The organism is Fodinibius sp. GM108 (genome assembly GCF_058386985.1).
The window spans coordinates 1-115,343 of the sequence record NZ_JBYEIR010000008.1 but is presented as its reverse complement, the minus strand read 5'-3'; the positions used below and the strand labels follow the sequence as shown (position 1 = coordinate 115,343).

Sequence of the window (115,343 nt, the reverse complement as noted above, 5' to 3'; positions counted from 1 at the left end):
CCAGCTCGCGTGCCAGCTTAATCCGCTGTGCTTCGCCACCAGATAGCGTAGTGCTGGGCTGCCCCAGTCGCAGATAACCAAGCCCCACATCCACGAGTGTACCCAAAATACGATTAATGGCCGGAACTGAGTCGAAAAACTCATGAGCCTCTTTGATCGACATATCCAGCACATCAGAAATATTTTTGCCCTTGTAATAGATCTCCAGCGTCTCGCGGTTATAACGCTTGCCGTTGCACGTTTCACAATCGACATAGACATCCGGCAAGAAGTTCATCTCAATTTTTCGCACGCCGTCACCATTGCAAGCTTCGCAGCGACCGCCTTTTACATTGAAAGAAAATCGGCCCTGATCGTATCCTCGAATTTTGGATTCCGGCAGCTCGGCAAAAAGTTTCCGGATATGATCAAAAACTTTGGTGTATGTCCCGGGATTGGAACGGGGGGTTCGTCCGATCGGACTCTGATCCACGGAAATAATTTTATCCAGATTATCGATACCCTCAATTTCATCATACGGTAAAGGTACCGATTTCGAGTTATAAAATTCAGTAGACAGAATCGGTTCAATCGTTTGATTGATCAAAGAACTTTTCCCACTACCGCTGACGCCTGTCACACATATAAACTTTCCGAGCGGGATTTCCACATCCACTTCTTTGAGATTATGTCCGCGCGCTCCTTTAATCATGACCGATTTGCCATTACCTTCTCGTCGCTCATCAGGATAAGGTACGGTTTCTTCATCCTTCAGAAATTTAGCGGTCATTGAATCCGGATCAAGATCTTCAGGCGGACCTTCAGTTACAATTTCACCGCCGTATTCGCCGGCACCGGGTCCCATATCGATCACATAATCAGCCGACTCAATCGTTTCGCGATCATGCTCCACGACAATTACGCTGTTTCCTAAATCCCGCAGCGTTTCGAGTGATTGTATCAACTTGATGTTATCGCGCTGATGCAAACCGATGCTGGGCTCATCCAAAATATAGAGGACCCCAACCAGCTGCGTACCAATCTGCGTGGCCAGCCGGATACGCTGCGCTTCGCCGCCGCTAAGGGTTTGAGCTTCGCGATCGAGCGTAAGATAATTGAGCCCCACATTCAGCAGGAAATCTACGCGATCTCTCACCTCTTTCAGCACCTGGCTACCAATTTTCTGCTGGCGCTCATTCAGATCCAGATTGTTAAGCGTATGTCGCAACGTGCTTATATCCATGTTTACCAGCTCATCAATGGTATAATCATCAATCCGATACGAAAGCGCCTCCTTATTCAAACGCCCGCCGCCGCATTCGGGGCATTCTATTTTGCTCATAAACGACTTTGCTTTGTCGCGCTGTTTCTTGGAGCTGCTTTCGTCATATTTTTCGCGGATCATGTTGCTCAATCCCTTGAAGGAGTGCTTGTAGGTGACACTATCGTCGCGGAAATCATAGCTGACATCATACTTTTTATCACCACCGCCTTCGAAAAGCAGGTTCAGCTGTTCCTCAGAAAATTCTTTGATGGGAGTCTCAAAGTCCAAATCCATCGACTTCAGTACCGCATGCAACTGTTTAAAAGCAAAAATATCCCGTGGCTCACCAAGATAACGGATCGCTCCTTCCTCGATAGACTGTTCTTTATTCGGAATAACCAAGCTGCGATCCACATCATGAGTATAGCCGAGACCATCACAGTTCTGGCACGCCCCGTAGGGAGAGTTAAATGAGAACATATTGGGGGCAGGATCTTCGTAGGCCAGCCCGCTTTCCGGATCAAAAAGATTTTGGGAGAACAGGTGATCTTTAAATATAACTTCGCCCTCTTCTTCTTTGGGAACCGCAAGAATCACATTACCCTCGGCCATCTCCAGGGCCAGGCGCACGCTTTCAGCAATGCGTTTTTCGCTCTTTTCATTGATGACAAACCGATCGACCACCACTTCAATATCGTGCTTTTTATAGCGGTCAACCTTCATATCCTCTTCCAGATCCATAAACTCGCCATCTACACGCACCTGAACAAATCCCTGCTTCATGGTCTGCTCAAACAGCTCGCGATAATGTCCTTTTCGGCCGCGAACCACCGGTGCCATACAATAGGCTTTGGTACCTTCCGGCATATCCATGATCGTGGATATCACCTGATCGGTTGTCTGTTTTTCCATCTTATTACCCGACTTCCAGGAATACGGTACCCCAATCCGCGCATAAAGCAGGCGCAGAAAATCGTAAATTTCGGTGACCGTACCCACCGTCGAACGCGGATTCCGATTGGTCGTTTTTTGATCAATAGAAATGACCGGAGACAATCCATCAATAAAGTCTACTTCGGGACGTTCCATCATCCCCAAAAACTGCCGAGCATAGGCTGAAAGAGATTCCAGGAATCGACGTTGTCCCTCAGCATAGATTGTATCAAAGGCCAACGATGATTTACCCGATCCCGAAATACCAGTTACAACCACAAGCTGCTCACGGGGTATGTTAAGATCTATGTTTTGGAGATTGTGTTCGCGCGCGCCGCGGATGATTATGTTTTCTCGCAAAGGTAATACTAATTTTTTGGTTCAATTAAACTTTTAAAGATACGGATAAATCGTATCTTTTGAAGCCTGCAATACTTAAAAGATTTCAACTCGCAAAATACCGTTTATAACTGAATTTAAGCTGTTTTAATTCAATTTTGCATGGCTCAAAACTCAATTGATTTAGTTCCTCTTTTCAAATTCAGTTTCCATCAGTTTAAAAAGTATGCTTCGTTTGTTATCGGAGCAATGCTCACCTTCTTTGTGCTTGCAATCTTGCCACAAATATATTTTATGGCACGAGTTCCGGAAGAACCAAATACCCAGGCACAGCTTATTTCTTTTTTGATAACGCTGGTTCAGCTCTTCTTAAGTCTGGGCTTTATAAAGATCATGCTTTTATTGGTGCAGGATGAACATGTTGAAACAGCAGACATGTTCAATAATTTTCGTCCCTTTCTCAGCTATTTTGTAGCAAGCTTTTTATACGGTATTGCTACTGTCATAGGTTTACTGCTGTTGGTTATTCCCGGGATTTTTATTGCCATTCGATTTCAATTTTATCCCTATTTCATCCTTGAAGAGGACGTTTCTTCCTTTACCGCTCTGCAAAAGAGTTATTATTTGTCACAAAACCTCACCTTGGAACTCTTTTTACTAGGTGCAGTAGTCATTGCCCTTAACCTGGCGGGTATATTACTGTTCGGGGTCGGGATTATCCTGACATATCCGATCACTACAATGGCTATAGCAATCGTTTACAAAAGTTTAACAGAGGAAGGAAAATCCGTTCCGTCTGATTCGTATAAAGTATAGCACCAGAGGAACAACCTCGTCCCTGCACCGTTTAAAGAAAGTGAATTTCTATAACTAAAATCAGAACTATATCATGTCTCCAACAGCACCAAAAGAGATTCTAATATCTATTATATGTATATGTCTAATTCTGGTCTCATGTAAAACTACTGACTTTTCATCCGAGGAAAAATTATACCCCTATGTGGAAGATGATCAGGTGGGGTTCATAAATAATAATCTAAACACAAAAATCCCGGCGAAATTCAAGTTTATAAACAGCCGTGCGTGGCCCTATGAGTTTTCAGAGGGATTGGCAGCCGTCAATTTTTTGGGATCGATAGGATATATCAACCAGGATGGAGAAATCGAAATTGAGCCGCAATTTGATAGTGCGGGTCCGTTTCAGGATGGTCTGGCGCTCGTCAATATTAATGGAGAGTACGGTTTTATTAACAGATCAGGCGAATTCAAGATCGAACCCCAATTTTATGAGGCTTTCGGATTCAGCGAAGGACTAGCTGCTGTTCAGGATCACAGACACAGCGACTGGGGATTCATAAACAGGGATGGAAAGTATGAAATCGAACCTCGGTTCCAATCTGCCAAAAACTTCAGCGACAGCCTTGCGCTCGTTCAAACATCCGAACATAACGAATGGGGATATATCGATCGCAATGGTGAAATTGTCATAGAACCCCAATATGCAGAGGCAAAATCATTTTCTGAAGGCTTGGCCCCTGTCCAGCTTAATTTTCAGCAGTGGGGGTATATTAATGAAAACGGAGCCGTCATTATCTCTTCCCAATTTTTAGAGGCAGAACCTTTTTCTGAAGGTAAAGCGGTTGTGGCTATGCCTGAAAACGAAGAAAATCTTGAAGAAAAGAAATACGGATACATAAACCGGCGGGGACAATTTATTGTGGAGCCAAAATTTGACCAGGCTTTTGACTTCCAGGAGGGAGTTGCACGGGTTGCTATTAACGGCAAGTATGGCTTTATCGACGAACAGGGAAATATGATTTCTGACCCTATTTATGATAACGCCTGGAATTTCCAGGACGGTATGGCGATGGTCCAACTGGGAGGCAAATACGGATATATTAATAAAGAGGGTGTCTTTGTTTTGGAACCCTTAAGCTAGCCGTTACTTTATTATAAATTCATTTCCCAACTTGCGAGAAATTCCAGCATTGCTCCTATCCTTATATTTCGCTATCCTTAGGGGTTTATAAGAACGTAAGCAGAAACTACTCAAATGTACTCAAAGAAAACCGTGCCTCCTGAAGTCGCAAATCCTAACGACTGGTCTCCACGATCGTGGAAAAAATATCCGGTAAAACAACTACCTACCTATCCCGATGAGGAACAACTGGAACAGGTTTATCAGCAGCTGCGGAGCAATCCCCCGCTTACCACCTCATGGGAGGTTAACGCTCTAAAAGAAAAACTGGCGGATGTCAGTGCCGGCAAAGCATTTTTATTGCAGGGCGGCGACTGTGCTGAAAGTTTTGCGGATTGCAATTCTCCAAAGATCGTAAACCTGCTGAAGGTATTGCTTCAGATGAGCTTCATCCTGATTCATGAAATGGAGACCTCGGTAGTTCGGGTGGGACGTATTGCTGGTCAGTACGCCAAACCACGCTCACGAGATTACGAAATAGTGGATGGTGAAAAGATTCCGAATTATCGCGGAGATCTGATTAACAGCATTAATCCCACGCTTGAGGATCGTACGCCCGATCCCGAGCGACTGCTTACAGGCTATCACAAGGCGGCATCCACGCTTAATTTCTTGCGAGCTCTTTCTAATGAAGGGTTCGCGGATCTGCATCATCCCGAATACTGGGAGCTCGACTTCATGAAGGAAAATGAGTACTATCATGAATATGAGGCCATGGTGAATTCTATCCAGAAGGCCGTAAATTTTATGGAGACGATTACGCCCAATCAGTTTAATACGCTTCAGAAGATCAATGTTTATACTTCTCATGAAGGATTGAATCTCCATTACGACTCTGCACTTACACAGCGCGTACCGCGTCGTGACGGCTGGTACAACCTCAGTGCTCATCTCGTGTGGCTCGGAAATCGCACCCGCGACCTCGAGGGTGCCCACGTGGAATATCTGCGCGGCATCCGTAATCCAATCGGCATTAAAATTGGTCCCGGCTATGATCTGGACCATACGATTAAACTTATCGAGCGTCTGAATCCTACCCATGAACATGGCAAGATTATGCTTATCACCCGATTCGGAAAAGATGAAGTGGAACAGGGACTTCCCGATCTTATCCGAAGAATAAAACATGAGGGCATGCCCGTAGTGTGGAACTGCGACCCTATGCACGGCAATACTTTTAAAACCGAAAGCGAGGTCAAAACCCGAAATTTTGATGATATTATCTCTGAGATACGTAAAACGTTTGCTATCCACAGAGATCTGGGTAGCTATCTTGGAGGCGTTCATTTAGAGTTGACCGGCGATAATGTTACCGAATGTGTAGGCGGAGCTAACGGATTACACGAAGGACAACTGCACAAGAATTATGAGACTTATTGTGATCCGCGCCTCAACTACCAGCAGAGCCTTGAACTGGCGTTTCTTATCGCTAAAGAGTGGAATCAAAGCTATAATTAACAGTAGGCTGAATACAGTTGCAGTAGGCAGTAAAGTTACTATCACCTGCCAACTAACTGCCACAAATACAGTTATATGACGCTTTGACGAAAGAGGCAATGACATTTTTGAGCTCGGTTAATCCCATCCTGAAAAAAGCGCATACCACATTGGCTGATTGTCAGAACTATACCTTATAAAAGGTCTTGGCATACGTGTTGCTCATATAAAAGTGAGTTTGTTTGAAACACGATTTTTAACCAAAAACCATTGTGAGGTACTTATTATGGCTTTAACACGATATAATCGACCCGAGAGTGATCTTATGTCAAAGCGTTTTTCCGATATCATGGACGAATTTTTTAACGATGCTGTTAAAACTCGTCGTAACACATTCGTTCCCAGTATCGACGTTTCAGAAACTGAAGATCAGTTTCTGATTTCCGCAGAACTGCCAGGTATGGATAAAGATAATATTGATATCAGCCTGGAAAACGGCCGACTTTCTATCAGCGGTGAACGCAGCTTTGAAAAAGAAGACAAAGGCAAGAAATATCACCGTGTGGAAAGCAGCTACGGCTCTTTTGAACGCTCTTTCCAACTGCCCGATAATGTGGATGAAGAAAGTATATCCGCAACATACGAAAACGGATTGCTTAACATCTCTATCGACAAGAGCGAAGATAAAGTAAAGAAGCAAATTGAGATTAGCTAACATCTGCTGGTTTTCCCCAATAATTTGCGGAAGCTCTCGTGAAAAAGAGCTTCCGCTTCTTCTTTTTATAATTATTTGCACACAATAATCAACCTTTAGCAACTGTTTATTGAACGTCAGGAATTAAACAAATAACCAGTGACTTAAATCGAATCTTATCATGGAAAAAGTTCGCTCGTCTTATTTGCTATGGGTACTCGTTGCGGTCTTACTTGTTGGCTTTTATACCGTAGATATTCAGCCCAATCAAGCATCAATATTTTCGCTTCCTGATTTCTCTTCTTCCAATACAGTTGAAATCGAAGAAGCGGAGAGTAAAACTACTAAACAAGCCGATGAGGCTCCGTCACGTACTATTGCGGAACTTAATGATGCAATTGTAGATATTGCTGAAAAAACCAAACCGGCTGTTGTAACCGTTACAGTTACAAAAACTATTGAAACGCAACCTAATCCCCTTTCTCGTTTCTTTCGGGATCCGCGGGGTCAAGAACCTCAGGAATTTCAGCGTCAGGGACAAGGTTCCGGCGTTATAGTATCAGAGGATGGATACATCCTTACCAATAATCATGTGATAGAAGACGCCGATGAGGTAGAAGTACAGTTATATAACGACCGAAGATTAGATGCTGAAGTAGTCGGCACCGATCCCCTCACTGACATTGCTGTATTAAAGGTCAATTCCGATAATCTGAATGTTATAAAGCTGGGCAACAGTGAAAATGCCCGAGTCGGAGAAATGGTATTGGCCATCGGTAGTCCGCTCAGAACCGGATTGGCCCACTCTGTTTCTATGGGCATTATTTCTGCCAAAGATCGAACAATTGGTATCCTGGAACGCAGCGGCGGATACGAAAACTTTATTCAAACCGATGCCGCTATTAATCCGGGTAATTCCGGTGGTCCACTTATCAATATGGATGGTGAGCTCATCGGTGTTAACACGGCTATCGCATCTCGCTCCGGCGGTAACGAAGGGATCGGTTTCGCTGTACCGGCTGATATCGCCAAGCGCGTGATGAAATCAATTATTGAAAGTGGACGCGTTGTTCGCGGTTATTTAGGTATTACTGATGGTGGACAAGTTGATAATACAATGGCTCGTGCGCTGGGACTCGACAAAACACATGGTGTAATTGTAGGGAGTGTCGAAGATGGCGGACCGGCTGATAAAGCAGGTCTTCAAGAAGACGATGTCATCCACAGTGTGAATGGGAAACCTGTTAAAAATTGGAGTTTGTTCCGCACAGAAATTGCCACTTCATCTCCCGGAACCGAGGTTGAACTTGGCGTAATTCGAGACGGAGAAGAGATGGAAATTACCGTTACACTTGGTGAGCTGCCGGATGATTTAGCAATGGATACCCAGCAGCCTCAGCAAGAACCAAGTATGGAAAAGCAGTTAGGTTTTAGTATCCAAAATCTAACTCCTGAAATTGCACAAAAGCTGGAACTTGATCGAAATCAAGAAGGTGTTGTTGTAACAGATATTTCACAACAAAGCGAAGCTTTTCGCCAGGGACTTCGTCGGGGATATGTAATCACTGAAGTAAATCGTCAACCGATCTCTGATGCCAGAGATTTCGAAGAGATGGTAAATAGTGCAATTGAACAAAATGAGGATGTTATATTGCTTCGTGTTCTGACTAATAATACAAGTCAGCTGATCGCCTTTGAACTCTAATTTCAAAGACACAGTCCTAATTAAAAAGCCCTCCGGCTAAAGGAGGGCTTTTTTTATGACAAGCTGACGAAATTTGATGAAATCTTTGACAAAACGTTAGCTTTTTTCACGTGGCACTTTATTTGCTTTTTTGTTAGATAGCAAAGAATTAACTGTAGTAGTTAAAAACTTTTATGGAATACAAGAACTATTACGACATACTCGGTGTCAGCAAAAACGCCTCTCAGGATGAAATTAAAAAGGCGTATCGTAAAAAAGCGGCTAAATATCATCCTGATAAAAATCCCGACGATCCGTCGGCCGAGGATAAGTTTAAAGAGGTCGGAGAAGCATATGAGGTTCTGAGTGACCCCGAAAAACGAGAACTATATGACAAAGTGGGTAAAGACTGGAAAAAATACCAACGTGCCGGCGGTACGGCGGATGGTTTTAACTGGTCCGACTATGCCCGTCAAAACCAGGGAGGCGGCCGCGGCGGCTTCAGCGGTCAACAAAGCTATCAATTTGATTTAGATGACCTGTTTGGAGGAGGCGGTGCCCGCAGCCGGCGTGAAAGCGGTGGCGGTAGGGGCGGTGGATTCTCCAGCTTCTTTGAAGCCATCTTCGGAGGGGGCGGAAGTCCATTTGAACAAGCCCAGCAACAGCGAACGCAGGGTCGCAGGTATCAAAGCAACGCCCGAAAACAGGATGAGGTAAAACGAAACATTAAAGCAGAAGTTACCATCTCTCTGGAAGAGGCCTATAACGGTACTTCAAGAACAGTTCGTGTAGCCGGTGAAAAGATGAAAGTTAAAATTCCTGCCGGAATCAAAGATGGACAGCGACTAAAGCTGAAAGGGAAAGGCGGATCTCACACACGTGGCGGCGCCCGCGGAGATCTGTATTTGACAGTCCGGGTCGATATGCCCGAAGGGTATGAGCGAAAAGACAATAACATCTATTACGATCATCCCATCGATCTGTATACCGCTGTATTGGGTGGAGAAACGGTAGTTAAAACCTTAAGTGGAAAAGCTAAACTTAACATTCCGGCCGGAACTTCAAGCGGCAAACTTTTCCGTCTCAGCGGCATGGGTATGCCAGAATTCCGAAATCCATCCAAAAAAGGAGATCTGTTTGTACGTATTCTGGTCCAGGTGCCGGAGAAACTCTCCCAAGAAGAAAAAAAGCTGTTTAAGCAGTTGGCTAATAAATAATTTCCCAGATTCTAAACGGCCGGAGCGCCCGCTCTGACCTTTTTATTTTATATCTTGAAATAGAGCGTCTGGACGAGATAGGCAGGCATGTTTGTTCTTTCAGAGGCTGTCTCACGCGTCAGAGTGTGCAGAACCAGTGAGGCTATTTACTGCATTAATGAGTCTTTCGATAAGTGTAATCCCGATAGTTGACGTAGAGCGATGCCATCAGCGCCAGGAAAAACAGCACGACCGTTGCTGTATCAACAAGAGCAGCGTTAACATCAAATCCGGTGAACAGCTCAATTAAAAATTTGATGTAGGAGTTGGGCATATCGATATAGCCCAACTCGCGGCGTACCTGCCAGTGCCAATCGGTACAAGGACAATAGCCAAATCCGTACCATATCCCCAGGAAAACCCATGAAAACGCTGTTAGCAAAAGAGTGGCCAAATTCCACGGACGGGTTGATTGCCAGATCCAGCCAAAAAGATTAAACAGGATAAGTACGGTATGAAAGATGATAAAACCGATATCCAGCAGCTCGTACATATCCATGAACCGATGTTAAAAGTGCAAAAACTATTTACGTTTCTATTAAAAAGTAGTGATATTCTTCTCCGCACAAAATCATCAATATAATTGAAATGGCTATGTATTTTATCCTCCTGATTGCAGCACTGCTTATATTCCCTGTCGAAGATTTACAAAACGAACAACTCTGGGGGAAAACAGGCCATCGTGTGGTGGGTGAGATCGCAGCGGAGCATCTGACGCCAGAAGCCCGTAAAGCAGTAGATCGCGTGCTGGGTCCGACTTCAACAGCTATTGCCAGTACATGGATGGATGAGATTCGATCGGATCCTGATTATGATCATACACACGATTGGCACTGGGTGACAATTCCCGATGGAATGACCTATGAAGAAACGGAGAAAAATCCCAATGGTGATCTGATCAATGCGATCCGAACGTTTATTAATGAGCTGAAGAGCGGCAGCCTTTCGGCCGAAGAGGAGGAAGAGAAACTGAAAATGCTTATTCATTTGATTGGGGATATCCATCAGCCGCTGCATGTAGGCACAGGTAAAGATCGCGGCGGCAATCAGACAGAAGTGGAATGGTTTTATGAGCCATCCAATCTACACCGCGTGTGGGACAGTGAAATGATTGATGATACCAAACTGAGCTATACTGAATTTTCGGATGCGATTAATCATCCGACTGATGAGCAAATAGCTGAATGGCAAGACTCAGGAGTACTCGACTGGGCCTATGAAGCGATGGCACTGCGCGATCAAGTCTATGATTTGCCGGATGATCATCAGCTCGGTTATCGCTATCAGTATAAAAATCGTGATCTGCTGGATCGTCAACTGCTTAAAGGCGGGATTCGTCTGGCAGGGGTATTAAATGAGATTTACGGCAGCTGACCTTGGGAACCGCAGAGTACGAATGGTGAATTTAGAATGATGATGTGCCCATTTTGACATTCATAATTCCTTGTCATTATTCGTTATTCCCATAAACTTCTTTCATCACTTTTTCGTGAGCGGCCATCGCATCTTCGCCCCAGAGTACAAAACGTATAAGCTTTACTGATGTCAGTTCGTCGGCTCTTTCTCTTATCGTTTCAAAAGCCACGCGTGCCGCATCTTCCATCGGATAACCGAATGCCCCCGTTGATATCGATGGGAAAGCGATACGCTCGATTTGATGTTCTTCGGCCAGCTGCAGCGCATTTGAATAACAGTTGGCAAGTAATTCGTCTGCGGGCTCATCCCTGCCATAAACCGGACCCAGGCAATGAATAATGTATTTATTTGGCAGGTTATGTCCGCCCGAAATAACGGCTTCGCCGGGCTTTATCGGCGCCATCGGCCGCGTCTCCTCTGTCAGTTCGGGCCCTGCCGCTTTATGAATAGCACCAGCCACACCACCGCCGGTACGCAGTTCTGCATTGGCCGCATTGACTACGGCATCAACATCTTCCTGGTTGGCAATATCTCCTCGTTTTAGCTCAATGGTTACATCTGATAACGTTGTCTCTTTCATAGCTTTTTACTCTGGTTCAATTTATTAGCAAAACATAAAATTAGATCTTCAAATTCAAGTAATAATAATATATACCACATAGAACCGCAGAGAGCACAGAGTTAATCGAAGTAAAACTAACACCTCACACGTTACGAAGCTACTGCTTCGTAACGTATTTTGGGTATGACAGCCATTCCCAAGCTGGAGCTTGGAAACGAAAATAATAACGTCTTTAATCTTATTATTCTATTTGAAAATAGAACTAATAGACGATCTCTGTTGTCCCTTTTGGCTTGATCCAAAAGGGACTAAAAAATCAAGGTCCTCCGTGGAATCCTCCGATTTATCGGAGGGCTACTTTGTAGCATTCCACAGGACGGGCTGATGAATTGTGTACTTAGCTTCTGCCTGTAGGATGCGTGAATTTTAATGGTCCTTTTCCTTCTGGTAACATGTATTCGTCTATTACCGGTACAAAATCCACAACCGCATCCTTTTGGCTTCAGCACACAATTCTAAGGCCGGCTAAAAAACCGTAAAATCTACACCGAATAATGCATCTAGTTTGTAGTGAAGATTAACAAGATTGAAATAAACAAGAACAGGGATTTCCCCGGCCTTAGAAAAGTAGACCATCTGGCTAGGTGGAGACGGTGGTGAGGCTTAAAATAATTTCCTGTCCGATGATCCGTGAGTTAACGGATCAAGTATAAATTATTTTCCGAACCACCGGCGGAACCTGATGGGATAGTTTTCGTCAGCCTTGACCTTTTACGAGCCTTTTGGGTCAAGCCAAAAGGCGGAAGAAACAGCTTTGTCATGCTTGCCGTTATAGGTCTCGTTGTTCTGTGCCCTTTTTGGATAAGCAAAAAAGGAACGAAAAGAAAGCCTAGTTTCCTGCATAGTCAAGAAAAATGTACTCTCACTTTTAATCCTGACCGTATATATCCTGTAAATTTAGTTAACGCATCCTGACACCAACCTGCCAAAGAGACTCCCTCCTGCCGAGAATTGACAGTTTACCTACCAATATTGCAGTTTGCCCCGAAAAGCGTCAGTTTAATCAGTCTGTAATACTGAAATTTAGACATATTTTATGGTTAGGTATGAAATTGGCAACAATACTATTGAAATAACAAAAAGAAATTTCTCACAAAGCAATATGATCTGTTATGAACTTGGATAAACTAACACTTAAAGCTCAGGAGGCTGTTCAAGCAGCAGTAGAATTAGCCTCCAATAACAATCATCAAGCGGTGAGTCCCACTCACCTGCTTATGGCTTTTCTGTCGGATACCGATAACGTCATCAACACTATTTTAAATAAACTGGGCGTTCGGCTTCCGCAACTGAAATCGGAGCTCGAGCAGCGTATCAATAAACTGCCGACAGTAAAGGGAGCATCGGTTTCTGGGCAATATTTGTCTAATGATTCAAAAGAGGTTTTCGACAATGCTCAAAAATCAGCCGACAAGCTGGGCGATGAATATATCAGCTCGGAACATGTGCTTATCGGTATGCTGGACTCGAAAGGTGAGGCTGGCAGCCTGCTGAAACAACAAGGGGTTAAAAAAGACGATATTCTGAAAGTGCTTGAGGATGTCCGGGGCTCACAAAAGGTTGATGATCCCAATGCGGAAAGCCGCTACAATGCGCTTAAAAAATATGGACGCGATCTGAATGAACAGGCCGAAAAGAACAAGCTTGATCCGGTAATCGGACGCGACCAGGAAATTCGTCGTGTAATGCAGATTCTTTCGCGCCGTACCAAAAACAATCCGGTTCTTATCGGTGAGGCCGGCGTTGGTAAGACAGCTATTGCCGAGGGGCTTGCTCTGCGTATTAACAAGGGCGACGTGCCCGAAAGCCTGAAGACAAAACGCATTGTGGCGCTCGATATGGGTGCGCTGATGGCCGGCACGAAATTCCGCGGAGAATTTGAGGAACGGCTTAAAGCTATTGTCAACGAGGTTCAGGACTCCGAAGGAGAAATCATTCTGTTTATTGATGAGATTCACACCCTCGTCGGCGCCGGTGCTACTGAAGGCGCTATGGACGCCGCCAACATCCTTAAGCCGTCACTGGCTCGCGGTGAGCTGCATGCTATTGGCGCTACTACGCTGGATGAATATCGGAAGCATATCGAGAAAGACCGCGCTCTGGAACGACGCATGCAGAAGGTGCTGATCAATGAGCCTTCAGTTGAAGATACCATTTCGATTCTGCGGGGATTGCAAGAGCGATATGAACTTCACCACGGCGTTAAAATACGAGACGACGCCTTGGTTGCAGCGGCCGAGCTATCACATCGTTATATCAGCGATCGGTTTTTGCCGGATAAGGCTATCGACCTGATTGATGAGGCAGCTTCACGACTGCGACTGGAGATCGACTCCATGCCTGAAGAGCTGGATCAGATTGAGCGACAAATTCGTCAACTCGAGATTGAGCGCGAAGGGCTCAAAAGAGATCAAAATGAGGAAAAAATCCAGAATATTGAAAAGGAGCTCGCAGATCTCGAAGAAACGCGCAAAAGCATGCGCAACCAGTGGGATAACGAGCGCGACCTTATCAAGAAAACGCGCGATCTCAAACAAGCTATTGAGACAGCCCGTAATGAAGCTGAAAAAGCAGAGCGCGAAGGTCGATATGAGAAAGTAGCCGAATTGCGATATGGCACTATTAATCAGCTGGAAAAAGATTTGGAGGAAACCCAGGAAAAGCTGGAAGAAATACAGGCTGACCGCGCCATGCTCAAAGAGGAAGTAGAGTATGAAGATATTGCCGATATCGTCTCTCGCTGGACGGGTATTCCGGTACGCAAGATGCTGCAAAGTGAACGTGAGAAACTGGTACATCTTGAAGAAGAACTGCATAAGCGCGTGGTAGGACAAGATCCCGCTGTTGAAACAGTATCGAATGCTGTACGACGTTCACGCGCCGGACTACAAGATGCCCAGCGTCCGATTGGCTCATTCTTTTTCCTCGGATCAACGGGCGTGGGTAAAACGGAACTTGCTCGCTCACTGGCCGATTTCCTCTTTAATGACGAAGACGCTATGGTGCGTATCGATATGAGTGAATACATGGAGCGCCACAGCGTCAGCCGGCTTGTTGGTGCGCCTCCGGGATATGTCGGATATGACGAAGGTGGTCAACTGACAGAAGCTGTACGACGTAAGCCGTATTCGGTAATTCTTTTGGATGAGATCGAAAAAGCTCATGCCGATGTGTTTAATATGTTGCTTCAGGTACTTGATGAAGGTCGGCTGACCGATAATAAAGGTGTTACAGTCGATTTTACGAATACAATCATCATCATGACCAGCAATATCGGTTCGCATCTGATCTCTGAAAAAATTGAAGAGACCGGAGGCGAATTTACGGATGAAGTCTACAACAAGCTGCAAGATCAGCTGATGGATCAGCTTAAAAAACAGATTCGTCCCGAGTTCTTAAACCGCGTCGACGATGTGATTGTATTTCATCCGCTGGAGAAAGAACACATCCGCGAAATTGTGGATATTCAGCTGCAACGAGTCCATAAGATGCTCGAGAAAAAGGATATCACACTTTCTATCTCGGATAACGTTAAAGACTGGCTGGCCGATCGCGGATACGATCCCGTGTATGGTGCTCGTCCGTTAAAGCGGCTTATCCAGACAAAGATTATCGATAAGCTGGCTACCGAGCTGATCAAGCGTGAGGAGGAAGCTGAAATTCATTTTGAAGCAACGATTAGTAAAGACGGCGAAAGTATCGAATTTGCCGAAGTGTATGACGATGCCGAAGCCTGGGCAGGCTAACGAACTGCAGAACAGCGAACAGGGAACATCGAATTTTGATCTATTTTAATTCATCAATCGATATTCCTTGTTCTGCGGTTCATTTTTTACCTGATAGCACAACTCAATGACTAATAACCGATCTGGTTACGTATCTCTACCCAAAAATCTGGTCGCGTACCTCTGGTGCGCGGCTTTTTTCTTTTCAAGGAGAGTTCTTTATGCATAGTGTTCACAGGGGAGCTCATGAAAAGTCATTAGCGCGGGAATCAGTTCCCGCGTTAGTAATTTTGTGGGGTATGTGCATTCCCAAGGCTGGAGCTTTGGAATGAGACATGAAGGAGAAACCCAAAACGAGCTCAGAAAGAACTGGCGGTCCTACTTACTTTTTTTCGCAGTTGCCATTTCTTTGCGAATGGTGGCACATAACGTTTCAAAAGCTTCATTTTTTGTCAGATAAGCAGAAGCCCCGGCACTTTGCATATCTTTTATAACTTCCTGGCTGTCATGAAGTGAAAGACCAATGATTCGTACATCCGGCATATCAGCTTTTATTTTTTGTGTGGCATCAATACCATCCATCACAGGCATATTTACATCCATAACAATAATATCTGGCTTCATATTTCGGGCTAAATTTACTGCCTCCTGACCGTCAGACGCTTCTGCCAGAATCATCAGATCATCCTCCTTCTCAATCAATTGGCGAAGTCCGCGTCGTACCATATCATGATCATCAACCAGCATAACCTTGATTTCCCGGTCCAGTTCTACTTTATATTCTTTTCCAGATGAAATCGCGAACTCTTCTTCATCATTAACGACCGGTATATTTGATTGGTCCTTGGTTTTCAGAGGAGCCAGCAGTGTAGCAGTTGTTCCCACTCCCGGTTCCGAATTGATTTCAAAATCACCCCCATGCCAATCCATTCGCTCCTGGATATTAAACAGACCAAAGCCACCCTCTTTAGTAGGTTGAGGCCTATTTTCCTTCATTTCGAAACCACTACCCTTATCTCCTACGGTAACCTGTACCTGATCATTAATACGCTTCAATTCCACTCGTGCACTGTTAGTATCAGCGTGTTTGGCTACATTCAAAAGCAACTCCCGTACCGACTGGTGGAGAATTGTACGTATTTCTTTTTCAACAGGCTTTGGACTGCCATCATCTTTTACCACAATATCGAGTCCCTGCTTTTCCATCTTTTGTATCGTCCAGTACAATACTTCAGTGACATCTTCCTTATCAAGAGCAGGCGGTGGTTTTAATTCCGACATCAGATTCTGATTATAGTCAAGAGCATCACTGATTACCTTTTTTAGCTCTTTAACGTCAGAAGGAGTAGAATCCGGGAAGTGGGTAAACTCCAAAGCATCAACCTGCATCTTAGCAACAGTAAGCATTTGTCCCAGTTTATCATGCAGTTCCGAGGCCAAACGCTGACGTTCCATTTCTTCGGCCTTGTTCAACCTTGATGCTAAAGACTGGAGCTGCTTTTGGTAAGATCGCAACTTCTTCGTTCGCTGCTCCACTCGTTCTTCCAGTGTTTCATTTATCTCTTCAAGCTGTTCTTTGGCATGCTGACGCTCCGTTAAATCAATCCCTTGTACAAAAATACCTGTAATTTCTCCATCGGGATCGCGAAGCGGCTGATACACGAAATCCAGGTAATGCTTTTCAGGACCTCCTCCATCTTTATGCAAAACAACTTCCACCCCCTGACCACGATACGGTTCACCCGTCTCATAAACATCATCCAGCAAATCGATAAATCCCTGTTCTACAGATTCAGGAATAGCTTCCCTCGCAGGTTTGCCAATGATCTCTCGATCACCTACCAGTCGGCGATAAAGGTCATTGGCTCGTTTAAAAACATGATCTGGTCCCTCCAGAATACACATAAAAGAAGGAGCTTGTTTAAATATGTTACTGAGCTTCTCTTTCTCTGCTTTTATTTCTTTAAGCAGTTGTTCACGTTCAATATTAGCCTGCTTACGATCGGTGATATCATTAAAAAGAACAGCAACTTTATGTTCCCGGGGATCTCCGATTTGAAATGCATACACATCAAACCAGCGCTCCATCCCTTCAGAATATCTCTCAAAACGCACTGACTCCCCTGTCGTAACAACTTTACCATAGGTATCGAACCATTCATCTTCCAGTTCAGGTAAAACCTCGCTCGCTTTTTTCCCCTCTACATTCTTCACGCCAGTATGTTCCTCAAAAGATGCATTCACCTCCAAATAACGAAAATCGTCCGTGTTACTATTTTCATCAAACAGGAGTTCTATGATACAATACCCCTCATCCATCGATTCAAATAACGTGCGGTATTTTTCTTCACTCTTGCGAAGCTCTTCAACAATCTGGCTTAGCTCTGAAGATTCAGTGCTGGTTATAAATACCCCACCTACCTTATTATTTTCATCAGGAATAGGACTAAACGTAAAATCAAATTGTCGCTTTATTTCACCGGAAAAAGAAAGGGGCTGTTTATCAACTTTCGTCATTTCTTCTTCAGCAAAAACCTGCTTGATCGGGGAATAAAATAATTCCCAATCATCTTTCAATACTTCTCGTGCCGGTTGCCCCAAAGGAATAGAATAGTTCTCTCTGAACAAATTTCTCCACGCATCATTACAAACAAATACAAGCTCCTCTCCCCAACAAATACAGGAAGGGGCTTGTGAAGCCAAACAAATATTTATTGCTACGCGCAAGCTATGCGGCCACTGCTCTACAGGACCAAGTGCAGTTTGGGACCAGCTTCTGTTGCGAATCTCATCATTCATGTAAGTATCCTCCCTAAATTTGCTATTTTTTAAAAAACCCTATTGTCTTAACTATGCCAAACAGCTGTAAGATGTTCCAACGAATGGGATCAGAAAGAGACTTCAAGATCGGTTTATATCTCGTGATGTCATGGCTGTGATTGAACTATTTTAGCTGAAAAATATTGTCTGAATTTACTGATTATCAGAAGTTAACGCTCATTTCAACAAAATCATTTTTTGTACTATCGATTGATCTTCAAATTCTAATCGGCAAAGGTATATACCCGATGCAAAGTCGGATGCATTCCAGGTTTCGAAATGGCTGTCGGCTTCATAGAATTGATTTGTAACTTCGAAAACCATTCTGCCAGTTATATCCCATATTGTAATACGTACATTGCCAGGTTTCTCTATGCCAAAGTTGATTGTTGTTGATTCCGAAAATGGATTTGGATAATTGTTCAACTGGGCAACCTCCGCTTCTACTTCATCAATATCACCAATTTTTGTCTTTACATTTTCTCGGACTTGGGCAAGCTGTACATATAAATTTTCACCCGGACAAAGTGTGCTGCACCCGTCACGATGTCCACTAATAGTGTATAGATTCAATCCGCTCGACGAATGAAAATCCCGGATAACAGGGTCAATATTTTTTTCGTCGGATTTCCATGCCAGCAACTCCTCGAGATTGCTTAAGGCATCCGGAGAGGAAGTAGTTTCCTCAAAATTTCCCAGCAGAGCAACACCCATCGTATTCGAATTTTTACCACAGAAATGAGCCCCCTGCACTTCGTCATTGCCGTTGATCCATCCTCGTCCCTGATAAATAATGCCATTAGGATCAACAAGCCAGTTATAACCGATATCGCTCCAACCATTCGTATTTACATGATAATCCCAGATACTTCGAACCACGGCCGGCCAGTCTGATGAACTATTGGTTCCCGCTGTGTGGTGAACGATCTGATGAGTCACATCAGTTAGTGACACCGACCCGCTCGGCTCTTGACCGTCCGGACAGTCCCAGTCGGTTCGCGTTTCGTACTCGGGCATTGGATAATCTCCGGCTACTGACTTTTGGCGGTCAGGATATTGGGCAGCTTTTTCTTTTAACTCCTGGAGTTTTTTCGATGGGGTGACTCCGGGACTTGTAAATGAGAGTTGTAACAATTCCAAGGTAACCGACTCGGTCAGCACTACTTTAAACTGTATAAACTTTGTCATCTCAGACAGATACTGCAGCGCTCCCACCACCGTATCCTGGTGTGTCGTCAGATGCTCATCTCTCTTAACAGACATCCATTCCGACCACTGCTCGCGATCCGCCGAAGATCTAATTTGAAACTGAATATCTTCAGGCTTTTTTGTGGATTTACGTTGTATCCACCGGCTGCCGATTGCTAAAAACGGAGCAATACTGTCTACCGGAACCGTTATCTCCTCAGAAAGGAGAACAGCCTGTTGAGCAGTGTCAGATGTCTCAATACCCTTTGGTGTTTGGCTGGCATTTTCGATCGACTTCAGTTCTTTCGTAGTCTTAAAATCGATGTTAAGATACTCTGTTTTAATTTTTGTGGAATCTCCGGTCCAGGCTGAGCTATTACTATACTGTTGAGCACTGACTCTCACTGGCATCAGCAAAAATGCCAACATACAGCAACTAACAAATGTTATACGAGATGAAGCCGAATTCATGTCCTAATTCTATTACAATTCTTTGATAAGAATTGAAAAATTTTTATCAGGAACTCCAAACTATCTCACTACTCTCAAGCAGGAGCTTGGAGATGCTTCATTCCCAGGCAGAGCTTGGGAATGAGATTGGTGGTGGAGCTTGCGGATATGAAAATAAACCACAACATCTCATCCCGAAGATCCCGCTTCAGGATGTCTGTTTGGAAGCTCTGCTTCTAATAATTAGAACCAACTGATTAGTATAAAAGATTCTCAGGATTCAATCCCTTTAAATCATCAGCCACAAACTTGCGTCCCTCGCGGACTTTTTCTCCATCCAGATACACATCCGCGCCGATGCAAACAAGATCCCAGTGAATATTACTCTCGTTGCCATTGGTTGCAATTTCATAATCGTTGCCGAGCGTCAGGTGATTTGATCCGTAGATCTTCTCATCAAACAGGATATCGTACATCGGCTCTTCGATAACGGGATTAAGACCAAAGCTGAACTCTCCGAACCGACGCGCCCCCTCATCCGTATCTAAAATCTCTTCCAGCGCCTCATTATTGGATGAATCAAAATCAACTACTTCACCATCTTTAACCTCCAGCTTCACGTATTCAAAAGGCTTTCCCTGATACACACTGGGAGCATACGAAATATGTCCGTTTACGGAATCCAGGATCGGTGACGAAAACAACTCACCATCGGGGATATTTCGCTTGCCAAAGCAGGGGATCCACGTCTGGTCCTTGACAGAAAATTGGATGTCAGTGCCTTCACCTTCCAGGCGAATCATATCCGTCTTTTCAAGGCGATCCTGCAACGGCTGCATAGCTTCAGCCAGCTCAGAATAATCCAGCAGACAAGCTTTATAATAGAATTCACGGAAACGCTGCGTAGGCATCTTTGCGTTCATGGCAAACGCCTCCGACGGATACCGAAGTACCACCCAGTTGGTATTGTTGACGCGCTCTTTATAATGCACCGGATCCACAAAATAATCGGCGTAGGCTTTGTTGGCTTCCTTGCTGACATCGGCATGCTCATAAATATTGAGCGCTGCCCGAACGCCCACAAAAGCATCCATCTGCTTCATCAAGGGCAACTGATCTACTTCGGTCTGATTTTTCCAGAATTCCTCATCCCCGTTCTCCACAAGCATGCGGCGGATTTCAGTGTCTTCGATCTGTATAAAGGGATTAACGTCCATGGCCCGCGCATGTGCTACCAAGGCCCGCAACAAACCGATGCCGTTCAGTCCTACCAGCTGCAGCATCACATTTTGTCCCGTTTCCAGCTCACAGCTGAATTCTAAAATTTTCTTTGCTAATTCCTGATCTTGTTCGTTATACATCACTAAATCTTATTTTTTACGTATTTCGTATTGCGTATTTTGGTTAAATACTTGATAATGGAAAATCAAACTCATCCAAATCTCCTGGAATTTTGTACGTTAGATCCGGTTCTTTAATTTTGGAGCCTCTCGTTTTGGGAATGACACGTAACAGCATTTTAATTATTTCAGTTAATAACGCAAGTCTGGATCCAAAAAGCTCATCCGATAAGGAATGTCTTACACTATAATACCATCCTCTGCATTCTCGTGCGGATCCCATAGCATACTCATAAAAACGAGCTTGATCCAATTTTGATCTCCTGGAATATCCCTCAGAAATATTTGAACTTACTGATCCCGCGGACCTATAAAGTTGATCACATGATGAAAGCAACAGCTTATTCTTCGATAAATGGTTCACGTCCTCCCATGCAATATCCACAAGAAACAAAGCATATCGATACACTTTCATTTTCCACAGAGGATCACCGGTCATATCATCCGGAACATTTTTAACCCAATTTTTAAATTTCATAACTCCCGTAATCCAATTAGTAATAAAATACGCAATACGAAATACGCAATACGACCCAAAAACTCAATACTCATAATTCCACTTTAGATCTATACCCTGTCGGATGTCATCTCCCTGCTGAATTATCAGCTTTAAGTTTTCGCGTAACATATACTCCAGCAGAAATCCCGTATCAGGGGTCGAGCCGGTAAGCACATTCTGTATGGCAAAAAATACTTTAGGATTAATATACCAGCCCGTGGTAATAGCCGTACCCGTTTCTCCGCCGACGTGTGTGTTATCAATTCTTACGACATCAATGCCGAGCTTTTGCGTAGCCAACGTCTCCACACGGTCTAAAAGCACATCCAGTGCTACGTCCGCTGCTGTTGTTCTTTCCCCCGAACCAGCCACTACCTGCTGCCATGAATCCAGGGCATAAAATGGCTGACCGAATATTGTATAACTGATAATATTTTCGAGCTCCATCGGCGGCTGGCTTTCATATTTGAATTGCGGATTCTCGACAGTTCCCTCAATGACATACCAAATAATAATTTCTTCTTCGGGCTGCGGAGGTTCATATCGAGTACGTATTGCCAACGCCGGATTGGCCGGCGGACCATTAAACATCACACTTCCTTCTTCCAGCTCAAATTCTTTGCCAAAGGGACGAGCATAACCACTAGGGGCATTCATCGTACCAAAAAGCTCTAGCTCACCTCCTGAATCCTTGACCAGGTCCAACTGCCCTGCTAGTTCAAACTCCATCTCCAGATAGCGCTGGTTTCGAATATAAAAACGCCGATCAAAATTCACATCCATCTCCAGTGCCAGCGAATCATACAAGCTCACCTCGGGCCCATTCTCAACTGTATCAAGATCAACACTTTCAACCGATTTTTCGCCAAAATTATCCAAGGTCAGAAAACCACTTATAAAGTTAAGCGATCCCGTAACTTTGGGCCTCATTACTTCTCCCTGAGCCCGGGCATCCAAATCAATAATTGCATTATATTGCTGCGTATTGGCAGCTCGAAAATTCTCTGCTTTTAGCTTAATATTCAGATCACCGGGAACCAATTTCTCCAGCTCAACTACCCCGCTTGCCTTTAGATTACCATTTCCGCTCCGGGCCGAGAAGTTCGAAAGGCGTATTTGGTTGGGATCAAGATCAACAGTTGATCGGATTTTATCTATTCTAATTCCGGCAGGAATTAACCGAAAAGCTCCCCCCGAAAGCTCCAGATGTCCATCAGTTTTGAGGTCATCCATCGCTCCGGTAACATGAACCGTTCCATTTAGCCGCCCGGCAACTTCACGCACGGTAAAACGATCCACAAAATCATTAAGCGCTTTTAGATTAAAATCATTTGTCTCTATATCAACAGCAATACTGTCATTTTGCTGCGGCAAATCAACCTGGAACGTCTTCATATCAATAAAGAGTGGTATGCGAGCACTGATATCCGCAGCTTTTTGTTTTAATGACATTACTGAAGCATTCAACTGAAGGGCAGCATTTTCATGGTTATAATCCATCCCGGCGGTCACAGAATCCACAGCAACCCCGGACAGTTCTGCTTTTTTAAGCGTTGCGTCCGCCGAAAATTGAGGATCTCCGGCTGTCCCATCCAGTGTACCAATGAATGAAAATATACCACTGGTTTCTTCTATGCCTGCTTCAGCGAAAAGAGCTTGGAAACGCTCAATAGTGATTTCATGAACCCGAAGTGAACCCTTCACCGAATCGGCAAAGAAGGAGTCAGGGAATTCTTCGGGATCTCCCAGCTTAAACGGCAGGTCAGCTTCACCGGCCATAAGCTCTTGGCTCTCAGTCCGAACTGATAATGTTCCTGTCAGCCGTTCGTCGTCTACATTTCCGGAAATCATCACTGAATCGAGCCCGGTATCATCGAAAGAGACCTCTGATAGCAATATCTGTCCACTAGCATTCAAGCCTGTATCCTGGCGCACGATATCGAAACGTCCCGAAAACATCCCTTCGAAATATGATTCTCCCAGCAAACTGCTTTGTATTACTTCCATATTTAAGGCTTCTCCCTCGACAAATCCGCGCTGTTCGTTAGATGTCAACAGTGGTATTCCTACTTCCAGAAAGGCACCGTCGCCGGACGATACGCGCATAGTATCCATCCTGAGCGTATCATTTTGGATCAGTAGTTCGAATGGTCTTTCAAGAGTAAGCGCTCGATAATCGCTAATAAAATTAAAAGCAACAGTACGAACCTCGACCGTATCACCCGTAATATCGTAGCTGCCTTCTTGTTCTATGCGTTGTTCATTGGAGCCTGAAAGTTGAAATTCGTAACTACCACGAGTTCTGCCATTACTATGACTCCCCTCGGTTACCAATGAAAGATCCTGAAGCTGAACACCCGAAAACGATGGAGCTGTTAAATCCAGATCGGCGGCATAAATAATATTTTGACCGTTGCGAAGATCCAGTGACCCTTGAGCTTGATCTGCCACAAAAAGTTCATCATACTGAATATCCGATAGATTAATGTTCCCCGCAAAACGGAGATTGGCATCTTCCGCGGGCGTTAATTTTCCTGAAATATTGCCCTCAGCCTGTAGATGCTCAACATCAGCCAACGGTGCCAGTGCATTCAAATCCTTCAGCGACAGATCAAGTGCCAGTTCATTTTTCGCATCAAAGCGATTGAGCAGGTTGAACCGTAAATCAAATGAACCTTCTGCCATCGTACTTTGTAACTGTGCATCCTCAACCACAGCTATACTATCTCTGACTGACAGATCAGCCGACAAATTCCGGATAAGCTCTCCATTCACCAGCGAAGAGTCCACTGAAATTTCAGTATTAATTTGCATTGCTCCCGGATCAAACCCGCGGCCGTTACCTTCAATTTTCGAATTCAGGGCAGTAGAGAAATCATTCTGATTTAAAAGTGGACCCAAGTCAATTCCCCGGGTTTCGATATTATAATTGTAGCCTGCTTTACCTGTCATATCCCGCAAATTACCGCGTAGCGCAATCATTCCTTGTCCAATCGGTAGCCTTGCCTCCAGGGTGGCATCTTTTTTATTAAATCTGCCTTTTGCTGTAAAACCATCGATACGTTGCCCCATCAAACGACTATTATCCATTGTTAACGAATATTTCCACGGAGATTCCTGTGGATACCAACCGTGGCCCGATATCTCTGCTTGAAATGAAATATTGCCTGCCAAAGTAGTATCCTGCATCCAATACTCGGGATCAATATTAGAGCCGGATATATTGGCTTTCACCGACGGCAGATCCGACCATATTTGGCCGGCCCGGATATTGGTTTTTATTTGTTGATCCTGTCGGTGAGCTTCCACATCAATAGTCGCCGACTCCTCATTCAAAGATCCGCTACCCGCTAACAAATCCAAACGATATGGTTTCTGTGAAATATCGCTGGCCGAAAATTTCCAATCGCCTTGCCCCTGTTGATAATTCGCAACATCTATATAACCGGAAAATTCGGCATCAAAATCAGCCAGAGAAGGTAAAGTGGTATCAGCCAGCAGTTGTTCACCATCAAAATAGTCGGCGCTAAGATTCAGCTGTTGTAATATCACTCCTGACTTCCATTGAAAACCACCGGCCGCCTCAAATGAATCAAGTCCCGGTGCCTGCATTGCCAGCGTAATGGTAAACTGTTCGGGATTCCCCCGCAGTCCCAAATCTACTTGCACATTTTGACGAAGTGGAAAATCGCGGGCATAGCTGGCAATATCCTGCCAGCTGGCCGGATCTGCCGAAAAATCAACTTGAACCGTAGAATCAGTAGGGTTGGCATAGCCTGAGGTTTGGAGCACAGAATTACCCGTGGCCAGCACCAGTCTTTCGAGCGTAATCCGGTTCTGATCAGCTGATCCCGAACTTTCAAATCGAACGGGATCGTCCAGCTGCGTATTATAAAGTTGAAAAGATAAGTCGTGAAGATTGAGGTCGTAATCCTCATCAACAAAGGCCAAGCTGCTGGAAATCCCCAACTCGTTTATGGTAAAAAATGATTCTTTGGGAATACTATCAGATTGCACCGAAATATATCCACCGCGAAGATGCAGATCATCAATAGCCAAGTCCATAGCCACCCCATCCTCACTTGTATCTTCGGCCGTCTCCGGCAGAATTTGCTGTACATTCCATTGCTCCCCCTCTTGACGAAGCTGTAGCTGTGGCTGATAAATTCCCAGTTGTGATACTTCAATTTGTCCGTCGATAAGGGCCCAAAGGTTGTATGCGGCATGCACCGAATCTATTTTAGCAGTAGTATCTTGTTGAGTGAGAGAAATCCCGGAAATCGTTATTTCATTCCACAAATCGCCAGATAATCGATCGACCGCTAATGTGGCATTCAGCTGCTTATTTGCTGTAGAAACAAGATAATTTTTCGCCCAATGTTGAACGAAAGCTGTCTTCAATGATAATCGCAGCAATAGAATCAACAACAATAAAACAGCCAGCGTCCATCCTATTCCGCGGAGCCACCGCCAACCTTTGCTATGTTGTTGTGAATTTTGATTCATTAAAATGCCTGACCTATACTAAAGTGAATTCCAATTCGATCCCAGGCGCTCCCAAAATCACGTTCCCGGTACCTATTAAGGTCTGCCTCAGTAGGATTAAGTTTATAACCAATATCTATTCTTACAGGTCCTAGGGGCGATTGATATCGAAAGCCACCACCGACTCCAAACTGAAGCGGGCGCCCATCCAGCTCCCGCCACGTCTCCCAGACTTGTCCGCCATCCAAAAAACCGGCCATTCCAAAACCATCAATTAAAAAGTTCAAATCCTGTCGAATTTCAAGATTAAAAGAAAACATAGCTCTGCCACCCAGTGGCACATATCTTCTAAATCCATCACTATCGGTGCGGGCTCTTTTGGGACCCAGATCCTGGCGGTACCATCCGCGAACCGAGTTAGTACCCCCCAGATAAAATCGAATGTTATGGGGGAGCGAATCGGTCGGTGCATTAAACAAACCACCTGCCTGCACCCGCTTAGCCAGCATCGTACTGCTACCGAGTCGGGTAAACCGTCGGACATCAGCTGCCAACTTTTGAAATCGAAAAGTAGCCAATCCAAACACACCTGAAGCTTCAGCCGACGGCTGAATCACCCATCCCTCTTGCTGGCGACCGTAACCTTGCCCGTAGTATGCACTAAAACGAAAAGAGGACAGATCATATTCGAGCGCCGTATCGGGCAAGCTTGCATTAAATTGACGTGAAAGCTCTTGGTTTTTAGTGTATTCGTAGGCTGCCGACGAGGTGAAATTTTCATTATAACGGTAAATAAAGCTGTTAGTGACTCCTGCTCGTAACAACTCAAAATTTTCTTGTAACAAGTGTTGACCAAAGGGCTGAATGGCAATACTGCTTTTGGTATTATAAACATAGGGAAACAGGTAATCGAAGCTGACAAATTGTTCGATGAACGAAGCCCGGCCGGTTGTTGTAAAGCGATGTCCGTAATTATTTACATTTCTATTTGTCCAGCTTACCGAGCCCCGCAGCTTTTCCTCGGTACCAAAACCGCCCTGAATCTCAACCGATCTCTTTTCTCTCTCTCTTATTCGCATCAGTAACGTTAGGGTACTATCCTGCGGTTGTTCGGGAATACTAATTGTAGCAAACCGGAATAAATGATGATTAAATAACTCTTGCTGCGCCTCCTGTAACTTCTGCAGACTATACTGTTCACCACGGTCAATACCGGCTTCACGTAAAATATATTCCTTTGATATCGTTTCAGCCCCTACCACATTTACACTATCGATATAGGCTTTTGGTCCCAGGCTACTTTTTATATCAACATTAGCTGCCAACCGAGAAGTATCTACATAAGCATCAATATTTACATTTGCATAGGCATAGCCCAGATTTTTAAAGACATCAGTAAAATTTCCAATAACCTCGGTCTCTTTGATCCTCTCGTAGCGATTACCTTCTTGATAGACATGCCGTTCTTGAGCTCTCTGGAAAGCTCGATTCTGCCATACTTCTTCGATGTTGTTGCTGTCTCCCTCAAATTCAAAACTCAATGTACGGATGCGAACCGGCATATTCTCTTCGATGTTAAAAGTCACTCTTCTTTTCCACTCCCTGTTGCCCTCTCGCACCTGATAATCAACCTTTACATTTACAAATCCACGCCGGTTATAAAAATTACGCAAACGAACGACATCCTTCTTTATCTCCGTTTCATTAAATTCGAAACCTTCCCGGTCCCAAAATTTTAGCTTTTCTAAAAAACTTGGAGATTCGGCCGAAATCTGCCGCTTTAAAACTATATCGGAAAACTCTTTATTTCCCTCGATATTCACAGACCAAATCTGCGGCATTATATCCGGATCCTGACCTTGTATCTGTGCTTGTACCTGTTGGGGTTGCATAATCCATAATGCAACCAGACATACAAATATAAAATGAAGTAAATGCCGCACTAAAAGATGAATTTATTTTTCGGAACTTGTTTAAATAAAAGATCATCTAAATAAGCCAAACAAACTTGGAGAGTAAAAGTTTAATATTACTCTAAAATCCATATTTAAATGAATTTTAGTGGTTTTTGCCAAACGTCTTCTTGCTTAAATGCTTAATCTATTTACAACCACACTGAAAGTAAGTGAATAATAAAGTTTCGGAACTCATCATCAAAATTAGTTTTGACAACAATAGAAATACAATAATGATTTTATGCTGATCAAATTGTACATTCGTTAACTCAAAATTACTTTAAATTTACAGGTGTTCAACTATTGCTGATCATAAAATCCAATACTTTCTGCCTACTATTATTTCCTGTACTCACTGCTATGCTTCTGGCAAGCTGCACATCAACGGAAGAGTTTTCTGGCTATTCTTATGATCCCGATGGTGTCACGGAAACCACGGATAAAGAATTAAATCCCCACTACAAACGAACAATTGGGGTAAATGAGGGAAATATCTGGGTAAGTAATGAATTTGAAGGGGCGCGTCTAAGTGATTTTTACCGGATTGAAGATTCGCTTTACAGCATCATCATTAAACCAGAGCGGGATGCGATCAACAACAGTCCGTGGTATGCTTTTAAAATATGGGGCGATACCGACGATACGATCGATTTAAAACTGCAATATGAAAATGGAGATCACCGTTACATTCCAAAGTTAAGTACCAATGGTAAACAGTGGAACACTATTGACCCTCACAGATATGAGACTGATACATCGGATGGTACTGCCACCCTTTCGCTTGATCTGAACGACGATACGCTCTGGGTCTCAGCGCAAGAATTATTTACGTTTGATGACTTTAATCGATGGGCTGATTCACTGTCAGAAAAGAACTGGGTCTCGCTCAACAGGGTAGGCTACTCCCACTTGAATTATCCCATTAAAAAGATGCAGATTTCGGAAATCAACTCCTCGCAAAAGCGGGGCGTATTGATTATCACCGGACGTCTGCATCCGCCGGAAGTGACGGGAAGTCTGGCCACCGAAGTATTTATTGAAGAGCTGGCTTCAGACAGTGAACTGGCTGCGGAGTTTCGCAACACGTTCGAGGTCTGGGCTTATCCCTTTGCCAACCCCGACGGCGTGCAGCTAGGCCACTGGCGCTATAATGCCCGGGGCGTTGACTTGAATCGCGACTGGCAGCATTTCAATCAGCCAGAACCGCGTGCCATACGGGACGATCTGTTACCGATTAAGAAAGATTCGCTCCGCAGAGTTTATTACGGCATCGACTTTCATTCAACTGATGAAAATATCTTTTATCCCATTAATAGGGATATAGAAACCTTCCCGGACGACTTTACTTATGAGTGGATTGATATTCTGCAGGGTGAATTCCCGGACTATCCGATTGAGGTTGAACCCTTTCCCCCTAATTCACCCATAACTAAAAACTGGATTTTTCATACGTTTGGTGCCGATGCGGTAACTTATGAAATTAGTGACGAAGCTCCCCGTGACAAAATAGACGCGGTAACTCGTGAAAGTGCACGTATCATCATGCGCCAATTACTCGATGAATGGGAAAAGAATAACAGCACTCAAGAAGCTTCAAGTTTTGAACCATGAAGGTGTAACTTATATTATTCACCTAACTGGCTTTCAAAATTTATTAAAGATGTTAAGAAATAAGCTGTCAGCCCCCAGCTTTCAGCTGCTCAATACTGTAAGATACTGATAATTAAATACTGACAATAGCAAGGGGCAGAACCTGACGAACATAAATTATTCATCATTTCTTAATTTTTGTTTGCTATAATCGGCTCTGACAAAAATTACAGGAATAAATTTCCTTAGATTATTAACATACTGTCAAATTCATGGCACATTCGCACGATCATGCGCACCACCATCACGCAGGCGACCAGACCGAAGGTCGATTATGGATCTCGATTATCCTCAATTTTATTATTACTGCTGCAGAATTTGTAGGTGGACTGATTTCAGGTAGTTTGGCACTTCTTTCTGACGCGTTGCACAATCTTAACGATACGGCTTCGCTGGCTATCAGCTTAGTGGCACGAAAAATATCCAAGAAAGAAGCCAATCGTGACAAGACATTTGGCTACAAGCGGGCCGAGATAGTCGGGGCGTTTATCAACCTGATTACATTGGTAATCATTGCCCTTTTTCTGATCAAAGAAGGTATTGAGCGTTTTTATGATCCTCAGCCCATCGACGGCATGGTAATGTTTGTAGTCGCCATCATTGGTCTTTTGGGCAATGTAATCACGGCTTTTCTACTATATCGGAGTTCAGATGAAAACCTGAATCTCCGGAGTGCATACCTTCACATCCTGTCGGATGCATTTTCATCAGTCGGGGTTATCGTGGCCGGTTTCCTGATCATCCAGTATCAACTTTATATTATTGATACGATACTCACACTGCTTATTGCCGGCTATATTTTGTGGCATAGCTATCACATGCTGCGCAAAACTATCAACATTTTGATGGAAAGTACTCCGGCTAATATTGAAATACCGGAGATACGTCAATCGATGACCAAGGTTAAAGGTGTGCTCGATGTGCACCATCTGCATATTTGGCGGCTCGATGAGCAAAATATCCTGCTCGAAAGCCATGTTGTTATTGATGAAGATGACATGAATCAGATGGAGTCGATTAAATCAGCTTTGAAGGAGTTATTGGGAGCCGATTTTAACATACATCATTCAACCCTCGAATTTGAATTTGAACCGTGTGAAGAACACGCTCACAGCCCCTGTAATTAACAAACAAATATCAGCCAATGACTACCGCCCTCAGATCTCTTCTTGTAACGCTACTTGTTACCGGATTGCTTGCTGCTTGCGGTAAATCGGATGTGATTTACGATCTCAGCGGCGATAGTTATTCCCTGCTCAATGCCGACAGTTCACAGGTTGACTTCCCACAGGATTTCCAGGGAGAGATTTCTGTCATCACCTTTATTTTTACAAATTGCCCTGATATCTGCCCCACTATTACTGCAAATATGACCAATATTCAAAGAGGATTGCAGGATACCGCCGGCGTTAACTTTATTGAAATCTCTTTTGATCCCGAACGTGATACACCTTCTGTTTTGAAAAAGTACAAAAACCTGTATCAGCTGAATGATCAGTTTACGATGCTTACCGGTGATACGGCTACTATCAATGACTTACTAGATGACCTGGATATTGTTGCCGAAAAAACAATAGTTGATTCATTGGGTCACGATAGCAGCAACTATGCAATGCGTCACTCCAATACAATCTACCTGATGGATGAGGATGCTGACATCCGCGCAGAGTATCCTGCTCATCGTATTCCACCTGAATACGTAACCGAAGATATCCAAACCTTACGCAACTAATGAAATCACACATTTTTTACGTGCTGTCATTCCTGCTGTGCCTGGCTTTTGTTTGGGGATGTAGTGCCGAATCAGAAAATGAGCGTGGTAATTCCAACGTAGTTCTTGGCAAATATGAATTCGCAGACGGTTGGGCACGCCCGGGTGCCAAAGGAGATAATAGCAGCGTTTATATGGTCATCACTAACGGCACAGCCACTGATGACACACTGTTAAGTGTTTCCAGCGAAGCGTCTGATGAAGCAGCACTGCACGAATCATACGATGCTGGCAATGAAACTTCGAGTATGCGTCCCGCCGGGGAACAACCAATCGGCTCGGGAAATAAACTTCGACTGGTACCGGGTGGTCTTCACATCATGCTTATGAATCTGAAAGATGATTTAACTGTCGGCGATTCAGTTTCTGTGGAACTGGATTTTTCGCATGTAGGCACGAAAAATATTATTGTGCCTGTTAAAATTCAGAATTGACGGGATTAATTCCGTCCGGCCGCTGGGCTTGCGGTCGGGCGGGTGAGGAGACTAAAACTACTTCTATTCGTCGGACGACAAATCCAGTCGTCCGACGAAGATTAGTAACTATTTTCATTCATCGGATGACAGACCCCAGTCATCCGATGAGGATTATTCCTTAAACTGCAGGATATCCGCTTCGGAGCCGCTTGGCAGGGCGATATTCAACATATTGGAAATAGTAGGGGCAATCTGTGGAATAGTAGTCTTGCGAGATGTACTGCCCTGCGGTACATTCCACCCGTAAAAGATAAGAGGTACGTGGGTATCATAGTTATAGGGTGATCCGTGAGACGTACCCGTCCGGGAACTAGAATCCAGCCAGCCAGATTTCAGTTGAATATACACATCGCCCGAACGATCGTACATAAATCCGCGCTGATACATCGCCTGCTGGCCGCTATCAAAGTTCTTGTACTGAAAGTTGTGCGCCGTATTGGTGGATTTTACGCCATCGAACTGTAGCAGAAAATCCGCCGCCTTATCTTGCATAACTTTAAGAGAAAGATCATGCTGATCAATTAAATCGCGATCCAGATAGACCTGCTGATTGGCGTAATCCTCAACCCAATCTTCATCGCCAAATTCCTGTTTCAAATAGGATGCTAATTTCTCAAGTGTAGTGCTGCTGTCAAAATATCCACCGGGCAGATTTTTATCGATCAATTCCTGAGGCACGTCCACAACTCCGTGATCTGAAGTCAGGAATACCAAGTAGTTGCCTTCTCCAACGTGCTCATCCAGATAATCAAGCATATCGGCGATATTGCGATCCAGTCGCAGGTAGGTATCCTGCAACTCAATTGAATGCGGTCCATATTGATGTCCTACATAATCAGTAGAAGAAAAGCTGACACCCAGAAAATCGGTAGCGTTGCCCGATCCAAGATCTTCACCGTCAATTGCTGCCTTTGCCAACTCTGCTATCAGCGTATTACCAAAAGGAGTAGAACTCACGATACCATAACCATCACCACGATTCGAAGCCAGGTCATGTGGAAAAACGGGAGCATCCTCGTTTTCAAAAGTGCCTTCATAAGGCGTATCATCCTCATTACTCTCGGTGTACCGATCAATCGGCAGCAGCGTCTCCCAAGTGCTTTCGGAAAATTCTTTAGCTAATCCCTCTTGGTTAAAATCCTGCACCCATTGCGGTAGTTCGGAAACATACCATGAACTGCTCACAAAATTTCCCGTATCGCTTTCATACCAATAGGCTGCATCTCCGAGATGTCCCGCCGGTAACACTGCACCGCGGTCTTTTATAGAAATGCCAATAACTTTACTCTGGGGACTAGCCGTTTTCAACTCATCGGTTACAGTTGTACTTAAAAGATTTTCAGGTGACATCTTACCAGTTCCACTATCGGTACCTACCGGTGATACGGTCGAATCCGAAACTACATACATGCTCCCATCGATGTTTCGATCGTACCAGGCATTACCTACAATGCCATGAACCGAAGGTGTTGTACCCGCATAAACGGAAGCATGGCCCGGGCCTGTATAGGTCGGAAAATAGTTGAAATGATTATTTTCGAAGTTAAATCCCTGATTGACCAATCGCTTAAAGCCGTCATCCTCGAACTTATCCCAATAAAGCGGGATATAGTCGTAGCGAATTTGATCCACTACGATACCCACTACCAGCTTGGGTGAATCGACAGCAGAAAGTGAGGATTTCTGATCTTGAGACCAACCAGTCTGGCTAACCATTAGTAGAATGAAAAATATACAGCTTAAGTGTTTGATAAATTTCATAATCATCTGTTTTTGATATAATTTTAGAAGGCAAAAGTAACTTCTTTTCTTCAATTTTCGAATTATCCTTCTGTAAATATTACCTATCGAATTTTTCACTAATCGTATTCATCTATAATGACGGAAAATAAAACAAATCAAACATGGAAAAGAAGCCTTACAGAATGGGGCGTCATTTTCGCTATTGGTGCTATTCTTTATGCAACCGGATGGCATACGGAGGTGCTCGGAACTTTACAGCGCGGCATGCTCTGGACCGGTCTCTTTAATGCAGATACGTCTGAGTTATCCACTACAGATGGACCACAGCTATCCAACGCTGACTTTAACTTCCAAATGGAAGATTCTAACGGCGAAATAATTTCGCTTCGTGATTTTAAAGGCGATGTGGTGTTCGTAAATGTTTGGGCGTCATGGTGTCCGCCCTGTGTGGCTGAGATGCCAACGATCGAAACGCTTTACGAAAACGTAAGCAGCGAAGATAATATCCGTTTTATTCTGCTTTCCATGGATGAAGAGCCACAAAAAGCCGTGGATTTTATGAAAGAAAAGAATTTTTCCATGCCTTACTATTTCTCCGCATCACCCATGCCCAATGCTTTTCGAAGTGAATATTTGCCAACCACCTATATTATCTCAAAAGAAGGTCAAGTTATCTATAAAAAGGAAGGTATTGCCGACTACAGTTCGGCTAATTTTGCCCAGTGGATGCGGGAGCTGGTGCAGGAATAATTTTTTTACCCCAGAGGGCTCACAGAGGTGTTCGCAGAGCTGCACAGAGTAAGGTGGGGTAATGTTTTTTCACGAACTCTTTGGTTTGCCCTGCGACTCCTTTTCTACTATACACTGGTAAACTTGCTACCATAAGTTTTCTAATTCTGCAGAATGGAGTATAGGACAGCTCAATCTGTTTAACCGCTGAGACCACAGAGGTACGACAGAGTTTCACAGGACAGGATGCTTATAATTAAATCTATAAATCTCTGCGTAACTCTGCGGTTATCCCTACAACCACCGGCGGACTTCGGATTTGTACCGCAGGTATTCATCTCCGAATTTTTGTTCCATAATCTCTTCTTCGGGAATAATCTGATAGCGGTTCATATATTCAACGAAAAGCGGAAGCAACAGAAATGTCAACAGGTTGGCAAGGTAGAATGCATACCCGGCCAGAATAAACAGCAGTCCCAAATACATGGGATTACGGGAAATACTGTAAATGCCGTCTGTCACCAATTTGCTGGTTTTATCCGGTTTATGCGGATCAATAGATGTCGAGCTTCGATAAAACTGAATTAATCCTGTCAACCCAAGAATACCTCCAATTCCCAGAAAAAGGATCTCTACTCTTAAAACAGAATCAAAAGTAGCCCATTCATAAGAAATATTTTCAGCTATCCACCACATTGCAGCAGCAATGACAAATGTGACGATAGCCGGTGGAATTTTGAGCTTCAAATTCATGAAAATTAATTAATGTGACGAATTGAGTATGAAGGGTTATATACGATCCGAAATACTTCCCGCAGATGACTGGGATTACGGAGATCGCCCTTATCGAATATGCATAATACTTTCCGAGAAGGGATTATTAGATCTGCGTTATCTGTGCTATCTGCGGGTATTAACATATTAATTTAATAACTTTAAGCAGGAATAAAATTAGCGCTCAAATTACTTCTTAAAAAGAAAAATGGATGAGCTATGCGAACAGCACAAGAAGCCAAACAGTTCTGGGATGACCGCTATTCGAGCGGAAATTATATTTATGGTACCCGACCAAATCTTTATTTCAAAGAACAACTGGATAAATTAGAACCGGGCAAACTGCTGTTGCCGGCCGAAGGTGAGGGACGCAATGCAATTTATGCTGCGCGAGAAGGCTGGTCGGTCGATGCTTTTGACATCAGTGAAAAGGGACGAAAGAAAGCGCAGGAGCTGGCTAAGCGAAATCATGTATCGCTAAATTATTATCTGAGCGACTATGAGAACTTTGAGGTCAAAGAAGATTTTTATGAGGCTATTGCTCTGGTTTATGCACAGCTGCATTCATCAAAACGGCGCAATATCCACAAAAAGTTGATCAATGGGTTAAAATCAGGTGGCTATATCATTTTGGAAGCTTTTACGAAGGACCAAATTGAAAATGATTCCGGCGGTCCTAAGGATCCTGAAATGCTTTATAGTTTGGATCTGCTTCAGGATTTCAACGAACTAGAGGTGTTGGAAGCTGATGCTACGGAAATCAATTTGCATGAAGGGGAACATCATACAGGGACAGCTAATGTTGTTAGGTTACTGGCTCGAAAGCCTTAACAGTAATTAAGTGAGAGTTATTTATCATTCCCCAGCAGGCTTTCCGCCAGTAAAGTATTTTGGCTACCGGATTCCAGGATTTAAAAATGGGGTTTTGAGTCCCGAAAACTTTCGGGATATCACCGGTACACAATCTACAAACGTCATCCTTTGGCTTCAGCACACAATTCAAGGCCGGTTTATAAATCTAAACCAAGCTGATGGAAAAGGAAATAATGTTTGATCGTGTCGGCGCTTTGTTACTATTTTATTTTTCGCTTTCCGCGCCGGCATTAACCAGATCCTGATAACCGCCGATGTTATAGACATTTTCAAAGCCGTTTTTAACCATCAGCCCGGCCGCCTGTCCGCTTCTATTACCTGATCGGCAATAGAGATAATAGGTTTTATCTTTATCCAGTGAATCCAGGGAAGCTTCAAAATCTCCGTTCAGCAGATTCAGATGACGATCTGCCTCTGCCAGATGTCCTTCGTCATATTCTTCCTGCGTGCGCACGTCTATGATAACTCCGGGACGCTCTGTTTTTTGCTGCTGAAAGTCAGCGGCTTTAATATTCTGTACTGCTATATCCATTTTTTTCGTCTTGCTGTCGTTCGTTGATAGTAAATTAAAAAGTATGAACGCGGTAATCACCACAAGGGCAATTATAATTGCTGTCTTATCCATGTTACTTAAACTTTTGTTTTTACTTGTTGATAATATTCTTTCGGCCGATCCAATTTATTCATCCGTATAAAAACATAAAGAGTTGATATCAGCGTTAACACACCTACAAACAAAATTGCGCTCGTTAAATTCAGATAATCTGCTATAATACCGGCCAGTAACGCTCCAAAAGCATATCCTAAATCACGCCAGAGTCGAAAAGCACCTACACTTTCGGCCCGGTCATGCGGATGCACCAGGTCGGCTACGGAGGCCAAAAATGTCGGATACACCATCGCAGTGCCTAATCCAAGAAAAGCGGAAGCAATGACAAATGCGTAAAATTGATTTAGCATGGGAAATACCAGTAAGCTTATTGACTGCAACAGCATCCCCGCAACAATCATCTGCTTGCGACCGGTATAATCTGACAGTTTGCCTGTACCAATTTGGAAGATTCCCCAAAATGCAGGATACACTCCTGTAACTATGCCCACCTGGTATAAATCGAGTCCCGCAGCGGTTAAAAAAAGCGGGAATGCTCCCCACGCCAAACCATCGGTAAGGTTCGTTGTCAATCCTGCCTGCGTAACCGCAAAAAGATTCGTGTCTTTCCAGGAGGTTTTCCAGAAAAGACTTTCGCTGCTTTTCTGCTGATCACTAGCACCTGCTTCCTGCTTAACCCAGGGAGCAGTATCTTTGACAAAAAATACCGACAGTATCAATCCTACGGCTGCCATTCCGATCCCAATATAGAAGGGATAGGGACGTAATCCGTATTCGCTGGCAATCCATCCGGTAAAAAATGCCACAACTGCCACTGCTACATAACCGGCAAATTCATTGAGCCCCATGGCAAGACCGCGATCTTTTTCACCGGCGATATCAATCTTCATGATAACAGTGGTTGACCATGCCAGTCCCTGGTTAATGCCGAGCAGGATATTGGCATATACAATAGCATTCCAGCTGTCGGCCATCATCAAAATAAATGGGACCGGAAGCGCAAAAAGCCAACCGAGGACCAGCATTTTCTTGCGGCCGTACTGCTGGGCAAAACGTCCGGCAAAATAGTTGGCCAATGCTTTTGTAATTCCGAACACAATAATAAAAGAGAAAATAGCAGCCCGGGCAGCGATACCGAACTCCGTCTCGGCGATGTCAGGCAGAATCGTTCGCTCGAGTCCTACCATCCCGCCCACAAAAGCATTTATGAGCACCAACAGCGAAAACTGCTTCCAATTGGCCTTGAGTCCGAGTGCATTATTCATAATAAAACTAACTGTTGGTTTGCAGGGGTGAATACTCGTACTCTTCTGTAATATTACTATCAGACTCCGAATAAAACGTTGACAGGGCATCATCGACATCAAAGAAAAAGTTGTGCTTGCCCATCTCACTTACAATTTCACATTTTTTCAACTTGTCGCGAACGGGACCGATTGCACCGGCAATAAATAACTTGATATCTTTTTCACGCAAGTCTCCAATCAGATCCCGAAGTGCATGGATGCCGGTTGAGTCTATATCATGAATGGATGACGCGTCAAGGATCAACAACTCAAGCTTGCTATCACGAGAAGTAATCAGATCATCAAGCGTATCACGGAAATGCGTTACATTGGCGAAGTACAGCTGGGAGTCAAACCGATAGATAAGCACCTTTTCGTTGGTCTTGGCCTCCGGGTATCTTTTTATGTTGCGGAAGTTCTTGGTTTTACCGAGCCGACCCAATTCTGTACTGTGAGGCTTCGCTGAACTGTAAATAACAACTACCAGCGATAGAACCACACCCACTAGTATTCCTTCTTCGATACCAAGTGCCAGGGTAGCAATAAAAGTAGTTGCCAGCATCGCCAGATCTTTGCGATCTGTTTGCCAGAGATATTTCATCTCTTCGACGTCAAACAACCCGGCTACGGCCACAATAATAATAGAAGCCAGCACGGCCATCGGCAGATAATAGAACAAAGGTGTCAACAACAACACGGTAAGAGCAATAATAACCGCGCTGATGATCGACGCCATGCCTGTCTGTGCTCCGGCCTGATCATTAACTGCTGTACGTGAAAACCCACCGGTTGTCGGGTATGACTGGAATAAAGCACCGCCGATATTCGCAATCCCAAGCCCTACCAGCTCCTGGTTGGGATCCACTTTATAGTTGTGTTTATTGGCAATAGCCTTGGCTACGGCTATCGATTCCATGTATCCTACCAATGAAATAACCAGAATTGTGGGCAACAGCTGTTGAAAGTCACTGATACTTAATGAGATCATCTCGAACGATGGAAGTCCTTGAGGGATATCACCTACAATCGCTACCCCCTGCTGATTTAATCCAAAAGCTGCGGTAACCACAGTCCCAAGTACTACAACAACAAGAGCAGACGGGAATGTTGGCTTCCATTTTCGGATCAGGACAATCAGTACAATTGAACCGATACCGATTGCAGCGGTATAGGGATCGATACTGGCTGCTTTTTCAAAGACTCCCATTATAATTTCGTGCACGTAGTTGGTTCGCGGTAAATCGATCCCCAACAGATTCTTAAACTGACTGGCTCCAATAATTAATGCCGCGGCTGAGGTGAACCCACTTAAAACTGGGTGTGACAAAAAGTTGACCAAGAATCCCATTCGAAACAATCCCATCAAGAGCTGGAAAACACCCACGCCCATGGCGGTCATTATGGCCAGCTGTATGAACCGGTCGCTGCCGACTTCGGCAATTTCTCCCACTCCTGCCACCACCAGCAGCGAAACCATTGCTACAGGTCCTACGGCCAATTGGCGGGAAGTGCCAAAAAAGGCGTATAAAATCAAAGGTACGATGGAAGCATATAACCCATAGATGGGTGGGAGTCCGGCCAGTACGGCGTACGCCATCCCTTGGGGAATCAGCATGATACCAACGGTAAGACCAGCGTTAAAATCGCCTTTAAAATGCTTGGCTGAATAGTCCTTAATCCAGCCGAGCAGCGGAATAAACTGTGATAATTTTGATAAAAAACTCATAGTACTGCTATTCTTTCAATAATTGGGAGTTTTATATGTGGCTCCCAACTGATAAAAATCCGCCGGATGGTCTCTCATCCGACGGAAACTTGCTAAACTACTTCGGCTTTCTGCTTATAGTTTTCAAACTCATCGTCAATCATTACTACCTTACGCCCGTGTTTGGCCAGGTATGCTGCAGCCACCGAAGAGCGTCCGCCCGACTGACAATGAACCAGTAGAGTTTTGTCTTTGGGAATTTTATCCAGATTCTCTGACAGGCGGGTATGCGCATAGTTCAAGGCTCCTTCTACATGACCTTCTTGGTATTCAGAGGCCTTGCGCACATCCAGCACTTTGTACTGCGGATCATCTTTTTTCTCACTCACTGTCTCGAATGTTTCCAGATCAATCTTTCGGAGGTCACCGCCCTGATCGGCATACATCTCCAGATCGGCGGGCGTAACGAATCCGGCGATATTATCGAGTCCGATGCGAATCAGATCAATCACCGCCTCCCGGACTCTATGTGCTTCCACCACCAAATAGATAGTTTCCTCTTCGGTGATATATGAGCCGGCTACAGTGTTAAATGACTTATTGAGCGTTGCCAGCAGTGATCCTGGTATATGTCCATTAGCAAATGCTTCGCGAGACCGGGTATCCAACAGCGTGCCTTTATCTTCTGATATAATTTTGTTGAGCTGTCCAAGTGTTAACCGGTTTGGCTGTGGAATACCATTGAGTAACTTCGGACCCATTTTATTGTCTCGCTTCATACGAGCAAAATACATCGGCGGCTCGGGTTGTCCTTCCAAAATAAAATCGACAAAGTTGTCTTCGGAGGTAGCCGACTTCAGCGAATTATTATAACGTAACTCATAGCCGACCGTACTTTCAGGAACCGCACCCAGTGCTTTACCACAGGCACTTCCTGCCCCATGTCCCGGCCATACCTGTAAATATTCCGGCACATCTTTGAACTCTTTTACCGACTTGTATAGAGTCCGCGCCGAGGGCTCCATAACATCCTTTTGTCCGGCAGCAGATTCCAGCAGATCGGGACGTCCGACATCACCGACAAAGATGAAATCCCCGGTAGCAACACCCAGCGGTTCATCAGCCGCGGCACCATCTGTTATAAAATAGCTTAGATGCTCGGGCGTATGTCCCGGTGTATGCCAAGCCTTAAAGGAAATATTACCGATACTAAAGGTATCACCGTCTTTGAGCAGTTTGTAATCGTAATCACTATCCAATAACCATTCATACTTCCAGTCTTCATCTCCTTCGTCGGACGCGTACACTTTTACGCCCCGTTCGGCAAATTCGCGCAGTCCGGAAATATAGTCGGCATGAATGTGTGTATCCGCAGCAGCAACTATGGTCAGATTTTCTTTAGCTGCTGCCTCGATATATTGATCGATATCGCGCATGGGATCTATTACCACGGCTGTACCGTTGGCTTGACATCCGACCAGATATGCATACTGTGCCAGTTTTTCGTCAAAGAGTTGTTTGAAATACATAGTGTTATTCTTTTAGGTTAGTAAATATTCTTTCTCATTAGTGAGGTAAATTCGGTCGTAACCATCCATACACATAGGTCCCGACAACAGCTGCGGCAATAGGTACAACCATAACCGTTAAGCCGCTGCCCAACAGGGCAAACATCGGTCCCGGACACGCACCAAGCAGAGCCCATCCCAATCCAAATATACTGCCTCCTACAATATAGCGTGTAACCTGGGAAGAATCCTTGGGTGGTATTGAAATGGGGTTTCCTTTTGCATCCTTCATATTATTACGTTTGATCAGCTGTACGGAGATGACTCCTACTATTACAGCCAGTCCAATTATGCCATACATATGGATGGAATCGAAGCGAAACATCTCCTGTATTCGAAACCAGGAAACGACTTCTGATTTGACTAATATAAAGCCAAACCCTGTGCCTATTAATAAATATTTGAGGTATTCAGTAAATTTCATAGTTGGTGTTTTATTTTATTGTCCTGTCAGCAGTTCAAATGCTTGACAGCGTTTGCATTTTAAATTTTTATTTTCACCAAATGTGTGAGGATTTTCGGCAGATAAATGCAAAAAAAACTCTTACATGTTATTGATTATAAAATCAGTGGATAAATGAAATGGGTCATCAGCAGCCCGCCGATAAAAAAGCCGATTACAGCCAAGAGTGACGCCAGCTGCAGGTCGGATAAACCCGAAATAGCATGGCCGGAAGTACATCCGCCGGCATAGCGGGCACCGAAGCCAACCAGGAAACCGCCCAGAGCTAATACGATAAGCCCTGTAGCTGTAGCAAGCGATTCCCAGGCAAACAGATCAGCGGGCACCAATCCGTCGAAATCCTGGATCCCCATCGCCTGCAACTCGGCAATAGTCGATGACGCCAAATTTATCGGCTCGGGATTAGCAAAAATATATCCACCCAGGAAACCGCCAATAACGGTTCCCAACATAAATGTCAGGTTCCATCTCCCGGCTGATTTCCAGTCATAATTAAAAAACTCTACATTGCCGAAATTACAAGCCGCGCAGGTGTGACGAAGATTAGCAGAAACACCAAACATCTTGCCTCCCAGCAATAAGAGTATGGGGACTGTTAAACCAATAATAGGTCCGGCCACATACCACGGCCACGGCTCATATAACAGATCAATCATAATTTCATTCATCATTTAAGTTGATAACTCATTCAGCTTTTAAAATCTGTGAATAAGGTAATAGATAAATTTAAACTTGTCAATACAAGTACATACAACAAATCTAATTTATTCCTTATCATGGTAATAGGTATAATTTGTTAGCCTTTAAAAACTCCAAAAGCGGTAAAAAGTTTTATTATCTTCAAATCCATTAGGAATTCAACTTGTAATTACATGTAATATACTATACCTTTCAACCAACAACAAAGGAAGTTAAGTAAGATAAATAGCCATGTTAAAAGAAGGAACTCCGCGTCACAAACAGATTTCGCAGTGGTTGCGCGATCAGATTGAAAACAACAATTTTAAAAAGGATGAGAAATTGCCTTCGGAAAATGAATTATGTAAAAAGTTTGATGTGAGTCGTGTAACGGTTCGAAAAGCATTGCAAACGCTGGAAAACGAGGGGCTGATTTATCGATCACAGGGACTCGGGTCATTTGTTTGTGACGATCGGGCCAGCCAGTCCTTTATATACCTCACTGATTTTGATGAGGATATGCGACACGCCGGACTCGCGCCCTCTTCCAAAGTTCTGCAGCTTAGTACCGTTACAGCCAGCGATCAAATTGCTGGCCTGTTAAATATTGATGCGGAAAGCACTGTTGTTCGCCTGGATCGCCTGCGGCTTGGGGATGATCAACCAATCGCTTTTGACATCACCTGGCTGCCAATGTTTTACGGTCAGCTTATCGAGGGTTACGACCTTCAGGACGAAACTATTTATAATATCCTCGAAGAGGATTTTGACATCCCTGTTGAAAAAGGATACTTCCGGATTGAAGCTGAAAATGCGCCTGATAATGTGGCCCAGTCTCTGAAAGTAGACCCCGGCACTGCCCTGCTGCTCATAGATCGTTTATCGCTCACAGTTGGCGAAAAACCTATTTACTATCAAAAGCGATACTACCGCAGTGATCGCATTGTTTATGAGCTTATGGCCGAACGAGATGTTGATACTCCAAATACAAAAGGCAATATGCCACTGCGTGAATTTTCTCCAACATTGAAGGATAAGAATAGTAACACCGGCTGATTGGAATCGCCATATCAACCTTTGAAAATCCATTATCCCCTCTTATACCTTCCCAGACGTTTCCCTTTGGTTAGAAAATTTTAACATATTGGTTATATCATAGATTTCTCCACAGAGACAGAGGGAATACAAGTGTCAGATCATTCAAAAGTCTTCACCTTTACAGCACTTAGAATAACATTGATTTATGTTATTGTAGCAGGATTGTGGATTACTCTTAGTGATTATCTTTTGGATTCTTTTGTCTCCGATCCTAGTTATTTTGCAGTGCTCCAGACCTACAAAGGTTGGTTTTATGTATTGATCACCGGCTTTGGATTGTTTTATCTGATTAAAAAGCATGACAACCAGCTTACGACCAAACAAGCAGAACAGAAAGAGACTGAACAGAAGCTTAGAAAAAGACAAGAACGATTACTGCGTTCTCAACAAATAGGCAATATAGGTGACTGGGAACTTGATATTTCGTCCGGAGAAATTACATGGTCCCAAACATTATTTGAAATTTTTGAACGTGATCCTGAATTAGGTCCCCCCTCTTTCGAAAAACTCCAATCCGACCACTATTATAAGGGCACCAGCGCTAAACATAATAAGGCGATCAATAAAGCTATTGAGCAAGGGAAATCTTTTGACATTGATTTAGAGTTACAAACTGACAAGGGAAATCATAAATATATAAGAGCGATCGGTATTCCTTCTACGGAAGAGAGGCAAAGTAAACTATTAGGCATTGTTCAGGATGTAACCGATCAAGTAAAATTCCAAAATGAGCTAAAGCAAAGAAATACCTTTATAGAAACAGCTCTGGAAAATCTGCCTATCGGTGTAGCCGTTAACACCATTGATGAGGGCAAACTAACCTTGATGAATAAAAGATTCACCGAAATTTACGGATGGCCCAAAGAGGTTCTGAATAATATCGACAGCTTTTTTGAAAAAGTGTTTCCCGATGAGCGTTACCGGGAGATTGTCAAAAACAGGTTCCTCGAAGATATTGGCAGCGGTAATCCTGATCAAATGCAATGGGATGGACTAACCATTACTACACCGGAAGGGGAACAGAAAATTGTTGATATAAAAAATATACCGCTGTATGAACAAAATCTTATGCTTACGACGGTATTGGATGTCACTGACCTTAAACAAACAGAAGAAGAGCTGCGAAAAGAAAAGCAGCGGTTCGAGCTTGTTGCAAATACTACCACTGATGTTATCTGGGAATTTGATCCGATCAACGAAAAATTATGGTGGAGCGAAGGTTTCGAAAAATTATTCGGATACGAAAGAGTGTCTATTAGCAATGATCTTTCTTCATGGATAGAGCATATTCATCCTGCCGATAAAAAAGAAGCTACTGAGAGTTTCAATGAAGTGTTGAAGAGTGATGATGAATACTGGCAACATGAGTACCGGTTTCTTCGGGCAGATGGATCTACTGCCTACATCATCGATCGCGGTAAAATAATAAGAAATGAAATGGGTAAGGCACAACGAGTGGTAGGGACGCTGAATGACATCACCAAGCAAAAGCAGGCAGAACAAAAACTGCGTGAATCGGAAGAGAAATACCGCCACATTTTTGAAGACAACCCGGAACCGATGTGGATCTATAATCCTGATACACTGGAATTTGTGGAAGTAAATAAAGCGGCCGTTAACCATTACGGTTATTCTGAAAGTGAACTTTTGGATATGACGCTAACGGAAATTCGCCCGCCCGAGGATGTCGAGAAGTTAAAAAAGGATGTAGAAAAACATCGCAGTAAAAAAACATATAGTGGAGAGTGGAGACATCTTAAGAAAAATGGAACATTAATCCATGTGGAAATAACTGCTGCCAATATCCAATACAAAGAAAATACTTTTCGATTGGCGCTGGTACATGATATAACTGAACAGAAACTTTTGCAGGAAAAAGTCATCCAGTCGGTTATTGAAGGTGAAGATCGCGAGCGTAAACGCATCGCGCACGAATTGCATGACGGGCTCGTTCAATATTTGGTAGCCGCCAACATGAATTTTCAGTCGATAAAAAAAGATATCAATACGCTCTCCGATAAACGCCAAAAGCAATTTAATACCGGTTTATCTTTTCTTAAGACCGGACTGCAAGAATCGCGGGGCATTGCACATAATTTGATGCCGAAAGCCATCGCCGACTATGGACTTATCGCTGCCCTGGAAAATTTAATTCGGGATTTGGAATCCAGCACCGAGATCACCTTCCGTTTTGATCACAACTGCCAAAATTTACAGCTTAAAAATCAAGCTGAGATAAACATCTATCGCATTTTTCAGGAATTACTCTCCAATGCTGTAAAACATGGGGAATGCTCAACTCTCAAAACAGAGTTGCAACTCAAAGGAGATAAACTTAAAATACTAATTGCAGACGATGGCAAAGGCGTCAAAATGCATGAACTGCAAGAAAATAGAGGAATTGGTATCCGCAGTGTAAAAACGAGAGTAGATAGTTTAAAGGGATCAATAAACTTTAAATCTGAAAGGGGATCTGGCATGAAAATATCAATTACTATTCCGGAAATTAATAATTTGCTTACAAATGAAGGGGCCTGATGGCTGGTGTTAATATCTTATTGGCTGACGATCATACGATTGTTCGGGACGGCATCAAAACACTGCTCGAAGATGAAGTTGGCTTTAATATTGTAGCCGAGGCCCAAGGTGGCGCTGAAGCAGTAGAAGCCTGTAAAAACAATGATGTGGATATCATTATTATGGATATCAACATGCACAAAACAAATGGCATCAAAGCCACCGAGCAGATAAAAGAGGAACATTCCGATATCAAGGTCCTTGCTCTTACTATGCTGGATGAAGATCAGCATATCCGTGAAATGATCGAAGCCGGGGCTTCGGGCTATATCCTGAAAAGTTCTGACAGAGATGAGCTTCTCGAAGCTATCACAACCATTCTGGAAGGGCAACATTATTTCAGCAAAGAAGCCACACAAAGTGTGATGAGGGATCTTGTTAAGGGAGAATCCAAAGATTCCACTTCAGATCCCGCCCAACTTACCGACCGTGAAAAGGAAATACTCGAATATATTGTTAAACAATATACCAATCAGCAGATTGCCGACGAGCTCTATATTAGTATACGAACCGTTGACGCCCACCGCCGCAATCTTTTGCAAAAAACCGGTGCCAAGAATACAGCCGGCCTAGTAACGTATGCGATTAAACACAATTTGGTAGAAATTGAATAAGCTTCTACTCTTTCTAATCTCTACGCTTTTGTACCTACCCAAATAAATAGGTCTTTCCTTCCATATCCCTAGTCCTGCTAAAGCCCTACGTTAAAAGAAACAATAACTGAAAAAGAGTAATGAACATTTTATTCGTTGGCCGGGAATCTGTTATAACTGAAACTATATATCAAATGCTATCATCTACTGATGGATGGGAAATACTTATTGAATCATCATGGAAAATTTCAAAAACACAAATAGACGGTGAGAGCCAGAAAGAATCGCTGTACGATATTATAGTTGCCAATTTAGCGGATTTTTCTGATCCGCCTTTGGAAATTATTAAACATTTGGTTTCACAATTTTCTGCGCTCCCCCTGTTGGTTTTAAATTCCTATCAACGCCGTTTTTTGATTGACCCGCTGCTTAAAGCTGGAGCGTCGGGATACACACAAATTGGAGTTTCGGAAAACAAACTGCTCAACGCCGTTAGCAAAGTAGCTAAAGGCCAACAGTGTATCATTACAGAAAACACCTATTAATCTCTAAGTCTTTCTATCAAGTTAAAATTTAAGCTTTTCACGTGTTACATAAGAGCTGATAATTGTTGATTATTTCCTTTCTTCAGAAAACAAACTACCAAATCAACAACGTCATCACATCTAAATTGAATTCCGAATTACTTGACAGCCTGTTAGCTCAAATTGCTATCATCAATAAAAATGGTGTCATTATTGAGACCAATAAAGCTTGGGAATCATTCAACACAAAAAGTGCTGCAATAAAACGCTCTGATATTGGCACTAACTATTTTGAAGTTCTTCAGCAAGCTATAGAACTGGGTAATGACTATGCCCTGAAATTTCTTTTGGGTATGAAAAAAGTATTGCAGGGCACCACGGATTCCTATACCCTTACGTACCCTCTGCAAACCCAAAGCAATACGTTCTGGTTTTCCTTAACGCTCCGACCATGCAATGCCGAAAATACCCGGTTTATCATGATCCATGAAGATGTTACTGTCTCCATCCAATCAAAAAATAAACTGCGCGAAACCCAGAATCGCTATCAGATACAATTTGAGCAAAGTCTCAACGGCATTCTCATTACTAACGGCGAAGGAAAAATTATCGATGCAAATCCTGCAGCAAGTAACATTCTCGGCTGGAGCCGCCGGAAACTAATTGGTCGTTCTGCTAACGAATTAGTAGACACCGATGACCCTGCTTATGAAGAAGCCCTGCAAAAAAGAAATAAAACCGGCAGCTTTGAAATCGAGACAAACTTTATTCACCGGGATCATTCACTAATCCCTGCTGAAGTTTCGTCACGGACCTATCGTAACAAACAGGGAAACTTGCGAGCCATTACAACCTTTCGCGATATCAGTCAGCGCAAGAAGATTGAACAGGACCTTATTAAGAACAAACAGTTCACCGAATCGGCACTGAATAGTAATCCGGGGATCTTTTTTGTACTTAACCAAGAGGGTAAACTAATTCCCTGGAGCAACAGTTATGTATCTATCCTGGGTTATACTTCCGAAGAATTATCAGGGAAAAGTGCAGACGACTTAGTGATTGATAAACACAAGTCTATGGTAAAATCGAAAATAGAAAAATGTATAGAAGAAGGAGAATTGTCACTGGAAGCAAAGATCCTTACTAAAGAAGGAGAAATCCGCGATTACCAGATCCAGGCTAATCGATTTGAACAAGATGGTGAAATCTTTGTAGTAGGATCAGGTATAGACATCACAGAACAAAAACAGGCTGAACTGGAGAATCGAAAAACTCAGCTTATGCTTGAGCAGCTCTTTGAAAACGCCCCAATCGGTATCACCATTTTAGATACTGATAATAACATTACACAAATCAACAAGAGCTTTGAGAATATATTTAATTATACACAAGAAGAAGCTATAGGCAAAAATATCAATGAACTGATAATACCTTCAGGCAAGGAAGATGAAGCCAAATCTGTCACAGAGACCACCCTGCAGGGACAAAATATACAGACCGAAAGTGTTCGTTTAACCAAAAATGGAAAAGAAGTGCCAGTATTGATCGGCGGAGTTCCTATTGAACTCCACGACGAAATTATTGCCATATATGGTATATATGTTGATATCTCGGAACAGGCAGAATATCAGCAGAAAATCGAACAAGCACTTCGTGAGAAAGAAACCTTACTGGCAGAACTTCATCACCGCGTTAAAAATAACCTGGCTCTGATTATCAGTTTGTTGGAGATTCAGCTCTTTGATTCAACAAATTCACAATTGAATCAACAGCTTACCAATGTTAAAAACCGAATTCTGACTATTGCTTCCATACACGAGGTGCTCTACCAGAACGGTAATTTACACGAAATACCGATCAACAATTTTTTTGAAGAATTTATTTCGAACTCGAATATTCAAAACGGGAAGTATTCAAATACAATAAATCTTAATGGTAATCACGAGGATGTCTGCTTGCAGATAGATCAGTCTATACCATGCGGACTTCTTGTTAACGAATTGCTCTCTCTTATTTTTGAATCTGCAAACAAAGATCCTAAAGAGCTTTCGATAAAGCTTCGACAGTATAGCAATCAGGTACATATTATTATTGAGGGAAAAAACATTGTTCAAAATTCCAGTAAATTGAGAGAAGAACAATCGCTACACAATATTTTAATTGATCCTCTCTTAAAGCAGCTAAATGGAACTTTGCTCTGGCCCGAAAATAATGATGGGAATCAAAAATTCGAGCTTATCTTTGCTAAAGAGAATAGTAACAGCCCGGCTCGCAATCTGCTTGGGAAAAACAAATAAGTAAAATGGAATGTGAGATGAGAAACGTCAGAGGGATGGCAAAGCAGACGTAAGACGGAAAACGGCAAATGGAACCACCTTTCCTCAGCCTACAACTGATCCAACAATCCATTGGGACTCAAAACCGGCAGATCGGCACTTTTAAAATCATTACCGTCTCGAGTCACGATAGCTTCACAGTCAGCATGCAGGGCAGCTTGATAATGAATAGCGTCTTCAAAATCCGACCAATTAAGTGCCAAGGCATCATCAATTACAGTACCCGTAATATTAGCAATATCAAAAGCTTCATGAACGTAATGAATACCTTTATAGGCTTTTTCCTCTCCTATTTCATTACTCAGTACATAGAACATAGTATCAAAACTATGAGCTACAATCAGACCGGTAAATTGCTTCTCCTCGCACCGCTCAATTATTTCTGTAGATCGCTTTACAAATAGCTTGCGGTTCAGGACGACATCTAAACAGATATTTATGTCTACAAGAATCCTATTCAAGGTCATACTTTTCTTTTAGAGCTTCATAGCGAATTTCATCATAATCGTAGTGTTCCTTTTTTTCTGATTCAGTAATTAGTGTCATCAACTTATATGCAGCACTGCCGGGTTTGGGAGTATATTCATCAGGATCTTCTTGTTGAATAACCAGTTCTTCAAAAAATTGAGAGACACTGATACCCCGCTTCTTAGCGATCTTTTTGGCTCTGCGCTTTATATCTTCTTCTATCGATAAGTTTAACGTTTTCTTGCTCATAATTCTGGTATCTATTAATGCGTATAACCAATACGCTATATGCGCATAAAAAACGAAATCTGATTAACGATAATAATAGTGTAAATCCACTCCTGTCAAAATATTTCGCTCATGTCATTCCTTTGCATGATTGGTTATTATAACAGTCATGAAAAATTCCATTGGCAAAATTTTAGAGTACGCACCGGTTTGGCCGGCCTGGCGAAGAGTAATACATTTATGGAAACCCATGGCCATATGGACGATCCTCATCTGGATACTCATTGCCATTATTCTGGCTCCTGTATCCTCGGCCATTCTGGGATTACAATTCTTTCGGAGAGGCCATCTTGTAATCGGCAATGAAGAACTAATTTCATGGCTGTTTTCGCCCGTAGGAGCAAGCTACATCTTACTTGCCGGCTCGCTTATACTTGCGGGATGGACCCTCCAATTTGCCGGACTATTTCAAATAATAACCGAAGACCTATACGGTCGGGAAATAAACCTCAAAACACTCCTCACACGCATCATCGGCCGCATTCCTCGGCTATTTCGACTCTGCCTGTTCATTGTTGCAGCGGGATTAGTCTCAGCACTACCTCTGGCAGCAGGATTGGGATTAATTTATGAGCTATTCCTTAATACGTATGACATTAACTATTATCTCTCCCAAACGCCTCTCGAATGGCATATAGCTCTTCTTTCAGCAATTATATGGATTTGCATCTGGGGATTGGCACTATGTTACCTGGTTGCAAGATCGCTTTTGGCACTTCCAGTTTACCTGAACGGACACAAATCAATACGAGAGTCTATCTCCTATGCCTGGAAAATAGATAAAGCACTCTCCAAACAATATCTGCAAACTATTACGATTATCATCGTTTTCTGGATTTTTCTCAGGATAACGGCCGATACTCTTATCTTTTTTATCTCGGCTGAGTTTGTCAGCTGGATCGATTACCAATTTCAAAGCCTGCGACTAATTGCTTTAGCATCGGCAGTGTATATTGCCGGTACGTTTATCATTGATGCAATTATCACCTTTCTGGGCTTTTCGCATATCTCCGCAATGATCACCCGATTATTTTACAAGGATCTTGAGGTATCAAAAAAAGCACCGCCCTCTCAGATCAAATTCAAAAAAATTACTGCTTATGCTAAAAGCATCCTACGCCCTGTAAATTTTTTAAGCCTGATTGCTTTTATGTTCGTTGCCAGCATGCTGGTAAGCGGCTATATGATTGAACAGGTCCCTCATTCTAATCCTTCTACAGAAATAAGAATTGCAGCACATCGCGCCGGTCCGCCTCCCGCCCCTGAAAACACGCTGCAGGCCCTCGACAGTACGCTGAAAACCGGTGCTGACTTTGCCGAAATTGATGTCCAGCTAACCCGCGACAGTATAATTATAGTGACTCACGACCTGGATCTTATGCGAAAGGCAGGCAGCTCGATTCGTATAGCAAATACCAGCTACAAACAAATCCAGGAGATACTAGTAGCTGAACACGGAACAAATCCGCAGATCCCAAAAACCATAAATACTCTGACTGAGTTTTTAGACGCTACTCGCGGACGCATTGAATTACTGGTTGAACTTAAACAATCCGGTGAAGCATTGACACAGCACGTTGTTTCTGAAATTAAAGAAAAGGAAATGGAAAACGAGGTGGTGTTAATGTCGATGAATGCAGAACATGTGGCCCGGATTCGCGGTGCTGCCCCCAAAGTTGCTGTGGGATATGTATCAGCTTATGCCCTGGGCAATCTTACGCAACTTCCGGTTGAATTACTGGCATTAAATTATCGAGTGGTAAATAAAAACTTGTTGTCTGCTGCCAAACAGCAAAACATGAAGGTTTATGCCTGGACTGTAAATAAAACATCTGTAATGGCCGAAATGATCGAAATGGGAATTGATGGTATTATTACAGATCATCCTAAAATTGCAGTTCAAGTGAGAGAAGAAATACAGCAATTAACGACTGCTGAACGATTGGTTTTACGATTTCAAAATTTTGTTCTTAACAGCAAATAAATAGGATTTGACTGGGCGCTTTAATACTTATCCCAATTAGATTATTTGCTTATTTAACAAATCTCTTACATACTGTGGCAAATATAAGTACGTGCGGCTTTTATAAGTTCGTTCATCAACAAAGGCTACTATCTTTTAAAACGAACAGTTACGATTTATGAAAAAGATTACTCTGGTTTTCAGTATTCTATGGCTATCATTAGCTATAAACGTATCAGCCCAACCCGACGAGCCATTTGCCCGATTTCCGGCAATAAGCCCTGATGGTTCTACAATTGTGTTTTCTTATCAGGGAGATATCTGGAGCGTGCCTGCTGAAGGTGGACGTGCATGGCGCATGACTGTGCATGAGGCCTATGACGCACGTCCGCAATGGAGTCCCGACGGAGAACAGATTGCCTTTATCAGCGATCGTCATGGCAACGACGATATATTTGTCATGAATAGAAACGGCAGCCAAATAAAGCGGCTTACGTACCATTCAACGGATGATGAACTTACTGGCTGGGCGACAAGAGACAGCATACTTTTTACAACCAGCCGCGTCTTTAATCAGGTGGAGTGGGAGCCTGAAATTCATACAGTAGCTGCCGAAGGAGGTACACCAGATCGTTTCTTTGACTCCTTCGGGATGATGGCTACCATGTCTCCCGACGGCCGCTATCTCGTTTTTGTAAAAGGATCAAATGGCGAATATCGACAAGATTATCGTGGACCGGCAAATAAAGATATTTGGGTATACGACCGAGAAAGCGATTCCTATACGCAGCTCACTGATTTCGAAGGTAATGATATGTATCCCACCTTTGCAGACAGTAACAGCCTCTATTTTATTAGTGATCGCAATGGTACATATAATATTTACAAGGTCAGCTTCACCCAAAATGGAAAATTGGGCAGCACACCACAGCGCATTACCAATTTTGAGGATGACGGCGTCCGCTATTTTGACATCTCTGATGATCAAAACACGATAGCTTTTGAACACAAAACCGGCTTATACACGTTGGAATCCGGAAATAGTGCCCCTCAACAGCTCCATCTGGAAGTGAGTCAGGATGAACGGTTCTATAATATTGAGCAAAAATCGTTTACAGAAAACGCCGAGGAGTTTGCCGTATCACCGAGTGGCGACTGGCTGGCTTATGTCATAGAGAGCGAAATTTTCATCAAACACAACGACCCCGGCAAACAACGTTCAGTCAAAATCACCGATCATCCTTATCGCGATCGGGATGTGAATTTTCTTGATGACTCGACACTAGTTTTTTCCAGTGACAGAGAAGGACAGTATGATCTATATACCATTGAATCTGCCCATGAGGATAAGCATGATCTTTTTGAAAGCCTGAAATATGATGTGAACCGACTTACCTCCACCGAAGATTCTGATCGAAATCCCACCGTCTCACCTGACGGCGAAAAAATTGCTTTTAACCGCGGACGGGGTCAGCTTATCGTCGCAGACATAGATGGCACTTCTTTAGGTGAAGAAACCATCCTGCGCGATACAGGATGGGCAGAAGCCAGCGATGTGGCGTGGAGTCCCGACAGCAAATGGCTGGCCTATTCTATGCCCGATCTTAATTTCAACCACGAAATTTATATTCAGTCTGCTGATAACTCCACCGAACCCGAAAACATCAGCAAGCATCCCCGCCCTGACACAGATCCGGTTTGGAGTCCCGATGGAAGCAAACTTGCTTTTATCTCCAACCGCAATAACGGCGATGATGATATCTGGTTTGCCTGGCTGAATAAGCGCGACTGGGAACGAAAGCAGCTGGAGTGGGACAAAAGCGAAACGCCCGAAATTGTATCTCCCGAAGATACTGTCAATATAAATGTAGAATTTGACGGACTTTATAAACGACTTCAGCAAGTTACCTCAATGCCCGGCGATGAATCGGATATTGCTATTTCCGAAGACGGTCAGACATTTTATTTCGTAGGCAACGGGGCTGATGAAGATCTCTATAAGATTAAATGGGACGGCAGCGAATTGAAAGCCTTGACCGAAGGCGGAATCAATCCGAACGGCGTTCGTTTCGGCCCAGAGCTTAAAAAACTCTACTTTATGCAGAGCGGTGGAAAAATGGGGCGGCTTACGTTGGATAATAATCGGCTCGAAAACCTGCCCTTTGCAGCAAAAATGAAGATCAATCATAAAGAACGGCGCGAGCAGATCTTTGAAGAAACCTGGCGACAGCTGAACAACAACTTTTACGATCCCAATTTTCATGGACAAAACTGGAAGCAGCTGCGCGATCATTACAGGCCCTGGGCACTCCGCACCTCCTCGGACCGTGATTTTGAAGACGTAATGAATATGATGCTCGGTGAACTCAACTCCAGCCATATGGGCTTTTACGGATCCGAACGCGCCGAAACACAACAAATCCGCACCGGATTGCTGGGCATAGAAGTGAAAATGGTTTCAGAAGGTGCACGTGTTGAGCGAGTAGTTCCGAACTCTCCCGCTGACCGGGAAATGAGCAAAATAAATGTCGGTGACATAATCACAGCGGTTGATCAACAAGCAGTAAATGAAACAGATAATTTTTACAGCCTGCTTGCTGATAAAGTAGATACTCCTACCCTGCTTGAGGTTGAAAATGCAGAAGGCGAAAGCAGGGAAGTTATCATCGAACCTACCGGAAGTCTGAATGATCAGCTCTATAATCAGTGGGTTGAGAAACGTAAAGAGCTGACTGAAGAATATTCAGACGGGCGGCTCGGATACGTACATGTGGAAGGCATGAACTGGCCGAGTTTTGAACGTTTTGAGCGCGAACTCGTAGCTACCGGTGAAGGTAAGGACGGACTCGTCATTGATGTGCGCTATAACGGCGGCGGCTGGACCACCGACTACCTGCTTACCGTGCTGCAATACCAACAACACGCCTACACCGTACCGCGTGGTGCTACGGATAATCTTCAGGAGAACAAAACAAAATTTCGCAGTCACTATCCCTACGGCGAACGGCTACCGCTCTCCAGCTGGACCAAAAACGCCATCACCCTGGCAAATCAAAACAGCTACTCCAACGCCGAGATATTTTCTCACGCTTTCAAAAACCTGGATCTTGGGACATTGGTCGGAGAGCCAACTTTTGGCGCTGTAATCTCTACTGGTGGTACAGGCTTAATGGGAGGATCATACGTGCGGCTTCCATTCAGAGGCTGGTTTGTTAAAGCCACAGATAAAAATATGGAACTCGGTCCCGCTGTACCTGATGTTGAGATTATTAATCCACCGGATTATCGAAATCAAGAAGATGAACAGCTGAAAAAGGCCGTTGATGAACTGCTGAAACAATTAGAATAATGAACTCCGAACAAGGAACCGCAGAATAATGAAAGAAAATAGAACGCGGATCTTACAGACCAAGCGGATGTTCACGGTTAATAATTTATCTATATCATTTTTAAAGCGGAGAGAACTTACCGTAGTTTCTACATTCATCATTGATCACTCGATATTTTTCGTACCCGTGCTCTAGTGTTTCTGTGTTAAGAAGATAGAACGCGGGTCTGCTTTGTGGCCACGAATTTACTTATGATTTGTTGTAGGAGTTAACAGCATAAAATTACGAAGTGCTGATAACTTCGAGAGTCTTTACTCCTTGTTCGATATTCTTCAGTTCTCTACGCTTCTGTAGCTGCTATCATAAGTATAGTTGGTATCCAAAAAGCCTGCTAGTCATCTCTTCCGGCGGGCGCGAACAAGCCATAGCCGAGCGACTGGAGGGACTCGATTTCAAATGGAGCGGCCGTTCTTGTTACCTCATCCAAAGATCAGTGACTTTTTGACTCTCTCTGCAAAGAAAGCGCTGGAAAAGCATACACAGACTGAAACAGAATGACTTGAAATATTATCCGGATTTATACTTGCTGTTTAGACCAAATCTAAATTATCTTTACGGCCTATAATTTAAAAACAGTCTAAATAAATGACTTTTCAGGCTTTGATTGGTGAGAATGGCATCAACAAAGTTCCAAATACCACGTGTTAAGAGTAATTTAAAACCCAAATGTTTAACTGAAATCATGAATCTTGTCACAAATTCATTAAAAGTATTTCTCTTTACTACAGGATTAATTCTAAGTATAACAGCTCTCACTTTCGCACAAACTGGGCAATTAGAAGGAACGGTTACAGAAGCAGAAACTGATGAACCACTGCCCGGCATCAACATTGGTATTGAAGGAACAACACTTGGTGCCGCCACCGATGCCGAGGGTAAATTTTTAATCGAGGAAATTCCCGCCGGATCTCATATCGTTCAAATTACAGCTGTTGGATATGGTGAAGTAGAACGGGAGGTAACCATTCGTAGTGGGGCGACCGCCACTATCTCTGTCCAGCTGGAAGAGGATATTCTGGGCATGAACGAACTGATCGTTTCTGCAACCCGGAATATCGAATCTATTGATGAAGTGCCTGCTTCAGTCAATATTCTCCGTGATAAAGAATTGAATGATCAACTTACCTTAAGCTCAAATCTCAATGATATGCTTGCCAAGCAGGTCCCGGGTTTTGCCCAGTCAACAGAATCGGCAAGTAACTGGGGACAGAACCTGCGCGGCCGTGATTACCTGGTTCTTATCGACGGTATTCCACAGTCAACACCGCTACGAGCAGTAAGTCGAGACCTGCTAACTATTGATGCAGGAGCCATAAGTCGGGTAGAAGTCATTAAAGGTGCAACGGCTATTTACGGTAATGGTGCTACCGGTGGACTCATTAATTACATCACGGCGCTACCCCAAAAAAGTGGTTTTGAGTCAATCAGCAAGATGGGGTCCAACATTTCACTTTCTGCACCAAATAATAGCACTGGCTACCGCTTTTCACAGCAGTTTGTGGGCCGAGATAACAACTTAAGCTACAACTTTAAAGGTTCTTTTGAAGAAAAGGGACTTTACAAAGATGCTACCGGCGATATTGTCCCGCCTAATCCGCAGGGACAAGGTGGACTTTCCGATGCGTCAATTTATAACATTTATGGACAGGTGGGGTATGACATTAACCCACAACATCAAATTGAAGTGATGTACAACTTTTTCTCCAGTGATCAAGAAACAGATTATGTTACTGTTCCCGGCAGCTACCCTGATCAAAAAGCTACTGCGGAAAAAGGAGAAGTTCGCGGCGAACCGCAGGGAACACGTGGAAATCATAATGCACGGGTTGAATATAAGTGGCTTAACATTTTGGGTGAAACCTCGCTAAATGCCACGGCCTATATGCAAGATTACGAAACCCTTTTTGCCTACTACGATGTTTACCGGGATGGTGGACAAAGTTATTTGGAATCAGAAAAATACGGGCTTCGTTTTAACTTCAATTCACCTTTTGCGCTTACTGATCAGATTCAGGGTTCTCTAACCTATGGCCTTGATCTGCTCAACGACAAAACCCAACAGGGGCTACTGGACGGCAGAGCGGTAACCCCGGAAATGGCCATGGGCAGTTTTGCACCTTACCTGCAACTCAAAACTACATTCTTTGATGATTGGGTTTTCAAAGGCGGGATGCGATTCGAAGCCCTCAATATAGACGTGCCTGACTACACTACGGCAGAGATGGTTAATCCGGATGGAAGTTTTCGTGGTGGAGTAGAGGTAGAAGGCGGTTCACTGGATTACAGCGCGTTTACCTACAATTTGGGACTCAGCTATAAAAAACACAGTGCATTTAATCCATTCGTAAGTGTTTCACAAGGATTTTCAGTAGCTGATCTCGGACGTACGCTGCGGGGCGCAACAGAACCAACAACCGTACAGCGGATTGATCCGGAACCCGTCATCGTTCAAAATTATGAACTCGGCGTAAATAGTTCGTTTGATATCTTCCGGGGCTCTGTTTCCGGATTTGTCAGCACATCGGATCTGGGATCCTCCTACCAGGAAGACGAAAACGGTAACCTGGGCATCGTACGATCGCCTGAGATTGTTTACGGCGTGGAAGTAAACGCAAACGCACGACCAACTTCCAAACTTGGAATAGGTGCCACGTACTCTCTGACCGAGGGACGAACCGACAACAATAACAATGGCAGCTATACCGATCCTGCTGATGAGTTTTTGGTTAACAGCCGTATTTCACCGCCGAAATTCACCGCTTATGCCAAGTATCAATTCACCCCCGAACTGAATGCCAAAATAAGCATGCTCCATTCTGGAGAACGTGAACGATTTGAACGAAATGAAAACGGTGATTTTGATCCCTATAAGAACAACATAAACTCGTATACGGTTTTCGACCTGACCTCCAGCTATCAGTTACCGTTTGGATCACTAAGCGTCGGTGTACAAAACCTGTTCAATGCGAATTATTATCCAGCAATTTCACAGTGGGCCGGCGCATTTTTCGGTACCGGATACTCCAAAGCTCCCGGTGCTCGAGTAAATGCCACGCTCAAAGTACAACTTTAATCCAACATACCATTTAGCTGTCGGCCTCCCAGCAGGTCGACAGCTTTTTTATTGTAATGAGCAAACGCTTTCTTCTTTCGATACATAAATGGTTAGGACTTTTTGCCGGTATCTTTATCCTGATAATGGGACTAACCGGCTCAATCTTAGTTTTCGATGATGAAATAGAGCATTTCATACATCAAGATGTCATCCACCAACCGGATTCTGATCGACCCGTCTCTCTTGATAAGGCATATAAATCCATTATAGAAAAACATCCCAATCGGGATGTCCGCTTTACGCATATTCCTGAGCAGGCCAACAGAACTATCGAAGCTGAAATTCGTCAGCCCGATAATAGACGCTATCTGTACATCCATCCTGCAACAGGTGAAATCCTGCGTGATCTCGACAGTTATGATACCTTTTCATACTGGATGCTAAAGCTCCATTATACATTACATGCAGGTTTTATCGGGGAAGTGATTTTATTAATCGCCGGCTTTATGTTTATCTGCTCACTTATTACCGGCTTCTGGTTTTATCGCAAAGCGATATGGAAAGTGCTAACATTCAAAATCCGTCCCCGGTTTAGGGATTTGAAATCAGGATCTTCAGAACTGCATCGTTCGGTTGGTGTGTGGGCTCTTATATTTAACCTGGTTACCGCCATAACCGGCACTGTTATCCTGCTTATTATTGTACAGACGAATATGAATGCTGAAGAACCGGCGCCAGTGCCTAACCCTCCGGCCGTAGAAACTTCCATTGACGAACTTGTGGATAAAGCGCAACAGACATATCCTGGATTTGACCCTTCATACATCGGCATGCCGCGACAGTCCGGGGGAAGTATTACGTTATACGGGCATATGGATACGGATCTGCCGATCCACTACAAATTTTCAAATTATGTACAGTATGATCCCGAAAACGGGTCCGAAACCAATTCCTATTTTATCAAAGGTAAACCTGCCAGCACTCATCTTTTAAGCTTCACGTATCCCCTTCACTTTGGAGACTGGGGCGGAATACCTATAAAGATACTCTACTGCTTTTTTGGATTGGCTCCGGCTATTCTATCGATTACCGGCTTTATTATCTGGCAAAAACGAAATAGCAAAAGGGAGGCGATCAAAAAAGCACGCCCCAAGACTCCCGTAGCGGCTTAATAGAAGCTATCTCTACGCTCTTTTTGATAATTGGAAGCAGAGCTTCCGGTAGTGCATTCCGAAGGAAGCTTCGGAATAAGATAAAAACCTGCCTGGCTACAGGTGACAACAAACCGATATTGGAACTTCTTACCCTTTTGTCATTCTGATGAGTGATCCCGACCGCTGTCGGGAGAACGAAGAAGAATCTCAAATGTTGATACAAACTGTGTTCCGGAGAGATTGTGAGCCTTTCAATCCATTTGAGATACCTCGCCGCAGGCTCCTCGGTATGACTTGTATTTTTAGTTCTGCCCCCAACCAGTTAGAAATTTCCGGTAAAAGACCGCTAATGGATGCATTTCCATATTATTCTTATAAGGTCCACATCTGTTATTTGAAGTACCCTGCAGTCCCTCCCTACGAGTAAGGAGGGGCAAAAATCAGATTGTTTTTTCTAGTCTGATGACTGGAATATCGATCCAGGCTACAAAATTTTTTTTAGCCTTGGCTAATTATTTTTTATTCCTTAACTTAAATTTAGTTAAGGCTAAAAAATATATTAACAGAATGAATATTATAGATAGGAGCCTGCTGTTTGGTGCTATAATAGCTGTACTTGTACCTACTTTGGGATGGACACAAACAGGAGTTGTCGAAGGTGAGATAACCAGTAATGGTGAAGTAGTTACGGGAGCAAATGTAGCTCTCAAAGAGATCCAGAGAGGGGCCTCAAGCGATCAGAATGGGATATTCGTTATAAAAAATGTGCCTTCCGGAGAATATACGTTAGTTGTTTCCGCAGTAGGTTATTCTGCCTATGAAAAAGAAATAACAGTGGAAAATGGGAAAAGAATTAAGCTGCAAATTTCACTGAACACTACTATTGAAGAACTTGGCGAAGTGGTTGTTACCGGGATGATGAGAGAAACCTATGTCAAGGAATCGCCGGTCAAGGTGTCGGTTGTTAAACCACAGCGGCTTCAACAGGGTAAGACAAGTTCCAATGTGATGGATCTTATTGATAATGTCAACGGACTTTCAACGCAGCTGAATTGTGGGGTCTGTGGCACAAATGCGATCCGTATCAACGGTGTGGAAGGTCCCAACACTGCTGTACTTATTGATGGTATGCCGATAATGGGGGCGCTGGCTAGTGTGTACGGACTGAACGGTATCAGTCCCTCAATTATCGATCAGGTTGAAGTTATTAAAGGTCCCCAATCCACACTCTACGGGACCGAAGCACTCGGAGGTGTAGTCAATGTCATCACAAAAAATCCTGCGACTACCCCCAGTCTTTCTGCTGAAATCTATGGAAAGAGCACCGAAGAGGCGAACATCAACGTGGCCGGCTCACCAGAAATCGGGCGATTCAAAGGTTTTATAAGTGGTAACCTTATTCAACTGGATAATTATTTTGATAATAATGACGATGGCTTCAATGATCTGGTAAAACGCTCGGGTCTCTCTCTCTTTGGAAAAGGGACGCTTGAGGGCCCGGATGGAGAACAGCGATTAAACATAGCTGCCAAATATTATAATGAGGATCGTACCGGTGGAGTGCGGGCTTTTACAAACGATATTCGCGGATCTGAAAGTATTTACGGAGAATCTATTTATACCCGTCGCGCCGAATTATTGACCGATTACCGTCCGGCTGGATTCGATCAGCGGTTACGTTTCAGCGGGGCCTTTACCTATCACGATCAAAACAGCTACTATGGGACTGAGCACTACGTCGCCGACCAGAACATTGTCTATGGTCAGACCACGTGGGACCAACCTCTTGGAGATAACTTCCGGCTTTTGAGCGGAGCAACTTTTCGCTACCAAACTTACAATGATAATACTCCCGCCACTTCTGACGGTACGAATCGGCGTTTTATCCCCGGCGTTTTCACACAGGGTGAACTAGAACTCAGTGATTTTACGCTGTTGAGTGGCTTGCGCATAGACCACCATTCCGAACACGGCTTTGTCACGGCTCCGCGTTTTTCTGCCAAGTATAGTCCCGCTGACAGAACTACAATGCGGCTGAGTGGAGGTACCGGGTTTCGTGTTGTAAACGTCTTTACTGAAGATCATGCTGCTCTGACAGGATCAAGAGAAGTGGTTTTCCGGGAGGATCTGAATCCCGAACGTTCTAAAAGTATTACTGCAAATATAGAACACATCATTCCCTTCGGAACAAATCCGCTAACGGTAAGCCTTGACGGTTTCTATACGCGGTTTTCCAATAAAATTATTCCTGATTATGACCAAGATCCCAACCTGATCGTCTATGAAAATCTGGAAGGATATTCCCTTACACGTGGCATCTCAATTGAGCTGGATCAAAACTTTACAGCCATACCCGTCAACTATAATGCGAACTTTACGCTGATGGATGTATTTACAAAAGAAGAAGGACAACGCCGGGCTCTCACCTATGCCCCGGATTTCATGGGATCGTTCGGCACTACTTATCGATTGTCTCAATGGAATCTCAAATTTGGTTATAACGGAAATATAGTGGGACCCAAGCGTATGCCAGACAACTATGTAGAAGATTTCGGCCGCGAACGCTGGTCACCAACATATACTACTCACGATTTTAAAATTACTAAAGAGTTTACAAATGTTAATGATGAAAACGGTATCGGCTTCGAAGCATATCTGTCAGCAGAAAATATTTTTGATTACACCCAGGGTAGTCCGCTGATAGATGCTTCGAATCCTTTTAGTGACCAGTTTGATACGATCTACACCTGGGGACCCATTATTGGCCGTACTTTTTCAGTAGGTGCACGATTAAATCTTAGATAATTATTGCGAAGTGAAACAGAAAACTTATGCTAATTCCGTGATTCTTCGGATTCCACTGAAAAGTCTATAACCGCAGAGGTGATCACAGAGATCACAGAAATCTCTGTGCAACTCCGTTTTTTCCTCTGCTTCCTCTGTGATATAAAACTTTAGTAATAAGATAGCCCGCAGAACCATATGAAAAAGAATGCGAATAGTAAGAAGTAAGTTTATGCAAGGAAAAATCATAAGTTATATCGGGAGCCTGCTGGTTGTATTTTCACTGTTAGCTATTATGACAAGTGCAGATTTATATGCACAAGAGCCGCCCTGGTATTCTTTTGAGAAAGCACTAATCAAGGCAGATAAAGTCGATCGTCCTGTGTTGGTGGATGTTTGGGCCCCGTGGTGTGGATGGTGTCGCAAAATGAAACAAGAAGTTTATCCGGCCCTAGCATCGGGGCTGGATGATCAATTTATCATTACCCGTCTTAACCGTGATGAGCACAACAAAAGCTATCGTTATAAGGGGAAAAAATTTACTTCTTTTAGATTGGCCCAAAGATTAAATGCCGAAACAGTACCAACTGTTGTATTATTATCTTCTGACGGTGATTACCTGCTGCATCTCTCGGGATTTGTAGAAGCAGAAGAACTTCGTCCGGTACTTGATTATATAGCAACGGGATCATATCGGCATCAAACCTTTCAAACTTTTTTAAATCAGAAGGAATCTCAGAATTAATTATATCTCTGCAATAAAGATGTTCTTAGCCATCTCGTGTCCAATCACCTGTTCGTTATTTTCTACAAGCAGTGTCACTGGTCCGTCAAAAGGAGCTTTTTCTTTAATTTCCACCTTAATACCGGGCAGCAAACCGATCTTTTCGAGATAACGCAGTAATTCGGGATCCTGATCCTTAACGCGGCTTACCATATACTGTTGATCGGGATCACCGTCAACGAGCGGTTTGGCATCCATCTCTGGCATCAATCCCTCTTTTGTGGGAATGGGATCACCATGTGGGTCGTGGGTGGGATCATCCAACAGTTGAGCAATTTTATCCTCAAACCGCTCGGAAATATGATGCTCAAGCTTCTCGGCCTCGTCATGCACTTCATCCCAGGAATATCCCATCACCTCCAGCAAATAGAGCTCCAGGAGCCGATGATGACGAATGATTTCCAGTGCGATTTTCTTTCCGGAATTAGTTAATGAAGCTCCTTTATATGATTCATAGTCCACCAGCCCCATTTTTGAGAGACGTTTGACCATATTGGTAGCTGAAGCTGATGAAACATCCAGAGAATCGGCGATATTTGTTGTTGTAGCCTTATCGCCCTCGGCTTCAATCGTATATATGGTTTTCAAATAATCTTCTACGGCTTGGCTTAATACCATTTTATCAAATTGCGTGATCCTTTTTCACTGCAAATATATCAATATCAGTTTTAGATTCCAGTAAAAGATGTTCACATCATTTAGTCAATTTCTACTCCATGCTTTTCCAGGTATTTCTCAAAAGAGATTGTCCCGGTCAAATCCCGACCCACAAATGCCATTAATTTATCAAAGATTTCAGCAGGCAAATAACCAGGTTGAGCTCCTATGACATCTCCTTCTTCATTCACAAAAATTGTGGTTGGTGTACTTGTAGCCCGAAAGTATCTGGACAATTCTTGTTCCGTAAATGCTTCACCATTAAACGTTGTTTTGCTATTCGATTCTATATCAATACGGACCGGATGAAAATATTTATGCAAGCTATCTTGTACAGATTTTTCCGGAAAAACCTCCTCATACATTTTTTTGCAATAGCCGCACCATTCAGCTTCTGCAAAAATCATAACTTTTTTATTATCCTCGACAGCTCTTTCTTGTGCTTCAGATAACGAAGTCCAATTTATCGATTGTGCCTGTACAGGTGACGTGTATATTAACCCGGCCAATAGTAATACAAAAATTCTCATTAATTCTGTCCGCTTTTTCTTTAACAACGTTTTTTCATTTTTGATTAGTACCTGATCAGTGATCCTTTTCGGTATTATTTTTCCATTTCATAACCAACATCGTCATATCATCGTGCTGTTCAGCATCGGCAATATACGATCTTACGTCAAAAGAAATTTCTTCCAAAATATCAGCTGCAGACTTCTTCTTATTTTTAAGTAAGATGTTATTCAATCGTTGTGAACCATAAAACTTGTGATTGCTGTTCAATGCCTCCACAATTCCATCTGTATAAAGTACAATCACATCATCTTTATTTACGTTCAACGTAACCTCTTCGATATTTTCATCAAAAATATAGTTGTCGGTTAGTCCTATACCGATTCCTCTCGGCTGCAGTTCTTCCACAACTTGTTGGCTTGTGTTTACCCGAAGAATAGGATTATGACCGGCACGGGCGAAGTGAAATACTTTTTCTTCTAAATCGATAATACCATATACAAGAGAGATAAATGCACCCCGTGGGGCATTTTCACAGAACAGTCGATTAGTCTTTTTAAGGATTTCAGCCGGGGAATCAATTTCACGACAAAGACTGTGCAAAATACCTTTGATAAATGTCATGTAAAATGCAGCCTGAATCCCCTTACCACTTACATCCCCAATTGTTACGGCTACACGATGATCATCTAATTTTATAAAGTCGTAATAATCGCCGCCAGTTTCGTAAGCTGGTTTACAAATAGCCGCCAGATCTAAAAAATCAAAATCGGGGGTCCGGACAGGCAAAAAGGATTGTTGTACTTCCCGAGCGATCTGGAGCTCTTGCTTGATACGTTCTTCCTGAGCCAACTCTTCTACATACTCAGGTACATACCGGGGCAGTATTTTTTCCTCCTTTCCTCGGCTTATGGCCACGAATCCGCCTATTAATAGGATTCCGAAAAATATCATTGCACCTATAAAAATATGGGTATCCATTGACCCCACAGTAATCCATCCCGTAGTAGTTGCCGTTAAGATTGAAAACAAAAAGTGACTCAATAACAACGTTAGGAAGTTCCACTGCAGGTAAATAGCCACTAAGGAAACACCCAGTAAAATTCCCCCGATAATCTGATATCCATTTGCCTCCAAATAGCCGGCAAAAGGAACAACGATTCCGCAGGCCAAAACCATCATCAGAGCCGAAATAAACTTATTGCCAGTTTGTGCATAAGCCTGTCCCCCCAGCACTAAAAATACACCTATCACCAGTGCCAGAGAAAAAACACCATTGCTGAGGATCAAGAATACCGGCGACCATGCCGCTTGCTGACTCAAAAATACCTCATGGTGAATATGAAAAGAGATTTGTGGCAGAAGCCATAAAATAACCGTCCAAACACCAGCCAGAATAAAAGCAAGGGTAACCGCCTGTACAATCATATATCCGATCGGCTTGTTAAAAATCATGCCTTGCCGTATATAATCATACATGTTCAATTTTTGTGGCCAATGCTGACGCGTGATGGAATCACCAATAGCGAAAAACACAAAGAACACTAGTGATGCTACCGCCCCCGCTATTCCCGTTCTCATAAGGAATTCAGCACCCTGTGCCCATTCAGTAGTTCCGGTAAAAAAGCTCGTATTCTGCAGCAGGTTCAGTATAACCACCAGAGAAACGGCCAATCCGGCAATGACTGATACGATCAGAGCCGGTTGTGTATCGATAGCCCTGGCGCGGATTCTGTAGAAAAATAGCACCACTCCTACCAGAGCAAACAAAAATAAAAGTGCGCGCTTCAATGTGTCCCAAAATCTGCCATTACTTCCATTCGTCTGACTTTCATAATCAGATTGTATCTCAACCATTTCCCCCGTAGTTGTAAGACGAACACTCAGTGAAAGCTCTTGGTCGAATGATAAATCAGCTGTATGAAATTGCGCTTCAACGGTATTATCGCCGTTCATCCTGCCGAAATGAACCGTATCTTGCTCCAGTCCGCTTGTATTCCATCCAGTCTGTTGCAGATGAAATGAGGCCATATTAAAGACATCCTGGATTGACAACCGGAATGATTCTTTATTTTGAAGAGCTTTTTTGAGACGGGCAATTCGCTTTTCATCAGATAAGTCAAATTGATTCCAGTTTTCCTGTACATCAACAAGAAATTCCTGTGTTAATACTGCATCTGAATACGAAGACAGTATCTGTGAAACAGAGTCAGCCAGCGTATCAAAAGATGCTACTAGTGCTGATCGATTTACTCTTTTCACCGGTAAAAGATTATTAATATTTATGAATTCCAGAAAATCACCGGTCGGATCAAAACGCATCCTTATATCACCACGGTCGCTCATAATTCGGTTTGGTGAATCCTGCTCTGTCGTACGTGCAGAGATGGCCTGTTTACTTTCTCCGAAATAGCATTGTACATCCCAATAGTAGAGTGCTAAATTAGGAAATTCGTTTTCACGAAACTGCGTGATCAATCCATCGCGTCCCAATTTTTCCTGCAGATTTTCTAACAGTGTCTGATTGCTGTAAAAACGAATTTTAAATCTTACATTGGAGCTGTTAAATCCAAGCCTTTCAAGTTTTTCTCTCGCATTACGCTCAATCTCTTCTACATCAGTCTTGCTTATATCAATGAGTGAACGAGGATCCTGGGATGGATAGGCCACAAAAAACCAAACAGCTGATAATAATCCTACAGCAAAAAATATATTCTTTTTGAATGTTGGACTCACCAGTTGTCTGCTTATTTAAAATTTTTGCTTCTTTAATGGACACGTAGAATATGTGAAAATGTTTAGAGAATTAATATTATGTTGCTCTCGTTTTTATATCACTGCATTATTTAACGAGTTTATTGAAGCTTTTACTATGTGTCTTATTACTTTTTCTTATAGGGAGCACCCCGATTATGAATTGATTTTCGCCGCCAACCGAGATGAAAATTATGACCGTCCTACCCGTGCTGCGCGCTTTTGGGATGATAATCCGGATGTTTTAGCCGGTAAAGATCTTAAAGCCGGCGGTACCTGGATGGGGATCAATAAACGGGGTGCTTTTTCAGCAATAACAAATTATCGCGATCCCAATATCGATAAGATTAACCCGCCGAGCCGTGGTTTTCTGGTTCTGGATTATTTGATACAGAATGGCAATCCGAAATCTTACTTGCAGCAAGTTGATCAAAAAGCAGATCAGTATATGGGATTTAGTCTGCTGACCGGAACCGTTGAGCAGCTGGGATTTTATTCAAATCAACAGAGAAAAATTAAGATGCTCGATGCGGGTTTATATGGCTTAAGCAATCGGCTGCTGAATACTCCCTGGCCGAAAGTACAGCGAGCAAAGAGTGGATTACGCAACATCGTGGAAGACGGTAATGTTTCAACAGATGCTTTATTTGAACTGCTTACTGATGACCGAGAGGCTCCGGAGAGCGAACTGCCCGACACCGGAATTCCCAGTGAGCTCGAGAAAAAGGTTTCTCCCATCTTTATCAAAGGTGAGAATTATGGCACTCGCTGCTCTACTGTTTTACTGATTGATAAAAATGGAACGGTAACTTTTGCCGAGCGGCGATTTAAAGCGGGTACACTGAAGATAGATGAGGAAAGTCGATACGAATTTATTATTGATAACTGAGATGTCACGGGCTCGACCATACCCGTCTTTTCTGCCTTTTGGCGTACTGCATGTTCATTTTTTGTGACCAAAAAACGAACCAAAAAAGTCCCGGGGGAATCGCAGATTTTGTTCTGACTATATCAGGAAACCTGGAATAGCTATTCCGCATTAGTCGTTATACTGAAGCACCTTTCCCCGATTCACCCCGGACCCCGGTTTTTAAACTGGCCCTTCTTTTTATCTCGTGACAATGCTCGTCGTCACGTATCCTTCCGTCGCAACGCAGAGCATTGCGACGAGATGTACTTTTCATCTCATTCCCAAGCTCCTGCTTGGGAATGTAAGCAAAACTTCTTCAGGACCGTTCCGAAGCAGGAGCTTCGGAACGAGAAAGGTTGGTGATAGCGCGAGCGTCCGCTCGTGCTATTCAATCAACTAACAATCTATTTCGATAACAGCCTGTAACCCAGCATAATTTTTAGCACTGCTGTATAAATAATCTTCCGGTTTACTTACGAATCCAGCCTTCACAGGATTTTGATGAATGTAGTCTATTTTTTGATCTACCAGTCGATTGGAATTCAGTTCGATTGGTCGAAAATGATACTGCCATAACTGAAAATCATTGTTACCGGACTTTGCATTTCCTGCGTGATACATCATATTTAACATCCATTCTTTCCTGCTCTCCTGTACATCACTCTCTATTATTCTCCTAAGTTCATTTGAGGTGAAGCTTTTAAAATCCCTAATAATATCTCCAATCTTCTTTTGTTTTGACCCGATAATCAGATGAATATGATTAGTCATGATACAATAAGCATAAAGCAAAAGCCCCTTCTCTGCTCTGCAATAATTAAGACTCTCAATAATTACATCCTTATAATTTCTGCGGGTAAAGACATCAATCCAGTTAACTACTGTAGAGGTTACAAAGTATGGATAGCTTTGGTCATATATCTGATATTTCCTACTCATCTTAATGAGTTTACTTAAAATTGTACTAATCCCTCTAATAATTCTTATGGCACAAGCGGACGCTTGCGCCATAAGTTTTGTACTTTTTTATCATAGCGCGAGCGTCCGCTCGTGCTATTCCAACGGCATTTAGTCCAGCGAAGTACTGGCAGCCTCTTTGCCTTCGGGGGCATATTCTTCAGGATCAGGAATCTTTCCAAACTGGAAAATGATAGCAATGATAATAGCGATACCCACCGGATAAATAATCCATGCCGGAATTCCGAATGCCAGAACTACAATCAAACTCACCGTGCTAAGAACTCCTACAATCATTGCATAAGGTAGCTGAGTGTTGACGTGTTCGACGTGATCACATTGGGTGGCGATGGAACTGAGAATAGTGGTATCTGAAATTGGTGAACAGTGATCGCCCCAGACCGATCCGGCCAGCACGGCACTGACACTTGCATAGATAACTTCGGCCGTCATTGCATATTCCAGGCCGGTATTATTTCCGATCTCCCAGGCAAGCGGTACCACCAGCGGCATCAAAATTCCCATCGTTCCCCAGCTGGATCCGGTGGCAAAAGCAGTGAGCCCGGCAAGGACGAATACAATGGCCGGCAACCAGTAAGCATTCAAGGTTTCTCCAAATACACTCATCAAATAATCAGCTGTGCCAAGCTCAACCGTAATTGTGCTCAATGCCCATGCCAGCACCAGAATCAGCAGTCCGTCGAACATCGTGTGCATACCTTCAAGCATGCCCTCTATCATATCATCAACTTCCAGCAATTTGCCCGACAGTGTCATAACTATGGCAACGGTAATTCCGAATAAGGAACCCCAGAGCAATGCTTTGTATGAATCAGCCGTTTCAATGATTGACTGTATCGAACTTCCTTCTCCGGTGATAACTAAACCTGCAATAGTACCAAAGACAAGAGCCAGGATAGGGACAGCTGCATTCGCCCAGTGGGATACTTTCTTTGTTTTTTCATCATCCTCAATTTTATTCTTCCACAAGTTGTAAGTATCAAGCTCGGGGTTATGCTTGGCCTTATAAAGATTAACGCGGGCTTTCAGCATGGTGGCAAAATCGCGTCCTGACCAGGCAATAAGAATGACGAAAAGCAGCGTAAAAAAGGCATAAAAATTATACGGCAACGAGTTGATGAACACAGAATAGGCCGCTTCATTGAACTCGGGCATCTTAGCTTGTGCATCCGCAATAAATCCAACCATTGCTCCTATCCAGGTACTGACCAAAGCAACTGTCGCCACTGGAGCAGCGGTTGCATCCACAAGATAAGCCAGTTTGGCACGCGATATCCGCAACCGGTCGGTGAGCGGACGCATGGTGCTGCCTACGACCATGGTGTTGGCGTAATCATCAAAAAACACGACAAAACCCATCAGCGAAGTCATTAGTTGTCCCTGCACTTTTGTTCTCACAAAGCGGGTAATAGCTTTAATCACTCCGCGTGTGCCGCCGTTATCTGTGATAATGCCAACCATACCGCCAATCAACAAGGTAAATACTATAATGCTCATGTGACTTTCGTCGGCAGCGGCGGGTACGATATATCCACTCAAGGTATCAAAAAAGCTGTTGAAAACGCCTCCGAAGGTGAGATCTCCAGCTAAAAAAGCACCGCTCCAAATTCCCAGAAACAATGCGAAAAGCACTTGTCGAAAAATAAGGGCTATGCCGATGGCTACAAGAGGAGGCAAAATACTAAGCCAACTGCCGATCTCAATCCCTGACTGTGCTGACTCTTCAGCTGCCTGGGCAGCATCCGGCGAAGCAAAACCAAAATTTATCAACAGGAAGACTGAAAGGAGTCCGGCAATGATAAAAAATGCTTTCCGCTTCATCGAACTTATATTTGATTAATTTTTGCTGATCTACAACAACGCACAATTGATCATAGAAAATACAATCTCTGCAATAATTTGCCAGATTTTTTTACACGTTCTAAAACACAGTCATAGTCAATCGGAAAAAGCACCGGGAAGTTTGATAATTCTAAATAAACCATGATGTTATATTCAGGTTTCCATAGTAAAATTTTAATTATGGTAAACCACAGAGTTACGCAGAGGTAGACACAGAGGAACTATGTACTCTGCATAATTCCATAAATTCCTTTAAAGAATTTATCGCCTTTTTTAATTGATCAGAAACAGTTATGAAGCCACTTGCATCCATAACAGAAGCACTCATCCAAAGCGATATCCGTTCAATCACTGACCGTGTCAAAGCCGTAGATGGAATTAACCTGGGTCAGGGCATCTGTGATATGCCAACGACTGATGCCATTAAGAAAGGAGCTAAAAAAGCAATTGACAATGACAAGTCGATCTATGCTCCTTTTGGCGGAATTGATTCCCTTAAACAACGTATTATTGACAAAGTCCAGTCTTTTAACAAAATCCCAATCCCTGGTTCAGATAATATTTTGATTACCAGCGGTTCCACCGGCGCATTTGTCACTGCCACTTTTGGTCTGTTTAATCCCGGTGATGAGGTAATTTTGTTTGAACCCCTGTACGGATATCACAGCAAAATTCTAGAGCTCCGGGATATAACGCAGAAAACGATGATCCTGGATCCGCCAGAGTGGAATATCAATTTTGATAAGCTGGAATCGCTTATCACATCCAAAACAAAAGCAATTATCATTACTACTCCCAACAATCCGACGGGTAAAGTATGGTCGCGACAGGAACTTCGGCACCTGGGTGAACTTTTGACTAAGCATGATCTGTATGCCATTACCGATGAGGTTTATGAGTATATGACGTATGACGATCACACTCACGTTTCTCTCGCTTCTCTGGACGATATGTATGAACGGACGATCACTCTTTCCAGTTTTTCAAAAACGTTTAATATGACCGGTTGGCGCCTGGGATATGCTGTCGGTCCTGAGCATATTATTGAACAGATGGGGCTGTTGAGTGATCTGTTTTATATCTGTGCTCCCACTCCACTGCAGTATGGATTGGCGGACGGCTATCCTACCGGCGATGAGTATTATGAGGAGTTACTTCAGGACTACACCAAAAAACGATCCCGTATTTGCCAAACCCTTGAAAAAGTTGGCTTCGATGTCCCCTGGCCGGAAGGTGCTTATTATGTTTTTGCAAGCTTTGAACCACTGCGGGATCGTCCTGGCTTTGCCAACGATCAAGAAGCCTGTTCAACATTGATTGAAGAAGCTGGGGTAGGTTCAGTCACCGGTGGATCTTTTTATACCAATCCTGATGATGGTAAGTACCTGTTGCGATTCTGCTTCGCCAAAAAAGAGCAGGAATTGGAGGAAGCATGCCGTAGGATAGAGGGATTTTTAGGGTAATATCATAAACTCTTCATGACATGTATCAGATTCTCCTATAGAAAGGCTACAAAAATCCTGTGTCACCCTGAATTTATTTCAGGGTCTATTGCAACTAACAACGTTATAATCCTTAACGCTATATTGCCTAGATGCTGAAACAAGTTCAGCATGACACAATTGGATTTTATAAAAGTCTCTGAAAAATCTGGTCCGATTTTATATCGTTATATAAGCGTTAACTAAGCTTCTCGATAGCTGTATTAATCCGGCGAATCGTTGTTTCTTTGCCAAGAAGCTCTATTGTAGGTGTCAGATCGGGACCGTATCCCATGCCAGAAACAGCCACGCGAAGCGGCATCATTACCGGACCGAAGCCAACATCATGCTCTTCGGTTACTTCCTTGATTTTATCCTTGAGTGTTTTTGCTTCAAATTCATCTTCATCAAGCTTTTTTATTTTCTCGACGTAAGCCTCCAGGAGTTCTTCGCTATCATCGCTCCACTTTTCGACGGCCTTATCTTCGTACTCTTCAGGATCTTCAAAGAAAAAGCGTCCCATCGTTATGAAATCTTCAATCTTGCTCACCCGCTCTTTCATCAGAGGAATAATCTGCTTCATATATTCCTCATCGGGATTGAGTCCGTGCTCTTTCGCAATTTTCTGAACGCGCGGCCAGAGTTCATCGGCCGGTTTTTCACGCAAGTAGTGCTCGTTGTACCAGATCAGCTTTTTATAATCAAATACCGCACCGCCTTTGCTCACACGGTCGAGCGAGAACATATCGATAAGCTCATCCAGAGAGTGGATTTCGGAATCGTCACCGGGGCTCCATCCAAGATAAGCCAGGAAATTCACCAGTGCTTCGGGTTCAAAATCCTGTTCTATGTAATCCTTCGTATTTATGGGGATACCTTCACTCTCGGCTTTTCGCTTGGAAAGCTTGCCACCGCTGGGTGACATAATCAACGGAAGATGCGCCATCTTTGGCGGCTCCCAGCCGAAATAATCGTACATCAGCATATGTTTAGGTGTACTGCTGAGCCATTCTTCACCACGAATAACATGCGAAATTTCCATCAAGTGATCGTCAACCACATTCGCCAGGTGATAGGTGGGCATACCATCCGATTTCAATAGCACCTGGTCATCGAGCCCCTTACTTTCGAAAGAAACAAAACCGCGAATCTCATCCTCAAAACGTATATCCTCGCGGCGCGGTACTTTCAGACGAATAACGTAATCTTCGCCTTCTTCAAGCTTACGTTCCACCTCTTCTTTAGGTAGTGTGAGGCTATTTTTCATAGACATACGGGTAATAGAATCATACTTCGGCGATGGATTCCCTGATTTCTGCAATCGCTCCCGCATTTGGTTGAGTTCTTCGGGTGTATCAAAGGCATAATACGCATGCCCCTGCTCTATCAACTGCTCGGCATACTCTTCGTAAATATCTTTGCGCTCACTCTGCCGGTACGGACCAACATCACCGGGATTTTCAGGTCCTTCATCAACTTCCATTCCGGCCCATTGCAGCGATCTTCTAATATCATCTTCAGCTCCCTCTACATAACGAGCCTGATCGGTATCCTCAATTCTTAAAACAAATGTCCCGTTATTTCCTTTGGCAAATAAATAATTATACAGGGCCGTTCGCAGTCCACCGATATGCAGCAATCCAGTGGGCGAAGGCGCAAAACGTACGCGTACATTACCTTCCATAAAACCTTACTTCTTGAGTTAAATAATTTCTGTTCAATTGCCTCAAAAATAAGGCTTATGCCGCACTAGTGCTAATGCTTAACGAGTGATTCGTAATGCGTAATTCGTGGATAATTAGCCAAACTTTTGTAAGGAACGACCTATCAAACGGTCTTACTTAAAAGTTATTAAATTACTAGTTATGAATTTTGATAAATGGATTGAGGATGTTCCCACTGATATAAAAGAAGATGCGTTTGGAGTCTTAAGGTTTATCGCATTGCTTTATAGATGGCAGATCTAAGTTGGATTGATATCGCACCAATTATTGAAGGGAAACTATTTTCACTTTCAGACCAGCTGTATAGTTCAGTTGGTTCAATTAGTGCAAATATTTGTGAGGGATATTCGAGAAATTCTAAAAAGGAACAAGCAAGATTCTATGAGATAGCACTGGGATCTACCCGAGAAGCAAAAGATTGGTATTTTAAAAGTCGTCACATATTGGGTAACGAAGTTGCTTATCACAGAATTAAAATACTTACAAAAATTGCGAAGTTATTGCTAACTATGATCAATGAACGAAGGAGATCATATAAAGTTCAGGAAACTTCCATTGACTATTCGACCAATATCAAATTTTTACTCTCCGATATCCCGATAACATCAAATTTTGTATAATGGGATACTAAACCGTTCTTACGCATCACGAATTACGCATAACGCATCAATGAAACTAGCTCTTTTAACGCCTCAGTTTGCTCCTAATCTATATGATCTGGCGGCCATGCTGCAGGCGGATCGCATTTTTCTGCAGGATGTCGAACGCTGGTCGCGCAAAAGCCGAATTCACCGGGCACAGATCCGCACCCCTGACGGTACCCAGTGGATAAATATTCCCGTCCGCACCGAAGACCGCAAGAAAGCAATCAAAGACGTGCGTATGGATCACTCCGAGGATTGGGTGACACCGCTGCTGCGCACCATCGAATACAACTACCGCAACAGCATCTATTATGATTTTTACGAGCCCGAAATCAAAGCCGATTTTGAATCGGCTTATGACTATACCTATCTGATGGAATTTATTCTCTATATCCAAAAACGACTGTTTCGCTTTATGGATATTAGCATCGATTACGAACTTGCCAGCGAAATTCCGAAATATGATTCTAATCCTGATCTGTTGGCTCAATGTTTAGAAGCTGATGCACTATTCCAGGAATACGATAGCCGTCATTATCAGCGTCAGGCCGAGCAGAAAACCGACCCCGACTTTGAACATCCGAAATACCACCAACACTTCGAAGGTTTTGAACCCTGGTGCTGTATTCTTGATGTACTATTTCAATTCGGACCGGAAAGCTTTCGGATTACGGATCAGCTAAAAATTGAAGATTGATCGTTAAAAGTTGCAATTTAAGTGCGCATTTCCACTACAGATTTGTAGATCTAAGCCTGATCACTTAACCTTCAACATGCAACATTTTAACCTTCAACAAGTATCATGGATTGCCAAAAGCACCTATTTTCTCTGCCCGACAATCATCATTACATCAACTGCTCCTATCTCTCTCCCCTGCTGAAATCTGTCGAGCAAGCAGGAGTTGAGGGTATTAAGGGGAAAAATCGACCCTGGGAGACGACTCCGGATCTTTTCTTTGAAGACAGCAACAAACTCCGTGATCTCTTTGCACAGATTATAAATGCTCCCAACCCCGGAGACATTGCTATTATGCCGGCTGTCTCATATGGATTGGCAAGTGTAGCTAAAAATATCGATCCGGAGAAGGGAAATTCTATTGTTATTACCGGTGAACAATTTCCCAGCAATGTATATGCCTGGAAACGCTTTTGTGATGAACATGATTGTAAACTCAGGGTCATAGATCCACCTGAAAATGGAAATAGCCGCGGCAAAAAATGGAATGAACAGCTGATTGATGCCATTAGTCGAGATACACTTCTCGTCGCTCTCGGTAATATACACTGGACAGACGGCACACTTTTTGATCTTGAGGGAATCGGATCAAAAGCCCGTGAAAATGATGCTTATTTTGTCATAGACGGTACGCAATCGGTAGGCGCTCTTCCTATTGATGTGCAGCAAATTCAACCCGATGCTCTTATCTGCGCCGGATACAAATGGCTGATGGGTCCGTATGCGATGACACTCAGCTACATTGCTCCCCGACTGCAAAATGGCACTCCGCTCGAAGAAGGCTGGATCGTCCGCAAAAACAGCGAAGACTTCAGCGGACTGGTAGATTATGAGACAGATTACCAGCCCGGCGCCCAGCGCTTTGATATGGGAGAACGTAGTAATTTTATTCTGGTGCCGATGATGATTGAAGCACTCAAGCAGATCCTGGAATGGAATCCCCAAAACATACAAAGCTATTGCCAAAATTTGACCGCTGACCTGGTGGAGGGATTACCTGAATATGGTTACCAAATTGAAGATCCGGAATGGCGCGGCAATCACATGTTTGGAATTCGACTGCCAGACCACATCCCTATAAAAAAACTGCAGCAGCAGCTTGATAAAAACAACATTCATGTTTCTGTTCGGGGATCGGCTGTACGGATCGCGCCTAATGTGTATAATGATGATGAGGATATTGCTGCTTTGCTTGAAGTATTAGAAGCTGTTTGTAACAAGTAATAAGTAACGAGTTAATTTATTCGTTTACTCATCACTTATTACTCGTTATTATCTCCAGACTGTTTAATAATATAGTTCGATTAAAATGTCAGATAAATCATCAACAAACTCAAAAAAAGAACCGAACTATTGGCTCGTTTTCGGGATCGGTGTGCTATATATCATACTACTGGGCGTTTTTACCTACTTTTTTAACCTGCCAATTTAGATCAATATGCACTGGATCGACTGGCTGATTCTTATTGCATTTTTGGGTTACACCATCTGGGATGGGACGCGCCGGGGAAGACAGAGTGAAAATATTGAGGGCTTCTTCCTAGCTAACCGCTCCATGCCGTGGTGGGCGATGGGACTTTCAGTGATGGCCACACAGGCCTCAGCTATTACGTTTATTGGCACCACGGGCCAAGCATACGTCGAGGATATGCGATTTGTGCAGATCTACCTGGCGGTTCCTTTCGCCATGATTATTCTTTGTACCACGCTTGTACCTTTTTTCAATAAATTGCAAAATTTTAGCGCTTACGAAGTGCTCGAAGAGCGATTCGGGCTCTCCACGCGATTGTTTACGAGCTTTTTGTTTCTCATGTCACGCGGATTGGGGCTCGGTATTATCATTGCCGCGCCGTCGTACGTGCTGGCCGTACTTCTCAACCTACCTCTTTCAACTACCATTTTGATTATAGGTATTACAGCAACGCTTTATACGATGGTAGGAGGCATCAGCGGCGTTATTCGCACCGATGTAAAGCAGATGGCGGTAATGATGTTCGGGCTCGCTTTTTGTTTTTACTGGATTCACTACCAAATGCCCGAAGATGTGGGGTTTTCCGAATCGCTCTATCTTGCAGGTACGCTGGGAAAACTGGAAGCACTGGATTTGAGCTTCGACATCAGTGAAAAATATAACATCTGGACCGGCGTAATTGCCGCTCTTTTTCTAATGCTCTCCTATTTCGGAACTGATCAAAGCCAGGTACAGCGTTATCTCACGGCAAAATCCCTCAACGATGCCCGAAATTCGTTGCTCCTCTCTGCTTATGCCAAAATACCGATGCAGTTCTTTATTTTGCTGTTGGGAGCAATGCTCTACGTGTTCTACATTTTTGGCTCTGCCCCTATAACTTTTCGAAGTGTAGAACCTGTCGCACAAGATGAACAAATAGAACTTACCGGCGAAATGCTTCAGAAAGAGTATGAGTCGGCATATCGTGATCGCCAGAATGCTGCCATGGCTCTGATCGAGAATGAGACTGCAAATTATGCCGAAGAGCTTAGAGAGGCTGATAACCGGCTTAACGACATCCGTCAACAAGAACTGGAGCGACAAGAGAAAATCACCGGATCCAGCTTGAATGATACCAACTATATTCTGCCCTACTTTATCCTGAATGAAATTCCTATTGGCATCATCGGATTGATTGTTGCCGGCATCTTTGCCGCAGCTTTATCCAGCATAGACAGCGAGCTTAATGCACTGGCTACAATTTCAATTGTTGATTGGTATAAGCGACTCGATTCCAAAGACCGAGGTGAGGAATGGTATCTCAAATCATCGCGCTGGACGACGGTATTTTGGGGAATTCTAGCTACGCTGGCTGCCCTTGCTTTGGGGGAAACCAGATCCATCATTGAATTGGTAAATAAAATCGGCAGCTATTTTTACGGATCTATATTAGGCGTATTTGTGCTACTGCTCTGGGTTAAGAGAGCCAATGGCGTTGGGGCTCTTACAGGACTTGTTACTGGAATGGGTACCGTCTTTATTTTCGATCGTCTGTTTGAGCATCCTGAAACAGGCAGCTGGCGTTTGCTAATGCCGTGGCATGATATCCCCGACGGATTTACCAAAGGGATTGAGTATCTATGGCTGAATCCCCTTGGAACAGCGGTCGTTATTGTCGTTGGTGTAGCGGTTAGTGTTTTTTGGGATAAGATTGCTTCCAAAGAAAGAACCGCAGAATAATGAACAAGAAGCCGAAGAATGTTGAAGTTTCAGCTATTTCGACATTCCTAATTCCTTGTTCGATGTTCCCATTTTCCGTCTGGTTGCTTTGATAAGAACAACAACATCCAATACTACTCCCGGTTTGTCATCCCGATCCCGAAGAGTTTCGGGAGAGGGATCTCAAGCGAAGATAAGGCTATAATTTTTTCATGCGAGACCTCCAATACAGTTGAGATTCCTCATCATTCAGAAAAACACTGAATTCTTCGGAATGACAAAAAATGGTAGTACTAAAACAGGAAAAAATCAGGTGCCATTTATCTCCCTTCAGCTGCTCTGCGGCTGAAGCCAAAATGAACGCTCTGTGTTCTGTCCGGATATTGCTAACTATTTTCGCGTCCTATCCTACATCTGGTTTATACCCTAAAGAAGCGTTAAACCGTTACGCGGAGCATAACAAGTAGTTCCGACGCGGAGCATCGGAACGAGATTAAACCGAAGAATAATGAACAAGGAACTGCAGAATACTGAGGTTTCTGCACTTCGACATTCATATTTCCTTGTTCGGTATTCGATATTCCGTTGTACAGCAAAGCAGCACAACGAGAAGTACAACCGCTTAATCCATTTCTACCAATTTAATTTGTTGAAAGGGTGTCAGATCAGCTCCTTCCATTTTCTTAACATATTCACTCCACTCATTTTCGAAGAATTCGTTGATCTGTGTCACGATTTCATTTACAGAATTTTCCGCCTGTTTCATCAGTTTACGCTCTGTAGATGAGAGACCTCCGATTGCGCTGCTCAAATGACGTCCTGGTGCGTTCAAATGCGTACGAACCGAAGGCTCCGGATTTCGGGTTATCCCCTGTCGGTCATCTTCTTCACCCAACATCTCATCCAGCAGATCCGCAATAGATTCTTTTACTTGTTTGGTGTGCTCCTGCAGTCCTTCATGATCTTCGGAATTAAGCAATTTCTCAGCCGTTTCAATCATGTCATTGGCTTTATGCAATTTATTTGTCACTGTAGCAGCCGTTTCACGGAGCTTCATCAGCTCATGTTGCATATCACGTCTGGCTCGAAGATCCGCCATATTGAATTCAATCCGCGGGTCGAAATGCACGTTTACTGTTGTAGAGTCTGATTCACCCGCATAGGTCATTTTAACTTTATACTTCCCGGGCAGTACATCAGGTCCTGAAGGCTCGGGAGCATCTTCAGATGGCATTCTTCGGCTTGGACCGCGAACTCCTTTTTCGTTCAATCCCCATGTCATGCGATTAATACCACTATGGGAAGGCTTCTCTTTAAGCGTACGAATTTTATCGCCCTGACTGTTAAATATCTCCACAACAAGCTCTTCATCTTCCTCCTCATCTTCATCTTCGACCAGCTCGGCAATTGAATATGTCAGCCGGGCACCGGAAGGGCGATTTTCTCCGCTATATATAGCATCGCCCGCAAAACGTGTACCCGTAGCCTGTCGCTCTTCGGCCAAATAAGCATCAGGAACAGGATAAATATTAACTGCTTTATCCAATTCTTCGACACCGTTTTGTGCAAGCTCGCGCATCGGACGAATATCATCCAATACCCAGGCCGAACGTCCAAATGTTCCGATTACCAGATCGTGTTCACGGGGATGAATCACCATATCATAGGTTGATGCGGTGGGATACCCATTTGTCCATTCCGTCCAGCTATCGCCTCCATCAATGCTCACATACAGGCCAAACTCCGTACCGGCAAACATCAGATCAGAAGCAACGGGATCCTGTACAAAAGAAAGAGCGTATCCTTCCAGTCCTGCATCCGATACAATATTTTCCCAGCTTTCTCCATAGTCGGTAGTGCGCATGATGTAGGGGGTCCAATCGTTACGGCGATAATTATTTATCACAGCAACAGCTTCTCCTTCATTGTAACGAGAGGCTTTAATCTGAACAACCCAGCTGCCTTCCGGCACATCATCGATATTCTCAGCAACGTTGGTCCAGTTATTTCCGCCATCACGGGTAATCTGAATGTTTCCGTCATCAGTACCTGCCCAGATCACATCTTCCTGTAAAAGACTGGGAGTGATAACAGTAATCGTAGTAAAGTTCTCAGCACCGGTGGCATCAATCGTCAAACCACCACTTTCATGTTGTCGCTGCTTGGTGGAGTCATCAGTCGTCAAATCCGGAGAAATAATGGTCCAGTTATCGCCGCGATCGGTGCTTTTATGAACGAACTGGCTGCCATAATAGATAGTTTCCTCATCAAAAGGATCATGGGCAATGGCAGCATCCCAGTTAAACCGCAGATCTTCGCCCCCGGGATTAGTAGGCTGAGAAAAACTGGAGTGTCCTGTCTGTAAATCCACACGTCCCACATTACCCTGCTGAGACATAGCGTAAGCATATCGGGAATCGCTGGAATCGACCACCACATCAAATCCATCCCCGAAGTAAATTTCCTGAAAATACGCATTCCGGATTCCGCCATCACGCCACACATAGGCCGGCCCCTGCCAGGAACCGTTATCCTGCATGCCGCCATATACATTATAAGGGAAATCCATATCCACGTTGATGTGATAATACTGGGCCACAGGAAGATTTTCTATAAATCGCCAGGTCTCGGCTCTGTCACGGGAAATATTCAATCCACCGTCATTACCATCAATGATAAATGATGGATTGTCGGGATGAATATAGAATGCATGGTGATCCGGGTGAATATAATTGTAGTAGGGATAGATACTTTCGAATGATTTTCCACCATCTTCACTCACCGATAGAAAAGAATACAAACTATACAGGCGATTCTCGTTTTTTGGGTCAACATAGATATCAGCATAATAAAACGGGCGATTACCTACAGCGTCGTCTTCCGACATCTCCACTGTTTTATGCCAGCTGTAGCCACCGTCATCGCTGCGGTAGAGCGCGTTGTTTTCGGACTCTACCCATGCATAGACACGATCAGGATCGCTCTGAGCTATAGCCAGACCAATACGTCCCAATGGTCCCTCGGCCAACCCATCTTCATCTGTTATCTCTTCCCAGGTTTCTCCACCATCGAGTGTGCGATACAATCCAGATCCTTCACCGCCGGACTCAAAAAACCAGGGCCAGCGCCGATATTCCCACATGGCAACAAATATTTTATTGGGATTCGACGGATCCATCACCATATCAGCAACACCGGTGCGATCATTGTTGTATAAAATCTTTTCCCATGTCTCACCACCATCAGTCGTTTTGTAAACGCCGCGCTCTTCGGTGTCTCCCCAGGGATTTCCCTGCGCGCCGACATATACAATATCGGGATTTTCGGGATGCACAATTATCCGATGAATAGTACGGGTTTCTTCCAATCCCATGTATTCCCAGCTTCGTCCGCCGTCAATGCTCCTGTAAACACCGGCTCCCATGTTAGCACTATTTCGTGGATTTCCTTCACCAGTCCCAACCCAGATAATGCTCGGGTTCTTTTGAAATATGGAAATGTCGCCTATAGAATGGGCGCCCTGCTCATCAAAAATAGGTTTCCAATCCACGCCACCGCTCTCAGATTTCCAAATACCTCCAGAAGCTGCACCCGCATAAATCACATCAGGATTATCGCGAATGACATCAATAGCAGTGATGCGGCCACTCATCCCCGCCGGCCCGATGTTGCGCGGCTCCATGGCTTTGAGTTTCTCCATATCCAATTGCTGAGCTTGTAAATCAGCAACAGTCAACAAAACAAACGCGATTAGCGTAAATATTTTTAGCAGCCGTTTACAGCAGATTGTCCATCCCATATTTATCCCTTGTAATTTTTAGTTGATATACATTGGCAACTATTCTATTGAATCGTACATTTTTAATCAACTGGTTCATGTTAAAAGATGTTTTGAAAATATCGAATACCGAACAAGGAATTAAGAACATTGAAGTAGATAAAATTTCTTGTTCATTATTTCTTCTGTTCCTTAGAAGTGGCCACAGACCTGCACAGAATGGCACCTGATTTTCCCCTGCTTTAGTTCTACAATTCTATTTCATGTCATTCCGAAGAATTCAGTGTTTTTCTGAATGATGAGGAATCTCAACTGTATTGGAAGTCTCGCATCTGTAAAAATTATAGCCTTATCTACGCTTGATATCCCTCTCCCGAAACTCTTCGGGATCGGGATGACAAACCAAGAGTAGTATTGGATGTTGTTGCTCTTATGAAAGCAACCAGACGGAAAATGGGAACACCGAACAAGGAATTAAGAACATCGATATAGATGAAGCTACGATATTCTTCTGTTTCTTGTTCATAGTTCTGCGGTTTCTTATGCTCCGCGGAACAACTGAAGAAAGATAGATTTTTGCCGCTGTCTTAATTCCTCAATCATCGGATAACCTTCTCAAAATTAAAAAGCCCCAGTATTCACCGGGGCTCTGAATCTTTTAAATAAGTAATTTATTAATCATTAATTACCATTCGGATTTAACACATCCTCAATGCGTTCCTGCGCATCGATCAAATGAGTACGTGTAGCTCTGTCATTGGTTTGATTTATGCTATTACTTATCGAATCTTGCAGCAATCGCAGTTGCTCACGGACTATCGGGCGGATGTCTGACTGACTTACATCCACATTGATGCTAAAGTACTGTGCAAATTGTGGAGGAATACTTGGCTCCTCTGTCATCAGGTATTCCATCCGCTCAATGTATCCACGCTGTAGATTTCTGCGAAAGACATCGATTTCAGGGTTATTGTCGTCAAGCTCGCGCCAGATTGCATTGCGCAGATCGTCCATAAGTTCAAAAGGTGTGTATGTATCTCCGTCAGAACGAGCCTCCCACTCTATCAGGCGTCCCAGCATACCAGGGTCTGCAACGCTATTAAGGAGACTAGTCTGACGACTTCGTATATCATCCACAACAGAACTTTCGTTGATACGGTCCAAGACTTCATAGTTCAACATCCATGAAGGGGAAGCCCATCCATAATCGGCCAGCCAGTCCATTGCCCGTTTTTGTCGCTCCTGGGGAACAACTTCATAGACAGGTCCATCCTGGCTATGGGTTTTATCCGTTTCATAAACACCACCGATGTTATTGAGGACGTGCCCTGTATAGCGACTCCACTGGGCAACAATTTGGCCATACAATTCTTCGAGCTCATCATAATTAGCGCCTTCGCGATCGGTCCACTCCAGCAAGTTATCTGTGATACGACGAAGATTAGCAACACCTAACTCGCTTGCTTGCATGGCATCGTTGGTAAGATCTTCGGTTTGGGAACGCGGATCATTACTGCTACTGCCATAAAAATAGCGTGGATCATCAGCTCGCTCACGAGTCCATTCATTAAGCTGTTCCATCTTTTCTTCCTGGCTCATTTCATCCGGGAACCAGGTATAGCCCCATTTGATTGACCATTTATCATATTCACCAATGGCCGGGCCAAAGCTTTCTACTCCGTCATCAGGCTGTGCTACATAGTTGAAACGGGCATAATCCATAATTGAGGGAGCCGTTCCATGCTCAGCCGTAAACGACGGCGACCGGAGTGAATCAACCGGATAGGCATAGCTGGATCCAAAGTTATGGGGAAGTCCCAGCGTGTGCCCTACCTCATGTGCCGCGACAAACCGTACAAGTTCACCCATCACTTCATCCTCAAAGTGAACCGTTTGTGCATCTGGATTGGCTGCTGCTGTCTGCACAAAATACCAGTTGCGCAGCAGGTTCATCACGTTGTGATACCAGCCGATATCGCTTTCAAGAATCTGCCCCGTACGCGGATCATGGACATGCGGACCGTAAGCATTTTGAATATCGGAAGCAAAATAGCGTATCACCGAATACCGAACATCTTCCGGACTCCAGTCGGGATCTTCTTCTGCAGAGGGTGGATCTTTTGCTATAATTGCATTCTTAAATCCTGCATTTTTAAACGCTTCCTGCCAATCTTCAACACCCTGTTTCATAAATGAACGCCACTTCTTGGGCGTTGCCGGATCTATGTAATAGACAATCGGTTCAACCGGCTCAACCAGCTCGCCATTCAAATATGCTTCTTTATCCTTTGGAACCAGATCATATCGCGTTACATATTGTACCTCTTCGGCTTTGTGTGCATCGGTACCATAATCTGTTTGCTGAACACTGAAATACCCTACACGTTGATCAAAAGGACGCGGCTCCATCTCCTCTTCCGGAAGCAGCACCATACTGTGATTAATCTCCATAGAAATCGTTCCTGTTGAGGCATTTGAAGGGGGATTACCTGCCTCATACGTCATCCAGCTCCGGGCTTCAATATTCTCCGGATAACTATTGATATGTTCGATAAAAGACCGATCGGTATCCAGTCGACGAACCTGGTACTGTTCACGCTGATAACTTTGCAATCCCATTGATTGCACATCCGTAGAGTATAAGCTCGTAACATCAATTACAGCACCGGCAGAATCTTTATTCAGGGATTCAATGTCAAAAGAGGCGATAATCGGCTCGAAATTCGAATTCTGAACTGCTTCGTATACCGGCAATGAATCACTTGCCACATTTTCGTAGGATATATGTCGAAGCAATACCTGGTCGTTTTTCTTTTGCCATCGAACGACCTGTGTATTTAATTTTTCGCCGCCATACCCCAATTCATCTTGCGTTTTGGAAACGCGAGAAACCAACAACATCTCTCGATCGAGCAGAGAATCAGGAATTTCATAGAAATAATCTTCATCTATCAAATGGACATCAAATAATCCTTCGTCAGTTTCAGCTTCATCTGTAATAACTTCGCTATACGGTTTTATGCCATTATCCGCTCCTCTGTCTTGTGATGGAGTTTCCGATGAACGATCTTGGGCCTGTTCGGAACTGGCACACGCTGATAAGAGTATTACACTCAGTAGCAACAAACCAATTCCCTTGAACCCCCGAAATATGGAGTAACTCATAGTGATTTATTTATTTTAGATTGATTACTTGCGACAACTAATGTTAAACTTGCAGCTGAATGATTCAAGATCATTTTTCTTATCAGATGTAAAAAAATATTTTTGATTAGCTCTTATAGATGAAATTAAATAGAATAAAATATCGCTGGTGTTGAGGAGTTATCAAGATCAGGTGATAACTATAAGCGTTATTAGCCATATTGCAAAAGCTTTGTTACCTTTTTGCTGATAATTTATAAAACGGAGGAAGTCTTGGAACACCTGCTGTACTTTTTGAAAGATCTCAAGAAAGTTGGAGCAATTGCTCCCAGCTCAAAATTCTTAGCAAAAGACCTTGTTGCTCAATTAAAGCAACAACTCTCAAACAGTAACTGTCCTCCTCTCAACATTCTTGAAGTCGGTGCCGGTACTGGTCCCCTGACCAAACAGATTACCAAATATTTACGGCCGGAAGACCGGTTGGATATCGTTGAAATTCATAAAAAGTTTTATCAGATCATCAAGGATAAGTACCAGCAGCCCAATGTTCATATCCATCACACCGATATTATAAATTTCAATCCGAATCACTGTTACAATTTCATTTTTTCGAGCCTTCCCTATGAAAACATGCCAGAAGAAATAAGCCAGCAAATATGGAAAAAAAAGCTCAACTTATGCTCTTCTGATGCTTACATCAGCTATTTCAAGTATGTGAAGTTCCGCAATTTCAAAAGCGATTTTGAAGAACAGGTTGTCAAAAAGTTTGGACAGACTAAAAAATTTGTATTTCTAAATCTACCGCCCGCCAAAATTTATACGCTTGAAGTCAATGAAGAGGATAAAAACCTCTTTCCTCTTCCCGAAAATGCCAATGTTGCTTAACTAAAAGAAGCCCAAATTCAGTATTGAAAGTAACAGGCTAAAAAGAAAAGCCCAGCCGAAGTGTCTTATCTCCATCCCTTCTACTATAGCATCCACCAGCATCAACATTAATGCGTTAATCACCAAAATAAATAATCCAAAGGTGATAAGTGTGATAGGAAAAGTTAGAAAAATCAGGATGGGTTTTATCAGGGTATTCACGACGGCAAGAAGAATAGCCACTCCCAGAGCGGTAAAAAAGCTTTTTATCTTCACGCCAGGAAGCAGATAGCCAATTATAAAGATACCAATACTATTTACAAGTAGTGTCCAGATCCAGCCCATGATATTGTCCGCTTAATTTCAGGTTACGTTAGGGCTTATACGAGCAACTTGGTGAATTGTTTTCGGAGGGTTAAATAGTGTCCAGTTTTTCTGAAAGCTCATCAAGTGCTTTAGAACATATGCTTACAAACTCTTCAATATCTCTTTCCAAATCATCAGAAATCTTACGGGACTTTGCTTGTTTTTCTATCTCTAAAACAAGTTCACTGGCACGACTCATCCCCAAATATTTCAGGCTGGGTTTAATTCTGTGAGCTTCTTTATAAAGCTTATCCCATTGCTCATCGTCATAAAACTCACTGATTCTGTCGAGTGCTGCGGGCGTATTCTCAAGAAATGCTTTTGTAGTATCAATGATGATTTCTTCATCACCCATGGCAATTTCGCGTAAGTAAGACAGATCTGTAATTGACTGCTTATCCATAATGATATATGGATTTATTCATTCTATACCCCTGCCGAGCAAAGTAGCTCAGTGCAATAGAATATTGATTTTGACTTGTATATCAGCTGCCGTTCAGCCGGTGAGCATTACGATCCCGACTAAGACCAATAATGTTATTTTCAATATAAGTGTTTTCCAATCCTTCATTAGTATATCCCCAGAACTTTGTAGCATTACATTTAGTCGGAAAAGACTATACTTGTAATAAAAAATCCCTGATCTAATATCAAGTTATCCACATCAAAAAATTAGATTTTTATTATCTTTTCTTTCCCGAATGTATTACAAAGAGTGCCAAGGCACCTTTTTGTTACAAATTTTATTAGAATTTTTTAATAAATAGAGTTATCCACAAAATTATCCACATCGATTGGTGAATTTGTGGAAAGGTCGGCCTTTCGTAATCGGCGCGAATTAAAAACAACATTCACTGAGCTAAAAGCCATGGCTGCTTCTGCCAACAATGGATGCATCATTCCGACCACTGCCAGCGGTATCATCACCACGTTATAGAAGAATGCCCAGAATAAGTTCTGTTTAATTTTTTTGAACGTAGCTCCACTGAGCTTCATTGCCTGGACAACTGAAAGCAACTCTCCTTTTACCAGCACAATATCACCGGATTCAATTGCCACATCAGTACCTGTTCCAATGGCAATGCCTATATCTGCCTGCGTGAGTGCGGGTGCATCATTAATTCCGTCACCGACCATAACTACTTTCTTGCCGGACTCCTGCAATCGCTTTATTTCATCTGATTTTTGATCGGGAAGCACGCCAGCAATCACGTCCTTGATTCCAACTTCCTCCGCCACGGCACGGGCTGTCCGCTCGTTATCACCAGTGATCATTATAGGTGTCAATCCCATCGATTTCAGTTGTGCTATTGCCTGTTTGCTATCCTCTTTTATCGGGTCCGCTACGGCAATTAGTCCGGCACATTTGCCATCAACACCAACCAACACTGTAGTTTTGGCTTGACTTTCCAGATGTTGAAGCTTATCAGAAATCTCACCGTTCACACTGATTTCCTGTTCTTTAAATAATGTTGGTGTACCGATATAAATTTCGGTGCCATTAACCCGGGACCGAATCCCTTTTCCTGATATTGCTTCAAACTCACTAGCTCTGTGCAGTTCAACTCCTCTTTTGTCTGCAAAATCCACAATGGCTTCTCCAATAGGATGCTCGGAACCTTTTTCCGCAGATGCGGCCAAACGCAACAACTCTTCTTCTGTGTTGGATAAACTAATCAAATCAGTTACCGACGGCTCTCCTTTTGTAATGGTACCCGTTTTATCCAGCACAATGGTATCTGCTTCGCGTAAAAGTTCTACGGCCTTTCCCTGTCGAATAAGGATGCCGTTTTCAGCACCAAGGCCGGTCCCTACCATCAGGGCAGTGGGCGTTGCCAATCCCAATGCGCAGGGACAAGCAATAACCAGTACAGCAATAGCTGCATAAAATGCCAGAGCCACCTCTCCCATGCCGGGGTTAATCCAGGGAATGAAATCAGATGCCCACACAGCAATCTGTCCAAAAAATTCAGGAAATATCATCCATGCAGCCCACGTGATCGCAGCCAATGCCAAGATTGTCGGTACAAAAATAGCGGTAATACGATCAGCAAATTCCTGTATAGGTACTTTGGATCCCTGAGCTTCTTCCACCATTCGAATCACCTGATTCAAGAATGTCTCTTTCCCTACCTTGGTAGCCTTCACTTTAAGCGTACCGTTTTTGTTGATAGTCGCTCCAATCACTTCATCGCCTTTGGATTTGTTAACCGGCATCGATTCTCCGGTAGCCAAAGACTCATCCACGCTACTTTCTCCATCAATCACTTCGCCGTCGGTCGGGATTTTTTCTCCGGGACGCACAACCATCACATCTCCGGCCTCTAAATCGCTAACTGGTATTGACATCTCTTTGCCATTGCGAATAATTGTGGCTTCTTTGGCTTCAAGGGTCATCAAATTCTTTATTGCTTCGGATGCCCGCCCTTTAGCTTTTGTTTCGACATAGCGGCCGGTCAGGTGGAAAGCCATAATCATGCCTCCGATACCTGCAAAGCTGTGAAACGGCGGTGCCATTCCAAAAGTGTGAAAAAGCGCTACAAAACCTGTCCCCAAGGCAGCAAGAGAACCCATTGCAATCAGCACATCCATGTTGGGCGATCGGTTTATTGAGGATTTCCATGCCCCTTTCAGTGTCTGCCAGCCAGGATAGAATATCACTGCAGATGCAAGCAGAATCATCATTGCGTGATAAACAATCTCACCTCCCACGGCCACACCGCCGATCATTTCAGGGAGCATCCACAAAATTATTGGTATGGTGAGTCCCCACGCCCACCACATTCTGTTACGTGCCGCTTCTAATTTTTTCCGGCCGGTGATATCATCCCCAGTTTCATCTTCTTCAGACTCTTCTTTGATATCATAACCCACACTCTGCACGGCCTCTTTAAGTACAGCATCATCAACAGTTCCATTTTGAAACTCGACCAATGCTTTTTCTGTCGCCAGATTCACTGATGCTTTTTTCACACCTTCAACTTTTGACAGGGCCTCTTCAACACTGTTTGCGCAACCGGCACAGTGCATTCCTTCAATTTTCAGGGTCTTTTTCATAGCAAAAATAGTTCTTTGGTTTTCAATTCATCCCAAACATAGGAAGTAACCCTGATGCAGTCGTTATAATTACATAAAATAATTGTGTAAAATTTTTGGGTCAATACTGGACTACTGGCAAATAATACCCTCCATGTAACTCTGCGGTAAAGTTCTACCGGATGGTATCCAGGGATTGACGACTGCCGGCATTCATATGTTTGCGGAAATGACTGACCGTCTCTCCCGTAACCTTTTTGAATTGATTGGAAAGATACTGCACGCTGCTGTAATTAAGCTTCCAGGCAATTTCACTGAGCGTCATCTCCTCATACGACAAAAGCTCTTTGACCCGCTCGATTTTCAGATGAATCAAATGTTGTTCAATCGTTAAATCCTCTTGCGCCGAAAATTGATTGCTCAGGTAGCTGTAATTATGATGAAGCTTTTCCGAAAGATATTCCGAAAGCTTTTTAGGCTCCTCTTCTTTTTCGATATGCTCAAGATAATTAATAAGCTCCGTCTTTATCTGTTCGACAAGGGCCTTGCTATTCTCTTTGATCAGCTCAAATCCTTTTTCGCGCAGCTTTTTATCAGCCGCGCTAAGCTGCTCTTCGTCAAGCTGTTCTGATATTTCGGCCTGACCCAGCTTTACCGATTCTACTTTGTGACCTAAGTCTTTAAGCACCTGACGTACCGTCATTACGCAGCGATCACAAACCATATTCTTGATTTTAATCGTATCCATAGACATAGAAATGTAGGGATAATCTTTTCTTTTTATAAGCAATTTTTATAACGCCATTCGAGGATACTTCGGTCCAATGCGATAAAGTCACTTTTTCTGCTATCCACTAATTCAGTATAAATAAAAAGGGAAACAGCCAAACAGACTGAAATAAATCAGGATCTGTACTGAGTGCTATGACTTTATTATAGTTAAGATACATATTAAATCACCGAGTAATTTTTACCCAATCTTGGCTGTACTATTACCTTATTTCCGCATTACCTATTACAAACTATTTTTTTTCGATGCCTGGATGCGTTAGAACGCCTTTGTATTCGCAACACATCTATTTGGCTTAATTTTTGTAATTGTAATTAAGAGTAATGTTTAATTAATAGAGAGAGTACTATGAAGTCATTTTTAAATTATCTCCCATACATCTTAATAATCACTTTACTTCTCAATATTTCCTGCAAGAAAAATTCAACAGGACCAGAAGATGAAAAGGATCTCGAAGAATCTCTGGATCCTATTGAAGAAGTGGAATTGATATCGGGTGGAGAAAATGCAACTATTACGGTGAACATGAATGGTGATGAAGCTTATTTTGATGTTCAGTTTAGTGATATAGAACCGAATAATGTAATCCAAAACGGGAGCAAAAAAGCTTGGTGCATCGATATATGGAGATCAATCGATCACAATGGCGGAACTTATACTGGCATCCCGCTTTATTCCACCTATCGGGTAGAAAAGTGGAAGCCGCTCAATTATCTGTTTAATATTGAGGAAGAACTGCTGAAAGAAAATCCGGAGCTCACATGGCTTGAATTCCAGGTAGTGATTTGGTCCCTTCGCGCAAATCCGGAATTTAATCTGGATGAGGTGGATATCGAAGAACTACCGGGACAATTCCACAATAATGGAGAACCCACATTCAGTCCTCAAAAGGTAAAAGAACTTCTTAATGTTGTAGAGAATGGATACCGGGATTTTAATTACGCTAGCAGTGACAGGTTCGCAGTTATCGCTGAGACACCTTCGGATATTCAAACCATCATTACGATAGTCGAAAAAGAATAGGAACTGCAATTTACAGACGGGAGGATTTTTATATAACAACTATTCCCAAAAGGGAAAATAGATCGAGATTGTCATCTCGATCTACTCATCCGTAAAAGCTACTTACTTTCCCAAGCAGAAGCTTGACAACAAGAGAAATATTGCTATGCCTCCCTTCAGAGGCATAGCAATATTTTTGTGGCTCTTTCCTTAGATCGAACTGAGAACAGCATAAGATGCTATTCTACTGTGACACTTTTTGCCAAATTTCTCGGCTGATCAACATCGCAACCGCGATTGACTGCTATATAGTAGGAAAGCAGCTGCAACGGAATGGTTGTCAGAAGCGGAGAAAGACAATCTTCGGTCTCGGGGATAGGACAGGAAAACTCCGAAAGATTGATTACCTCCTCGTTCTCTTCACCCGTGATCGAAATAATTCGTCCTTTCCGAGCTTTAACCTCTTCAATATTGCTGATCATTTTTTCATTGGTGTGATGCGTAGCAGCAACAACAACTACCGGCATCATTTCATCGATCAGAGCAATGGGACCATGTTTCATTTCCGCTGCAGGATACCCTTCGGCATGGATATAAGATATCTCCTTGAGCTTGAGCGCTCCCTCCAGAGCCACAGGGAAATTATATGTCCTTCCGAGGTACAAGAAGTTAGGCGCATATGTAAACAGCTCGGCAATCTTTTTAATTTTTTCACTGTTTTCTAAGATCTTCTCGACTTTTCCCGGAATGCGATCCAGCTCTTCGATAAGTCTGTTGGCGTATTCCGGATCAATCTTATTTCTTCGCTGACCCAGCATTATCGCCATCATAGCAAGAACCGAAACTTGTGTTGTAAATGCTTTAGTTGATGCAACCCCGATCTCAGGTCCTGCATGAGTATAAACGCCGGCATCGGTATCGCGGGCAATAGTTGATCCCACAACATTACAGACACCGAGAGTTAATGCACCGCGTTCTTTGGCTGTCCGTAACGCTGCAAGGGTATCAGCCGTTTCACCGCTTTGGGAAACTACCAGCATCACGTCATCTTCATCAATAAGTGCCTCGCGATAACGAAACTCCGATGCATACTCGACTTCCACAGAAAGTTTAGCAAGGTGTTCAAACAGGTATTCTCCCACCAGTCCGGCATGCCAGCTCGTGCCGCAAGCGGCAATAATCAAGCGATCGGCATTTTCGAGCTTATCCAACACATCTGCAATACCGCCCAGCTGCACGCGGTGATTTTTCACATCCAGCCGACCGCGCAGACAATCCGAGATCGCTCGCGGCTGTTCGAAAATTTCTTTGAGCATAAAGTGCGGATAACCGCCTTTTTCGATCTCCTCAATGCTCATGGCCAGCTCGTGCACTTTCTTCGTCAGCGGCTCATCTTCAATTGTTTTAACCTCATAATCATCTTTTGTAACGATCGCCATTTCTCCGTCATCGAGATACACTACCTTTTTGGTATGCTCTACAATGGGAGATGCATCAGAGGCCACGAACATTTCGCCGTCACCAATACCTAAGAGAAGTGGTGAACCTTTTCGGGCCACAATAATCTGATCGGGATCTTCAATATTCAGGATAGCCAGTCCATAGGTGCCGACAACCTGTTGCAGAGCCATCTGCACGGCCTGTTCAAATGTAACGTTGTCCCCATTACTATTCTCATAAATTTCTTCGATAAGCTGGGCAATAACCTCTGTATCGGTTTCTGTTTTAAAGGTGCGGCCTTTATTTTGCAGCTCTTTTTTCAGAGAATTATAATTTTCTATAATTCCGTTATGGACAACCGCAATCTTTCCTGATCCACTGACATGGGGATGAGAATTCACATCATTAGGTGCACCGTGCGTAGCCCAGCGGGTGTGCCCGATCCCGATAAATCCTTCAGTGGGGTCAGCCTTAAGTTTGTTTTTAAGCTGCTGAACCTTGCCTTTTCCTTTCTTGATGTCAATTCGTCCATTTAACAAAGCGATGCCAGCTGAATCGTATCCCCGGTATTCCAGTCGCTCCAACCCTTTTACAATTATATCGCTGGCCTGATTATTTCCAACGTATCCTACAATTCCGCACATAAATATATACTTTTAACTGATTTAGATGGTGATTATACTGTCTCTCCTAACAAGTTTTTCTTGAATACCCAAATTTACCATTCTGACAGATACTTTGAAACAACCTTTAAAATATAAAGACGATACAAATTCATGCAATTATGTTTTTTTGAAGATGATCTGCTATCAACATTTCATCCGCTTACGCTAACTCGTCCGGTTGATAACTTGCGTGTCGGCATTCTCAATATTTCAAAAAAGTGGGAGCACGCGCTTGAAACCGCAAATCCCAGCCGAATTTTACGTCCTGAACTTACCGGCGTTTTTGAATCTGGTACTGTTGATCAAAGCAAAAACTGTATCTGGATCAACAGCCGATACCTCCCTGCTGATAATCTCTTAGAAAAAATTAATTCATTGAGTTCGGGCCAATATCTGCAATGTGATGATACTGTTATTGCCGCATGTGTTGATGGACAAACCTCCGAACAGTGGATTGAAGATGGTGCTCCCAACTTTAACAACCTGTTTGTCCTTGAAACATCTGATTTTCTTTCTATCAAAAATATCTGGGATTTGTTCCAGCTTAATGGCCGCCAAATTGTTCGGGACCTTGAACTTATGGGAGTCGAGTCCGATGAAAACAGACAGGCTCTTCAAGGTATAGCTGTCGAAAAACCTGAAAAAGTTTACGTTCAGGAAGGTGCTACAATAGAAGCGGGTTCCGTATTAAATGCTACAAAGGGGCCTATTTTTATTGGCAAGGATGCTACAATTATGTCTGGGTCGCATATCCGCGGACCAGTAGCTATTTGCGAGGGAAGCACTATTAAAATGGGAGCTAAAATTTATGAAGATACCACAGTAGGTCCGGTTTGCAAGGTGGGGGGCGAAGTCAACAACTGTATTTTTCACTCCTACTCTAATAAAGCTCATGATGGTTTTATGGGCAATTCGTTGATCGGGCAGTGGTGCAATATCGGGGCCGATACCAATACTTCGAACCTGAAAAACAATTACAGTACCATTCGCATCACCCGCTGGGAAGACCGTGAAGAAATAGAGACCCGGCAACAGTTTTTTGGCGCTGTTTTAGCAGATCACACAAAAACAGCCATCAATACTCAGCTTAATACCGGTACGATGTGCGGGGTCAGCTGTAATATCTTTTCGAATGATTTCCCGCCTAAGTTTATTCCGTCGTTCAGCTGGGTTGGCTCTAATGTGATACAAACTTATCGGCTGGAAAAAGCTTTTGATGCCATGGAGGCTATGATGGCCCGTCGGGATGTGGAGCTAACGGACAATTATCGGGAAATGATGAAATCAATTTTTGAAAACAGGGCGGGCTAGCTCATACGGTTGTATAAAAAGGATCATTCCAACAGCTGACCGGATCAGGTGCACAGCTCGTTCAGTTGGGAAGGATCCTTGCGCCTTTAACTGTGGATTGATCCAACTATTTATCCACTTGTATCGATACCCCAAAAGATTTTTGGACCAGTAAAACTGAAATAAGAAATGCATTGTTCATTTTTTGTGACCAAAACCGCCGACAGCAGTCGGGACCAGAAAATCACTGGAACGAACCAAAAAAGTCCCGGGGGAATCGCATCCCGAAAGCTTTCGGGACCGGACCCCCTGTTTTTAAACCGTGAAATTGTACTCCCGCTCTTGCTCTTTCTACACCTCACTTACTTAAAGCCAATAGTCTATCAGATAAGTATCAAGTTGTACTTTAACACTCTTCGCCGTACCGGAATCCATGAACCAGACGCAGAGCGTATATCCGTTCGTTCCGCACCAGAGGTACGGAACGAGAGAAAAGGAGGAGATTTTGCTTGCCAATTTCACGGTTCCCCTCTTCCGGCATAAGGAATGGTGTGCGGAAGAAAGGTGCACCACCAATATATTTTGTAATACATATGAGAGCGGACTAATTAAATCCCAAAAACCAGCGGGGCTAGGTAATACGCAAAGAGGCTGGTGAGCAGAATAAAAACGACATTCAGCCATACACCGGCCCGGGCCATCTCGGGAATGTGAATGCGCCCGCTGCCGTAGATAATCGCATTCGGCGGCGTTGCCACCGGCAGCATAAAAGCACAACTGGCCGCCACGGCTACCGGCAAAGTAAATAAAAGAGGCTCCAAAGCTAGTCCCACCGCTACCGATCCCATAATCGGCAGAAAAGCAGCTGTTGTTGCTGTATTGCTCGTTACTTCTGTGAGAAAAACTATAAGTGTGATAATCAATAAGAGCAGTAAAAATATAGGCCAGCCTGAAAGTACCTCTACCCCTCCGCCAATCCACTCGGCCAGTCCGGTACTGCTGATGGCAGAAGCCAGGCTTAATCCTCCGCCAAACAATATGAGCACGCCCCACGGGAGTTCTTCGGCATCATTCCATTTCAGGAGAAAACTTTGATCAGCCGTATCGACCGGAATCAGAAACAGACTAAGAGCGGCGGCAATCGCAATACCGGTATCAGACAGGCCCGGAATTGCACTCGAGAGCAAGGGACGAAATATCCACAATAGCGCTGTGATGCTGAAAACAATAGCCACTTTTATCTCGGGTGTGCTTATAGTACCAAGCTCGTCCATTTTTTGAGCAAACAGTTCTTTGCCGCCCGGCAGTCGATCAATAGTGACAGGATATACCCAGCGCGTTAACACAAAATATAGAACCGGCAAAGCCACGATCAGTACCGGAATACCAAATAGCATCCATTTGGCAAATGAGATTTCGATGCCATAGCTGTCCTCCATGAATCCTGCGAGCAAAGCATTCGGGGGCGTGCCGATCAGTGTGCCCATTCCACCTACGTTGCATCCGTAGGCAATGCCCAGCAGCAGACATAAATCAAAGTGAGCAGACTCCTGATGGGATTCGGAATTGTTATTCACCAGCTTTAACACGGAAAGTGCAATCGGCAGCATCATTAATGCTGTAGCCGTATTGCTCACCCACATGCTCAAAAAAGCCGAGGCAATGATAAATCCGATAATAATGGAATGCGGATCGGTGCCGACAAAATTTACAATGTTCAGGGCAATGCGCCGATGGAGATCCCATTTCTCCATGGCTATGGCGATCACAAATCCACCCAGAAACAGAAAAATGAGCGGATGGGCATAGGGCGTCAGCGTATCGTCAATGCCGGATATCTGCAATACCGGAAAGGCGACAATCGGAACCAGGGCTGTAGCTGCTATTGGAATCGCCTCCGTAATCCACCAGGTGGCCATAAGCAGAGCAACAGCCGCCGTATGCCATCCCTCGGATGAAAGGCCTTCCGGTGGCGGAACAGACATCAGGATGACAAAAATTACGCATCCCAACAAAAACCCGATTGTTTTGGTATTCCTGAAATTCACCTGTAATGTTGTTATTTGCTAAAACATCCCCAAAATAGGATAGCAGGAATAAATTCAAAATGGATGATTAGAACTATTCCTAAACTATTGAAAGTTTATAATAGGTATTCTGCCAGAATAGCCGTACCTTGTACTGTTATATTTAATTACCCACCTACTAAGTATTTCGTTTGAAACGACGCGTTAATTCAACTCCTTTCATCAAGAAACAACTATTAGGTGTACACAAAGACACAGTTATACATTATGAAACAAGGAAAAATAAAATTTTTCGACACGAAAAAAGGATTTGGATTTATCGCACCTGACGAAGGCGGCGAAGACATCTTCGTCCACAGAAATAATGTCGAAAACCTGGATTATAACCAAGGACTTGAAGACGGCGAAGCCGTTGAGTTTGAAGTTGAAGAAACACCAAAAGGCCTGAGCGCTACAAACGTTACTAGCCTGGATTACAAATAGTATCCGACAAATTCTTTACCAGAGTTTGAAAAGCCCGCTTTTGAGTGGGCTTTTTTATTTGGCCCATTTTTGCAAAACAGAGCAGCAAAAAATTACGACCGACATTTCAAATTAGTCTTTAAAACTGCTATATTTTGAGCCTGCTAAAAATGAGCTGTTGGTTTGTTTATGCCCAAGCGGCGCCCTCCGTCGTTAAAGCTATGGAGGACTTGCTGCTGGCGCAGGATTTAATGCTTATGCCCAAGCGGCGGAACCCTCCTGCGCGTAAAGCTTCGGAGGATAAATTGGTATCCGGCTGCCGGGCAGATTGAATTAGGTCAAGCTCGACAAAGTTTTAGCATAGTTGAGCCCAAGTGGCGGAATTGGTAGACGCGCATGCTTCAGGAGCATGTGGGGTTTATCCCCGTGGAGGTTCGAGTCCTCTCTTGGGCACTGGCTATCGAAAAAGCTGCATCCTCTGGGTGTGGCTTTTTTTTATTTCCAGCATTTCACACGAGGACGAGAAGCCTGTCTCGATGATTTTATTCGGGAAGTCCTCCCTTGGGCACTAGGTGCTAATTAACTTGACTTTCTTTACAAATCTTTTGAATTGAATCCTCTCAGGCGTACTTTAATCTCTGTAAGTCACTTGCAGGGATTTGCTACTAATATTGGTACAAATATTATTAGTATCATCACCTAAATAACGCAAGTTCTTCACTCGTCATATAAGCTTAATTCCTTAAGCAACAGTGCTTTAACTTTTTACCACTTCCACAGGGGCATGGATCATTTCTTCCGACCTTTTTTTATTTTTAAATAAACTTCTCAGATCATCTCCCTTATTAGTTTCTGGAAATTCTTCTAAAATTTTTTCCTTTTCTTTTGACCTTTTCCAAGGATATTCCAAATTAACGCCAAACCTGACAGACTTACTATATGGATCTATACACAAGCCATACCATGATTCTGCTTTGAGTGAATATTTTCTTAAAGCGCAATGTGCATCTAATCTTTTAGCTGCATTTTCCATATCATCATTATTACAATGCACTGTCAATCCACTATCACCAATACCAAGTGTAAAATCATGAACCTCATTGTCACCTCTCGTTAATTTAGTGATATAATCTATTCCCTGATTAATTTGCTCAATGGTATCATCACCTAATTTTAATAGAAAGAAACCAAGATCTATAATTTGCTCGTGCTCCTTAGATTCAATTTCTCTGATTAACTTTCCATAATTTGTATCTTTATATCTAGTAAGAATTCCTTCTGGTGTAGAGTTGCCCTCGGATAGATTCTCTTCGAGCCGTCATTGCAAGATCAAGTTCAATAGTTAAATCATCCTCAAAATGCATTAAAGTTATATCGTCATCTATCCATAGATTTCTTTTTAAATGATACCCAAGTATAGCTAATTCATTATTCGGTAATATTTTCTCATCATATTTAACTCTTCGATTAATATAACTAAGGAAATGAAGTGGAGAGTTAAGCATTTCACAAACTACATCTAAGCAAAAAATATCAGCTACAAATGGCGCTAATATCGTTTTTGTTTTTTTATACTCTAAAAATTGGTGAGCTTGAAAACTTAATGCAGGATAATGATCAGATAAAACAGTAATAATGTAGATTTCTTTAAATTCCCTGTCAATACTTATCTCTTCATTATTACTATTCAGGAGTTTGCATTCAGAGTCTTCAATTAACTTTGAGCATGAAAAGCCTTGATCATAGGAATCCTGTACACTCTTCTGAAAATCCTCTTTAAGAACTTTATCATTCCCTTTCCTAGCCTCAATTGTGAGCCTTTTAGATTTTGCCTGTACAATAATTGCTCTTCCATCATAAACAACAAGTACGTCTATCTCACCTTTTTTATTACGTGCCGGATCTATTATTTCTACGTTTTTGAAAATACAATTCTTATTAAAGACTCTTCTTAAACATCTTGCGGAATAATCCTCAGTAAATTCTCCTCTATTTTCCACCGCTTTGTCTCTGTACTTTTCATCATTAAGCATCCAATAAAATGGACTTTCATAAAAAGCCTCCACAAGTTTATAGGGTTGAAATAATAAATATTGATCATCTTTCAATGGGATTATTGGATAAGCGTTAACAAGATTAAAATCATCAAGAGCTTCAAAGTTATCATTGTTTTTACCTCTGGGAATAGAAAAAGCCTTTATAACATTTCTTATAGTTTGTTCCTTTCTATTACATTTATCGACAATATCATCTACGGTAAACTTAAAAACAGGTAATAATGTCCATTCCTGAAATTTCAGCCCTCTTAAATACTCCTTACAATTTTCAGCTTTTACTTTTTGAACATCAGTAAGGGCTTGGATTACATCAGATGCTTCCTCAGTTGTAAAGCCCTTATTTTTAACCAACCAGTCATCATCAGATTTATATTTCTTAGGTGCTAAATCACGATACTGAAAATAATATGCCGATTCTCCTGCATAAAATATCGGTTCTCTAAAAGACGCTCCCTCAGTAAACGGCTCAAATTCTTGCAAATTAGATTCTTTCAAACTGTTAAAAAATGGAGTAGCCATTGCTTGATGCAACTCATGCAATAATTCGTAAGTCTTATCGACCATTTCTTGAATTCTATCAGGAGGAGGAATCTTTTGGTTAATTTCTTCTTTTATCATCAAACCAATTAGATTAGATATCTCTGTTCTGATCAATTTATCATTTGAATGAAACTCCTGTAGAACAGATTCGGACAATTCTTCAGCATAACGAATTAAACTATCTCGATAGCTTACAAAAGCCAGCACATGACAATAACCAAGAGAGGTACATAAATTTTCTAAATCAGAAAATATTTCATGTTCGTCTCTCATAGATCTCGCTTTTATTCTATACTTTAAGTAATAACACTCTTTCTTAAACGGTGGTTATGGGACTATAAACAAAGCCCTAATAGTCCCATTTACTGGTTTTCCTATTAATACTACTAATTTTGTTCTTTTTCAAAGAAGTGGTTTCTCTCTTAAATACAGCTATCTACAAACAATTTAACTTATGATAGTTTTACCCATTCTAACATTTATTCGCATTTCGCGAATTGCGAATGACAAATAACGTGCTTCACAGACTCAATTAGCAGTTATTCGTTTGGAAGGAGTAATTAAAACATCATTTCTCTCACTGTTTGGAAAACTTATTTTATTCTCTACAGTCCGGTAAATTCAACACTGTTTATGCTCCACTGTTTATCCACTTTTACACCAAATTAGGCGCTAAGTAATTCCGGGCTGATTCAATCCGCACTTACACCATTAAGCTGTATTTTTGCAAGGGATATAGAAGGGCCTTTGAATCAAGAAGCTCCGCAAGAAGCGGTTCTACAGCTTTCGATCACAGCCGACAGCCGGATGGAAAGAGAGGAAACGCGTCGGGCGTTCCCTCCCCGTGAAACTTTTCGATAGCAACTAACTAATCAATTGTGATTAATCCCTCTATGGAACAGGAATCCAGGCACTGGACGCAAATATTCCTGTCATAGCCAACACCGCTATCAAAAATGTGCCCATAACTATCGCTGCAGCCGGCGGATCGAGGTGCGTATCACTGTGGGCGTAAAAGATCCGCTGAATGAGCTCTCCGCAAAGGGCAGAAATAATCCCAAAAACGCTGCCAAGCAATAACATCAGGTATAGCGGATGCTGTCCGTACTCACCTGCTGTGGCAGCAACAATCGCTGTACTGGCAACAAGGGAGATATGATGGGTCACCGGAATATTGGCAACGCCACAGTTCAAAAACAGGAGCGTGGCCGCGCTGATCCCGAATGGGAGAAAAACGCTGCCGGTCTTATAGGTGATAAAAGCTGCCAGGATACCGACAACAAAACCCAGCATCGAGACATCTTTCCACTTGTATTGGTGGCCCAGCCACGGTTCAACAGTGAGCCTGCTTTCTCCTGCTTTGCCGGGCTCTTCTTCCTCCCGGATGCGCCTGGTACCTTCTTCGAACGGTTTCATATTCAGCAGCCCCTCTTTGGCTTCACCTATGATAGGAAAGCCGAAAGCCAGCCGGTGAATAAACGCCGAAAGTACTACGGCCACGGCAATAGGATCCCAGGGCAGGGACAGCGTTGCGGAGATGGTCGTAATCCAATAACCAAGAACACCAAATAACCCACCTACAAACATGACATCCGGTTTGGGGCCAAAGGCATACAAAATATTTTTGCCTTCATGATAGGGAAAATCGGTGTCCATATAGCCTTGTTTTGAAGCATATGCCGAAGCCGCCGCCCCGGCTGCAAAACTGATATGGGGTCCAAACACCGGACCAAATCCAAGGGATCCGGTGATAGAAGCAGAGTTTGCCAGCTCAGCATCCATAGCTATAACCTCTAAAAAGTCACCACTTAATATACTTGCCGTTTCTCCGGCCATCACTAAAAAACCGGTAAAAATAAATGCAGGCAGAGCCCCTAACGAGCTGCCAAAAGCACCTCCTGCAAAAGCCGCCAGTATCATCCCGATTGCCCAAAGTTCAGAAAATTCTGCCATAATGATCCCCTTTTAATTATTTATGTAATGCTTTGAAATTGAACAGTTATCCTGAAAATTATTCTATTTCGATTACTTTTGTTTCCTGGTATTCCCGACCATACATATCTTGTGTTAATACTTCTATTTTATGAATCCCCTTCTTCAATTCAGGCAATTCTGCCGTCCAAAAGTGAGGTGTATGAGCGGATTTCCTTTCTCCATCCATGATTTCATTAAAATAAGGAGAATATGCTCTTTCCATTCGCTCCATTTCTTTCCATTCACTTTTTCCAGTAACTCTGTATACCACTTTCGAGCGTTCGTTTCCATTAAACACGTTAACCATGAATTCGGAATCTTTGTATTCCTTAAGGGTTACATGACTTTTAGGACGTTCGATTCGTATTTGATGATCTTTGGCGTGCCCCGCCCCCTTATAGCGTTCTTTGTAGGTGTTTCCATCAAATTCAAAAATATGGTATCCATTGGGCGCTCCATCCCGCTGATGCGTAACAGGAATTCCTCTGTGATCTTTTGGACCGCTCCACCATGCACCCGATGCTGCTGCCAGGGCCATATGGTGGAGACTGTTTGGTGTTACATGATCGATCTCATCATCCAAAAAGTCATGGAAGATTCTATGTCTGTGACCACTTAAATACAGTAAGTTTTCGCGATCGGCAACCAATCCAAGCAGCTCATCCCGATTAACAATGTTTTGTGTTTTACTATTACTACCGTTGGAGTACATAGGGATATGCGAGAGTAGCACAATGAGCTTGTTATTATCAATATGTTCCAGCGTATTCTCTATCCACTCTAACTGCTTACTGTCGATATAACCTCTATACGGAGCGGAATCCTCATCGGGTCCAAGGTAATCAATGTTATTAAGCGCTATAAAAAGTACATCACCATATTCAATTGAGAAGTACGTTGGCCCGTAATGCTTTTTGAAGGTTTCCCGGGCATGTTCGTTTCCTTCTGAATCAAAGTTTATATCGTGATTCCCAAACAGATTATACACCGGCAAGTCCAGTGTTTTCATGATTCTGTTGTACCTGTCGTACAGGGAGAGATCGTCAAACATTATGTCTCCCAACACCAGCGTCAGATCTGCCTCAACACGAGCAAGCTCGGATACCACATCATCCCTGTAGTATGAAAGCTCCTCGTTATTGCGCGGCTGGGGATCACCAAAAATGATGGCTTTAAACGATTCTTTTTCTTCTGATGGAATCAATCCAAAATTTAATGGCTCGGGAAGTTCACCGGTCGGTTTCAATCCCGCATACTGCAGGTTTGGCGATCCCCCGGGCTGGTGAATATGATAAAATTGGGGCAAATTATTTTCATTTTGATCTACTGCATAGCCGGCTGGTTTTGTTACAAATATAATCGCATCACTTTTAACCGGCAGCTTATAACGCCCGTCCTCATCCGTTAAAACGACCTCCCGCTGATTTGAAACCATCACGTCGGATATCCCCGATTCATCCTGATCCTTTTCCCCGTTTTTATTTACATCTTCATACACATATCCTTCTACAAACTGTTGGGCTTCCCCCCTTTTCTGCTGAGAGATCCCAATCTGGGTAAATACGAAAAAGGTTATCAATAAAGTAAAAAGGTATAATCTTATCTTCATTTATTATGAACTAATTGCCAGCTTAACGTTAATGTATAATTCTTTTTATCAATCCAAAGAGCACACAAAATATCGACCGGTGCAAGTAAGTATCTGCACCGGCAATATTAGTTTTTTCAAGGAAGCAAAAATGAGATTATCGTTCAACGTTTAATCACTATCGACAGAACCGAGTGAACGTGAATTTTCCTCAATCTCATTCTTATGCTCCTCTACCAGCTTTTTAAGCTTTTCAACAATTTCAGGATGATCAAGAGCTAAGTTACGCTGCTCTCCAACATCTTCAGCCAAATTGTATAACTCTTCTTGTTGCTGAAATACAAAATCGCTGGAATAATCATAATGGATATTATTATAATCCCTTCTTTTTCCTTCAAGATGTAACTTCCAATCCCCCATTCGCACGGCTTGCAGATCGCCCAGTCGATAATAGAAATAAGCCTCATAAGGAGACTCCTCGACTTCGCCTTTCATAAGTGGCAGTATATTTTTGCCATCGATCACACGATCTTGCGGAAGATCAGCTCCGGCAATATGTGCAATCGTCGGATACAAATCCATGATGGTGGTCAGTGCTTCATTCGTCGTATTTTCGGGAATTTGCCCCGGCCATTTCATGATCGTAGGTACACGGTGACCACCTTCCCAGACCGTGCCTTTGCCATTGCGCAGCGGAGTGGCCAATCCACCCTCTTTACCTTTTTGGAGCCATGGTCCATTATCTGACGTAAACACCACCAGCGTATTATCAGCTATGCCGAGCTCATCCAGCTTGTCCATAACCTGTCCGGTACTCCAGTCGATTTCTTCAATGACGTCACCGTACAAACCAAAATTGGAAGTTCCCTGAAAATCCTCACTTGCATACAAAGGCACGTGGGGCATGGTATGAGCCAAGTAAACGAAAAACGGATCGTCCTGATTTTCCTCAATAAACTCAACCGTTTCTTGGGTATATCGCTTGGTTAACTGTCGTTGATCCGGTCCCCGTTCTATAACTTCTTCATTGCGCATTACCGGCAGCGGATCATAGGGACCTTTGGCAGGTCGTGCATTAGGTCCCATATCGTTACTGAAGGGAAGACCAAAGTAATAATCAAAACCCTGGCTGGTAGGCAAAAATGGCTCTTTATGTCCCAAGTGCCACTTACCAATTGTTGCTGTTGTATACCCTTCATCCTGTAATAATTCAGCGATAGTAATTTCTTCAGGATTTAATCCCGTATCGGAATCCGGCCAAAAAACGGTTGATACCCCTGCGCGTTCTGCATAACTACCAGTCAAGAGTGCAGCCCGTGAAGGTGAGCACAGGTTTTCAGCATAAAACTGCGTAAACTTCATCCCCTGATCGGCAAGCTTATCTATCTGGGGAGTTTCGATCTCCGGGGCACCAAAAGCTCCCACATCGGCATATCCCATATCATCAGTTAAAATAACCACAATATTAGGTGGCGATGAATCATCAGTTTGCCCTTTTAACGAGCAAGAGATAAAAAGAAAAATCGAAAGAACGAACAGCAGCTGATACTTTTTCATAATGGGAACTCCTCTTATTCAACAGTTAACAATTAATTTTTTCATTAGAACATCATCTGACTTTATAGTCAATTTACTACCCCTGATTTTTTTGCAGGGCAACATATAGCAGGTAAATTTTTAAGTTCTTCATAATAGGCTTCGTACTGATCATAAAGCTCATGATCGATAAATAATAAAGTCGCCTCATTATTATTTCTAAGAGCATTGATGGTAAAATTTTGAGATCCTGTCAGTAGCACACGAGTATCATCTTCATTCCAGAGGCCTTCTATCATCATAAATTTGGAATGTATATTTATTTTCTGCTGATCGGAATTCGAGATATTATAAATTTTTATTTTCTTCGAGATCTTTTAACCGGTCATAAGTTTCGGAACCTATGCTGTTTTTTGTAATCACCTCGATTTCAGCTCCTTCGGATAATAGTTCTTCCAATTTATCCGCAATGGCAATACGCGAATCAGTCCATGCCGACATTCCTATTTTAACGGTCGCAGAACTCGGCTCATCGATATTATCTAAAATTTCGACAACTGTATCATTTCCATAAACAGCACCATCTTTTCTTTTGGGATGAAAATAGGCCTTTACACTGGCTTCTGTATCCGCATTTTCACGATATTCGAAGTCTCCCATCTGTTCATTGGCCAGAGATTTCATGTCATGCCAGTAATCCAGGTATGCTCCATACAAATCTGCATCAGATAAAATTACCCCATCCTGTATTTTGCGGTTCCCGGATTCTTTAAAATTCTGTGAGGTCTGAAATATCACATTTTCCAAAGTCCCTTCACTGGTGGTGATCTCCGGCAGCAACACAAATTTGTTGTGGTTGATGGCCGAACGACTTGCATTATTATAGATCCAAACTATTTCTACACCTTCACCGAGCTCATTTAATTTGTTGCCAGTTGCAGTATTATCGCTGCGATTGCTCCTATCCATCATTACGTGCAGTGATACATCTCTGCTGTGACTCTTTCCAGAGCATCAACAAGTGTCTGATTTTTAAATTCATAAATTGATATATAAATCGAAGCCTCTTCAGGCGTAGCATCAACAAGATCTATTAACCGGTCCGAAATTACTGTAGACCGTTTTCCATCTACTCTTTGATCTGGCTCTGTAAATGAGGCCTCTGGTAATGATATATTAACCGGTTCAGCCGGCGATGGTTTTTGTGTATCAGGATCCGACCGAACCGGATTTTCACGATCCCCGCACCCTACACAAAGGAGGAACAGTGCTGCAAAAAAGTATTCCCTGTAATACTTCATGCTAGGAACAGAGTTCGGGATATTTCATTAATAGCCCGGATTTTGCTCCAGATTGGGATTCAATTCTATTTCTTCTTCCGGAATTGGATGCCGCACGTGATGAGACTTGAAATTCTGTACAGGATTGTATGCACAATGACGTGTATTCTGAAGTGCCTCTTCTAAAATACCCCAACGAATCAAGTCCATTCTTCGATGTCCTTCGCCGGCAAGCTCCCACTTTCGTTCATCATAAATAGCTTCTCTAAATTCTTGCTGTGTTAAACCAGTCAGGGGCTGATTGGGGTCATAGGCCCGCTCTCTTACTCTGTTTATGTACTGGTAAGCATTCCCTGGACCGTTCAACTCATTTTCAGCTTCAGCCGCCATCAAATAGACATCAGCCAATCGGAAAATGATATAATTTTCGCCGTGATTTTGTCGGGGCGAAACTTCTTCATCCAAATTCCACATTTTAGGCATATATGGATAATTCAAGTCAAACCCGAGATAACTTTCAGCAATATTATGAGGCCTTCGAAGATCATCCTGCGGAAACTCATCAGCAAAACCACACTTAACCACTGCCAAACCATAACCGGTAAAACCCTCTCCTCTAGCCTCTAGAGAATCCGATAAAGCGTCACGATCTGAAGCATTTGCAGGTTCATCCCTGAGACGAGGAGAAAACAGAGAGGTATTTATTGTGGGGTTTTCATCTTTTACGAATACAATTTCCCAGATACTCTCATCATTGAATTCATTATCAGGATAATCATAGACGTCTCCATAATCGTCGAGCAATCGGTGGGGAGAATTATTAATAATCTCTACAGATTTGTCACGGGCAGCTTCCCAATCCTCCTGTATCAGATGGATTTTAGCCATTAATGTCGCTGCCGCCCACTCAGATGGCCTCCCCTGCTCACTGGCAGAATAGCTGCTTGGCAATAAATTTTGAGCCTGTTGCAAATCCTGCACCATATCATTACGTATTTCTGTTTTGTCATGTCGACTGAGATTCTGCGTTTCCTCAATAGGGAGATTTTCTCGATAATAGGGAACATCACCAAACATATTTGTTAAGTTATAATAGGCAAACGCACGTAAATATAGTGTTTCACCTATTGCTTGATCTCTAGCTTCGGGACCTATATTCTCATTGCCTTCGACTTTATCCAAAATGACATTAGCATTCTGTATTATCTTATAGTATTCATTCCAGGCACCTCGAGCCCCTGCAGGTCGACTTACCGAAAGTGTATAATTATTAATATCGTTTAAGGAACCGCCTCCTTCACGACTGGGTTCTATCACATCTGCCCCATACATGTAGAACCGTTTGACGCCATAACTACCGTAAAGGGAACCATCATACAACGGCTCATACATTCCATTTACAGCTGCTGTTGCTTCCTTGTTAGAGTTAAAAAATGTATCAGGGGATAATACATCTCGCGGCTCTTCAGCAAGAAAATTATCACACCCACCCAAAACCAGAAGTAAAACTATTAACGCAAGTATTTTATCTATGTGACGTAACATAATTTTATCCATTCGTTTGATTAAACTGTTCAATATTCTTAAAGCGTCGCTCTTATACCAAAGGTTAAGGTCCTGCCGTATGGGTATTCGCCCTGCGAAAATCCGATAGCTGTATTGCTATCCCCATATTGGCTTACTTCCGGATCGAAAAGCTGGAAATCAGAAATCAACAATAAATTCGAACCTGAAAAGTAAACGTTTAAGTTCTTAAAGCCAGTTAATCCCCAATCTTGAACGGGGATACTGTAATTTAACTGCAGATTTTTTAACCTCAGATGAGAACCATCCTCAACCATTCTGGAATTACTATAGACTGATGCCAGTGTAGCTACAGTTCCAGCTCTGGGAACATCGGAATCTGAATTTTCTGGGGTCCAGCGGTTAAGAGTTTCTTTATATTTATTTGCTTCCGGTCTTCCGAAGAATGCTGATTGCGTCAAGCTATTGTAAATTTCATTTCCATATGTTCCCTGTACAAACACATCCAATGACCACCTTTTATAATCGAATGTATTTTGGAAACCAAAGGAAAAGTCAGGTTGCGGACTCCCTAACACCTCAAAATCTTCTACAGACACCTCACCGTCTCCGTCGGTATCTTTAAAGCGCGGACCACCAACCTGCTGAGCTGATTGCCCCGAATCATCAATCTCCTGCTGAGATTTCCAGGTACCCATGTATTCTACTCCAACGAACACAGGAACTGGTTCTCCTACAATCAATCGACCTCCGGGACCGCCGCTCGTTGGTGAAACAACATCTATATATTCTGATCCACCTAAATCAAGTACCTTGTTCCGGTTTCCGAAAATTGTAAACATGCTTGACCACTGGAAATCATCAGTGGTAAAATTGATTGTGTTAATTTTAAACTCCAGTCCATGATTTTCTATTTCACCAAGGTTTTGCAATTTGCTTTCGAAACCTGTTTGACGGGCTATCTGTACATTTAGGAGTAGATCTTCTGTTTTCTTCCGATAATAATCAGCCTCAAAAGACAATCGACCTTCAAACAAGCTTGCCTCCAAACCAATATCAAACTGTGCCGTTGTTTCCCACTTTAGATCTCTGTTTGCAGGTCTTCCACTCTGTACAGCGGGTTGCTCAGTATTATTTAGATACGCACTTGTACCACCCAGTAAGGATAAGGTTCGGAAAGATCCAATAGCCTGGCTTCCTGATAATCCATAACTGGCCCGTAATTTCAGAGCATCAAACAAATCCATCTGTTCTATAAATGGCTCTTGACCTAGTTGCCATGCTACAGCAGCCGAAGGGAAAAATCCATATTCGTTATCTGACCCTGCAAATCTTGACGATCCATCAACTCTTCCTACTAGTGTAAGAAGATACTTATTTTTTAAACTGTAATTAGCTCTACCTAACCAAGAAACTAACTGGAAACTATCCCATCCGGTATCCACAACATTTCTTGTTGGATCTGCTCCTGTAGATAAATCATTATACTCAAGAGCATCATTGGGAAAACCGAAAGCTCTTGCATTTACAGCTTCAGCTTCGCTCGTCTGCCAAGTGAAGCCACCTAACAAATCAACTTCATGATCTTCACCAATATTCGTCGAATAGTTGATTGTATTTTCATTTAGAATCTCCGTACTGGTAGATACCTCAACTCTGCCATCGCCTCCCTGATTTATAATTGAATGCTCAGGTAACCTGCCCGGATTATACCTGTTAAATTTTGTATATCTAATTTTAGGACTAAATGTTGATCGGAACAACAAGTTGTCATTGGGTTCAAATTCGAGATAAAGATTACCCAGAATATTGGTTGTCAGGTTATGATCTGATTTTAATTGGATATCTGCTTCTGGATTGCGGTAAACGCTGGCAGAAACAGGATTAGTCGCTGTAAACTCTCCTTCATCGTTATAAATTGCACGTTCGGGCAGAGCTGTACGATAAAGAGCAGCACTAAGATTTACTTTGTTATTCTCTTTAATTAATCGAGAGGTATTAACTTTTAATCCCGTTCTTACCTTTTCTGACAAATCGAAGTCCAAATTCGTTCTAAAATTATATCTTTCAATACCAGATTCTCTGATAAGTCCCCGTTGATTAAAATAATTACCTGAAAAGTAATAGTTGATATCTCTATTTTCTGATTGACCGGACACTGACATCTCTGTACTCGTTAAAGGTGCATTTTGTGTCATTTGATCAATCCAGTTTACATCCGGTACATCGTTCGGATCAGCAAAAGGTTCTGTAGCTCCTCTAAATTGGGCATCCTCATTTGCATAGGCAGCATGCTGAGGCCCATTTAACAAATCAACAGTATTCATCATATACTGCATACCACTGTAGGTGTTAAATGATATCTGAGGTGTTCCAGGTTCTACGGCTTGTCCTGTTTTAGTAGTAATTAGAACAACCCCATTCGATCCACGCGTACCATAGATAGCAGTAGCCGTAGCATCCTTAAGAATATCTATTGACTCGATATCATTGGTGTTAAGATTATTCAAGTTAAAGTCTGTACCAACAATAGAACCATCAATAACATATAAGGGGCTATTTTCACCTTGAATTGAATTACTGCCCCGAATACGTATAACACTTTGGGCTCCAGGCTCGCCACTAACTTGAGTAACCCTTACTCCAGCTGCACGCCCTTGCATAATTCCATCTACCCTAGAAGCGGGAATATTTTCAAGATCTTGACCTCGAACAGAAGAAACGGAACCGGTTACATCTTCTTGACGTTGAGTTCCATAACCGATAACGACAATATCATCTCCTGAATAGGTTTGCAACTCCATTTGAACATCGATCTGATTACGACCATTAATGGGAATTTCTTCAGTCGCATATCCCACAAATGAAAAAACGAGTGTATCTTGAAGGCTCGGTACATTCAGGCTGTACTCACCATTTTGATCTGTTGCAGCACCCATATCAGTACCTTTTACCAGTATATTTACCCCCGGCAAAGTTTCACCACTATTTGATTCTGTTACTATACCACTGACCTCTTGGCCGAAAGATTGAAAGCCTAACCCTACCATAAAGAACATGAATAAGAAAATAGCTGTACAATATCTTGTGCCTTTATACTTCATTGTCATCCCTGTTTTAAGACCAATTATGATTTTTGTTTTGAGTGCAAATAAAACATCCCACCTTAAAGAAATGATTACCAAACCTTTACTATTACTGAAGAATCACGCTTAAGGTGTAGTTGTCTATACAACCATATGACTAGTTATAAAAATTTTTATTCAGATGCAAACCATGGCTAAATATTTTAATATCAGTTGCTGGAAAAGGGGATTTGAAACCAGTCTGGCGGGTAAAAGAATTCCATTCACCGCTGAGTGGTAAAAAAATCCATCTTTTAAACTTGCAGACTTCGTTTTGCAAATTACTATCAGCTAGTCAGCGAAAAGCAACTGCACACAAAGCGCTGTAGTCTGGCATCCCGAATTTATCCAGCCTTAACCTGCAGATTTAATATTTCCGATAAACTAAAAATTATCCCTCAATTTTTTGTAATAATTAGGATAATCTGAAATTATTCCATCTACTCCCATCTCAACCAATCGAACCATATCTTCATATTCATTCACCGTCCAGGGTATAACACGCATCCCTCTCCTGTGAATTTCATCTACAAGAGATGAATCAACAAGATTGTAATTGGGTGCATATACATCCGGCGTTGCAGTCAATTTGGATAAATTCTCGGAGATATCAGGTTTACTTTTAGGTATTAAATAAACCTGGGAAACTGAAGAGTCAATCTCCTGTAATTCATTTAATATCCGATCATCAAAAGCAAAAATACTAATCCGCTCCAGCATATCCATGTTCTTTAATTCATTATATACCAGCTGGATCACTTTTTCCGGTGCGGGCTGCAGCCCATTATCCCATTCAGGTTTGCTTTTGATCTCAACGTTGTACTTTATCGGAGGATAATCATTCTCAATTCTGTAAGATTCTATTTCAGCAATTGCTTCCTTCATCAAAGGTTTTGACAATGATTGTGTCTTTTGATCAGGAAAACCCGGCCTCTGAATAGATCCACAGTCGTAACGCGCAATTTCGTCGTAGTTCATCTCATAAAGGAGATGCTCTTTCTGGTTTTCTTCCTTGATCTCATTTCCGTCGGGATCCAGACAAATATCATGGCGCATCCAGGGTTCATGAGAAATCACGACATTCTCATCGCCGGATATCACCACATCAAATTCGATACTGTTTATATCATGTTTCATAGCTTCTTTAAATCCGGGAACAGAATTTTCAGGCATTAGCCCCGTTGCTCCGCGATGACCGACAAGCTCCAGCTCCTGAGTTTGATTCGAATTGCAGCCAATAAATAATATGAGTGCCAGTGCAAAATACTTTGTTACCTTCATATGTCCTTTTTTTCTTTGTTACTTTCTGTTTTGAAGATCTACCGTTCAGGAAACCTGGTAAGCCCGGGCAAGTTTTGTGTACGCTTTTAGCTGGTCCTGAATCCACTGCTCATCATGCCCATGCTCCTCGGCCATTAGCCGGGCAACTTCAGGAGCCATCTCTTCGCTAGCCTTTGCATCCAGAAACAATGCTCGCGTACGACGAGAGTTAAAATCTTCGACTGTCATAGCCATCTCGTTTCTCGCTGCCCATATAACTTCGGCTTTGATATAGGGAAAGTTCTCATGCAGCCGCTTACCATACTGTGGGTTTTCATCAACTATAGCATTAATTTTTTCTTTGTCACAACCATATAGATCTAAAGGTGCTTTATTGTCTACCGCCTTCTTCCATCCGTGAATTTTAAGCTCTTTAGTTACACATTCTTTTTCTTCTAATCCAGTAATCTTTGATATACGATCCACTACATCTTCAGCCATTTTGCGATAGGTTGTCCATTTTCCGCCTGCAATAGTTACGAGTCCTGAGGGGGATACGAATAAAGAATGGTCCCTAGATATTTCTGAGGTATCATTTGAATTCCCATTTTTGACCAGTGGCCGTAAACCGGCAAATACGCTTTTTATATCTGATCGGGTAGGCTTCTTGGTCAAATATTTTCCAATATGTTCTAATATGTAATCAATTTCTACCTCTTTAGCTTCCGGGTCTGATGAAACAGTATCAACAGGGGTATCTGTTGTACCAATTATTACTTTATTGTGCCACGGAATTGCAAAGAGAACTCTTCCGTCTTTTGTTTTAGGTATCATAACCGCAGTATCACTTGCTAAAAAGTCTTTATCAACTACGATGTGAATCCCCTGGCTGGGAGTAATTACAGATTCTGACACTGTATCATCCATTTCCAGAATTTTATCGGTAAATACTCCTGTGGCATTCACAACAGCTCGACCTTTAATCGTATACTTTTCGCCCGTCAACTCATCTTGTGCCTCCACGCCAATCACTTTACTGCCGGATTTAAGCAAGTCAGTTACTTCCATGTAATTAATAAGTGTGCCGCCTTGCTCTGCACTTGTTTGCGCAAGATTTATGGCCAGCCTTGAATCATCAAAGTTTCCGTCATAGTACAGTATTCCACCCCGTAGTTTTTCCGAGTTGATCTTAGGAATAGTATTTGTAACCTGTTTTGCAGACAGATGTTTTGATACACCTATATTCGATTTTCCCGCCAGTAAATCATAGACTTTCAGCCCTAACCAATAATAGAACCCCCGCCACTTGCTATAATGAGGAATCATAAATGGTTGTTTACGAACAAGGTGAGGCGCATTTTCGAAGAGAATACCTCGTTCTCTCAGGGCTTCGAAAACAAGGGAAATATCTCCCTGTTCCAGATAGCGCACACCGCCATGCACCAGCTTTGTCGACCTGCTTGAAGTGCCGTTGGCAAAATCATCTTTCTCGAGTAACAGTGTTTTATATCCACGAGAAGTTGCGTCCACAGCAACTCCCAAGCCTGTAGCTCCACCTCCAATTATAATAACGTCCCACATCCCCTCAGTTTCACTAAGGGTGTTTACCATTTCCGAACGATTCATAAATCAACTAAAAACCTTTTAGATCTAATTTGTTGCCCAGTGCATGGCAGAACGCAGCGCCCGGTCCCACCCGGAGCGCAGCTCCCGGGTTTCCGCTTCGGATCGTTGCGGAGAAAACGATTGGTCTTTCTTCCACTGCTTGTTGATCTCCTGCTGGTCTGCCCAGTACCCGACGGCCAGCCCGGCCAGATAGGCGGCCCCAAGGGCGGTCGTCTCCAGAGTATTCGGCCGGACAACCGGGGCCTGCAGCATATCCGACTGGAACTGCATCAGCAGGTCGTTGGCCGTGGCCCCGCCATCGACCCGAAGCTCCTTGATCTCGATCCCCGAATCCGCTTCCATGGCCGTAATCACATCCATGGTCTGGTAGGCAATGCTTTCGAGGGCCGCCCTCGCTATATGTCCCTTATTGGATCCCCGGGTCAATCCCACCAGGGTCCCCCGCGCATGCTGGTTCCAGTGCGGGGCTCCCAGGCCGGTAAAGGCGGGCACCAGATAGACCCCGTCGTTATCTGCTACCGAAGCGGCTAATTTTTCTACGTCCGATGACTCATCAATAATACCCAGCTCATCCCGCAGCCACTGCACGACGGCGCCGGCCACAAATATGCTGCCTTCCAGGGCATAGGTGACCTCCCCGTCGATCTCCCAGGCAATGGTCGTCAGCAGGTTGTTCTCGGAGGTAATCGTCTTGTCGCCGGTGTTCATGATCATAAAACAGCCGGTCCCGTAGGTGTTTTTGACCATCCCCTTCTCGATGCAGCGCTGGCCGAACAGGGCCGCCTGCTGGTCCCCGGCGATGCCGGCAATGGGGACGCTGGCGGCAAAGTGTTCGGTCTCCGCATACACCTCACTGGAGGATCTGACCTCCGGGAGAAGACTGCGCGGGATCTCCAGTAAATCCAATATCTCCTCATCCCAGCGGCCTTCGTTGATATTGTACAGCATGGTGCGGGAGGCGTTGGTGGCATCGGTGACGTGGGCGGTGCCCTGGGTAAGGTTCCAGATCAGCCAGCTGTCCATGGTCCCGAACGCCAGTTCGCCGTTTTCGGCTTTCCGGCGGGCCCCGTCTACGTTATCCAGGATCCATTTGATCTTGGT

At 43.1% G+C, this 115,343-nt stretch carries 81 protein-coding genes, 1 tRNA gene and 1 pseudogene (1 of these 83 running past the window's edge); 37 read left to right on the top strand and 46 right to left on the bottom strand.

Features of this window, described 5'->3' with window-relative positions; translation table 11 throughout:
* On the bottom strand, nucleotides 1-2,536 hold the 5' portion of the coding sequence (gene uvrA / locus ACT3ID_RS15265; RefSeq protein WP_491542916.1) for an excinuclease ABC subunit UvrA. Its footprint begins 320 nt before the window's first position; 2,536 of the gene's 2,856 nt are visible here — the first part of the coding sequence; its start codon is at nucleotides 2,534-2,536; its stop codon lies off the left edge, out of view.
* 141 nt (nucleotides 2,537-2,677) lie between these two features.
* Between uvrA and ACT3ID_RS15260 the strand changes: the two genes are divergently transcribed.
* The 6 genes from ACT3ID_RS15260 to ACT3ID_RS15235 all read left to right on the top strand — a co-directional run bounded on the left by ACT3ID_RS15260 (nucleotide 2,678) and on the right by ACT3ID_RS15235 (nucleotide 9,525).
* A complete protein-coding gene (locus tag ACT3ID_RS15260; protein WP_491542915.1) occupies nucleotides 2,678-3,331 on the top strand; it encodes a hypothetical protein in 654 nt (217 codons plus the stop codon).
* A gap of 184 nt (nucleotides 3,332-3,515) precedes the next feature.
* Nucleotides 3,516-4,454 carry a WG repeat-containing protein gene (locus tag ACT3ID_RS15255; RefSeq protein WP_491542914.1) on the top strand — a complete coding sequence of 313 codons (939 nt, stop codon included), beginning with the start codon at nucleotides 3,516-3,518 and terminating at the stop codon, nucleotides 4,452-4,454.
* A 114-nt stretch (nucleotides 4,455-4,568) separates the two neighbouring features.
* On the top strand, nucleotides 4,569-5,951 hold the full coding sequence (locus ACT3ID_RS15250; RefSeq protein WP_491542913.1) for a class II 3-deoxy-7-phosphoheptulonate synthase: 1,383 nt from the start codon (nucleotides 4,569-4,571) through the stop codon (nucleotides 5,949-5,951).
* Between the two features lie 265 nt (nucleotides 5,952-6,216).
* Nucleotides 6,217-6,645 carry an Hsp20/alpha crystallin family protein gene (locus tag ACT3ID_RS15245; RefSeq protein ID WP_491542912.1) on the top strand — a complete coding sequence of 143 codons (429 nt, stop codon included), beginning with the start codon at nucleotides 6,217-6,219 and terminating at the stop codon, nucleotides 6,643-6,645.
* Nucleotides 6,646-6,805: 160 nt separating this feature from the next.
* A complete protein-coding gene (locus ACT3ID_RS15240; protein ID WP_491542911.1) occupies nucleotides 6,806-8,329 on the top strand; it encodes a Do family serine endopeptidase in 1,524 nt (507 codons plus the stop codon).
* 173 nt (nucleotides 8,330-8,502) lie between these two features.
* Nucleotides 8,503-9,525 (top strand): DnaJ C-terminal domain-containing protein, encoded by a 1,023-nt coding sequence (locus tag ACT3ID_RS15235; RefSeq protein ID WP_491542910.1) that lies wholly within the window; start codon nucleotides 8,503-8,505, stop codon nucleotides 9,523-9,525.
* Between the two features lie 154 nt (nucleotides 9,526-9,679).
* Here the strand turns inward: ACT3ID_RS15235 and ACT3ID_RS15230 are convergent, their stop codons facing one another.
* On the bottom strand, nucleotides 9,680-10,063 hold the full coding sequence (locus tag ACT3ID_RS15230; protein WP_491542909.1) for a DUF2784 domain-containing protein: 384 nt from the start codon (nucleotides 10,061-10,063) through the stop codon (nucleotides 9,680-9,682).
* Nucleotides 10,064-10,158: 95 nt separating this feature from the next.
* Here ACT3ID_RS15230 and ACT3ID_RS15225 point away from each other — a divergent pair, with 95 nt between their 5' ends.
* On the top strand, nucleotides 10,159-10,938 hold the full coding sequence (locus ACT3ID_RS15225; RefSeq protein WP_491542908.1) for a S1/P1 nuclease: 780 nt from the start codon (nucleotides 10,159-10,161) through the stop codon (nucleotides 10,936-10,938).
* Nucleotides 10,939-11,014: 76 nt separating this feature from the next.
* On the opposite strand, the gene ACT3ID_RS15220 is transcribed toward ACT3ID_RS15225, so the two are convergent.
* Nucleotides 11,015-11,560 carry a macro domain-containing protein gene (locus tag ACT3ID_RS15220; protein WP_491542907.1) on the bottom strand — a complete coding sequence of 182 codons (546 nt, stop codon included), beginning with the start codon at nucleotides 11,558-11,560 and terminating at the stop codon, nucleotides 11,015-11,017.
* A 1,154-nt stretch (nucleotides 11,561-12,714) separates the two neighbouring features.
* Here ACT3ID_RS15220 and clpB point away from each other — a divergent pair.
* Nucleotides 12,715-15,348 carry an ATP-dependent chaperone ClpB gene (gene clpB / locus ACT3ID_RS15215; protein ID WP_491542906.1) on the top strand — a complete coding sequence of 878 codons (2,634 nt, stop codon included), beginning with the start codon at nucleotides 12,715-12,717 and terminating at the stop codon, nucleotides 15,346-15,348.
* 357 nt (nucleotides 15,349-15,705) lie between these two features.
* Here the strand turns inward: clpB and ACT3ID_RS15210 are convergent, their stop codons facing one another.
* The 4 genes from ACT3ID_RS15210 to ACT3ID_RS15195 form a co-directional block, all read right to left on the bottom strand.
* Complete coding sequence (locus ACT3ID_RS15210; RefSeq protein ID WP_491542905.1) at nucleotides 15,706-18,126, bottom strand: response regulator; 2,421 nt, start codon at nucleotides 18,124-18,126, stop codon at nucleotides 15,706-15,708.
* Between the two features lie 198 nt (nucleotides 18,127-18,324).
* Complete coding sequence (locus ACT3ID_RS15205) at nucleotides 18,325-19,806, bottom strand: N-acetylmuramoyl-L-alanine amidase (protein WP_491542904.1); 1,482 nt, start codon at nucleotides 19,804-19,806, stop codon at nucleotides 18,325-18,327.
* Nucleotides 19,807-20,042: 236 nt separating this feature from the next.
* On the bottom strand, nucleotides 20,043-21,146 hold the full coding sequence (locus ACT3ID_RS15200; protein WP_491542903.1) for an aminopeptidase: 1,104 nt from the start codon (nucleotides 21,144-21,146) through the stop codon (nucleotides 20,043-20,045).
* 43 nt (nucleotides 21,147-21,189) lie between these two features.
* Entirely contained in the window at nucleotides 21,190-21,549 is a 360-nt protein-coding gene (locus ACT3ID_RS15195; protein ID WP_491542989.1) for a four helix bundle protein, read from the bottom strand.
* Here ACT3ID_RS15195 and ACT3ID_RS15190 point away from each other — a divergent pair.
* Nucleotides 21,510-21,644 (top strand): hypothetical protein, encoded by a 135-nt coding sequence (locus tag ACT3ID_RS15190; RefSeq protein ID WP_491542990.1) that lies wholly within the window; start codon nucleotides 21,510-21,512, stop codon nucleotides 21,642-21,644. The genes ACT3ID_RS15195 and ACT3ID_RS15190 overlap by 40 nt on opposite strands.
* 82 nt (nucleotides 21,645-21,726) lie before the next feature.
* Here the strand turns inward: ACT3ID_RS15190 and ACT3ID_RS15185 are convergent, their stop codons facing one another.
* Together ACT3ID_RS15185 and ACT3ID_RS15180 are read right to left on the bottom strand one after the other, a co-directional pair.
* Nucleotides 21,727-26,190 carry a translocation/assembly module TamB domain-containing protein gene (locus ACT3ID_RS15185; RefSeq protein WP_491542902.1) on the bottom strand — a complete coding sequence of 1,488 codons (4,464 nt, stop codon included), beginning with the start codon at nucleotides 26,188-26,190 and terminating at the stop codon, nucleotides 21,727-21,729.
* Entirely contained in the window at nucleotides 26,190-28,061 is a 1,872-nt protein-coding gene (locus ACT3ID_RS15180) for a BamA/OMP85 family outer membrane protein (RefSeq protein WP_491542901.1), read from the bottom strand. Before ACT3ID_RS15180 ends, ACT3ID_RS15185 begins: the two co-directional genes overlap by 1 nt.
* Before the next feature lie 423 nt (nucleotides 28,062-28,484).
* On the opposite strand from ACT3ID_RS15180, the gene ACT3ID_RS15175 reads away from it, so the two are divergent.
* The 4 genes from ACT3ID_RS15175 to ACT3ID_RS15160 all read left to right on the top strand — a co-directional run bounded on the left by ACT3ID_RS15175 (nucleotide 28,485) and on the right by ACT3ID_RS15160 (nucleotide 31,979).
* Nucleotides 28,485-29,735: a M14 family metallopeptidase gene (locus tag ACT3ID_RS15175; RefSeq protein WP_491542900.1), complete on the top strand. Its 1,251-nt coding sequence runs from the start codon at nucleotides 28,485-28,487 to the stop codon at nucleotides 29,733-29,735.
* Between the two features lie 251 nt (nucleotides 29,736-29,986).
* Nucleotides 29,987-30,901, top strand: a complete 915-nt coding sequence (locus ACT3ID_RS15170; RefSeq protein WP_491542899.1) for a cation diffusion facilitator family transporter — start codon at nucleotides 29,987-29,989, stop codon at nucleotides 30,899-30,901.
* A gap of 17 nt (nucleotides 30,902-30,918) precedes the next feature.
* Nucleotides 30,919-31,506: an SCO family protein gene (locus tag ACT3ID_RS15165; protein ID WP_491542898.1), complete on the top strand. Its 588-nt coding sequence runs from the start codon at nucleotides 30,919-30,921 to the stop codon at nucleotides 31,504-31,506.
* Complete coding sequence (locus ACT3ID_RS15160; RefSeq protein WP_491542897.1) at nucleotides 31,506-31,979, top strand: copper chaperone PCu(A)C; 474 nt, start codon at nucleotides 31,506-31,508, stop codon at nucleotides 31,977-31,979. The genes ACT3ID_RS15165 and ACT3ID_RS15160 overlap by 1 nt, the downstream gene beginning before the upstream one ends.
* Before the next feature lie 153 nt (nucleotides 31,980-32,132).
* Here ACT3ID_RS15160 and pafA read toward each other — a convergent pair whose 3' ends face one another.
* Nucleotides 32,133-33,782 carry an alkaline phosphatase PafA gene (gene pafA, locus ACT3ID_RS15155; RefSeq protein ID WP_491542896.1) on the bottom strand — a complete coding sequence of 550 codons (1,650 nt, stop codon included), beginning with the start codon at nucleotides 33,780-33,782 and terminating at the stop codon, nucleotides 32,133-32,135.
* Between the two features lie 117 nt (nucleotides 33,783-33,899).
* On the opposite strand from pafA, the gene ACT3ID_RS15150 reads away from it, so the two are divergent.
* Nucleotides 33,900-34,514 (top strand): TlpA family protein disulfide reductase, encoded by a 615-nt coding sequence (locus tag ACT3ID_RS15150; RefSeq protein ID WP_491542895.1) that lies wholly within the window; start codon nucleotides 33,900-33,902, stop codon nucleotides 34,512-34,514.
* A gap of 273 nt (nucleotides 34,515-34,787) precedes the next feature.
* Here the strand turns inward: ACT3ID_RS15150 and ACT3ID_RS15145 are convergent, their stop codons facing one another.
* Nucleotides 34,788-35,246, bottom strand: coding sequence for a methyltransferase family protein (locus tag ACT3ID_RS15145; protein ID WP_491542894.1), 459 nt, complete (start codon nucleotides 35,244-35,246; stop codon nucleotides 34,788-34,790).
* A 240-nt stretch (nucleotides 35,247-35,486) separates the two neighbouring features.
* On the opposite strand from ACT3ID_RS15145, the gene ACT3ID_RS15140 reads away from it, so the two are divergent.
* Nucleotides 35,487-36,098, top strand: a complete 612-nt coding sequence (locus tag ACT3ID_RS15140) for a class I SAM-dependent methyltransferase (protein WP_491542893.1) — start codon at nucleotides 35,487-35,489, stop codon at nucleotides 36,096-36,098.
* Nucleotides 36,099-36,345: 247 nt separating this feature from the next.
* On the opposite strand, the gene ACT3ID_RS15135 is transcribed toward ACT3ID_RS15140, so the two are convergent.
* From ACT3ID_RS15135 to ACT3ID_RS15110, 6 genes are all read right to left on the bottom strand, one after another.
* Complete coding sequence (locus ACT3ID_RS15135; RefSeq protein WP_491542892.1) at nucleotides 36,346-36,765, bottom strand: rhodanese-like domain-containing protein; 420 nt, start codon at nucleotides 36,763-36,765, stop codon at nucleotides 36,346-36,348.
* Between the two features lie 5 nt (nucleotides 36,766-36,770).
* Nucleotides 36,771-38,015 carry an MFS transporter gene (locus tag ACT3ID_RS15130; RefSeq protein WP_491542891.1) on the bottom strand — a complete coding sequence of 415 codons (1,245 nt, stop codon included), beginning with the start codon at nucleotides 38,013-38,015 and terminating at the stop codon, nucleotides 36,771-36,773.
* A 7-nt stretch (nucleotides 38,016-38,022) separates the two neighbouring features.
* Nucleotides 38,023-39,762 carry a SulP family inorganic anion transporter gene (locus tag ACT3ID_RS15125; RefSeq protein WP_491542890.1) on the bottom strand — a complete coding sequence of 580 codons (1,740 nt, stop codon included), beginning with the start codon at nucleotides 39,760-39,762 and terminating at the stop codon, nucleotides 38,023-38,025.
* 92 nt (nucleotides 39,763-39,854) lie between these two features.
* The gene (locus tag ACT3ID_RS15120; protein ID WP_491542889.1) at nucleotides 39,855-41,270 is read right to left on the bottom strand and encodes a rhodanese-like domain-containing protein; all 1,416 of its coding nucleotides are present in this window, start codon (nucleotides 41,268-41,270) and stop codon (nucleotides 39,855-39,857) included.
* A gap of 37 nt (nucleotides 41,271-41,307) precedes the next feature.
* Complete coding sequence (locus ACT3ID_RS15115) at nucleotides 41,308-41,733, bottom strand: DUF6691 family protein (protein ID WP_491542888.1); 426 nt, start codon at nucleotides 41,731-41,733, stop codon at nucleotides 41,308-41,310.
* 134 nt (nucleotides 41,734-41,867) lie between these two features.
* Nucleotides 41,868-42,428, bottom strand: coding sequence for a YeeE/YedE family protein (locus ACT3ID_RS15110; protein WP_491542887.1), 561 nt, complete (start codon nucleotides 42,426-42,428; stop codon nucleotides 41,868-41,870).
* A gap of 274 nt (nucleotides 42,429-42,702) precedes the next feature.
* On the opposite strand from ACT3ID_RS15110, the gene ACT3ID_RS15105 reads away from it, so the two are divergent.
* The 5 genes from ACT3ID_RS15105 to ACT3ID_RS15085 all read left to right on the top strand — a co-directional run bounded on the left by ACT3ID_RS15105 (nucleotide 42,703) and on the right by ACT3ID_RS15085 (nucleotide 49,539).
* Entirely contained in the window at nucleotides 42,703-43,506 is an 804-nt protein-coding gene (locus ACT3ID_RS15105) for a GntR family transcriptional regulator (protein ID WP_491542886.1), read from the top strand.
* 132 nt (nucleotides 43,507-43,638) lie between these two features.
* Entirely contained in the window at nucleotides 43,639-46,086 is a 2,448-nt protein-coding gene (locus tag ACT3ID_RS15100) for a PAS domain-containing sensor histidine kinase (RefSeq protein ID WP_491542885.1), read from the top strand.
* On the top strand, nucleotides 46,086-46,739 hold the full coding sequence (locus tag ACT3ID_RS15095) for a response regulator transcription factor (RefSeq protein ID WP_491542884.1): 654 nt from the start codon (nucleotides 46,086-46,088) through the stop codon (nucleotides 46,737-46,739). The genes ACT3ID_RS15100 and ACT3ID_RS15095 overlap by 1 nt, the downstream gene beginning before the upstream one ends.
* Nucleotides 46,740-46,912: 173 nt before the next feature.
* A complete protein-coding gene (locus tag ACT3ID_RS15090) occupies nucleotides 46,913-47,263 on the top strand; it encodes a response regulator (RefSeq protein WP_491542883.1) in 351 nt (116 codons plus the stop codon).
* Nucleotides 47,264-47,388: 125 nt separating this feature from the next.
* Nucleotides 47,389-49,539 carry a PAS domain S-box protein gene (locus ACT3ID_RS15085; protein ID WP_491542882.1) on the top strand — a complete coding sequence of 717 codons (2,151 nt, stop codon included), beginning with the start codon at nucleotides 47,389-47,391 and terminating at the stop codon, nucleotides 49,537-49,539.
* Nucleotides 49,540-49,628: 89 nt separating this feature from the next.
* On the opposite strand, the gene ACT3ID_RS15080 is transcribed toward ACT3ID_RS15085, so the two are convergent.
* Nucleotides 49,629-50,039, bottom strand: a complete 411-nt coding sequence (locus ACT3ID_RS15080; protein ID WP_491542881.1) for a type II toxin-antitoxin system VapC family toxin — start codon at nucleotides 50,037-50,039, stop codon at nucleotides 49,629-49,631.
* Entirely contained in the window at nucleotides 50,032-50,295 is a 264-nt protein-coding gene (locus tag ACT3ID_RS15075; RefSeq protein WP_491542880.1) for a DUF6364 family protein, read from the bottom strand. The genes ACT3ID_RS15080 and ACT3ID_RS15075 overlap by 8 nt, the downstream gene beginning before the upstream one ends.
* Before the next feature lie 148 nt (nucleotides 50,296-50,443).
* On the opposite strand from ACT3ID_RS15075, the gene ACT3ID_RS15070 reads away from it, so the two are divergent.
* The 6 genes from ACT3ID_RS15070 to ACT3ID_RS15045 all read left to right on the top strand — a co-directional run bounded on the left by ACT3ID_RS15070 (nucleotide 50,444) and on the right by ACT3ID_RS15045 (nucleotide 63,424).
* Nucleotides 50,444-52,318 carry a glycerophosphodiester phosphodiesterase family protein gene (locus ACT3ID_RS15070; protein WP_491542879.1) on the top strand — a complete coding sequence of 625 codons (1,875 nt, stop codon included), beginning with the start codon at nucleotides 50,444-50,446 and terminating at the stop codon, nucleotides 52,316-52,318.
* Nucleotides 52,319-52,475: 157 nt separating this feature from the next.
* A complete protein-coding gene (locus ACT3ID_RS15065) occupies nucleotides 52,476-55,646 on the top strand; it encodes a S41 family peptidase (RefSeq protein ID WP_491542878.1) in 3,171 nt (1,056 codons plus the stop codon).
* 722 nt (nucleotides 55,647-56,368) lie between these two features.
* Nucleotides 56,369-58,759, top strand: coding sequence for a TonB-dependent receptor (locus ACT3ID_RS15060; protein WP_491542877.1), 2,391 nt, complete (start codon nucleotides 56,369-56,371; stop codon nucleotides 58,757-58,759).
* Between the two features lie 56 nt (nucleotides 58,760-58,815).
* Nucleotides 58,816-59,913, top strand: a complete 1,098-nt coding sequence (locus ACT3ID_RS15055; RefSeq protein WP_491542876.1) for a PepSY-associated TM helix domain-containing protein — start codon at nucleotides 58,816-58,818, stop codon at nucleotides 59,911-59,913.
* 549 nt (nucleotides 59,914-60,462) lie between these two features.
* The gene (locus tag ACT3ID_RS15050) at nucleotides 60,463-62,700 is read left to right on the top strand and encodes a TonB-dependent receptor (protein WP_491542875.1); all 2,238 of its coding nucleotides are present in this window, start codon (nucleotides 60,463-60,465) and stop codon (nucleotides 62,698-62,700) included.
* Between the two features lie 211 nt (nucleotides 62,701-62,911).
* Nucleotides 62,912-63,424, top strand: a complete 513-nt coding sequence (locus tag ACT3ID_RS15045) for a thioredoxin family protein (RefSeq protein WP_491542874.1) — start codon at nucleotides 62,912-62,914, stop codon at nucleotides 63,422-63,424.
* Here the strand turns inward: ACT3ID_RS15045 and ACT3ID_RS15040 are convergent, their stop codons facing one another.
* The 3 genes from ACT3ID_RS15040 to ACT3ID_RS15030 form a co-directional block, all read right to left on the bottom strand.
* Nucleotides 63,425-64,081 carry a metal-dependent transcriptional regulator gene (locus ACT3ID_RS15040; RefSeq protein ID WP_491542873.1) on the bottom strand — a complete coding sequence of 219 codons (657 nt, stop codon included), beginning with the start codon at nucleotides 64,079-64,081 and terminating at the stop codon, nucleotides 63,425-63,427.
* An 80-nt stretch (nucleotides 64,082-64,161) separates the two neighbouring features.
* Entirely contained in the window at nucleotides 64,162-64,650 is a 489-nt protein-coding gene (locus ACT3ID_RS15035; protein ID WP_491542872.1) for a thioredoxin family protein, read from the bottom strand.
* A 55-nt stretch (nucleotides 64,651-64,705) separates the two neighbouring features.
* Complete coding sequence (locus ACT3ID_RS15030) at nucleotides 64,706-67,366, bottom strand: PP2C family protein-serine/threonine phosphatase (protein ID WP_491542871.1); 2,661 nt, start codon at nucleotides 67,364-67,366, stop codon at nucleotides 64,706-64,708.
* Nucleotides 67,367-67,424: 58 nt separating this feature from the next.
* Here ACT3ID_RS15030 and ACT3ID_RS15025 point away from each other — a divergent pair, with 58 nt between their 5' ends.
* On the top strand, nucleotides 67,425-68,273 hold the full coding sequence (locus ACT3ID_RS15025; RefSeq protein ID WP_491542870.1) for an NRDE family protein: 849 nt from the start codon (nucleotides 67,425-67,427) through the stop codon (nucleotides 68,271-68,273).
* Nucleotides 68,274-68,690: 417 nt separating this feature from the next.
* Here the strand turns inward: ACT3ID_RS15025 and ACT3ID_RS15020 are convergent, their stop codons facing one another.
* Together ACT3ID_RS15020 and ACT3ID_RS15015 are read right to left on the bottom strand one after the other, a co-directional pair.
* A complete protein-coding gene (locus ACT3ID_RS15020) occupies nucleotides 68,691-69,305 on the bottom strand; it encodes an REP-associated tyrosine transposase (protein WP_491542869.1) in 615 nt (204 codons plus the stop codon).
* A gap of 57 nt (nucleotides 69,306-69,362) precedes the next feature.
* Nucleotides 69,363-71,093: a Na+/H+ antiporter NhaC family protein gene (locus ACT3ID_RS15015; RefSeq protein ID WP_491542868.1), complete on the bottom strand. Its 1,731-nt coding sequence runs from the start codon at nucleotides 71,091-71,093 to the stop codon at nucleotides 69,363-69,365.
* 314 nt (nucleotides 71,094-71,407) lie between these two features.
* On the opposite strand from ACT3ID_RS15015, the gene ACT3ID_RS15010 reads away from it, so the two are divergent.
* A complete protein-coding gene (locus tag ACT3ID_RS15010; protein ID WP_491542867.1) occupies nucleotides 71,408-72,577 on the top strand; it encodes a pyridoxal phosphate-dependent aminotransferase in 1,170 nt (389 codons plus the stop codon).
* Between the two features lie 217 nt (nucleotides 72,578-72,794).
* Here ACT3ID_RS15010 and gltX read toward each other — a convergent pair whose 3' ends face one another.
* A complete protein-coding gene (gene gltX / locus ACT3ID_RS15005) occupies nucleotides 72,795-74,279 on the bottom strand; it encodes a glutamate--tRNA ligase (protein WP_491542866.1) in 1,485 nt (494 codons plus the stop codon).
* Between the two features lie 270 nt (nucleotides 74,280-74,549).
* Between gltX and ACT3ID_RS15000 the strand changes: the two genes are divergently transcribed.
* The 4 genes from ACT3ID_RS15000 to ACT3ID_RS14985 all read left to right on the top strand — a co-directional run bounded on the left by ACT3ID_RS15000 (nucleotide 74,550) and on the right by ACT3ID_RS14985 (nucleotide 78,889).
* Nucleotides 74,550-74,939 carry a four helix bundle protein gene (locus ACT3ID_RS15000; protein WP_491542865.1) on the top strand — a complete coding sequence of 130 codons (390 nt, stop codon included), beginning with the start codon at nucleotides 74,550-74,552 and terminating at the stop codon, nucleotides 74,937-74,939.
* Nucleotides 74,940-74,988: 49 nt separating this feature from the next.
* Nucleotides 74,989-75,660, top strand: a complete 672-nt coding sequence (locus ACT3ID_RS14995; protein WP_491542864.1) for a WbqC family protein — start codon at nucleotides 74,989-74,991, stop codon at nucleotides 75,658-75,660.
* Between the two features lie 105 nt (nucleotides 75,661-75,765).
* Nucleotides 75,766-76,923, top strand: coding sequence for an aminotransferase class V-fold PLP-dependent enzyme (locus tag ACT3ID_RS14990; RefSeq protein ID WP_491542863.1), 1,158 nt, complete (start codon nucleotides 75,766-75,768; stop codon nucleotides 76,921-76,923).
* Between the two features lie 214 nt (nucleotides 76,924-77,137).
* Nucleotides 77,138-78,889: a sodium:solute symporter family protein gene (locus ACT3ID_RS14985; RefSeq protein WP_491542862.1), complete on the top strand. Its 1,752-nt coding sequence runs from the start codon at nucleotides 77,138-77,140 to the stop codon at nucleotides 78,887-78,889.
* Between the two features lie 601 nt (nucleotides 78,890-79,490).
* On the opposite strand, the gene ACT3ID_RS14980 is transcribed toward ACT3ID_RS14985, so the two are convergent.
* Both ACT3ID_RS14980 and ACT3ID_RS14975 read right to left on the bottom strand, forming a co-directional pair.
* Nucleotides 79,491-82,568, bottom strand: a complete 3,078-nt coding sequence (locus tag ACT3ID_RS14980; protein WP_491542861.1) for a VPS10 domain-containing protein — start codon at nucleotides 82,566-82,568, stop codon at nucleotides 79,491-79,493.
* Nucleotides 82,569-83,327: 759 nt separating this feature from the next.
* A complete protein-coding gene (locus ACT3ID_RS14975) occupies nucleotides 83,328-85,811 on the bottom strand; it encodes a zinc-dependent metalloprotease (RefSeq protein ID WP_491542860.1) in 2,484 nt (827 codons plus the stop codon).
* Between the two features lie 252 nt (nucleotides 85,812-86,063).
* Between ACT3ID_RS14975 and ACT3ID_RS14970 the strand changes: the two genes are divergently transcribed.
* A complete protein-coding gene (locus tag ACT3ID_RS14970) occupies nucleotides 86,064-86,675 on the top strand; it encodes a class I SAM-dependent methyltransferase (RefSeq protein ID WP_491542859.1) in 612 nt (203 codons plus the stop codon).
* Here ACT3ID_RS14970 and ACT3ID_RS14965 read toward each other — a convergent pair whose 3' ends face one another.
* From ACT3ID_RS14965 to ACT3ID_RS14950, 4 genes are all read right to left on the bottom strand, one after another.
* Entirely contained in the window at nucleotides 86,676-86,999 is a 324-nt protein-coding gene (locus tag ACT3ID_RS14965) for a phage holin family protein (RefSeq protein ID WP_491542858.1), read from the bottom strand. It lies immediately after the preceding gene.
* A 70-nt stretch (nucleotides 87,000-87,069) separates the two neighbouring features.
* Nucleotides 87,070-87,423, bottom strand: coding sequence for an Hpt domain-containing protein (locus ACT3ID_RS14960; protein WP_491542857.1), 354 nt, complete (start codon nucleotides 87,421-87,423; stop codon nucleotides 87,070-87,072).
* 353 nt (nucleotides 87,424-87,776) lie between these two features.
* Complete coding sequence (locus tag ACT3ID_RS14955) at nucleotides 87,777-90,077, bottom strand: heavy metal translocating P-type ATPase (protein WP_491542856.1); 2,301 nt, start codon at nucleotides 90,075-90,077, stop codon at nucleotides 87,777-87,779.
* A 154-nt stretch (nucleotides 90,078-90,231) separates the two neighbouring features.
* Complete coding sequence (locus ACT3ID_RS14950; RefSeq protein ID WP_491542855.1) at nucleotides 90,232-90,804, bottom strand: AraC family transcriptional regulator; 573 nt, start codon at nucleotides 90,802-90,804, stop codon at nucleotides 90,232-90,234.
* Between the two features lie 390 nt (nucleotides 90,805-91,194).
* Here ACT3ID_RS14950 and ACT3ID_RS14945 point away from each other — a divergent pair, with 390 nt between their 5' ends.
* Nucleotides 91,195-91,869 (top strand): hypothetical protein, encoded by a 675-nt coding sequence (locus tag ACT3ID_RS14945; RefSeq protein WP_491542854.1) that lies wholly within the window; start codon nucleotides 91,195-91,197, stop codon nucleotides 91,867-91,869.
* Nucleotides 91,870-92,087: 218 nt separating this feature from the next.
* Here ACT3ID_RS14945 and glmS read toward each other — a convergent pair whose 3' ends face one another.
* Entirely contained in the window at nucleotides 92,088-93,932 is a 1,845-nt protein-coding gene (glmS, locus tag ACT3ID_RS14940) for a glutamine--fructose-6-phosphate transaminase (isomerizing) (protein WP_491542853.1), read from the bottom strand.
* A 132-nt stretch (nucleotides 93,933-94,064) separates the two neighbouring features.
* Here glmS and ACT3ID_RS14935 point away from each other — a divergent pair, with 132 nt between their 5' ends.
* Nucleotides 94,065-95,264 carry a GlmU family protein gene (locus ACT3ID_RS14935; protein ID WP_491542852.1) on the top strand — a complete coding sequence of 400 codons (1,200 nt, stop codon included), beginning with the start codon at nucleotides 94,065-94,067 and terminating at the stop codon, nucleotides 95,262-95,264.
* Nucleotides 95,265-95,851: 587 nt separating this feature from the next.
* On the opposite strand, the gene ACT3ID_RS14930 is transcribed toward ACT3ID_RS14935, so the two are convergent.
* On the bottom strand, nucleotides 95,852-97,291 hold the full coding sequence (locus ACT3ID_RS14930) for an SLC13 family permease (protein WP_491542851.1): 1,440 nt from the start codon (nucleotides 97,289-97,291) through the stop codon (nucleotides 95,852-95,854).
* Between the two features lie 246 nt (nucleotides 97,292-97,537).
* Between ACT3ID_RS14930 and ACT3ID_RS14925 the strand changes: the two genes are divergently transcribed.
* Together ACT3ID_RS14925 and ACT3ID_RS14920 are read left to right on the top strand one after the other, a co-directional pair.
* Complete coding sequence (locus tag ACT3ID_RS14925) at nucleotides 97,538-97,753, top strand: cold-shock protein (RefSeq protein WP_491542850.1); 216 nt, start codon at nucleotides 97,538-97,540, stop codon at nucleotides 97,751-97,753.
* A 347-nt stretch (nucleotides 97,754-98,100) separates the two neighbouring features.
* Nucleotides 98,101-98,185, top strand: a tRNA-Leu gene (locus tag ACT3ID_RS14920).
* Between the two features lie 281 nt (nucleotides 98,186-98,466).
* Here ACT3ID_RS14920 and ACT3ID_RS14915 read toward each other — a convergent pair.
* The 13 genes and pseudogenes from ACT3ID_RS14915 to ACT3ID_RS14855 form a co-directional block, all read right to left on the bottom strand.
* Nucleotides 98,467-98,538: pseudogene (locus tag ACT3ID_RS14915) on the bottom strand (SEC-C metal-binding domain-containing protein); the annotation flags it as partial.
* 456 nt (nucleotides 98,539-98,994) lie between these two features.
* Nucleotides 98,995-100,602 (bottom strand): prepilin peptidase, encoded by a 1,608-nt coding sequence (locus tag ACT3ID_RS14910; RefSeq protein WP_491542849.1) that lies wholly within the window; start codon nucleotides 100,600-100,602, stop codon nucleotides 98,995-98,997.
* Between the two features lie 618 nt (nucleotides 100,603-101,220).
* Complete coding sequence (locus ACT3ID_RS14905) at nucleotides 101,221-102,282, bottom strand: DUF7973 family transport facilitator (RefSeq protein ID WP_491542848.1); 1,062 nt, start codon at nucleotides 102,280-102,282, stop codon at nucleotides 101,221-101,223.
* A gap of 58 nt (nucleotides 102,283-102,340) precedes the next feature.
* The gene (locus ACT3ID_RS14900) at nucleotides 102,341-103,912 is read right to left on the bottom strand and encodes a calcineurin-like phosphoesterase C-terminal domain-containing protein (protein WP_491542847.1); all 1,572 of its coding nucleotides are present in this window, start codon (nucleotides 103,910-103,912) and stop codon (nucleotides 102,341-102,343) included.
* Nucleotides 103,913-104,062: 150 nt separating this feature from the next.
* A complete protein-coding gene (locus ACT3ID_RS14895) occupies nucleotides 104,063-105,448 on the bottom strand; it encodes a sulfatase family protein (protein WP_491542846.1) in 1,386 nt (461 codons plus the stop codon).
* A 68-nt stretch (nucleotides 105,449-105,516) separates the two neighbouring features.
* On the bottom strand, nucleotides 105,517-105,744 hold the full coding sequence (locus tag ACT3ID_RS14890; RefSeq protein WP_491542988.1) for a phospholipase D-like domain-containing protein: 228 nt from the start codon (nucleotides 105,742-105,744) through the stop codon (nucleotides 105,517-105,519).
* A gap of 31 nt (nucleotides 105,745-105,775) precedes the next feature.
* A complete protein-coding gene (locus ACT3ID_RS14885; RefSeq protein WP_491542845.1) occupies nucleotides 105,776-106,399 on the bottom strand; it encodes a phospholipase D-like domain-containing protein in 624 nt (207 codons plus the stop codon).
* The gene (locus ACT3ID_RS14880; RefSeq protein WP_491542844.1) at nucleotides 106,399-106,728 is read right to left on the bottom strand and encodes a hypothetical protein; all 330 of its coding nucleotides are present in this window, start codon (nucleotides 106,726-106,728) and stop codon (nucleotides 106,399-106,401) included. Before ACT3ID_RS14880 ends, ACT3ID_RS14885 begins: the two co-directional genes overlap by 1 nt.
* Before the next feature lie 27 nt (nucleotides 106,729-106,755).
* Nucleotides 106,756-108,252: a RagB/SusD family nutrient uptake outer membrane protein gene (locus ACT3ID_RS14875; protein WP_491542843.1), complete on the bottom strand. Its 1,497-nt coding sequence runs from the start codon at nucleotides 108,250-108,252 to the stop codon at nucleotides 106,756-106,758.
* Between the two features lie 38 nt (nucleotides 108,253-108,290).
* The gene (locus tag ACT3ID_RS14870) at nucleotides 108,291-111,335 is read right to left on the bottom strand and encodes a SusC/RagA family TonB-linked outer membrane protein (RefSeq protein WP_491542842.1); all 3,045 of its coding nucleotides are present in this window, start codon (nucleotides 111,333-111,335) and stop codon (nucleotides 108,291-108,293) included.
* Between the two features lie 405 nt (nucleotides 111,336-111,740).
* Nucleotides 111,741-112,637: a glycerophosphodiester phosphodiesterase family protein gene (locus ACT3ID_RS14865; protein ID WP_491542841.1), complete on the bottom strand. Its 897-nt coding sequence runs from the start codon at nucleotides 112,635-112,637 to the stop codon at nucleotides 111,741-111,743.
* 45 nt (nucleotides 112,638-112,682) lie between these two features.
* Nucleotides 112,683-114,242: a glycerol-3-phosphate dehydrogenase/oxidase gene (locus tag ACT3ID_RS14860; RefSeq protein ID WP_491542840.1), complete on the bottom strand. Its 1,560-nt coding sequence runs from the start codon at nucleotides 114,240-114,242 to the stop codon at nucleotides 112,683-112,685.
* A gap of 24 nt (nucleotides 114,243-114,266) precedes the next feature.
* On the bottom strand, nucleotides 114,267-115,343 hold a 1,077-nt coding region (locus tag ACT3ID_RS14855; protein WP_491542839.1), incomplete at its 5' end, for an FGGY family carbohydrate kinase.

Bases quoted from the DNA above. Each gene is read 5' to 3' on its own strand.
- ACT3ID_RS15240 (WP_491542911.1), top strand. From the start codon at position 6,806: ATGGAAAAAGTTCGCTCGTCTTATTTGCTATGGGTACTCGTTGCGGTC.
- ACT3ID_RS14935 (WP_491542852.1), top strand. From the start codon at position 94,065: ATGCAATTATGTTTTTTTGAAGATGATCTGCTATCAACATTTCATCCG.
- pafA (WP_491542896.1), bottom strand. From the start codon at position 33,782: ATGAAATTTATCAAACACTTAAGCTGTATATTTTTCATTCTACTAATG.
- ACT3ID_RS15180 (WP_491542901.1), bottom strand. From the start codon at position 28,061: ATGCAACCCCAACAGGTACAAGCACAGATACAAGGTCAGGATCCGGAT.
- ACT3ID_RS15160 (WP_491542897.1), top strand. From the start codon at position 31,506: ATGAAATCACACATTTTTTACGTGCTGTCATTCCTGCTGTGCCTGGCT.
- ACT3ID_RS14875 (WP_491542843.1), bottom strand. From the start codon at position 108,252: ATGTTACGTCACATAGATAAAATACTTGCGTTAATAGTTTTACTTCTG.
- ACT3ID_RS15140 (WP_491542893.1), top strand. From the start codon at position 35,487: ATGCGAACAGCACAAGAAGCCAAACAGTTCTGGGATGACCGCTATTCG.
- ACT3ID_RS14955 (WP_491542856.1), bottom strand. From the start codon at position 90,077: ATGAAAAAGACCCTGAAAATTGAAGGAATGCACTGTGCCGGTTGCGCA.
- ACT3ID_RS15050 (WP_491542875.1), top strand. From the start codon at position 60,463: ATGAATATTATAGATAGGAGCCTGCTGTTTGGTGCTATAATAGCTGTA.
- ACT3ID_RS14905 (WP_491542848.1), bottom strand. From the start codon at position 102,282: ATGGCAGAATTTTCTGAACTTTGGGCAATCGGGATGATACTGGCGGCT.
- ACT3ID_RS15135 (WP_491542892.1), bottom strand. From the start codon at position 36,765: ATGGATAAGACAGCAATTATAATTGCCCTTGTGGTGATTACCGCGTTC.
- ACT3ID_RS14885 (WP_491542845.1), bottom strand. From the start codon at position 106,399: ATGATGGATAGGAGCAATCGCAGCGATAATACTGCAACTGGCAACAAA.
- ACT3ID_RS15220 (WP_491542907.1), bottom strand. From the start codon at position 11,560: ATGAAAGAGACAACGTTATCAGATGTAACCATTGAGCTAAAACGAGGA.
- ACT3ID_RS15210 (WP_491542905.1), bottom strand. From the start codon at position 18,126: ATGAATGATGAGATTCGCAACAGAAGCTGGTCCCAAACTGCACTTGGT.
- ACT3ID_RS15170 (WP_491542899.1), top strand. From the start codon at position 29,987: ATGGCACATTCGCACGATCATGCGCACCACCATCACGCAGGCGACCAG.
- ACT3ID_RS14985 (WP_491542862.1), top strand. From the start codon at position 77,138: ATGCACTGGATCGACTGGCTGATTCTTATTGCATTTTTGGGTTACACC.
- ACT3ID_RS15260 (WP_491542915.1), top strand. From the start codon at position 2,678: ATGGCTCAAAACTCAATTGATTTAGTTCCTCTTTTCAAATTCAGTTTC.
- ACT3ID_RS15115 (WP_491542888.1), bottom strand. From the start codon at position 41,733: ATGAAATTTACTGAATACCTCAAATATTTATTAATAGGCACAGGGTTT.
- ACT3ID_RS15130 (WP_491542891.1), bottom strand. From the start codon at position 38,015: ATGAATAATGCACTCGGACTCAAGGCCAATTGGAAGCAGTTTTCGCTG.
- ACT3ID_RS15105 (WP_491542886.1), top strand. From the start codon at position 42,703: ATGTTAAAAGAAGGAACTCCGCGTCACAAACAGATTTCGCAGTGGTTG.
- ACT3ID_RS15040 (WP_491542873.1), bottom strand. From the start codon at position 64,081: ATGGTATTAAGCCAAGCCGTAGAAGATTATTTGAAAACCATATATACG.
- ACT3ID_RS15185 (WP_491542902.1), bottom strand. From the start codon at position 26,190: ATGAATCAAAATTCACAACAACATAGCAAAGGTTGGCGGTGGCTCCGC.
- ACT3ID_RS15015 (WP_491542868.1), bottom strand. From the start codon at position 71,093: ATGAAGCGGAAAGCATTTTTTATCATTGCCGGACTCCTTTCAGTCTTC.
- ACT3ID_RS15235 (WP_491542910.1), top strand. From the start codon at position 8,503: ATGGAATACAAGAACTATTACGACATACTCGGTGTCAGCAAAAACGCC.
- ACT3ID_RS14910 (WP_491542849.1), bottom strand. From the start codon at position 100,602: ATGAGAGACGAACATGAAATATTTTCTGATTTAGAAAATTTATGTACC.
- ACT3ID_RS14900 (WP_491542847.1), bottom strand. From the start codon at position 103,912: ATGAAGATAAGATTATACCTTTTTACTTTATTGATAACCTTTTTCGTA.
- ACT3ID_RS15095 (WP_491542884.1), top strand. From the start codon at position 46,086: ATGGCTGGTGTTAATATCTTATTGGCTGACGATCATACGATTGTTCGG.
- ACT3ID_RS15020 (WP_491542869.1), bottom strand. From the start codon at position 69,305: ATGGCGCAAGCGTCCGCTTGTGCCATAAGAATTATTAGAGGGATTAGT.
- ACT3ID_RS15190 (WP_491542990.1), top strand. From the start codon at position 21,510: ATGATGAAAGCAACAGCTTATTCTTCGATAAATGGTTCACGTCCTCCC.
- glmS (WP_491542853.1), bottom strand. From the start codon at position 93,932: ATGTGCGGAATTGTAGGATACGTTGGAAATAATCAGGCCAGCGATATA.
- ACT3ID_RS15250 (WP_491542913.1), top strand. From the start codon at position 4,569: ATGTACTCAAAGAAAACCGTGCCTCCTGAAGTCGCAAATCCTAACGAC.
- ACT3ID_RS14895 (WP_491542846.1), bottom strand. From the start codon at position 105,448: ATGAAAAAGTATCAGCTGCTGTTCGTTCTTTCGATTTTTCTTTTTATC.
- ACT3ID_RS14960 (WP_491542857.1), bottom strand. From the start codon at position 87,423: ATGGATAAGCAGTCAATTACAGATCTGTCTTACTTACGCGAAATTGCC.
- ACT3ID_RS15000 (WP_491542865.1), top strand. From the start codon at position 74,550: ATGGCAGATCTAAGTTGGATTGATATCGCACCAATTATTGAAGGGAAA.
- ACT3ID_RS14995 (WP_491542864.1), top strand. From the start codon at position 74,989: ATGAAACTAGCTCTTTTAACGCCTCAGTTTGCTCCTAATCTATATGAT.
- ACT3ID_RS15065 (WP_491542878.1), top strand. From the start codon at position 52,476: ATGAAAAAGATTACTCTGGTTTTCAGTATTCTATGGCTATCATTAGCT.
- ACT3ID_RS15225 (WP_491542908.1), top strand. From the start codon at position 10,159: ATGTATTTTATCCTCCTGATTGCAGCACTGCTTATATTCCCTGTCGAA.
- ACT3ID_RS15145 (WP_491542894.1), bottom strand. From the start codon at position 35,246: ATGAATTTGAAGCTCAAAATTCCACCGGCTATCGTCACATTTGTCATT.
- ACT3ID_RS15045 (WP_491542874.1), top strand. From the start codon at position 62,912: ATGCAAGGAAAAATCATAAGTTATATCGGGAGCCTGCTGGTTGTATTT.
- ACT3ID_RS15165 (WP_491542898.1), top strand. From the start codon at position 30,919: ATGACTACCGCCCTCAGATCTCTTCTTGTAACGCTACTTGTTACCGGA.
- ACT3ID_RS15230 (WP_491542909.1), bottom strand. From the start codon at position 10,063: ATGGATATGTACGAGCTGCTGGATATCGGTTTTATCATCTTTCATACC.
- ACT3ID_RS14965 (WP_491542858.1), bottom strand. From the start codon at position 86,999: ATGGGCTGGATCTGGACACTACTTGTAAATAGTATTGGTATCTTTATA.
- ACT3ID_RS14945 (WP_491542854.1), top strand. From the start codon at position 91,195: ATGAAGTCATTTTTAAATTATCTCCCATACATCTTAATAATCACTTTA.
- ACT3ID_RS15075 (WP_491542880.1), bottom strand. From the start codon at position 50,295: ATGAGCAAGAAAACGTTAAACTTATCGATAGAAGAAGATATAAAGCGC.
- clpB (WP_491542906.1), top strand. From the start codon at position 12,715: ATGAACTTGGATAAACTAACACTTAAAGCTCAGGAGGCTGTTCAAGCA.
- ACT3ID_RS14990 (WP_491542863.1), top strand. From the start codon at position 75,766: ATGGATTGCCAAAAGCACCTATTTTCTCTGCCCGACAATCATCATTAC.
- ACT3ID_RS15205 (WP_491542904.1), bottom strand. From the start codon at position 19,806: ATGAATTCGGCTTCATCTCGTATAACATTTGTTAGTTGCTGTATGTTG.
- ACT3ID_RS15125 (WP_491542890.1), bottom strand. From the start codon at position 39,762: ATGAGTTTTTTATCAAAATTATCACAGTTTATTCCGCTGCTCGGCTGG.
- ACT3ID_RS14950 (WP_491542855.1), bottom strand. From the start codon at position 90,804: ATGGATACGATTAAAATCAAGAATATGGTTTGTGATCGCTGCGTAATG.
- ACT3ID_RS15150 (WP_491542895.1), top strand. From the start codon at position 33,900: ATGACGGAAAATAAAACAAATCAAACATGGAAAAGAAGCCTTACAGAA.
- ACT3ID_RS15120 (WP_491542889.1), bottom strand. From the start codon at position 41,270: ATGTATTTCAAACAACTCTTTGACGAAAAACTGGCACAGTATGCATAT.
- ACT3ID_RS15060 (WP_491542877.1), top strand. From the start codon at position 56,369: ATGAATCTTGTCACAAATTCATTAAAAGTATTTCTCTTTACTACAGGA.
- ACT3ID_RS14870 (WP_491542842.1), bottom strand. From the start codon at position 111,335: ATGAAGTATAAAGGCACAAGATATTGTACAGCTATTTTCTTATTCATG.
- ACT3ID_RS15070 (WP_491542879.1), top strand. From the start codon at position 50,444: ATGAAAAATTCCATTGGCAAAATTTTAGAGTACGCACCGGTTTGGCCG.
- ACT3ID_RS15010 (WP_491542867.1), top strand. From the start codon at position 71,408: ATGAAGCCACTTGCATCCATAACAGAAGCACTCATCCAAAGCGATATC.
- ACT3ID_RS14865 (WP_491542841.1), bottom strand. From the start codon at position 112,637: ATGAAGGTAACAAAGTATTTTGCACTGGCACTCATATTATTTATTGGC.
- ACT3ID_RS14925 (WP_491542850.1), top strand. From the start codon at position 97,538: ATGAAACAAGGAAAAATAAAATTTTTCGACACGAAAAAAGGATTTGGA.
- ACT3ID_RS14860 (WP_491542840.1), bottom strand. From the start codon at position 114,242: ATGAATCGTTCGGAAATGGTAAACACCCTTAGTGAAACTGAGGGGATG.
- ACT3ID_RS15090 (WP_491542883.1), top strand. From the start codon at position 46,913: ATGCTATCATCTACTGATGGATGGGAAATACTTATTGAATCATCATGG.
- ACT3ID_RS14975 (WP_491542860.1), bottom strand. From the start codon at position 85,811: ATGAGTTACTCCATATTTCGGGGGTTCAAGGGAATTGGTTTGTTGCTA.
- ACT3ID_RS15200 (WP_491542903.1), bottom strand. From the start codon at position 21,146: ATGTATAACGAACAAGATCAGGAATTAGCAAAGAAAATTTTAGAATTC.
- ACT3ID_RS15055 (WP_491542876.1), top strand. From the start codon at position 58,816: ATGAGCAAACGCTTTCTTCTTTCGATACATAAATGGTTAGGACTTTTT.
- ACT3ID_RS15245 (WP_491542912.1), top strand. From the start codon at position 6,217: ATGGCTTTAACACGATATAATCGACCCGAGAGTGATCTTATGTCAAAG.
- ACT3ID_RS15175 (WP_491542900.1), top strand. From the start codon at position 28,485: ATGCTTCTGGCAAGCTGCACATCAACGGAAGAGTTTTCTGGCTATTCT.
- ACT3ID_RS14980 (WP_491542861.1), bottom strand. From the start codon at position 82,568: ATGGAGAAACTCAAAGCCATGGAGCCGCGCAACATCGGGCCGGCGGGG.
- ACT3ID_RS15110 (WP_491542887.1), bottom strand. From the start codon at position 42,428: ATGATTGATCTGTTATATGAGCCGTGGCCGTGGTATGTGGCCGGACCT.
- ACT3ID_RS15025 (WP_491542870.1), top strand. From the start codon at position 67,425: ATGTTTAGAGAATTAATATTATGTTGCTCTCGTTTTTATATCACTGCA.
- ACT3ID_RS14880 (WP_491542844.1), bottom strand. From the start codon at position 106,728: ATGAAGTATTACAGGGAATACTTTTTTGCAGCACTGTTCCTCCTTTGT.
- ACT3ID_RS15035 (WP_491542872.1), bottom strand. From the start codon at position 64,650: ATGAGAATTTTTGTATTACTATTGGCCGGGTTAATATACACGTCACCT.
- gltX (WP_491542866.1), bottom strand. From the start codon at position 74,279: ATGGAAGGTAATGTACGCGTACGTTTTGCGCCTTCGCCCACTGGATTG.